This is a genomic window from Vibrio sp. 2-1-2a, assembly GCF_032648565.1.
In the GTDB taxonomy this organism is placed as follows: Bacteria; Pseudomonadota; Gammaproteobacteria; order Enterobacterales; family Vibrionaceae; genus Vibrio; species Vibrio diabolicus.
Genome location: NZ_WBOH01000002.1, coordinates 690,443 through 805,785, shown reverse-complemented (window position 1 = coordinate 805,785; position 115,343 = coordinate 690,443). Strand labels below are relative to the sequence as shown.

Sequence of the window (115,343 nt, the reverse complement as noted above, 5' to 3'; positions counted from 1 at the left end):
GCAAATAAAGAAGATTACAACCAAGGCAATCTTCAGTTTATGAAGCTGTATTCGGCTGATACTCGTATCGCTGATCAAGTCGTGAAAAAGAACTCAGTTGATGTGATGGTGTCTGATCTGCCTTATGGTGTGCAGCACGGCAGCAAAAATGCCAAGGACAGCAAACTGAATCGCAGCCCACTAGAGCTTTTAAAAGAGGCTCTGCCTGCATGGAAAGTGGTACTGAAAAAACAAGGTTCAGTGGTGTTGTCTTTCAATGAATTTACGTTGAAATGGAAAGACGTCGCGGCATTATTTGAAGAGCAAGGTTGGAAGGTACTTTCAGAAGAGCCTTACATCGGTTATCTTCACCGTGTTGATCAATCTATCAACCGCAATATTATTGTGGCAGTAAAACCATAATCGACTTGAGTCGAACGAACCCTATGGAAAAGCCAACGACACGTTGGCTTTTTTTACCTCTGAGCTCAACGAGTTCTCTTGTAAATAGAAGGTAGAGAATGAAACCGACAGTGGAAATTTTGACAGATATTTTGGCGGAAGTGCGCCCTTTAATCGGCCAAGGCAAAGTGGCTGATTACATTCCTGCTCTGGCAAAAGTACCCAGCAACAAGTTAGGTATTGCGGTATACACCAACGAAGGTGAGGTTATTAAGGCGGGCGATGCCGATGAACCTTTCTCTATCCAATCTATTTCAAAAGCATTGAGCTTGACGTTAGCGATGTGCTTGTACAAGCAAGAAGAAATTTGGTCTCGAGTGGGAAAAGAGCCTTCGGGGCAGGCATTTAATTCGCTAATCCAGCTAGAAATGGAGCAAGGTATTCCTCGCAATCCTTTTATTAATGCTGGAGCGATAGTTGTGGCGGATCTGTTGCAAACTCGCTTATCTGCACCTCGTCAGCGCCTATTGGAATTTGTACGTCAGCTTTCTGGTGATACTCATATTGTGTATGACAAAGTCGTCGCGGCATCCGAAATGATGCATGGTGATCGTAATGCGGCGATTGCATATCTCATGCGCTCGTTTGGTAACTTCGAAAATGAAGTAATTCCAGTGCTGCAAAACTACTTCCACGCTTGTGCACTGAAGATGAGCTGTGTCGACTTGGCTAAAACGTTTAGCTATTTGGCAAATAAGGGCACATCGGTACAAACGGGTAAGCCTGTAGTTTCTCCTGTGCAAACCAAACAACTTAATGCACTGTTAGCAACGTGTGGCTTGTATGATGGCGCGGGCGAGTTTGCTTATCGCGTTGGCATGCCTGGTAAGTCTGGTGTCGGTGGTGGCATTATCGCGGTAGTACCTGGCGAAATGACCATTGCAGTATGGTCTCCAGAGCTTGACCCTTCAGGTAACTCCCTTGCTGGTACTAAGGCGCTTGAATTGCTATCGGAGCGAATTGGCCGTTCGATTTTCTAATGTTGAATGTTCTATATAAAAAGCCTCTCAATTGAGAGGCTTTTTTGTTTTTGGGCTGCGTTACTCTTCGCTTTCTTCGGCCATAAAGGCTTCGAGCAAGTCATTAAGGAAGAGCTTCCCTTTTTCAGTAATTTGCCAATGAGTGGCGGTTTCACTCAAGTAGCCCATTTCTAACGCCCAATCAATAGTTTCTTGAATCGTACTGAGCGGCAAGCCTGTAGTGTCCACGTAATCTTGCTTCGGGCATGCTTCCATTAAGCGGAATCGGTTCATAAAGAACTCGAATGGACGATCTTCATCCGCGACGACATGTTCCGTATGCAGATAAGGTTTGACCATATTTTGATAAGCCGCTAAATAGCCACGCGGGTGTTTTACCTTTGTCGTTCGAATAATACGTCCGTCGGTAAAACTGAGTTTGCCATGAGAGCCACAACCGATACCAAGGTAATCGCCAAAGCGCCAGTAGTTGAGGTTGTGCTGACACTGATAGCCCGGCTTGCTGTAACCCGAGATTTCATATTGCACATAACCCGCGGCTGAAAGTTTTTGGTGTCCGAGCTCGAAAATATCCCACAAGTCATCATCGTCAGGTAGCGTTGGTGGCTTGTAGTAGAACATGGTGTTTGGTTCGATGGTCAGCTGATACCAAGACAGGTGCGGCGGTGCCAACTCAATAGCTTTGTCCAAATCTGCCAAGGCTTGTTCGATGCTTTGATCTGGTAAGCCGTGCATGAGATCGAGGTTAAAGCTGTTCAAACCGATTTGGTGCGCCAGCTTAGCAGCATTGACGGCTTCGTCTTGGCCGTGAATGCGCCCCAAACGCTCAAGCTTCTGCTGCTCAAAGCTTTGCACACCGATAGAGATACGCGTTACACCGGCTTTACGGTAGCCAACAAAACGCTCTGCTTCGATGGTGCCTGGGTTCGCTTCCATGGTGATTTCGATTTCAGGCTTGAACGGAATACGCGCTTCAATGCCCTTAAGTAGACGCTCGATGCCTTCTGCCGAAATCAAACTCGGCGTACCACCACCAATGAAGATTGAATGCAGTGGACGTGGCGCTTCGTTAAGGCGGTATTTCTCAATGTCAGTATCCAAATCTTCTAGAAGGGCACTGATGTACTCTTCTTCTGGAATCTCGGTTTTGAGCGCGTGAGAGTTAAAGTCGCAATACGGGCACTTTTGTACACACCAAGGGATGTGTACATACAAGCTGAGTGCTGGGGGCGTTAACATAGTCTAATTCGCTCGTGATTACTGAGACACTTGCTCAGACAGTTGAGCAAACAACGACTTGAGCGCTTTACCGCGGTGAGACAGTTGTTTTTTACGTGCAGGTTCAAGTTCGGCTGACGCACAGTTGTTTTCAGGAACAAAGAAGATTGGGTCGTAGCCAAAGCCATTTTCACCGTGTGCTTCAGTTAGAATGCGGCCTTCCCATTTACCGTGGCAGACGATAGGCGTTGGGTCGTTCTCGTGACGCATGAGGACTAATACGCAGTGGAAACGTGCTGTACGTTCTGCTTCTGGTACGCCTTCCATTGCCGCTAGCAATTTTTCTAGATTCTCTTGATCAGATGCGTTCTCGCCTGCGTAACGTGCAGAGTAAATGCCCGGAGCGCCTTTTAAGAAATCGACTTCTAAGCCAGAGTCGTCTGCAATCGCAGGAAGCCCTGTTTCTTGCGCGGCATGGCGAGCTTTAATGATTGCGTTTTCAATGAAAGTTGTACCCGTTTCAGCTACTTCCGATACATTGAATTCACTTTGCGCTAATACTTCAAAGCCGAAGTCAGACAACAAATCTGCCATTTCACGAACTTTGCCTTGGTTACCGGTTGCTAGCACAATTTTTTTCATGGGAATCTCTTTTAATAGTGATAGAGGAGAACAAATCGTTCTCCTCTAGATATTCTTTAACTAATAAGTGGTTTTTAGCCTGCTTAGATCCAAAAGCTTTTGGATCATCACACCCCAGTTACTCTTCAACATAAAACTTCTGGGTGAATTTAAGCTTACCTGAGCCTTTGTTTCCAGCTTTTACGTCAATATCGAAAGTAAAAGTTTCTTCGTGGGTAATTGGCAGTTCGGCTAAATAGTATATCGCATTGCCTTCTTTGACTTCACGAAAGGACAAGGTCTGAGTTTGGCCGATGAGGTTTTTCGCGCGTCCAGCAATTTTTGCTTCTAATGCAGGCTTACCCAATGAAGCTCTATCTAGCACGCTAATATTAACCACAGCGAGGTATCCATTACGCTTGATATCGTAGCTACGTGCGACTTTCGGTGTTAAGAATGTCGAGTTAAACGCGACATAGTGTACTTCGATATCTTTCATATTTTTAAACTGATCGGCGAAGCTTGGTAACGACAATAGGCTGATCAGTAATGCGGTAATCCATTTGCTCATTGTTACTTCCTCAAAGCACTTGTTATAAAACAACCATAGCCGCAATTTTACCTTGGGCACGGGGTAAAAATGCGAACTCAGTCATTGGTACTAGTAAGTGTGGTACAAAATTGTAAATAAAAAGCCATCATAAGATGGCTTTAATTTCTGTCGGTATCTGGGTAGGTGATTCTATCCGAATTTGTTTGTGCCGTCCTAATTCACCTTTTTCTATGTGAACCAAACCCTTAGCGATTTTAAACTGCTTGGCTAAGAACTTAGTTAGGTGCGCATTAGCTTTGCCATCGACAGGTGGAGCAGTAATGGCGATTTTGAGCTCTTCACCATGCAAGCCAACAATTTTATCGCGGCTTGCTTTAGGTTGAATATAGAGCTTTAGGATGATGTCCTCGCCATCTTGCCAAACTGCGGCTGACATTATAACTGGAACCAAATTGGACCAATGATATCACCCATCAAGAAGTTCGCGAACTGCAAGCCGATAAACAGTACCAGTACGCTCAAATCAAGACCACCAATAGCCGGAATAATACGACGGATTGGTGCGCACATTGGCTCGGTTAATTGATGGAATACGTACTCGATAGGGCTGCGACCTTGGCTTACCCAGCTCAAAATTGCACGGATCAATAGTACCCAGAACAGCAGACCTCCAGCGGCTTTGATTAATGATAACAAGCCTAAGAACAAGAAATCAGCGCTGAAAGAGACGGAACCGTTCGAAGCTATCAGGATCAGAACGACAAATTTAAGCACACACAACACGTAGGCAAACAACACGGTTGCTAGGTCAATATTCCCCATGGATGGGATAATGCGGCGCAGTGGACCAATGACCGGCTGAGTCGCTTTTACTATGAATTGCGAGAATGGGTTGTAGAAGTCTGCGCGTGCAGCTTGCAACCAAATTCGCAAAATTACGACCATGATGTACAGGTCAAATAGGGTTGAGATGAGAAAACTCATTGAATTCATAAGGTACCCTTAACAAGTGATGGATGATACTAAACGGAGTTCATCCAAATAATTAAAACAGTTTTTCCATTTCTTCCGCGCGAGCCACAGCAGCTTGCATGGCTTTAGCAACAATATCTGAAAGTTGATGTTCGTTGAATGTACGCAGTGCTTCTGCCGTTGTCCCACCTTTCGATGTCACGTTCTCACGCAGGGTCGATAGCTCAGTTTCTGGGTTGTTAACCACCATACTGGCCGCGCCCAATGCAGCTTGTTGAACCAATAGTCGAGCGGTGTCTTTATCAAAGCCTTGAGCAATCGCTTCTGCTTGCATCGCTTCCATAAACAGGAAGAAGTATGCCGGAGCACTGCCCGCTGCTGCAATCACATTATTGATGCCAGACTCTTGGTCAACCCAACATACTTTACCGACCGCTTCCATTAACTCTGCGGCAAAAGCTTTGTCTTGCTCAGTTACATGGGCTGGTGCGAATAAACCACTCATGCCCAACCCAAGTTGTGATGGCGTATTTGGCATAACACGAACCAAGTTCAATTTGGTGGCTAGCATATCATCCAATCGTGAACAGTTGATGCCAGCGGCAATAGAAATCACCAGTTTATTAGTGAAATCGATCGCTTGCAGTGGTTTACAAACATCAGCCATCATTTGCGGTTTCACAGACAATACCACCACATCCGCTTCGGTCGCAGCTTGGATGTTATCGCTGGTGGTACGGATGCCAAAATCTTGTTCTAGCGGAAGACGGCGAGCCTCTGAAGGAGCTGTCGCGGTAATGTTTTGCGCTGGGTATCCGTTAGCAACCAAGCCAGAAACAATGGCTCTCACCATGTTGCCAGCACCAATGAAGGCGATTTTTTTATGTTCCATTTGTCTGATTTCCATCATGATATTTAGAGTTTGTTGTGCGCTCAGGTGTATAATGGCGCCGCTGTTACTTACTGCTCCTATTGGCGAGTAAGATGATTGCGCGATTTACTCTTTAATTTAACGACGAATTTATGTCGCGAGTGAGCGTTTTGTTAATTTAGCTGTAGTCTCGTGCGCCGAAAATAGCGGTTCCAATACGAACCATTGTACTACCAGCTTCGATTGCAGCGGTCATATCACCACTCATTCCCATTGATAATGTATCGATTTCTGGGAACTGAGCTTCGAGTGTTTGCTTCAATGTGGCCAACTTCTGAAACTCATGAAGTTGTGATTCGTAGTCAGACACGTTGGCAGGAATCGACATCAACCCTCTTAAAGTGAGGTTGGGTAGGCGAGAAATCAACTCCGCCAGCTCGAATACTTCCGCTTCGGTGACACCAGACTTAGATGCTTCACCACTGGTGTTAACCTGAATCAGAACTTGTAGCGGTTTAAGTTCACTGGGACGCTGATCATTCAGGCGTTGAGCAATCTTGGTTCGATCGATGGTGTGAACCCAATCGAAATGTTCAGCAACAAGTCGCGATTTATTCGACTGAATCGGGCCAATGAAGTGCCATTCGATTCGATTATCTGGATAATGCTCGGCAAAGTGCTGAACTTTACTGACGCCCTCTTGGACGTAGTTTTCACCAAAGGCGGTTTGTCCCGCTTGGTAGGCTTCGAGAATTGCCTCGACAGGTTTAGTTTTGCTTACCGCTAGAAGTTGCACTGACTCTGGAGTTCGACCACATTTTTGCTCGTCATATCGAATTTGAGAGGTGATATGTTCAATATTTTGTTGAATACTACTCATAGCTGTACTTTAGACTTAAGGATTTTAAATGGATATCACTGAGTTACTGGATTTTAGTGTAAAACATAATGCCTCGGATCTACATCTTTCTGCAGGTGTCCCACCAATGGTTCGTATTGATGGGGATGTGAGAAAACTAGGCATTCCAGCGTTTACACACCAAGAAGTGCATCGTTTGGTTTTCGAAATCATGAACGATGCCCAACGCAGTGAGTTCGAAGAAAAACTCGAAGTCGACTTCTCTTTTGAGTTGCATAACGTTGGTCGTTTCCGTGTCAACGCTTTCAACCAATCTCGTGGCTGTGCGGCAGTATTCCGTACCATTCCAAGTAGCATTCCAACTTTGGAAGAGCTGGAAGCTCCCGAGATCTTCAAAAAAATTGCGAACGCTGAAAAAGGCTTAGTTCTGGTTACTGGCCCAACAGGTTCTGGTAAATCGACGACCTTAGCAGCCATTGTTGACTACATTAATCGTAATCACAACAAGCACGTACTCACAATTGAAGATCCGATTGAATTTGTTCACAACAACAATAAATGTTTGATCAACCAGCGTGAAGTACACCGTGATACGCATAGTTTCCAAAACGCACTGCGCAGCGCATTGCGTGAAGACCCGGATGTCATTCTGGTTGGTGAGATGCGTGACAAAGAAACCATCAGCCTTGCGTTAACGGCGGCAGAAACGGGGCACTTAGTGTTCGGCACGTTACACACTAGCTCAGCGGCAAAAACCATTGACCGTATTATCGATGTGTTCCCTGGCAGTGATAAAGACATGGTGCGCTCGATGCTTTCTGAATCCCTTCGTTCGGTTATCGCGCAAAAGTTATTGAAACGTAATGGTGGTGGCCGTATTGCATGCCATGAAATCATGATGGCAACGCCTGCGATTCGTAACTTGATCCGCGAAGACAAAGTCGCGCAGATGTATTCGATCATTCAAACTGGTGCGGCTCACGGCATGCAAACCATGGAGCAAAATGCTCGTCAGTTAATGGCACAAGGTATGGTCGCTCGTGAAGAGGTCGATAGTAAGATCGGGTTAGAAGTGCAGCAATTCTCGTAATACGTAGGTGAACACGGAAGATGGATCTAAATAAATTTCTCGAAGGTATGCTGGCGCTGAAAGCGTCGGATCTGTACATCACGGTTGGTGCGCCAATTTTGTTTCGCGTGGATGGCGAATTGCGACCACAGGGTGAAAAACTCACCGAGAGTGATGTAGCGGCATTACTCGACAGTGCTATGGAGCCAGATCGGCGTCAGGAATTTCGTAAAAGTCGTGAGTCGAATTTTGCCATTGTGAGAGATTGTGGCCGCTTCCGTGTTAGTGCCTTTTTTCAACGAGAATTACCGGGTGCGGTGATTCGTCGTATTGAAACCAATATTCCCACCTTTGAGCAATTAAAGTTACCGTTAGTGTTGCAAGATTTAGCGATAGCCAAGCGTGGTTTGGTGCTGGTGGTTGGTGCTACTGGGTCAGGTAAGTCCACCACAATGGCGGCAATGACGGGCTATCGAAACAGCAACAAGACGGGGCACATTTTGACGGTCGAAGATCCGATCGAATTCGTGCATGAGCATAAGCGCTGTATCGTGACTCAACGCGAAGTTGGGTTAGATACGGAAAGCTATGAAGTTGCGCTTAAAAACTCGCTGCGCCAAGCACCAGATATGATTTTGATTGGTGAGATCCGTAGCCGTGAAACAATGGAATACGCGATGACGTTCGCTGAAACAGGTCACCTGTGTATGGCGACTTTGCACGCCAACAACGCCAACCAAGCCTTAGAGCGTATTCTTCACTTGGTACCGAAAGATCAAAAAGAACAATTCTTGTTTGATTTGTCGATGAACCTAAAAGGTGTGGTTGGTCAGCAGCTGATCCGAGATAAGAATGGGCAGGGGCGTCATGGTGTGTTTGAGATCTTGCTAAATAGCCCACGTGTGTCGGATTTGATCCGTCGCGGAGATTTGCATGAGTTGAAGTCAACCATGGCTCGCTCAAATGAGTTTGGTATGCTGACGTTCGATCAATCTCTTTATAAGTTGGTGATGCAAGGTAAGATCAGCGAAGAGGACGCGCTGCACAGTGCCGATTCGGCGAATGATTTGCGCTTGATGTTGAAAACACAGCGTGGCGAAGCATTCTCTACGGGCAGTCTTGCTAACGTTAAGATCGACATGGATTAAGCGTGTCTAGACGAAAAAAGGTTGGCACTTGCCAACCTTTTCTTGTTTTGAGTATTGTGTTTTATTCACCCCAGAGGGCTTCAAACCAGCTTTCTAGAATCACCACCGCTGACTGGCAGTCCACATTCCCTTTCGATAGGGCTTTGTAGCCGCCCATGCTGAACAACTCCGCACGAGCTTCTGCTGTAGATAATCGCTCATCATGCAGTTCAACAGGTAAGCCGTATCGGCCTTGCAGACGCTTAGCAAATTTTCGTGCACGAGGGGTTATGGTCTCAAGGTCTTTGCCATGAAGATCAGTTGGTAAACCGACCACTAGCAAATCTGGCTGCCACTCTTTGATTTGCTTTTCGATATCGTCCCAATTTGGAATACCGTCATTGGCTTTAAAGGCTTTTAATGGGGAAGCCGTACCAGTAATTTCTTGGCCAATAGCGCTACCAATGCTTTTGGTTCCAAAGTCAAAAGCCATAATTGTGCGTGACATAAGGTGTCTCTATCTAATGTAACTGTATTTCGGACTAAGCATGTCCAGAGTCTGCTGAAAGATGACTGGGGTCGATGCCCAGCTTTTCGACCGCTTTCTTCCAACGCTCGTTGATTGGTGTATTAAAGATAATTTCAGGCGTCGCTTCAATGGTGAGCCAAGAGTTTTCGACCAGCTCATTTTCTAATTGGCCTGCACTCCAACCTGAGTAGCCAAGTGCCACTAAGTAATCACTTGGTTCTGCTTCTGTTCCTAACACCGAAAGAATATCACGTGAAGTGGTTACAGCGAGGTCATCGGTCATTTGGACGCTGGACTCGTAGTAATCTTTAGGTTTATGCAGAATAAAACCACGATCTTCCGAGATTGGGCCGCCATTGTAGACTGGTCTATCTAAACTGGCTTCAAATAGACGTGGGTGTACCGGCTGAACTTCCACCTGCTTGAGCATGTTGCCGACGGTGATATCAACAGGAGCATTGATCATCAACCCCATAGCGCCGTCTTCGTTGTGCTCACAAACGTAGATCACGCTGTTTTGAAAGTACGGATCTTTCATCCCAGGCATGGCAACTAAAAAGTGATTTGTGAGATTCATACTCATATTGACCCTTAACTCTCGTAAATGCCCCTAAGCAAACATCATACAGTTTACCATCTAGGTATGTGCATGAGTTTGCTTAAGTTAATGTACTACGCTCTCTATTAACTGTAATACAGTTTGAGTTATTCGCCTTTTACTCGACGCTCAATCGCATCCATCAGTTTGCCAGTGATTGAGATATCAAAAGCCGCTTCAATTTCGCGAATACAGGTTGGGCTGGTGACGTTGATTTCCGTTAGCTTATCGCCAATTACGTCAAGGCCAACAAAGATAAGGCCTTTTTCTTTCAGTGTAGGGGCCACTGTTTGAGCTATCTTAATATCGGTCTCGCTTAGTGGTCGAGCCTCACCTGTGCCACCAGCTGCAAGGTTACCGCGCGTTTCACCTTTTGCAGGAATACGAGCTAGACAGTAAGGCATTGGTTCACCATCTACGACTAAGATACGTTTGTCACCGTTGCTGATATCTGGCACGAAGGTTTGCGCCATTGCGTAGTTTTGACCGTGGTTGGTCAGTGTCTCGATGATTACAGAGACGTTAGGGTCGTTTTCTTTTACACGGAAGATAGAGGCGCCGCCCATACCATCAAGCGGTTTTAGGATGACATCACCATGCTTTTCACGAAACTCTTTAATTTTCTCTGCTTTTCGCGTCACGATTGTCGTTGGTGTCAGCTCAGGGAACCACGCTGTAAACAGTTTTTCATTACAATCACGTAGACTTTGAGGTTTGTTAACGATCAGTGTACCTTGTTCTTCTGCACGCTCAAGGATGTAAGTCGCGTAGATGTATTCTGTGTCAAACGGAGGATCTTTACGCATTAGCACAGCGTCTAGCTCAGACAGTTCGATCGTTTGCTCTGATTTGAACTCGTACCAACCGTTTGGATCTTCTTTTAGTTCCACCACTTTAGTATCTGCAATAGCAACGCCTTGATCGAGATGCAGATCATTCATTTCCATGTAGTGGATTTCATAGCCGCGTCGTTGCGCTTCAAGCATCATGGCAAAGCTAGAGTCTTTTTTGATGTTAATGGACGAAATTGGGTCCATCACAATGCCGAGTTTGATCATTATTTTTCTCCGTTTAACCAAGATCGCCGAAACGAACTTGTAAGGCTGTAATTGCTGTCAGAGCCGCTGTTTCGGTGCGCAGAACGCGAGGGCCGAGTAGCGTTTCTTCAAATTGATATTCTCGAGTCATCTCGATCTCTTCAGACGATAAACCGCCTTCAGGGCCGATCAGTAGGCGCACTTTCTCAACAGGTGTTGGCAGAGTGTTGATTGAGTAGTTAGCACGAGGATGAAGATTGAGCTTTAAGCCATCGTACTCTTCTTTACACCACTCTTCCAAGCTCATAATTGGACGAATTTCTGGAACGACATTGCGTCCACACTGCTCACAGGCACTGATGGCGATTTTTTGCCATTGCGCGAGTTTTTTCTCAAAGCGCTTTTGGTCAAGCTTGACGCCACAACGTTCGGAAATCAGAGGTGTGATGGTATTGACGCCAAGTTCCACTGACTTTTGGATAGTGAACTCCATCTTATCGCCACGCGAAATAACTTGACCAAGGTGCAGGTCTAAAGGGGATTCAATACTGTTTTCTACACGCTCAGTAATGTTAACCAAAACCGTCTTTTTGCTGACTTCACTGATAACCGCTGGGAATTCTGCGCCGCTGCCGTCAAATAGGAGAACGTCTTGACCTTCTTTCATGCGCAGAACACGGCCGATATGGCCTGCTGCGTCGTCACTTAAAGCAAGTGAGCCAAGTTGATGAATGGTTTCTGGATGATAAATTCGAGGGATACGCATGAGATTTCCAGCAAGAGAATAAACTTAAACCCTAACATGGATGCTTTCCACCGAAAAAACAAGGGGCAAGAAGCGTTTCAATATCAGTTATTGAAACGCTTCAAGGTAGAGGAGTACTAGAGTGCGCGACAGGCTTTTTGAACAAATGGGTTATGATTGCCTTGTACTTTGGCAATGCGCTCGTCACGCTCACATTCCCATTTATCGACTGGGTAGGTTTTGTTCCAAGCACTCATCAACTGCGTTTGCTGTTTTGATAATTTAAAGCCGTACTCTTTGCTCATGTATAGGTAGGTACGAGCAATCGAACCTCGAGCACGGTCTGGTGGCATGACTTTACGCTGCTTAAAGTTCACTTGCATCTCACAGCGACCATAACTCACGCCATCGATACCGTTCCATTGGCTAAAGTTGTAGTTCGAACGGTCACCGTTTACTTCACCAATGGCAGGGGTTAGGTTGTGCAGGTCTGCTTCCATCAAGCGAAATGTTTTGTCTTTTTTCTTGCAGTTTTTACGTCCGCCATCTTGCCAGCATTGACGCTGGTGGCCAAATTGCCACGCAGGTACAACGTGCTCCCATTCGATTCGTGCGGCCCGCTTTTCCTGTTTACGGACTTGGTAACCGCAAGAGGCTAAATCTGGGGAGCCTTTTTTGCCTTGCCATTGAATGTTGCAGCCACAGTAAAAGCTCGTTGGATGGTCTTGATAAATTTTTACCGCCTCACGTTTGGCGGCAGAGAATGAACTTGGTGGCGCGGCAACCGCAGTGATAGAAAGCGCGACAAGTAACAGAGAGAATAGGTATTTCATGATTAAAGTCTTTATAAAGTATGACTTTATTCATGATAACACGCATAAAATAGCTTTAGTGATGAGTGAGTTAACAATAAGTGGCGAAGAGAAGCTTTTGATAAACTCGATCTTTATTTTGGGAACGCAAGTAACACTATGAGATATAGATTACGATAATTGAACGCCTGTGAAGTTAAGTGGTTGGCGGCATTTTTGACAAGAGTACGTCGCCTCTTTGCGCAGCACTTTATTATGACGGCGAATCGATAGAGGGTAGGTCATACAACCACAACGATACTCAAAGGTTTTACCTTGAACGGATTTTACTTCAAAGCTGTGAGTGGTTTTGGCTGGCACTTTAAATACGGCTTCCATGACACCTTGCCATTCTTTGCCGTGAGGCCTAACTCGTCCGTAAATCTGATAGGTAATTAGGTGAGCGACCTCGTGAGGAATGACTTCATCTAAGAATGCTTGGGTGTTTTCGCGAAATAAAACGGGGTTTAGGCGAACTTGATTTAATTGAAGGTAGGCTTTTCCTGCCGCTTTCCCGCGGACGTTGAAGGTGATTGTTGGAATAGGGAAAGAACGTTTGAAAGCTTGCTCTGCCATCGCGATGCAGTCCGCCATCACTTGCTTGGCTTTATAGCTTAGTTCTATATCCACAACTCACCTCGATAAATCAAATAAAAAAGCCCCCGCATTTGCGAGGGCCAGATCATAGCATCAGTTAATTACGGAGTGTGTTTTTTCTTGATGGTGGCATGGTAAGCGTGCCATGTACCGTAGCCTAGAATTGGCATGGTAAACAACATTCCGATCCCGTAGGTCGCAAAGCCGATAAGAATACCGCCGCAGATGATCGCTGCCCAAACAATCATCGCTGGAATGTTGGATTTCACCGCATTAAAGCTGGTAAATACAGCGGTCATCATGTCTACGCGACGCTCCATCATGAGCGGAATAGAAAAGGCTGAAATGCTAAACACCACACAAGCCAAAACAAAGCCAACTAAAGAGCCGATGACAAGGAAGGGTAGGAACTCACTTAAAGGTGCCCCTTGAACAGAAGGGTAGAGCGCATGAAGTAGAGCGGCAATGCGCATCCAAAATATCATACACACTGCGAGTAACACGGCGAATGCCCATTGAGATGTTGAGTTACGACCGATCGCTTTCATTGAATGGAACAAGCTAGCTTTGTGTCCGCGCTCTCTCTCCCAACTGGCATCATACAAACCGAGCGCGAGAAACGGACCAATTAACATATAAACAATCAAACTGGGCATGACGACCAAGTGTGTGCCTTGCCATTGTACGAGCAAAACAATACCTATCGCAGCCGCCATAAAACAGATGCCATAGAAAGCACTGATGAGGGGCATTCGCACGAAATCATGCAGACCTAATGCGAGCCAATGAAAAGGTGCAGAAAGATTGACCGTATTGCACGGTATGGTTCTGGCGTATTCGTTGTCTGGCACTTCCTTTCGCTTGTTGTGGAAGTCCGATGGATTAACAGTTCGAGGCATAACTCCTCCTTGATTTATTCCCACATTATCCGCTTATACCAACTGACAGCGGTTTTTGTTCAGTCAAACTTGAAGCGACTTTTTCAAGTTTACATCTGAGCATTGGCTTAGTTTGGTATCGGCCATAAAGATGCCTGACTCGTGTCTTTATTAAGTGTTGCTGCCACATCGCCAGCATCCGACGTCTCTATTTAAATTGGAATTAACAATATTTTAACTATTGGCGGAGATGGGGTAATTTACAAATAATTGCTTAAAATTTATTCGGTATAAAAATGAGGGAGAAACAGGACTGCTTTGTGGTGCAGGGCGGTATGAGCCGAAATGGCTGGATAAAAGTTGCTGAAAATAAAAAGCCCCCGCCATAGGCGAGGGCTTGATTGATTCTTGCTTGGCTTGATTATTTGATGCCAGCGAAATCGCGTAGAAGTGCAGCTTTGTCTGTCGCTTCCCACGGGAATTCTTCACGACCGAAGTGACCGTAAGCCGCTGTCTTCTTGTAGATAGGTTGAAGAAGGTTAAGCATTTCTTGTAGACCGTATGGACGTAGGTCGAAGAATTGACGAACCGCTTCAATGATGATGTCGTGAGATACTTTCTCAGTACCGAACGTTTCCACCATGATAGACGTTGGATCAGCAACACCGATTGCGTAAGAAAGTTGGATCTCACAACGGTCAGCCATGCCAGCCGCTACGATGTTTTTCGCTACGTAACGTGCTGCGTATGCTGCACTACGGTCAACTTTTGATGGATCTTTACCAGAGAACGCACCGCCACCGTGACGAGCTGCGCCGCCGTAAGTATCTACGATGATCTTACGACCTGTTAGACCACAGTCACCCATAGGACCACCGATTACGAAGCGACCAGTTGGGTTGATGAAGAAGTTTGTTTCTTTGTTGATCCACTCAGAAGGTAGCACTGGTTTAATGATCTCTTCCATTACCGCTTCACGCAGGTCTGAAGTTGAGATTGAATCACAGTGTTGAGTTGAAAGAACAACCGCGTCGATACCAACGATGTTACCTTGATCGTATTGGAATGTTACCTGAGATTTTGCATCAGGACGCAACCAAGGTAGTGTGCCGTTTTTACGAACTTCTGCTTGCTTTTGAACAAGACGGTGAGAGTAAGTAATTGGCGCTGGCATTAGTACTTCAGTTTCGTTACAAGCGTAACCAAACATGATGCCTTGGTCGCCTGCACCTTGTTCTTTAGGGTCAGCTTTATCAACACCTTGGTTGATATCTGGCGACTGTTTACCGATTGTGTTTAGTACCGCACAAGAATCTGCGTCAAAGCCCATATCTGAATGTACGTAGCCGATTTCACGAACGGTTTCACGAGTTAACTCTTCGATGTCTACCCATGCTGAAGTCGTGATTTCACCACCCACCATTACCATACCGGTTTTAACGTAAGTCTCACATGCAACACGAGCCTTTGGATCTTGCTCTAGAATCGCGTCAAGAACCGCATCAGAAATCTGGTCTGCAATTTTATCTGGATGACCTTCTGATACTGACTCAGAAGTAAACAGGTGCTTAGCCATGTTAGCTCCACTATATCTGGTTTAAAACTGGGGAATGATAAACTCTCCAGCGCAAATTAATACTAATTTTTGTAGGTGTATCTACATCTAGACGTCTATTCTAAATTTGATTGCTCGAATTACAAGCTCTTTTTTGGTTTTTGTTATAACCAAACGTTTGCCTGATTTATTGATAATTTTAAGAACTTCGAACGATTTGGCGCGAAAGGTGCAATATTTGTGAGGTTTTGGGCTGGAAAACGTTTGCACACCTAACAGGGCTTTGAGAGAATTATGACCTACTTTTCGTTTCGCTTAATGTACTCAGGAGCAGACATGTCGTCTCGTAAACATCTTGCCAATGCAATTCGTGCTCTAAGCATGGATGGTGTTCAACAAGCTAACTCAGGCCACCCAGGCGCACCAATGGGTATGGCTGATATCGCTGAAGTTCTTTGGCGCTCTCACCTAAACCACAACCCATCAAACCCAGAGTGGGCCGACCGCGACCGCTTCGTGCTATCAAACGGTCACGGCTCAATGCTTATTTACTCTCTACTGCACTTAAGCGGTTATGAGCTATCTATTGACGATCTGAAAAACTTCCGTCAATTGCACTCAAAAACCCCAGGTCACCCAGAGTACGGCTACGCGCCTGGTATCGAGACAACAACGGGTCCTCTTGGCCAAGGCATCACTAATGCTGTTGGTATGGCTATCGCAGAGAAAGCACTAGCGGCACAGTTCAACAAAGAAGGTCACGACATCGTTGACCACTTTACGTATGTGTTCATGGGTGACGGCTGTCTAATGGAAGGCATCTCGCACGAAGCATGCTCTCTAGCAGGTACGCTAGGTCTAGGCAAACTGATCGCGTTTTGGGATGACAACGGTATCTCTATCGATGGTCACGTTGAAGGTTGGTTCTCTGACGATACACCTAAGCGTTTCGAAGCTTACGGCTGGCACGTAATCCCAGCGGTAGATGGTCACGATCCTGAAGCAATCAACGCAGCGATTGAAGCGGCTAAAGCGGATCCTCGTCCGACTCTAATCTGTACTAAAACAATTATCGGTTTCGGTTCTCCTAACAAGTCTGGTTCGCACGACTGTCACGGTGCGCCATTAGGTCACGATGAGATTCAAGCGGCTCGCGAATACCTAGGTTGGGAGTACGGTCCATTTGAAATCCCTGCAGATGTTTACGCTGAGTGGGACGCAAAAGAAGCAGGTGCAGCGAAAGAAGCGGCTTGGAATGAAAAGTTTGAAGCATACGCAGCAGCTTACCCTGCAGAAGCAGCAGAGCTTAAACGTCGTCTAAACGGCGAACTTCCAGCGGAATGGGAAGAAAAAGCGAACCAAATCATTGCTGATCTTCAAGCAAACCCAGCGAACATTGCATCACGTAAAGCATCGCAAAATGCACTAGAAGCGTTTGGTCAAATGCTTCCTGAGTTTATGGGTGGTTCTGCTGACCTAGCGCCTTCTAACCTGACCATGTGGTCTGGTTCTAAGTCTCTAGAAACGGATGACTTCTCTGGCAACTACATCCACTACGGTGTACGTGAATTCGGTATGACCGCTATCATCAACGGTATCGCATTGCACGGTGGTTTCGTTCCTTACGGCGCAACATTCCTAATGTTCATGGAATACGCTCGTAACGCAATGCGTATGGCTGCGCTGATGAAAATTCAGAACATCCAAGTGTACACGCACGATTCGATTGGTCTTGGCGAAGATGGCCCAACTCACCAACCTGTTGAGCAAATGGCATCTCTACGCGTAACGCCAAACATGAGCACATGGCGTCCGTGTGACCAGGTTGAGTCTGCCGTAGCATGGAAACTAGCGATTGAACGTAAAGATGCACCAACAGCACTTATCTTCTCTCGTCAAAACTTAGCGCAACAAGATCGTACAGCTGAGCAAGTAGCGAACATCGCGAAAGGTGCTTACATCCTGAAAGATTGCGAAGGCAAGCCAGAGCTTATCCTTATCGCAACAGGCTCTGAAGTTGAGCTAGCAGTAGAAGCTGCGACTCAACTAACAGCAGAAGGTAAGAAAGTACGCGTGGTTTCAATGCCATCAACAGATGCATTCGACAAGCAAGACGCCGCTTACCGTGAAGCAGTATTGCCATCAGACGTAACGGCACGCATCGCTATCGAAGCAGGTATTGCTGACTTCTGGTACAAGTACGTTGGTTTCGATGGTCGCATCATCGGCATGACGACATTTGGTGAATCTGCACCTGCTGGTCAACTATTCGAGATGTTTGGCTTCACGACTGAAAACGTAGTGAACACAGCAAAAGAATTGCTAGCGTAACTGCTAGATTGTCTCAATAGTCCGAACGTAAAGGACGACTGTTAGATACTAAAGTTGGAAAGGCCATCATTGCGATGGCCTTTTTGTTTTTTGTCAGGTTTTCCAACCTTGTGGAATGCTTTGGTGAATACAGTCTAAAAGTACGGATAAGCGCAGTGGTGGTCTTCCTGCAGGCGTATAGCAGTTAATGGAGATGGGCTCTGAAAGCCAACCTTCTAAGCAAGGTGTGATTCGACCCGGATGATGTTTCTCGTAGCCGCTTGCTGTCCAAGTTGGCAGCAGTCCAATACCATGACCATTCGCGATGCTGTCGATCTGCATTGCGATGTTGTCGCTGTATAAGCGACTCACAAATGGCTCTAAAAAGAACTCACCGTGTTGGGGGTGTGAGAGCATCAATCCATTTTCTTGTACCGAGCCAAAATCGATCCACGGATGCGCTTCAAGCTCTTTGGGGTGCAGGATCGAACCGTGTTGTTCAAGATAAGCTGGAGAGGCAAAGGGCGTGTAACGAAATGAGCCTAATACCTCTTTGCGCCAATCGAGATCTTTACGCTCACCGAGCCAGATGAACAAATCTGGGTCATGGTGCGCTTCAGAAAAGTCACTGGTAAGCTGAACCCTAACATCAGGATTATCGGCAAGAAAACCGTTGAGCACACCACCTAGCCAACTTCTAACTAATGCTGTGTGACAAACAATATGCAGCGGCCCTGAAACTTGGTTTGTTAAACCTTGAAGCGCGTCATAACTCTCTTCACTTAGCTCAAGAATCTGGCGACTGTAGTGGGCAAAAATTTCTCCCGCTCTTGTCAGAACTAATCGGTTACCTTGTCTTGCGGTTAGAGCCTGACCGAAATCTTCTTCTAATTGTGCTAAGCGACGACTTAGCGTTGATTTAGGCTGGTTAAGGGCCTTGGCAGCGGCGGTCAAACTCTTATGCTGATTGAGCGCATCAAAGGCTCGAATTGATGCTAAGTCGTGCATATTTCATTTACTCCTTACTGCGTTATGCACGGGTTCCATAAATGGGAAGAACCGTTCCATAACTCTCACTATGCATCTCATTCTATTTGTGAATAATTCACTTTCGAAAATAATAATCATTATCAATTATGGAGATGTAGATGTCTACTCTTAGACTGCCAGTTATTACTGCAACTGGTATTTTAGCCTTCGTCAGTGTCCCTCATGTGTTTGCCAATGATGCGGTTTCTAAAATGGAAACAGTGGTTGTAACTGCATCAAGTTATGAGCAATCTCAAGCGGACGCGCCTGCAAGTATTAGTGTGATTTCACGTGAGGAGTTGGACTCTCGTTATTACCGCGATGTGACTGATGCACTAAAAAGTGTGCCTGGTGTCGTCGTAACAGGTGGTGGTGACACTACCGATATCAGTATCCGAGGTATGGGTTCTAAATACACTTTGATACTGGTCGATGGTAAACGTCAAAGCACACGTGAAACTCGCCCAAATAGTGATGGCCCTGGTATCGAACAAGGCTGGTTACCCCCTCTTCAAGCGATTGAGCGAATTGAAGTTATCCGTGGTCCAATGTCGACGCTTTATGGCTCTGATGCGATTGGTGGTGTAATTAACGTGATCACGCGAAAAGACGCGATGGAGTGGACAGGTAATGTTCAGCTAGGCACGGTTCTGCAAGAAAACAGTCGCTCGGGCGGAGAGCAGAGCGCGAATTTCTTCGTCAATGGGCCGCTAGCCGAAAATCTATCTCTCCAAGTATACGGTCAGTATACCGCAAGAGAAGAAGACGATATTGAATACGGTTATGAAGATAAAGATATGCAAAGTATCTCTTCAAAACTGACCTACCAGATTAATGACCGCCATTCTGTGCAACTAGAGGGTGGCACATCGGCACAAAGTCGTCGCGGTAACGTTGGCCTTTCCGTACCAACGACGGGGTGCCGAAGAGGTTGTGAGGATTCACTCAACGAATATCGTCGTAATTATGTAACGCTAAGTCACAATGGCGACTGGGACTCGGTTGGCATCTCAGATACTTACTTACAACGTGAAGAGAGCGAGAACAAATCTCGCGAGATGACGATCACTAACACCACGTTCAAATCGAGCTTAGTGACTGGTATTGGAAACCATACGCTGACAACCGGTGTGGATGCTACTCACGCCGAGCTTGAAGATTTTACTTCCAATAAAGCGTCATCGAAGACCGAAACATCGAATACGCAGTGGGCTGTTTTCATTGAAGATGAGTGGAGAATCGCCGATCCGTTTAGCGTTACGCTTGGTGGTCGTCTAGATCATGACGAAAACTATGGTGCGCACTTTAGTCCGCGTGTCTATGGTGTATGGCGAGTTGACCCATCTTGGACTGTGAAAGGTGGCGTGGCAACAGGTTTCCGTTCTCCGCAATTACGTGAAATTACTCCTGGTTGGGCGCAAGTCAGTGGCGGCGGTAATATCTACGGTAACCCAGACCTTGACCCTGAAACGTCGCTAAACAAAGAAATCAGTGTCTTGTATCAAGGTGACTCTGGTTTAGATGTCTCTTTGACTGCGTTCCATAATGAGTTCAAAGACAAGATCACACGTGTTGTTTGTCCAGATACCATCTGTACAGATGGACCAAACCAATGGGGGGCAGATCCAACGTACCGCATTAACGTGGACGAAGCGGTCACACAAGGTATTGAAGCGACCTTAGCATCGCCATTAACGGAAACCATTTACCTCAGCTCGAGCTACACATTTACCGACTCAGAGCAAAAAACAGGTGAATACAAAGGCATGCCGCTGCAACAGTTACCAAAGCATCTGTTTAATGTGTATGTAACTTGGCAAACAACAACAGATCTAGAAAGCTGGGCTAAAGTCACTTACCGAGGTAAAGAAATGGATCCGGTTACTGGCCCATCAAGAAACAGTATTGTAGAGCCTGCTTATACCTTTGTGGACGCTGGTGTGACATACCAGTTAACCGATAATACTCGTATTAAAGGCGCGATCTATAACTTGCTGGATGAGGAAATCAGTTACGAAGAATACGGATATGTCGAAGATGGTCGTCGCTACTGGTTAGGTTTAGACGTCGCATTTTAATTATTGTTGTAATAAGGCCGAGCATTGTCTCGGCCTTTTTTAATCCTGCTTTACTATGATTCAACAGGTGCGTTTTTCAGCCTGATCAGGTAGTATCTGTGACACGAAATTTTTGGTAGGGCGAAGGATAAATGCTAAAGGTTGCGATCAATGGATTTGGACGTATAGGTCGTAATGTTCTGCGAGCCGTATATGAAAGCGGAAAACATCAGCAGATCAAGGTTGTGGCGGTTAACGAATTAGCGCAGCCAGAAGCGATGGCGCACCTACTGCAATATGACACTAGTCATGGTCGCTTCGGTAAAAAAATCTCCCACGACCAAGAACACTTGCATGTTCATCATGACAGCGGCGAATATGACTCTATTCGCATTCTTCACCTCTCTGAACTCGAACTACTTCCTTGGCGTGATTTAGAAGTCGATATTGTCTTGGATTGCACTGGCGTGTTTGGTTCACAAGCCGATGGGCAAGCGCATATAGAAGCTGGCGCGAAGAAAGTGCTGTTTTCACACCCGGGCGCAAACGACATAGATAATACGATTATCTATGGTGTGAACCACGAAACTCTGAAAGACGAACACCGTGTTGTCTCCAATGGCTCTTGCACCACCAACTGTATCGTTCCCATCATTAAAGTGTTAGACGAAGCCTTCGGTATTGAGTCCGGTACCATTACCACGATTCACTCTTCCATGAACGATCAGCAAGTAATCGATGCGTACCATAACGATCTACGCCGTACCCGCGCTGCGAGCCAATCTATTATTCCGGTTGACACCAAGTTGCATAAGGGGATTGAAAGAATCTTCCCGAAATTTTCCAACAAATTCGAAGCAATTTCTGTTCGTGTCCCAACCGTTAACGTCACTGCAATGGATTTAAGTGTCACAATTAATACAAATGTGAAAGTTAATGACGTAAATCAAACCATTGTTAACGCATCTCAGTGTACATTACGTAACATTGTTGACTATACTGAATCGCCACTCGTTTCCATCGACTTTAACCACGATCCCCATAGTGCGATTGTAGATGGAAGCCAGACTAGAGTGAGTAACGGGCAACTCGTAAAAATGCTCGTTTGGTGCGACAATGAATGGGGCTTTGCTAACCGGATGCTGGATACTGCCTTAGCAATGCAAGCTTCTTCTCAAGTGGATCAGTAATGACGAAGAAGTGATGGAGAATTTTTATTTCAAGCCTTGAAATAAATCCATGATATCTCCATATCATCTATAACCAGTTTGAAGAATTAACAGGCTTGGCAGGGTTGCCGAGTTTTCAAAAACTTTAATTATCAATATTTGAGAGGACACATCATGTCTGTAATCAAGATGACTGACCTGGATCTTGCAGGTAAACGTGTATTTATCCGTGCTGACCTAAACGTGCCAGTAAAAGACGGTAAAGTAACTTCAGATGCACGTATCATCGCATCTCTTCCAACTATTAAGCACTGCCTAGAGGCAGGGGCTAAAGTAATGGTTACGTCTCACCTAGGTCGCCCAACTGAAGGTGAATACGCTGAAGAGTTCTCTCTACAACCAGTTGTTAACTACCTAAACGACGCACTAGATTGTGAAGTTAAGCTAGCAAAAGACTACCTAGATGGCCTAGAGCTAAACGCTGGTGAACTTGTTGTTCTAGAAAACGTTCGCTTTAACAAAGGCGAAAAGAAAAACGACGAAGAGCTATCTAAGAAATACGCAGCACTATGTGACGTATTCGTAATGGATGCATTCGGTACGGCTCACCGCGCTCAAGCGTCAACTCATGGTGTTGGTATGCACGCACCTATCGCTTGTGCTGGCCCTCTTCTAGCAAACGAGCTTGAAGCGCTAGGTAAAGCAATGGACAACCCAGCTCGCCCAATGGTTGCTATCGTAGGTGGTTCAAAAGTTTCTACTAAGCTAACTGTACTTGAGTCTCTATCTAAAATCGCTGACCAACTAGTTGTTGGTGGTGGTATTGCTAACACATTTATCGCAGCTGCTGGCCACAACGTTGGTAAGTCTCTATACGAAGCGGATCTAGTAGACACTGCTAAGAAGCTAATGGATGAGTGTGCAATTCCAGTAGCAACTGATGTTGCATGTGCGAAAGCATTCGACGAAAACGCAGAAGCAGAAATTAAGCACGTTTCTGAAGTACAAGACGACGACATGATCTTCGACCTTGGCCCAGATTCAACAGCTGAACTAGCAGAAATCCTTAAGAACGCGAAGACTATCCTATGGAACGGTCCAGTAGGCGTATTCGAATTCAAGAACTTCGAAGCAGGTACTAAAGGTATCTCAGAAGCTATCGCAGCATCTGAAGGCTTCTCTGTTGCTGGTGGTGGTGACACGCTAGCAGCTATCGACAAGTTCGGTATCAAAGCTGACGTTTCTTACATCTCTACAGGTGGCGGCGCTTTCCTTGAGTTCGTAGAAGGTAAAGTTCTTCCAGCAGTAGAAATGCTAGAAGCACGCGCTAAGTAATTAAAGCAAAGCGGGGGAGTGATTCTCCCGCTTTCTTGTTTGCTGCAACGTGTGAGGAACTCTGCTAGAATAGCCTCAGTTGTGAGCAAACGTTTGCAAGATTTTCAACTTAACAAGTTTTGTTTAAAAACGACAGATAAATAGGATTACATCCATGTCTAAGATCTTCGACTTCGTAAAACCAGGTGTTATCTCTGGCGATGACGTTCAGAAAGTATTTGAAGTTGCAAAAGAAAACAGCTTTGCACTTCCAGCAGTAAACTGTGTGGGTACTGACTCTGTAAACGCAGTACTTGAAGCAGCTGCAAAAGTTAAAGCTCCAGTTATCGTTCAATTCTCTAACGGTGGCGCTGCTTTCTTTGCTGGTAAAGGTCTAAAACTTGAAGGTCAAGAGGCTCAAATCCTAGGTGCTGTTGCTGGTGCGAAATACGTTCACGCTGTAGCTGAAGCTTACGGTGTTCCAGTAATCCTACACACTGACCACGCTGCTAAGAAACTACTTCCTTGGATCGACGGTCTACTAGACGCTGGTGAAGAGTACTTCGCGCAAACTGGTAAGCCACTATTCTCTTCTCACATGATCGACCTTTCTGAAGAGTCTCTAGAAGAGAACATCGAGATTTCTGCTAAGTACCTAGAGCGCATGGCTAAAATGAACATGACTCTAGAAATCGAACTAGGTTGTACTGGTGGTGAAGAAGACGGCGTTGACAACTCTGATATGGATGCGTCTGAGCTATACACTTCTCCAGAAGACGTTGCATACGCATACGAGAAACTAAGCGCAATCAGCCACCGTTTCACTATCGCAGCATCTTTCGGTAACGTACACGGCGTGTACAAGCCAGGTAACGTTGTTCTAACTCCAACTATCCTACGTGATTCTCAAGCGCACGTTTCTGAGAAATTCGGTCTTCCAGCGAACTCTCTAAACTTCGTATTCCACGGTGGTTCAGGTTCTTCTCTAGAAGAAATCCGTGAGTCTATCGGTTACGGTGTTATCAAAATGAACATCGATACTGATACACAGTGGGCAACTTGGGATGGTATCCGTAAGTTCGAAGCTGAAAACCACGATTACCTACAAGGTCAAATCGGTAACCCAACTGGTGAAGATGCACCAAACAAGAAGTACTACGATCCACGCGTATGGCTACGTGCTGGTCAAGCTTCAATGGTAGCTCGTCTAGAGCAAGCATTTGCTGACCTAAACGCAGTTGACGTACTATAATCGTTACTGATTAAGTTACTTAAAAACCCGCTTTTTGAGCGGGTTTTTTTATGTCTATCATTTTGCCCCTATGTTTCTTTCCCTGTTTTCCTATTGATATCTTTATGCGTCAGGTTGTATTTTCTGGTGGGATGTTCCCCCTTTAACGTTTTTAAATAAAAACATAGGAATATCAGTCATAGGAGTGGCGAAATAAGAGTGCATTGCGTAACCTGTAACAAGCCAATATCAGAAAACTCTGATAAAGTCTTGTTTTGCATATCTTTGCGAAACTCTGACTTTGAAAAAAGTCAAAGTTGGGATATTGTGCCAAAAATCTGACACTGTTCAGTGGGGCAATAGGGATGTTGTTTTAGAAAAGAGCCTTTAAAAAACAAGGTTCATAAATTAACGGCAATTGGATTTATATATCTTTATTTTTGAGGATAAGAATTATGGCAGGTGAATCGGTGGGTATCGATACCACTTTAACGGATGGTCTAACTCAGGCTGAAACTTGGCTGACAAACAACTCAGATCTACTGGTTCAGTACGGTGTGAACATTATCTCTGCGCTGCTTATTCTGTTTATCGGTAATATTATCGTTAAAGCAGTCGCTGGTAGTGTTTCTAAAGTACTAGAAAAGAAAAACATGGATAAGGCTGTCGTTGAATTTATTCACGGTCTTGTTCGTTACTTGCTATTTGTAATCGTACTTATCGCCGCTCTTGGTCGATTAGGCGTTCAAACCGCTTCAGTCGTGGCTGTAATCGGTGCGGCAGGTCTTGCTGTTGGTCTTGCGCTACAAGGTTCACTATCAAACTTTGCAGCTGGTGTACTCATTGTTGCGTTCCGTCCATTCAAATCTGGCGACTACGTAGAAATTGGCGGTGTAGCGGGTAGTGTTGAAGCAATTCAAATCTTCCAAACTGTTCTAAAAACACCAGACAACAAGATGGTTGTTGTGCCTAACTCGTCAGTAATCGGTGGTGCAATTACTAACTACTCTCGTCATGCAACGCGACGTGTCGACTTAGTGATTGGTGTGTCATACAAAGCGGATCTTAAACTAACGAAGAAAGTAATTCGCGAGACGCTAGAAAAAGATCCGCGTATCTTGAAAGATCCTGATATCACAATCGGCGTACTTACGCTGGCAGACTCTTCAGTAAACTTTGTGGTTCGCCCATGGGTGAAAACTGCAGATTACTGGGGCGTATACTTTGATGCAATGCAAGGTATTAAAGAAGCATTGGATGAAAATGGTATCGAAATTCCATTCCCACAAATGGATGTTCATCTGAACAAAATCGACGCTTAATACAAGCGGTAGATATTCGAAAGCGAGGCCAATTGGCCTCGCTTTTTTATATCTCATAAAGAATGTGATTACCGGCAAGCAATAGACGTTTTAGATGTTTACCTGCAAAGCCAAAGGTGAATTCAGGCAATCCTGGCGTATAGAGCAACTCTTCGTGTTGATACAGGGTTGTATCAACAATGAGCGTGACATATTCAGGTAAGCCAATCGGACATACCGCTCCAGGCAAACAACCTAACACTTCGACCATTTCACCGTCGTCACAAATTGAGGGGCGTTTACCTGTGACGGCCTTTATTTGTTTGGCATCGAGGCGAGAGTCTTTTTCTGTTAGATAAATTGCGTAGCCTTGTCCTTTAAGTTTTAAGAAGAGGCTTTTGGTGTGTGTGCCTGTCCATCCAAGCTCGGACGCAACTCTTATATCCGTGTCAAAGTCTAAGATGGCTTCATGCTGCCATTCCCGAAAAGGAATAGAGAGCGCGTTGAGTCGCTCTCTATTGATATCATAGATACGCTTTAGTGACTCCATGTCTTTGTTGTCCTGTTGATTACCAGTACTTTTCAATAAGTTCGCTAGCTAAAACATACGCAATCGTGAACATCATTACTGCGACCGCGATGTCGATGCCTTTTTTCACTCTTGGCTTTGATAGGGTAGGACCTAGTTTTGCGGCTCCTATCGACAAGGTATAGAACCAAACAAAGGAAGCCATCATCGTACCTAGTGCAAAAGCAATTCGGTCATGGCCTTCAAACTGCCCACCAATAGAGCCCAGAATAACGACTGTATCTAAGTACAAGTGTGGGTTAAGTACTGTGACGGCTAAAGCACCTAATATGACCGTTCGACGACCACGAGCGACGACTTCACCTTTTGATTCTGACTCACTGCCTGACTTAAACGCACTCTTAAGTGACAGTAATCCATAAAAGCTCAGGAAGGCAATACCACCAAGCGTCACCGATGTTAGTAAGATTTCGTTTTGAGACAGAATCGCACCACCACCAAAGATACCTAGAGAAATGAAGATCATATCTAGGATGCTACAAATAGTGGCAGTCGTCAGGTGATGATTGCGCTTTATGCCTTGATTTAAGACATACGCATTTTGTGCGCCGATCGGAATGATCATTGATGCCCCTAAACCAAACCCTTGCAATAGAACCCACAAGCTCACACTTCACCTCACTTCAAAATAACCAATAAATTCTCAGAAGAGTGAAAGATAAAGAGTTTATCTAAATAAGTATAATTAATGATTTTAATATTATATTAGCCAAGCTAATTTAAGGGTTGATGTTTTATCAGGAGAGGAAGATCAGGATGAGAGGGTTGGACTATAAATGGATTGAGGCATTAGATGCCGTGGTTTATCAGGGGAGCTTTGAGCGTGCAGCCGAACATTTATTTGTCTCGCAATCAGCTATTTCTCAACGTATTAAACAATTAGAAAAGTTTCTCGCACAACCCGTTTTGGTTCGTAGTCAACCACCCAAGCCAACGCCGATTGGTAAAAAGTTATTAGGCCTTTATCGTCGAGTGCGCTTACTCGAGCATGAAATTCTGCCCGAACTCAAGAATGATACCAGTACTCGACCTGTACAACTCTCTTTGGCGACCAATGCTGATAGCCTTGCTACTTGGCTACTGCCTGCACTGCAAGATGTCATGAAGCAGCGTCAGGTTGAACTCAAACTCACTATCTACGGTGAATCTCGTTCCATCGAAAAGCTAAAAAGTGGCGAAGTGACGGGGGCGATCAGCTTAGAATCCCAGCCGATACCTGGCTGTAGAGCGGATTACTTGGGACGTGTTGATTACGTTTGTGTCGCGAGCCCGGAGTTTTATCAGCGTTACTTTGCTCAAGGCGTTAATAACCAGACGTTGGCCAAGGCGCCGGCCGTTTCGTATGATCAATATGATGACCTACATAAAACCTTTCTTACCGAGCATTTCAATGTCAGCCCTGATAGCGTCATTCACCATAACATCAGCAGCTCTGAAGCGTTTCTAAAAGTGGCGTTAGCTGGTGTAGCCTATTGCTTAATCCCTCGTTTGCAAATTACCGACGAGCTAGAGCGTGGCGCGTTGGTTGATGTTACTCCCGGTTTTTTAATGTCCCATCGGATTTATTGGCATCATTGGCAACTGGAAACGGGGGTTCTACAAGAAATCTCACACGCGATAGTCGGGTATGCTCAGCGACACTTACCTCAATAAGTTCATTGTCGCATCGATGGGTTCATTGCCGACAGAGTGTTTCGTTGAAAAATTACGCCAATGTTACATAGTCAAAGTTGTGTTAGAAGTCATTCTGAGTGCTTGGATAATCGACAGAAGTTTCTATTATGAAACCATACACTTTCTCAGTAGTGATAGTTTTGTCTGAATTTTGAGCCTTTCTGCTGAGAGTAAGTACTTTATTTTTGTATGGATGGATTTATTGAATGAGACTGTATTCATTTTTGCTGGCTTCTGCACTCAGCCTTACTAGTGCTTCAGTGTTGGCGAACTCGCCTGAATTTGCTCACGTAACGACGACAGGTTATGGTGAAGTTATTGCTACACCAGATATGGCGACGTTTTCTGTAAAAGTGGTAGACACGACAATGACTGCTGAACAGGCCAAGCAGTCAGTAGACAAAACCGTTGAGCAATTTCTGAAAAATCTGTCCGATGCTGGCTTATCAAAAGACAATGTTACCAGCTCGAATTTATACCTTGCGCCTCAATACCACTACCCTAAATCTGGTAAAGCAGAGCTCGTTGGTTATCGCGCTTCTCGTAGCATTGATGTGACGGTTACGGATCTAAAAAACCTAAACCAGTACCTAGATATGGCGTTAGAAGCAGGGATTAATCAGGTTGATAATATTCAACTTAAGGTAAGCAACCAGGCTGAGTATCAGCAAAAGGCACGCATGGCGGCTATCCAGGATGCGCGAGAAAAAGCAGCGTCACTGGCTACTGGCTTTGAGAAAAAATTGGGTGATGTTTGGCAGATCAATTACAGACAGATGCACGTTCAGCCAGTTCTAATGCGCTCGATGGCGATGGACAGTAAAGAAGGGGCAAACAGCTACCAAGATTCTACCATGATTATTCGCGATCAAGTTGACGTGATTTACAAGCTGAAGTAATACTGGGTGCAAAAAGAAAAGGCAGGGTATTCCCTGCCTTTGTTATTTCTGCTTCACAAATTAGTGAAGGATACGAGCACGGATAGTGCCTTCAATACTTTTCAGTTTCGCTAGCGCTTCTTCTGAGCGCTCGGTTTCAACATCGATCACTACGTAGCCGATTTCAGCGGCTGTTTGTAGGTACTGTGCAGCAATGTTAATACCGTCTTCCGCGAAGATGGTGTTGATCTGAGTAAGAATACCAGGACGGTTTTTATGGATGTGAAGCAAGCGAGAGCATTCACCACCGTGCTCTGGCAGTGACACCTCTGGGAAGTTTACGCTTGAAAGCGTAGAGCCGTTGTCAGAGTACTTCGCCAGTTTTCCTGCGACCTCAACACCGATGTTCTCTTGTGCTTCTTGCGTTGAACCACCAACGTGTGGAGTGAGGATGACATTATCGAACTTCTGCAAAGGAGATTCGAACGGGTCGGCATTCGTTTTCGGTTCTGTCGGGAACACATCAATCGCAGCGCCCGCAATGTGACCCGCTTCTAAACTATGGCAAAGTGCTGGAATATCCACGACAGTGCCGCGTGCTGCATTAATAAAGATTGAGCCTGGCTTCATGCGAGCAAACTCAGCTTCACCCATCATATTTTTTGTTTCTGGCGTTTCAGGAACGTGCAGAGAAATTACGTCACACTTGTTTAGTAGTTCACTCATGGTATGTACTTGCGTCGCATTACCAAGGGACAATTTGTTCTCGATGTCGTAGTAGTAAACGCGCATACCTAAGTTTTCGGCAATAATACCTAGCTGCGTACCAATGTGGCCGTATCCGATAATGCCAAGACGTTTGCCACGTGCTTCGTAAGAGTTGTCAGCACTTTTCTTCCAAATACCGCGATGTGCAAGCGCATTCTTTTCAGGAATGCCACGCAAAAGTAGTAGGATTTGACCAAGCACTAGCTCAGCCACACTGCGTGTGTTAGAGAACGGTGCATTAAACACAGGAATGCCGCGTTTTGCTGCTGCGTCTAGGTTTACTTGGTTAGTACCGATACAAAAACAGCCAATTGCAACCAGTTTATTCGCCGCATTGATTACCTCTTCGGATAGGTTCGTACGGGAGCGAATACCGATGAAGTGCACGTCTTTAACCGCTTCAATCAATTCTTCTTCCGGAAGGGAACCTTTATGGTACTCAATGTTGGTATAACCAGCTGCTTGAAGAACTTCAACTGAAGAAGGGTGTAGTCCCTCTAACAAGAGGATCTTAATCTTTTCTTTTTCCAGTGAAACTTTGGCCATTTTTTCTCGTCCTTAAAATGGAAAGGTGGGCTAACGTGGCGCACATTGGGCAAAACTATTAAAAAGGGGATAATTGATAGTTTTGTAGGAGGACAAACGTTTCCTTGTGCGTCTTCTGTTCAATAAAGTAACAAAAAAAAATTGCTTTGGGTAAGAAAATTACGGAATAAGAGATAATTTTCTTAGAGAAAGGAATAAAAAACGGTGCCTTGCAGCACCGTATGTAATGAAATAACAGAAAAGTGAACCAGATAGGTCGATTTGAGCTGTTATTTATTCTTCAATTTTTGCGCCTTCTGGTGTGCCTGTGATTACGACGTCAGCACCACGGTGAGCAAAAAGACCCACAGTCACCACACCCGCGATACCGTTGATCTTGTCTTCCATTTCTTTCGGGTTAGTAATCTGCATGTTGTGTACATCCAAAATTACGTTGCCGTTGTCAGTCACAACGCCTTCACGGTAAGCCGGGTCACCACCCAGTTTTACTAATTCGCGCGCAACGTAAGAGCGTGCCATTGGGATCACTTCTACAGGTAGTGGGAACTGACCTAGTACGTCAACTGCTTTGGTGCCGTCAACAATACATACAAACTTATCAGAGATTGCTGCGACAATTTTCTCACGAGTCAGAGCCGCGCCGCCGCCTTTGATCATTTCACGTGCTGGGTTAATTTCGTCTGCGCCATCAACATACACATCCAGCTTCATTACGTCGTTACACTCGTATACTTCAATACCAAGCTCTTTAAGGCGCTCAGTTGAAGCGACAGAGCTAGACACTGCACCTTTAATATCGTCTTTGATAGTGCCTAGTGCATCGATGAAGTGATTCACGGTAGAGCCAGTACCAACACCGACAATGCTGCCTTTCTCAACATATTTTAGTGCTGCCCAACCAGCCGCTTTTTTCATTTCATCTTGAGTCATGCCAATCTCCTGAATAGATGTTCGTTAACGTTTGCGGGCGTGATTATAGCGGCTTACTTGCCACTTTCCCATTGCCATATTCGGCTTGGGGTCACGATCTTAGGTAATGGAATGTCCCAGCTTTCGATTGGTAAGCGTTCTACATGTTGGCAGTCGTGAGCGATACCAACAGGCTTGGCACCTTCTCCGGTTATAAACCAATGAGACAGGGTACGGTCATAATACCCTCCGCCCATGCCTAAGCGGTGGCCGATGCTGTCGAATCCAACCAAAGGTGTACAAATGATATCAATTTGACGAACGGGCTTGAGATGGCGGATGTCCAGTTTGGGCTCTAAGATGCCGTATTTGTTGTAGACCAATTGATCATCACTTACGTACAGAAGAAACAGTAACTGACCTTTGGAAAACGGATGGATGACAGGTAGATAAACCGATTTTCCCTGTTGCCACAACCACTCAATGAGCGGCTTGGTATCAAGTTCACCGTCAGCAGAAAGATAAATAGCAATATGCTGTGCTTGCTGGATTTCAGGAAGTTGAGAGAACTGAGTGACAAGGTCGATCCCCGCTTGGAATTGCGTATCGCTACACAATGCGTTGCGCTTTTCACGAATCAGTTTGCGGAAGTCTTGTCGAGAGAGGTCTGACATAGAGAGAATACCCCAGGGTGCCGTTGAGGATTGTGGCCCTTGAACCAGCTGGTTCAAGGCGGATCAGCAATGATAACCGTAGGCTTCTCGGTGCATGCCGAGCTTGCTCAATAGTTACCAAATACTAACCCTTAGGTATTGCTTATCGGCTCAGGGACTTAAATCCTGCTGACGCACACCCCAGGGTAAATTTTGTATTTACTGCTGTCCTTGCGTAACTTTGCTTAGTGCGTTCTCAAGAGACGCAGTGAGCTTTTCCATTCGCTCAGTAATTTCTTGCTGTTGACCGTTTGATTCGTATGACTTGGTGTGCAACTCATAACAAATATTCAATGCAGCGAAGGTCAGCAGTTGGATTTCATTGGTTACCTTAGTACGTTCGCTCATTTCTTTCAATCGGCGATCCAGATCTTTTGCCGCTGCAACAAGAGACTCTTCTTGTCCTGTCGGACAATTCACTCGTGTAACTTTGCCTAATATTTCAACGTCGATCGCTTGATTGCTCATGATGAATAAACTCTATATTCGCGCTATCTAAGGTGTTGCTTCATACAACTACCGAGGAGCAAACTATAGGAAAACCGCTATTAAGATTCAAGCATTTCCCATCACAGAAAGAGAAATGATGACGAGATCACACAGGAATTGGGCAAATTGAGCAAATGCTGTTCAAAATTGAATTTGATAGCCGTTTCAGACCACTAACCTTGATGGTAGGATATACCAATACATTATTATGCAAGAATGAGCCAAGTTATGAGTGAAATCACCCTTCCTGAATACCAATCTATTGCTGCTGAACTGCAATCTGCAAGCCTAGCAGTAACACCTGCGGAATTACATGGCTTATTTGTCGGCATGTTAAGTGGTGGATTGGCGATTAATGATCAAACTTGGCAGCCTATTCTGTTTGACTACACCAATGATGGTATGGGTTGGCCTTCTACTGCGCTAGCTTTTGCTCAAAGCGTATTCACTGTTACTGTCAATGAACTCACGGGCACGTCGATGGAGCTGTCTTTATTATTGCCAGATGAGCCGGGAGAAGAAGGCTTATTCGCGTTGGCTGACAGCGTGTCCGATTTCGTAAACCACTTTATTTCTGGTTTAGGTCTAGCAGGTGTTGCGCTAAATAAAGCGTCAGATGACGCTAAAGAAGCATTGGCTGACTTAGAAGAGATTGCCAAATTAGGCATTGATGAAGATGATGACCTCGGTGAACAAGCGCAATTGCTAGAACAAGTGATTGAACACATCAAAGCTTGCGTACTAACGATTCATGCTGAGTTTGGTGTTCGCCCTGAAAGTAGCGATAAAAAGCCTACTATTCATTAATCGTAGATGGTCCAGAGGTTAGCATGAAGCAATATGATGTAGTCATTGCTGGTGGTGCCATGGCAGGGGCAACGTTGGCATTAGCAATTGACCATTTGTCTCAGGGAAAGCTCCGCATTGCCGTCGTTGAGCCTTTTAAAGCGCAGTCAGATATGCACCCTGGTTTTGACTCTCGCTCAATCGCATTGTCTTACGGTACTGTCAATCTGTTGCGTCAACTACAGCTCTGGACCTCGATAGAGCCGTTTGTCACACCCATTGAACATATCCACGTTTCTGACCGCTCTCATGCTGGGATGACGGAAATTACCAAGCAAGAGATTGGCGTTGAAGCACTAGGGTATGTTGTCGAATTAGCCGATGTTGGTCGCGTATATCAAGAATTATTAGATAGCAGCGCATCTATTACGCTGTTTTGCCCTGACTCTGTTACCGATATCGAGCGCGAGCAACACTGTACCCATATTACGTTGAAAAGCGGTGGGAAGCTTGAAGCAAAACTGCTGGTGGCAGCCGATGGTGCTGTTTCGACTTGTTGTCAGAAAATTGGTTTAGAGCTTTCTGAGCAAGATTTTGAACAAGTGGCTGTCATAGCCAATATTGTGACTCAAGAACCTCATCAAGGTCGAGCCTTTGAACGTTTTACTGAAAATGGCCCTGTTGCTTTATTGCCAATGAGTGACAATAGAATGTCCTTAGTTTGGTGTCTGCACCCTGAGGAAGCCCAAGCAGTTCTTGAGTTATCTGACCAAGCATTTCTCCAACGTTTACAACAAGATTTTGGCTGGCGTTTGGGCGCGATGAAAAAAGTGGGACGACGTGCGAGTTACCCATTGCTTCTTCGCCATCGAAAGCAAAATATCTCTCATCGTTTTGCGATTGTTGGGAATGCGGCGCAAACGCTGCATCCGATAGCTGGACAAGGTTTTAATCTTGGTATTCGCGACGTTGTCTCGCTAGCAGAAGAAATCGTGCAGCAAAGCGATGATGTTGGTCTTTATCAAGGCTTGATGCGCTTTAGTCAGCGTAGAGAGGCAGACCGAAGCGAAACGATCTGGCTAACCAGTGCCTTAGTGCATATTTTTTCAAATGATTTACCCGCGATGCGAATTGGGCGAAATACAGCCTTAGCAGCGATGGATAACCTTTCTATTTTTAAGCAGCCGCTACTGCGCCATACGCTTGGTTTGGTAAAACGATGAACGGCCGCACTGAATTAGGTAATAAAAAGCAATGATGCAAAGTGTAGATATCGCCATCATCGGCGGAGGGATGGTTGGGTTGGCACTTGCTGCCGCGTTCAAGGACAGCGATCTGCGTGTCGCCGTAATAGAAGGCAAGGTGCCAGATGAGTCGTTGAAAGAGTTACCTGATGTGCGTGTGTCTGCGTTGAGCCGTTCTAGTGAGACGATCTTGCGTAAGCTTGGCGCTTGGCAGGGGATAGAGCAACGTCGAGCTTCACCATACTACGGTATGGAAGTATGGGAGCAAGATAGCTTCGCTAGTATTGAGTTCAATGCACAAAGCATGGCACAACCTGATTTAGGGCATATTGTTGAGAATCGAGTGATTCAACTCGCACTGCTCGAACAAGTCCAAAAGCTCGATAACGTCACTATGTTTATGCCTGCACGTTGCGCGACCTTAGCGGTGGGCGAACAAGAAAGTTGGTTGACGCTCGACAATGGTCAAGCCATGACGGCTAAGTTAGTGGTCGGAGCCGATGGAGCAAACTCGTGGCTTCGTCATCAAATGGATATTCCGTTAACGCATTGGGATTATGGACATCATGCTCTGGTCGCGAATGTTAAAACCGCTGCTCCGCACAATAGCATTGCACGACAGATTTTTACTCCTCAAGGGCCATTGGCGTTTTTGCCAATGTCGCAACCAGATATGTGCTCTATTGTTTGGTCCACTGAGCCAAATCGTGCAGAGCAGCTATTGGCAATGAGTGAGCATGATTTCAACAAAGCATTGACGAGCGAATTTGATACACGACTTGGTCTATGTGAAGTCGTGGGAGAGCGTGCCGCGTTTCCTTTGAAAATGCGCTATGCGCGAGATTTTGTTGTAGAGCGAGTCGCGCTGGTTGGCGATGCAGCCCATACCATTCACCCACTAGCGGGGCAAGGTGTGAATTTAGGTTTATTAGATGCAGCCGGCCTCGCTCAAGAGGTGTTAGCGCTATGGAAGCAAGGCCAAGATATTGGCAGCAAACGCAATCTAAGAGGTTATGAGCGTTGGCGCAAAGCGGAAGCAGCAAAGATGATCGCTGCAATGCAAGGATTCCGAGACCTGTTCTCTGGAGAGAATCCTGCTAAGAAGCTGGTTCGTGGCATTGGTTTGAGTTTAGCGGGTCAACTGCCGGGAGCGAAAGATGAGATCATGAAGCGTGCGCTTGGTCTAAAAGGTTATCTGCCGGATCTAGCACGTCAGTAGGTGTAAAGTGAACTTCAAATACACAAAAGGCTGGTTAATCCAGCCTTTGTTTTATCAACGTTTTGCTAAGCATATGCGCATCGGAGTTTCATTATTTCTTGGTTGATCTCTTTGACCGCTCGGAAATGGCGTTGCTCTGCTTTCTCCGGCAGTATTAACTTGCCGTTATCAAACTCGAATCTACCGACCCCGTAAATATAAATTCTTCCTTTAAAAAGACGACTTATATGTTTAGCTATCATACTTGGTGTATAGCGCTTAAACAGTCTCATATTTACTTTCCTTTTATCTAACCTAGCCTAGGTATTCTACGTTTTGGACGCGAAAATTATTGTGACAGCCATAGTATTAAATACAGATGTAGGGTGTTGCGTCAGAGATTTGTGTTGTCTTAGACAATTTGACAGTGTCATCTCTTAAATAGCGTGAGGATTACCCCAAAAAATCACCGTTCAAGGAACCCTTACGACAATACACTCCTTTTTACGTGACGCATTAAGCAATAGTTTTGTTACAGAATTAAGAATAGAACGAAAATGATTGTTTGCTAATTGTTTCTATTAAGGTGGTATCCGATAGAACAAGCTTTACGTCCTAACGGTTAGAGAAAGAGGAAGAGAAAAAAGTTCCGCACAAAAAAAAGCCCGCTTCAGCGGGCGAATAGTCACAGATGCATTACACAAAAGTGGACAGCTGACGGCATGAATACTGTCATTCAGTCAGCTGATTCACTTTATGTTGGCTAAGTGCTTGTTTGAAACTTAACCAACAAATTCAGCATATACGAGTTTTATCTTTGTGACTATTTATGTTTCATATGTGATTAAAAATTCCATCGTCTATTTTTGTAGATATGAGCGAGATCACGTGATGATAGAAACACTACGTGCTATTACATTATTTTTAGACGATTAACGACAGATCTCAGCTACGGTCGGCTGACACAATTGGATAAGATCTTTGATAGAAAGCGCCAGTCCAGCCATGCGATCGCCACTGCTGATCGTGACTTCCTGTTCTTCTAGTAAACTAGGATCGAACACGATCGGCATGTGTCGTTTGAGTAATAGTGGAGTGACAGTACCAATTTTGTAACCCGTGATGGCCTCAACGTCGGCTTGATCAACGCAAGTCATCCGGCGGCATTGCAGTAACGATCGCACTTTTTTGGGATCGACACTACGATCACCAGGCGCACAGGCGAGTGCGTATTGATTTCCCATGTCTCGTAGCAAGATCGCTTTCACCATTTGAGAAGGGCGAATGCCGCGTTGTTGCGCGGCATCCTCAATAGTCGTTGCTGGTCTTTGATGCGGTAACAGACGAAACGGAATGTGTTGGTCTGTGAGAAATTGCATCAAAGGAGTATTGATTGTATTACTCATCATCAAGACTGTAAGGCAGTGATTCGATTGTCCACTCACATTCTGGTTGAGCAACCAAACGAAGACGAGTGTCTTCATCGAGATTATTGGGCAGTACGATCAGGCCAATCGCTTGATTGTCGCTGAACTGGTAGTGGTTTAATAAAGCACCCACTGAACGCCAGTTTTCACCCACGCTGCGTTCGAGCTCAATTGGCTCGTCACTGAATGGAGCAGAAGTTGCCCCTTTTACGATGTACATCGCACGTTTATTTGTACCGCGATACTTAGCTCGTGCTACCGTTTCTTGTCCTGTGTAGCAGCCCTTTGTGAAGCTAATGCCTCCTAAAGCTTGCACGTTGAGTGCTTGTGGAATGTGAGCATTCTGCGCGGATGCAGAGACAAATGGTAAACCAGCTTCAATGTCGAAACGATTCCAAAGCTCATTTGTCGTAAGGGCAGCATCTGTATTTTCAATGAATTGTTGCGCAGCTGACGCACTTAATATCAGTAGCCAGCGGCTTTGTGAAACTTGTACCGCGGTGCCGCCTTCAACAGGGCGAACGCTGCCAGTCGTTTTGCTCATTGAAGAAATAAGCTCGTCGGCTTTGACGCCTGCAACACCTAAGATAACTTCATCAGAAGCTTCAATCGTTACTTTAGAGAAAATGGCGTATTTTTTTATTTCGCTAAGTTCTACGTCAATCGCCGATTTTGGTTGGATCATGCCGTAGCCATCGTGGTGATGGAAAAGGCGGAACACACTCCACACTTTACCTTTCGCATCACAATGTGCGCCTAATGTTGATTGGTCTTGTTCTAAAGAAACGACATCGCAGGTAACCTGACCTTGTAAGTATGATTTTTTATCGTCACCGACCATGGTGATCATGCCGAAATTGTCCAGCAGCGAGATAGATAACTCTGGAAGTGCGTCTTGAGTTGAGAGAGGTAGTGCTGAAAAACGAGTTTGCCATTCCATAATTACAATGCCTTTTGAAGATATTTTTCCGCTATGTTATACCCAAATAACCTTGAGATACTAGGGGAGCGATTTACGAATCAACATTTGTCTGCTTTCACTATCGTATTGTGACCCGCACACTAGTGACGTAGCACATCCCTTGTTACACTCCGCACTAACAACAAGACATCTATGAAGGAATAGTGAATGTACACTCCGGAAGAAAAAGCGCGTATTAAATGGGCTTGCCGTCGAGGCATGCTTGAGCTTGACGTAGTAATTATGCCGTTTTTTGAAGAGTGCTTTGATACTCTGAGTGAACAAGAGCAGCGTGACTTTGTTTCTTTACTTGAATGCGATGATCCTGATCTGTTTACTTGGATAATGGGGCATGGCCGCAGCGAAAACTTAGGTCATGCTGCAATGGTTGATAAAATTGTCGCCCATAACCTCAGCAAAGTTCGTTAATTTTACCGCTTCTCCCTCTCTGACTGCCCGAGTTCTCAATGTAATACTTTTCTTACTGATGACTTGGGCCGTTACCCTCTCTAGCATCCCTCTCGTATTATCGATTTATTTGTTATTAATGATTGTTAAGGCACTATTGAGCCAAGGCTTTGTTAAACCGACAAGTCAGGGTTATTGGTATGTGCATTGCGATGGCTCGGTTAGGTTTGAGGCCCTTGAGTATAGTGAATGCTCGGCGGCTCTTGAGTCTGAAAAGGATCAGTTACAACGAATCGATACATCGACATTGCCATTCAAGATAACATTTCGATTGCAGTCTGGCCGTAGCGTCACGATTTGGCGTGATAGCTGTGACGATCAGCATTACCGTCAATTATCTTTGGTATTACGCCAGTGGGAAATGAAACAGGGAGCCAATGCTCCCTGTTGATGTAATAGTTTATTTTGTCGAATTAAAGCTGTTTAGCTGGAATCAAAATCGTTGGTCCGCTGTTTTCCAGTTGGTTCGGATAATCAAGCGTGTAGTGCAAACCTCGACTCTCTTTACGCTGCATCGCACAACGAACCATCAGCTCTGCTACTTGTAAAAGGTTACGCAGTTCTAATAAGTTGTTCGACACGCGGAAATTGCTGTAGTACTCATGCGTTTCTTGTTGCAACAGCTGGATACGGCGTAATGCGCGCTCTAAACGCTTGTCAGTTCGTACAATGCCCATGTAGTCCCACATAAACAGACGAAGCTCGTGCCAGTTGTGCTGAATGATCACTTCTTCATCACTGTTGGTCACTTTACTTTCATCCCAACATGGCACCTGTGAAGGAAGCTCCACGTTAGTGTGATGTTTTAGAATATCTTTCGCCGCAGACCAAGCATAAACCACGCATTCGAGAAGTGAATTTGATGCCATGCGGTTAGCACCATGCAGCCCTGTATAGCTAACTTCACCAATCGCATACAAATTTTTCAGATCGGTGCAGCCATTTCTATCCACCATGACACCGCCACAAGTGTAGTGCGCAGCAGGTACGATTGGGATTGGCTCTTTGGTCATATCAATGCCCAAGTCCATCAAGCGTGAGTAAATGGTTGGGAAGTGTTTCGTAATAAAGTCCGCAGGCTTATGGCTGATGTCGAGATACATACAGTCGGCACCCAAACGCTTCATTTCGAAGTCGATAGCACGAGCCACGACGTCACGCGGAGCAAGCTCTTTACGTTCATCGAAATCTGGCATAAAGCGAGAACCATCGGGACGACGCAGGTAAGCACCTTCACCACGTAACGCTTCGGTCAACAAGAAGTTACGCGCCTCGGGGTGGTATAAACACGTCGGGTGGAACTGGTTAAACTCCATATTTGCCACACGACACCCTGCACGCCAAGCAATGGCAATACCATCACCAGACGAAACATCTGGGTTAGAGGTGTATTGATAAACTTTTGAAGCGCCACCTGTAGCGAGAACCACAAATTTGGCTCGCACGGTTTCGACATGCTCTTCGTTGCGGTTCCAAATATAAGCACCGATAACTTTGTTTTTATCACCGCCAATTTTGTCTTCGGTGATTAAGTCCAGAGCATTGTGACGTTCGAGAACATGAATGTTTGGATGGTTGTGAGCGTTATCTTGCAGAGAGGTTTGCATCGCCATACCTGTTGCATCTGCCGCGTGAAGAATACGACGACGGCTATGGCCACCTTCACGAGTTAAGTGATAACGAGGCTCATCGTCAGAGTCATCCTCTTCACGATCAAATGGGACACCACCGTCGATCAACCACTGTACGCACTCTTTTGAGTGTTCAGCAATGAACCTCACGGTATCTTCGTCACAAATACCATCGCCGGCGATTTGCGTGTCTTCAACGTGTGAATCAATGGTGTCTGACTCATCAAATACGGCAGCAATACCACCCTGGGCATAATAGGTCGCCCCTTCGCTGCGTGGCCCTTTACTCAGCACCATCACTTTACAGTGGTTAGCAACGCGCAAAGCCAACGACAAACCAGCCGCGCCACTCCCTACCACTAACACATCACACTCATGTTCACGATTTGTGTTCATATAACTTTTATAATCCCAAGCTAAGGTAACAAAGTCACCTTGTGTATTATTTGCACACCATGTGCATTCCATTATCGCGACACCTGTCGCTAAGGGCTAAGTTGGGAGACCTATCGACATCCGTGTTACTGCGGTGACTGAGCCACTCTTCTTTTTCATGCAGAGCATGAGCATGCTTCCTAAGTTATATTTGTAACGCGGTGTTCAGATAGCCATTAGCCATGCAAATGAAAAGTAATAGTTTGTCAATGCCATTGCTTTTCCATGCTCGACCCAGCACAATCTGGGACAGAGATCATTCATTATACCCATTTCCCCTCAAGATGCTCGCTTGTCAAACTTAGACTAAAGTCAGGCAACGGTGGTCATTTGGGTATAGACATCACACTGTGAAAAAACAATGACAAAAAACTTGAGAAACCATGGAACTTTCTCATTCACGTTAGGGTCACAATAGTGCTCAAGTAAGCAGTGGTGTCAATACTACGTTTTGCATAATTAGTACCCATATCTGAGAAGAGTAGGGGCATAACAAATAGGAGTATCCGCTCGAATGAACGAGCAGCTGACCGATCAAGTATTGATTGAGCGAGTTCAGAATGGCGATAAGCAAGCATTCAACCTGCTGGTAACGAAGTACCAGAACAAAGTATGTAATCTTATTTCCAGATACGTTAGTAATCCTGGCGATGTACCAGATGTAGCACAAGAAGCGTTTATTAAAGCTTACCGAGCTATTCCCAGCTTTCGTGGGGAAAGTGCGTTTTATACGTGGCTGTATCGCATTGCAGTGAATACTGCGAAAAATCACATTGTTGCTCAAGGGCGTAGACCTCCAGCGACAGATGTCGATGCTGAAGATGCTGAATTTTACGAAACAGGTAGTGCACTTAAAGAAATATCGAACCCTGAGAACTTAACGTTGTCCAAAGAATTGCAACGGGTGGTGTTCAGTGCAATCGAAGCTTTACCTGAAGATTTAAAAACCGCAATGACATTACGAGAGCTCGATGGCTTGAGTTATGAAGAAATTGCAGAAGTGATGGATTGCCCGGTAGGAACGGTACGATCGCGTATCTTCCGTGCTCGTGAGGCGGTGGAAAAGAAAATCAGACCTCTTTTGCAACGCTAGTACAAGTAATAACTATGGTGAAAATAATGGCTGACAAAGAAAAACTTTCAGCTCTCATGGATGGAGAATTGGTCGATAAGGCTTTAATTCAAGAGTTAGAGCAAGACCAAGAGAGCCGTGATGCTTGGCAGAACTATCACCTGATTGGTGATGTGATGCGAGGCGAAGCGCCAGCAAAACCTGAGTGGAATATTGCTGAAAGCGTGGCGTTAGCGTTAGAAGATGAACCTGCACATCGTGCGTTTGATTCGCACGGTGCAAATGTTATCTCAATTGCTGATACGCCAAAAGAGTCGCAACCAGAACCGCAAAAAGCAAAACGTCAGTTGCCAGGTTGGTTGACACAGTTTGGTCAAGTTGCTGTTGCTGCATGTGTATCGCTTGTCGTTATTTTAGGTGTACAGCAGTACGGTGGTAGCGATTCAATGTCGCCGCAAACAGATCAATTACCTGTGTTGCAGACAGTTCCGTTTGCTGGCAGCGCAGAGCCTGTGAGTTTAACTCGTGAGTCTGTTGAGCGTTCTGTAGGTGAAGCAAATATGCAAGAGCAACGTAAGCGTGTTCATGCTATGCTGCGGGACTACGAATTGCAGTTACGAATTAACAGTGATGCATCTCAACAAGATGCAAATCTGAATCCGGATATTGAATGAAAAAATTTCTGATCAGCGCTTGCGCTCTGTTCAGTATGATGTCTTTTCAAGCCTTTGCTGGTGATAAGCCAGCGGAGGCTTTATTGCATCAAATGAGCGAGGCGAGTAAGAATTTAAGTTACGAACTCTCTTATATCCTTATCAAAAAGAACAGCATTGAGCCGTTGCTGTATCGTCATGCCACGCATGGTGACGATCAATATGCTCATCTTGTCTATTTAAGTGGCCCTGTACGCGAAGTGATTCGTCGCGGCACAGAAGTAAGCTATATCGAAACGGGTTTAGAACCATTCACCATCGAGTCAGGTAAAATGGTCGCTCCGACTATGCCTATGCTCAACACCAATATCGATGAGCTAAACTTGTATTACGACTATGTAAAAGTGGGTAGAGCTCGTGAAGCAGGTGTAGCAACACAAGTGCTGCGTGTCGTCCCTAAAGACGGTCTGCGCTATTCATACGTACTATGGATCGATGAAAAGAGTAAATTGCCGTTACGTGCCGACCTTGTGGACCGTGATGGTGAGATGCTTGAACAATATCGCACTATTTCTTACACGGTGAATCCAAAAATCGCAGAGTTAATGAGTGGCCTACAAGATGTTCAATTACCAGCTGTTCTCACCATGCCAAAAGGCGATATTGGGACCAGTAATTGGCAGGTAGGTTGGATCCCTGAAGGTTTCGAGCCGAACGAGCTCAACCGCTATCGTATGGCCGTTACTAATCAAATGGTGGAGAGCCAGCTGTATTCTGATGGTCTGTTTAGCTTCTCTGTTTACGTAGCAAACAAAGATGAGCATTCGTTAAAAGGGCAGTTGGTTCGCCAAGGCCGAAGAACGTTGCATAGTTTTGTGAGCGGTCAACATGAAATCTCCGTAGTTGGAGACATTCCGCCGACCACAGCACAACGTATCGCCCAATCTGTCACATTTAATGTAACAAAGAGTAAACAACAATGATGACCGCGTTGGCTACTGTGACAGACGTACATCGTCGCGGTAAACAATACGAAATTGGTTTAAGCTGCGAACAGCAGACCAGTTGCAGTAGTTGCTCTTCACAGAAAAGCTGTGGAACGGGCGTTGTGACTAAAGCCATTGGTAACAAGAGTTTATCTTGGCACCTGCGCACGGATAAATCAGTGAAGATAGGTCAAGTCGTCGAGATAGGCTTTCCTGAGTCGAGCCTGATAAAATCAGCAATGGCGGTTTATTTACTGCCGTTGTTTGGTTTGATTATCGGTGCGATGTTTGGTCACTTCCTATTAGCGCCGCTGACCGCGGGCGGGGAAGGTATCATCATATTGGCATCAGTACTATTTGCAGCTGGTGGAATGTGGATCGCAAAACGTGTTTCTCGTCCGTTAGAGGATGAATCCAAGCGCCAAGTTACCCTCGTTCGGGTACTTGGAGAGCCAATCCAGTAAGTGTTGTCCCCCTCCACTAAAGGTTATTTGGGTATGTACTTTAAATTACGTGCGCCCGTTAACGAAATTCGGTAGAATCTGCCAACTTGATTGAAATGCCGTCAGTAGATGGCGTTTCTTACTGTCCCTATTTGTAAAGAGTTAGTCACCCTAAATCTATGAAGCACATTCGTAACTTTTCGATTATCGCCCACATCGACCATGGTAAGTCGACCCTATCAGACCGTCTAATCCAAGTTTGTGGCGGGTTAACCGATCGTGAAATGGCCGCACAGGTTCTGGATTCTATGGATCTTGAACGTGAGCGTGGTATCACCATTAAATCTCAGAGTGTGACGCTAAACTACACCGCTAAAGACGGTGAAACGTATCAGCTGAACTTCATCGATACTCCGGGGCACGTTGACTTTGCATATGAAGTATCACGTTCTCTAGCGGCTTGTGAAGGTGCGTTATTGGTTGTAGATGCGGGTCAAGGTGTTGAGGCTCAAACACTGGCTAACTGTTACACCGCGATCGAAATGGATCTAGAGGTTGTGCCAATCTTGAACAAGATTGACCTACCAGCAGCCGATCCTGAGCGCGTGGCAGAAGAAATTGAAGAAATCGTTGGTATCGATGCAATGGAAGCAACCCGCTGTTCTGCGAAGACAGGCATCGGTGTTGATGACGTTCTAGAGAACATTGTGTCAGCGATTCCAGCACCGGAAGGTGATCCAGATGCGCCACTACAAGCGCTGATCATTGACTCATGGTTTGATAACTACCTTGGCGTTGTTTCTCTAGTACGTATTAAAAACGGCGAACTGAAGAAGAACGACAAGATCAAAGTGATGAGCACGGGTCAAGTTTGGGGTGTAGACCGTCTTGGTATTTTTACACCAAAACAAGTAGATACCGACATCCTTCGTACTGGTGAAGTAGGTTGGGTGGTTTGTGGTATTAAAGACATCCTTGGTGCACCAGTTGGTGATACGCTGACTATGGCTAAGAATGGCTGTGAAAAACCGCTACCAGGTTTTAAGAAAGTAAAACCTCAGGTTTACGCAGGTCTGTTCCCGGTATCTTCTGACGATTACGAGAACTTCCGTGATGCGCTGGGCAAATTAAGCCTAAACGACGCATCGCTATTCTACGAGCCAGAAAACTCAGCGGCACTTGGCTTTGGTTTCCGTTGTGGTTTCCTTGGCATGCTGCACATGGAAATCATCCAAGAGCGTCTAGAGCGTGAATACGACTTAGATCTCATCACCACGGCACCAACCGTAGTTTACGAAGTTGAAAAAACGGATGGTGAACTGCTGTACGTTGATAGTCCTGCCAAACTACCAGCGATCAATGATATTGAAGAAATTCGTGAACCGATCGCTCGTTGTAATATCCTGGTACCTTCAGAGTATCTAGGTAACGTCATCACGCTGTGTGTTGAAAAGCGTGGTACTCAGGTCGATATGGTTTACCACGGTAACCAAGTCGCCGTGACTTACGATATTCCAATGGCCGAAGTGGTACTGGATTTCTTCGACCGTCTGAAATCGACCTCTCGTGGTTATGCGTCTTTGGATTACAACTTCCAGCGCTTTGAAGCGTCGAACATGGTGCGTGTAGACGTTCTTCTGAACGGTGACACCGTTGATGCACTGGCGATGATCACACACAAAGACCAGTCTCAGACTCGCGGTCGTCAGCTGGTAGAGAAGATGAAAGAATTTATCCCTCGCCAAATGTTTGATATCGCAATCCAAGCAGCGATTGGTAACCACATTATCGCACGTTCAACTGTAAAACAGCTGCGTAAGAACGTAATCGCGAAATGTTACGGCGGTGACGTAAGTCGTAAGAAGAAACTTCTGAAGAAACAGAAAGAAGGTAAGAAGCGCATGAAGCAGATCGGTAACGTTGAGCTGCCTCAAGAAGCGTTCCTAGCCATCCTTCACGTAGGTAAAGACTAAAGTTGAACTTTGTCTCACACTTGTCGGTCTTAAGACGTTAGATATTAAAATAAGTGAAAGGGTTTCGGCTCTTTCACTTTCGTATTTTTAGATAAGGGAATTTAATGGCGAATACATTCTCACTGATGCTGGTTATTGCGACTTTGGTAACTGGCGTGGTTTGGCTACTGGAAAAGCTGGTTTTCGCGAAAAAGCGTCAGGAAAAACTGGCTGAGATTCAAGCTCAGACGTCTAATGGTTTGGATGCAGTGACTTTGCAAAAAGTTGAGCGTCAGCCTTGGTGGGTTGAAAATAGCGTCTCAATTTTTCCTGTGATTGCGTTCGTTTTAGTATTGCGTTCTTTTATCTACGAACCATTTCAAATCCCATCAGGCTCAATGATGCCGACTTTGTTGGTGGGTGACTTTATCTTGGTAGAAAAATACGCCTATGGCTTGAAAGATCCGGTATGGCGCACGCAGTTAGTTGAAACAGGTAAACCTGAGCGTGGTGATATCGTGGTATTCAAATACCCGCCACAACCAAGTGTGGATTACATTAAGCGTGTTGTTGGTTTGCCTGGTGATATCGTGCGTTATTCAAGTGATAAGCAGCTTTGCGTGCAAAGCCAAGGTGAATCGGCGTGTAAACCAGTTAAACTGAGCAATGTTGAAGAAAGTCAGTTTAGCTCGAACGGTATTCCAATGATCCAACTGGATGAAAAATTGGGTAACGTGGAGCACAATATTTTGGTTAACCCTCTTGTTCGTAACCGTGTGGAGCAATACTTCCCACGTAGCGGCACGACAGAGTGGGTTGTACCACAAGGTCAGTACTTTGTGATGGGTGATAACCGTGACAACAGTGCTGACAGCCGTTACTGGGGCTTCGTTCCTGAAGCAAACTTAGTCGGCAAAGCTGTCGCCATTTGGATCAGCTTCGAGTTTGATCGTGGCGCAGATAGCGTTCTACCTTCATGGATTCCAACTGGTGTGCGTTTTAACCGCATCGGTGGTATTCACTAACCATTTTATATCGAGAGAGTATGAATTCTCCAATTGATAAACTAGAGAGAAAGCTCGGCTACCAGTTTCAAGATGCCGGGCTTATCAACTTGGCGCTGACTCACCGCAGCGCCAACAGTAAGCATAATGAACGTCTTGAGTTTCTGGGCGATTCAATTTTAAGTTTTGTCATCGCTGATGATCTGTACCATCGTTTCCCGAAAGTGAACGAGGGTGACATGAGCCGTATGCGTGCTACTTTGGTTCGTGGACATACATTGGCGGAACTGGGTCGTGAATTCGATCTAGGAGATTATTTAAAATTAGGTCCAGGTGAATTGAAGAGTGGCGGTTTCCGCCGAGACTCTATTTTAGCCGATGCGGTTGAAGCCATTATTGGCGCAATTTACCTAGACAGCGATCTTGAAGTCGTGCGAGGCATTGTACTGAGTTGGTACAACTCACGCCTTGAAGCCATTAAACCTGGCGTCTCACAAAAAGATCCGAAAACTCGCCTACAAGAGTTCCTACAAGGCAGAAGAAAACCGCTGCCTGTGTACACAGTGACTAATATTAAAGGTGAAGCGCACAACCAAGAGTTTACGGTTGAGTGTGAAGTAGCAGGTGTGGACAAGCCTGTAATCGGGAAAGGCACCAGCCGCCGCAAGGCAGAACAAGCGGCTGCTGAAACAGCACTTGAGCAATTAACAAATGGCTGATAACGAATTCGATATCGATGCGTTTTTCGCATCACAAGGTGAGCCAAGCTCGCCAGAAAACCAGCACTGTGGCTTCATTGCTATTGTTGGTCGCCCAAACGTAGGTAAGTCGACACTTCTGAACAAAATCTTGGGTCAGAAGATTTCGATCACCTCACGTAAGCCGCAAACAACACGCCACCGCATTATGGGTGTGGACACGGATGGCGATTACCAAGCGATTTACGTCGACACGCCAGGACTTCACATTGAAGAAAAGCGTGCGATTAACCGCCTGATGAACCGTGCGGCTAACTCATCTCTAAGTGATGTAAACCTAGTGTTCTTCTTAGTCGATGGTACGCATTGGACCAAAGACGATGAGATGGTGCTAACTAAGCTTCAAAAATCGAACTTCCCAGTTGTGCTTTGTGTCAATAAAGTCGACAACGTGCAAGATCGTAACGAAGTGATGCTACACATGGCTGAGATGTCTAAGAAGATGGATTTCGTGGACGTTGTGCCAATCTCTGCGAGGCAAGGGAAGAACATTGATGTACTGCGTAAGCACGTGCGTAATCACTTACCTAAAGCAACGCACCACTTCCCAGAAGAATACGTGACTGATCGCTCCCAGCGCTTTATGGCATCTGAAATTGTGCGTGAAAAGTTAATGCGTTTCACGGGTGAAGAATTGCCATACTCGGTAACGGTCGAGATTGAACGTTTTGATTACAACCCAGAAACCGACGGTTTCCATATCAATGCCTTGATTCTTGTGGAGCGTAATGGCCAGAAGAAAATGGTGATTGGTAAAGGTGGCGAGAAGATCAAGACCATTGGTCGTGAAGCGCGTTTAGATATGGAAGAGTTGTTCGGTCGTAAGGTTTACCTGGAAACATGGGTAAAAGTGAAATCTGGCTGGGCAGACGACGAACGAGCACTGCGCTCGTTGGGCTATATCGACGACTTATAATCTTGGCTGCGAAGATGCTTCGCTCCAACATCGATTAAAATAAGGAGCCGCTTGGCTCCTTATTTTTTATTTCACACTTTTTAGGCACAATGACTTAGATGAGTAATCTGTCTTCTGAAGGTTTACAGCGCTGCTTTGTTTTACATCGCCGCCCTTACAGTGAATCGAGCTTAATCCTTGATGTATTCAGTGAGGAATATGGTCGAATGACTTTAATGGCCAAAGGCGCGCGCAGTAAGCGTTCGAACTTAAAAGGCGCATTGCAACCTTTTACTCCGCTGTTACTTAAATGGTCGGGGAAAGGTTCGATGAAGACTTTGCGTCAAGCCGAGCCGATAAGCCTAGGCTTACCGCTAACGGGCATTAATCTCTACTCTGCCATGTACGTCAATGAACTGATTGGTCGGATATTGATGGCTGAAGTACCGATGCCAGCGCTATTTCATGATTATTTGCATGCGCTAACAGAGTTGGCACACAACGAGAACCCTGAGCCAGCACTGCGTCGTTTTGAGTTAGCATTGCTATCTGCGATGGGGTATGGCGTAGATTTCTTGCACTGTGCAGGTACTGGCGAGCCCGTCGACCCAGAGATGACGTATCGTTACCGGGAACAAAAAGGCTTCATAGCTTCGGTTAGGCGCGATAACCTCACGTTTTTAGGGAATGAACTGATTGCTATCAGTGAGCGGCGGTTCGTCACTAAAGAGCAGCTAAAAGCGGCAAAACGCTTTACACGTATAGCCTTAAAGCCGTATCTTGGCGGCAAACCTTTAAAAAGTCGTGAATTTTTCATTCAGACCCCCAGAGCACGGAGTAACGGAAAATGAGCTCAATTTATTTAGGCGTCAATATCGACCATATTGCCACTCTACGTAATGCACGTGGTACAAAATACCCTGATCCTGTTCACGCTGCAGAAATTGCTGAGCGTGCAGGCGCGGATGGTATCACAATTCACTTACGTGAAGACCGTCGCCATATTTTGGACCGTGATGTACGTATTCTGCGTGAAACCATTCAAACGCGCATGAATCTAGAGATGGCTGTGACGGACGAAATGGTTGAGATTGCGCTGCAAACTAAACCAGAGTTTGTGTGCTTAGTGCCTGAAAAACGTGAAGAACTGACGACGGAAGGTGGCTTGGACGTTGTGGGGCAGCTTGAAAAAATTAAAGCTGCGACGAAAAAGCTGACAGATGCTGGCATTAAAGTTTCACTCTTTATTGATGCTGATCGTCAACAGATTGAAGCGGCGAAAAAGTGTGGTGCTCCGTTTATTGAGCTGCACACGGGTCATTATGCTGATGCGACGACAGAAGACGAACAGCAAGCAGAACTGAAGAAGATTGCGGCTGGTGCGAGTTATGCACATGACCTAGGTATTATTGTTAATGCCGGGCATGGCCTGACTTATCACAATGTCGCGCCAATTGCTGCATTACCAGAAATTTACGAACTCAACATTGGTCACTCAATCATTGGTCGCGCGGTATTTGATGGTTTGAATAAAGCGGTTGCGGACATGAAAGCACTGATGATTGAGGCACGCCAGTAATAGGGCTATCTAGATGGCGATTATAGGGTTAGGGACCGACATTGCAGAAATTGAGCGTATTGAAAAAGCGTTAGCTCGTAGTGGTGAGCCTTTTGCTCAGCGTATTCTTTCAGAAGAAGAAATGGCTAAATTTTCACAGCTTAAGCTGCAAGGCCGTTATCTTGCTAAGCGCTTTGCGGTCAAAGAAGCGGCCTCAAAAGCATTGGGGACAGGGATCGCGAAAGGGGTCACGTTTCACGATTTTTCCATCTCGAACGATGCGCTTGGAAAACCAGTGCTCGCATTGACGGGCACAGCAAAGCAAATAGCGGATGCGATGGGCGTTAACCACATTCACCTGTCCATTTCCGATGAGCGTCATTACGCTGTGGCGACGGTCATTTTTGAATCCTAGCTTGTAAGTCTTAAACAAAATACTAAAAAGCCAGAGCAGATGCTCTGGCTTTCTTGTCTCTCGAGCAGATTACTGTTTAAGGTATAATTTTGCAGTCGTTGTGACTTTAATCATTTCATCTTGCAGCTCGAACATTTCAGGCTCAACCTCCTCAAGACTGATCCCTGAGCGCAGTGCTTGCTCAAGCGTCGCACAGAGTGATTTCAGCCTAGGCACTCCGCAATATGAGCTACTGCCGTGCAGCTTATGGATGACATGAATTAGGTCATCACGGGAGATATCTTCTTGCTCCAGAGCTTGGTCAACGACTGCTTCTACTTCAGGGATGAACTCAATCAACATGCGCAGCATGTCTTTGGCGAGATCCTCTTTATTCGCGCTCTGTTTTAAGGCAGCTTGCCAATCAATAATCACATCCTGTTGAGGCGAAGAAACGGATTGTGGCGCGCTCCCTTCAGGCTCATCAACGTATGAAGGGGCGACTTTGCCAATGCTCTCTGTACAAGCATTTGGGTTCCAATGAACCAAAACCTGTTGTAGCACATGCTCTTCAATAGGTTTGGTCAAGTAGTCATCCATTCCTGCCGAGAGCAAGCGATCTCTTTCACCCGCCATGGCATGCGCAGTTACCGCAATCACTGGCGTGTCTTTATTTAACTCCAACTTTTTAATGTGCTGACAAGCGGTCACACCATCCATTTGTGGCATTTGGATATCCATGAAGATTAAGTCGTACTTTTTCTCCGTCGCAAGGTTCACCGCTTGCTGGCCATTGCTACAGGCGGTGACGGTTTCTACTCGTTCGCGAAGCAGAGCGGAAATCAGCTTCAAGTTCGCTGGGTTATCATCCACCGCTAACACCGTCAGAGGTAAACGCTCCCCTTCGCTTGGCGTAATTGGAGCACTCAATGTTGGTGGTGATTCGACATGTTCGCTAATCAGGCTTTGTAGCAGTTTACGGCGAGACAACGGCTTCGTCAGGCATTGGACGTGATGCTCTGTCATAATTTGGTCGGCAAGTGCCAGTTCGGTACTCGGCGTCCCTAGGATCACACTCGGAGCCATGCGTTTCGCTTGTTCTATCCAAGGTGTAATGACGTCTGCATCATGCGTTTGATTCGCCGCTAAATTCAGTAATACATAGTCATATTGTTCTTCGTTTTTCGGTAGCGAAGAGCGGTAGGTTACTAAGATACCTTCTTGACTTAGAATCTGTTGGGTTACGGATGCGGCTTGCATGTTTGGTTCAATCAACAGCAACTGTTTGCCCGTTAGAAGCTCCACTTCAATCAGTTCGCTCATTGGCATTTCTGTTGAGTGCAAGCGCACCGTAAACCAGAACGTCGAACCTTGGTGTAGGCGGCTGGTTAAGCTGATCTCGCCACCCATCTGGCTTACCAATTTCTGCGTGATAACCAAACCTAACCCAGTGCCGCCGTAGCGACGTGAAATGCTGGCATCCGCTTGGCTGAACGCTTGGAATAATTGCGCTTGCTGACGTTCAGAAATACCAATACCAGTATCGCGCACCATGAATTGCAGTTCGACGGAGTCCCCAGATTGAGAGCGCATTTCAACACTAACATCAATGTTGCCTCGCTCGGTAAACTTGATGGAGTTACCGACCAAGTTCGTCAAAATTTGCTGGATACGTAGTGGGTCCCCAACTAAACCCGGTGGAATTTTAGGGTCCACTTTTAGGGTGATTTCTAACCCTTTCTCATGTGCACTCGTGGCTTGTAGGTTAATCACTTCTTCTAAACTTTCTCGGAAATCAAACGGAATGTTTTCCAGCGCTAACTTACCCGCCTCAAGTTTCGAGAAGTCGAGAATGTCATTGATGATGTTCAGTAGATTGTTCGCTGACTTCTCAATCGTCTGTAGGTAATCAGTTTGGCTGTTAGAAAGCTGCGTTTTAAGCATTTGACGAGTAAAGCCAATAACCCCATTGAGCGGAGTACGCAGTTCGTGCGACATGTTCGCCAAGAACTCAGATTTAACCCTGGCCGCTTCTTGCGCGCGTTTCTTCGCGATATCTAACTCAACGTTCTGAATCTCTAGCTGCTCAAGCGTTTCACGCAAGTCTGATGTGGCTTGGTCTATACTGTGCTGCATCTCCACGTGATATTCCGATAGCGATACCGCCATGGCGTTAATACCGTTTTTCAGTTGGTCTAACTCACCGTGCATTTTACCTTCGATACGCACGTCTAGGTGACCACGGCGAATGCGGTCAACGACATTCTTCATGTGGGTGATAGGCTGGGTAACATCGTGCATCAGACGTGAAGCAAACACACTTGCCAAGCCAAGACCGAGTATAAGAACTAAAAAAGCAGAGAAAACTTCTTGATACTGTTGCAGCCTTAAAGAGGAGAGATCTAACTCAACGGCAATATAACCAATTGCTTTAGTTCCTTGGCTTTCGTTCGACAACTCCGCTAAATAGTGACCCTCGGATAAAATAGGTACGCGCAATATCAGTGAGTTTTCGTAGATTTCCGAATTGCCCAGTTGCGGGATCGGTTTATCTTTAGGGAACATCAAGGCTTCGAAATTAGGGTGAAAGTTAGATGTCACGAAGAGCTCATGATGTTCATCAAACACCGCGATACTACGAACCAGTTTAGAGTTTTTGCGATGGGCGTAGCTTATCAAGCGACGTACCGCCTCTCGGCTTTCTGATAGTAGATGAGTTTCACTGGCAATTGCTAACGGCTCAATGATGCTGTTACCAGTGGTGATAACTTGTTTCTCAAGGTCTTGGTAGCGATTAAATGAGAAAAAACCGCTCAGTAATAAACCAATGATGAGAGTGGGAGCGAGAGTCAGTGTAATTACACGTGCTCGTAAGCCATATCTGGTCATGTTATCTAATTACATCGGAGTCTGGATATGGGAAAATAACGCATTATTTCTCAAGCGCACGATAAGGCGTTGAGCAAAGAAGTGACGTCACCTAATAAACGGTAAGCATAATCAAGTCACTCGAATCACACAACGGCTGCAATCAAGAATAGTGAAGCCGAAGAGCAATTAGACATAAATCAGGCATAGAGCATGGCACGCATCTTTCAACCGAAAAAGAAAACCCAACTCAATACTCGTCATCAAGCGGTGCAAGTGGAGCGTTTAGATCACCACGGCGCAGGTATTGCTTACCTAAAGAAAAAACCGCTTTTTATTGATGGCGCATTGCCGGGAGAAGAAATCGTCACGCAGTTAGTGGAAGAAAAAAGTAAATTTGCTCGCGGCAAACTGATTAAGATTCTTAAGCCGAGTGACACTCGCGTGGAGCCATTTTGTCCGCATTACCACGAGTGTGGTGGCTGTGACTTGCAACACCTAGATTATGACCAACAATTGACGCACAAACAGCAAACACTGCGTCAGCTGATGCGAAAATTTTCAGGCAATGATATTGAGCTTGATGCGCCATTATTAGGGGATTCACTGGCCTATCGTCGTCGTGCGCGAGTGAGCTTATTTGTCGATAAAAAAACACGTCAATTGCACTTTGGTTTCCGTAAAAAGCAGAGTAAGCAAATCGTGCAAGTGACCGACTGCCCAGTGCTGGCGCCGGAACTGAACGTTCTGCTTCCAGAGATTTATTCAGTACTAAAAGCGTTTAAAAAGCCGGAACAATTGGGCCATGTAGAGCTGGTACTTGGTGATAATGGGCCGTGTATTACGTTGCGTCACTTGAGTGCTCTGACAGCGAGTGAAACTCAATCTCTAACGGAGCTGGCAAAACGTCGTAATGCATCGCTGTACTTAATGCCAGCAACAGATCAGCTAAACCTTGTTGAAGGTGATATGCCTTTTTATCAAGAGGTTGGCGTGAAAATTCCTTTTGCGCCAAATAATTTCATTCAAGTGAACCAAGCCGTAAATCAACAAATGGTCAAGCAAGCGGTTGAGTGGTTAGACCCGCAAAAGAGTGACAGAGTGTTAGATTTGTTCTGCGGCGTAGGCAACTTCAGTTTACCGATTGCGAAGTTAGCTAAGCACGTGGTTGGTGTCGAGGGTGTTGCAGAGATGGTCGAAAAAGCTACAAATAATGCATCCTTGAACCAAATCAATAATGCGCAATTTTATCACGCTAACCTTGAGCAAGACTTTGAAGGGCAGGTCTGGGCGGCAGAACGGTTTGATAAAGTGCTGTTAGACCCAGCACGCGCGGGGGCAAGTGGGATCATCGATCAAGTTTCTGAGCTTGGCGCACAGCGTGTAGTTTATGTTTCTTGTAATCCTGCTACCCTTGCTAGGGACAGCCAAAGCTTGATGGAGCAAGGCTATAAATTAACTAAATTAGGTATGCTGGACATGTTCCCTCATACCAGTCATCTAGAATCGATGGCATTGTTTGAAAAGTCCTAACTTTAGGACTTTGGCCCCTTATTTGTGGTGGGTGGTCATAAAGCCAGCGTTTACGCGCAGGTAAAAGAACTAACCTGGACGGTGTTAGTCAAACCACACGAATATAATAATTAGGATGATGAGATGGTTGCGGTAAGAAGCGCGCATTTAAACCAAGATGAACAGTTTGAACTCGAAAACTGGGTGGCTAGCCTAGGACAAGAGAAAAACACAGCCTCACGCTTAATCGAAGTATATCGAGATTGCCAGACGGTATTAGCCGATAACGAGCAAGCGGAACTGTTGTTGTGGCGTGGACGAGAAATGATCGAAATTTTGATCACCTTGTCTATGGATCAGGCCACCTTAGTGGCTGCACAACTGTTTCCTTTGGTTTCAAGTGGTGCTTTTAACAGAGAAATTCTGGAAGAGAAATACAGCAAAGAAATCATAAAATTAATCGATGGCGTTGAAGAGATGGCGGCTATTGGCCAACTCAATGTCAACATGGAAGGCAGTGCGGCGTCATCTCAGGTAGATAACGTACGCCGCATGCTGCTTGCCATGGTGGATGACTTCCGCTGCGTGGTTATCAAGCTTGCGGAGCGAATTTGTAATCTTATTGAAGTTAAAAAAGCGCCTGATGAGGTTCGACGTGCGGCGGCAAAAGAGTGTGCCAACATCTATGCGCCGCTAGCAAACCGATTAGGCATCGGTCAGCTGAAATGGGAAATTGAAGATTACGCTTTCCGCTACCAACAACCGGAAACTTACAAACAAATTGCCAAGCAGCTTTCTGAGCGACGTATTGTTCGTGAACAGTACATCAAAGACTTTGTTGAAGACCTCTCGCACGAAATGGAAGTGTCAGGTATTAACGCCGAAGTGAGTGGTCGACCTAAGCACATCTACAGCATTTGGCGAAAAATGCAGAAGAAGAGTTTGGCATTCGATGAGCTGTTTGATGTGCGAGCAGTACGTATCATCGCAGACAAACTGCAAGACTGTTACGCGGCTTTGGGCGTAGTTCACACCAAATACAAGCACCTACCGAGCGAGTTTGATGACTACGTTGCTAACCCTAAACCAAACGGTTATCAATCGATCCACACCGTAATTCTAGGGCCAGAAGGCAAAACCATCGAGATCCAGATTCGAACTAAGCAAATGCATGAAGAGTCGGAGCTGGGTGTTGCAGCGCACTGGAAATATAAAGAAGGGGCAAGCAGCCGAAGCGGTTATGATGAGAAGATTACGTGGCTGCGTAAGCTACTGGATTGGCAAGAAGAAATGTCAGATTCTGGCGAAATGCTTGATGAGCTACGTAGCCAAGTCTTTGATGATCGCGTCTATGCCTTTACACCTCGCGGCGATGTTGTCGATTTACCTATGGGGGCAACGCCGCTAGATTTTGCCTACCATATTCACTCCGAAGTGGGACACCGTTGTATCGGCGCCAAAGTCGGAGGCCGCATAGTACCGTTTACTCATAAACTACATATGGGTGATCAGGTTGAAATTATCACTCAGAAAGAGCCTAACCCATCGCGAGACTGGTTAAACCCATCATTAGGCTTTGTTCATTCTGGCCGCGCGCGTGCCAAAATTAACGCCTGGTTCCGAAAGCAAAGCCGTGAGAAGAACCTCGAAGCGGGTCGTGAAATTCTTGAACATGAGTTAGCAAAAATTGGCGCAACGTTAAAAGATGCTGAGCATTACGCTCTCAAACGGTTTAACGTCAAAACACCAGATGAGCTTTACGTTGGTGTTGGGAGCGGTGATTTGCGTATCAACCAAATCATTAACCATATTAATGCGCTCGTTAACAAGCCAACGGCAGAAGAAGAAGACCAGCAAGCACTGGAAAAACTGCAAGAAGCAGAGCACAAATCACCAGCGCAAAGCCGACCGAAAAAAGACGCCGTCGTTGTAGAAGGTGTCGATAATCTAATGACGCACCTAGCGCGTTGCTGTCAGCCGATTCCAGGTGATGATATCTGTGGTTACATCACGCAAGGTCGCGGCATTTCAGTACACCGTAGTGACTGTGAACAGTTAGAAGAACTGCGCCATCATGCGCCAGAGCGTATCATTGATACTGTCTGGGGCAGCGGCTTCGTCGGGTCATACATCCTCACCGTCCGTGTTGAAGCGATGGAGCGAGGTGGTCTACTCAAAGACATTACGACACTGTTCGCCAACGAAAAGATCAAAGTGACCAGTATGAAGAACCGAGTCGATTACAGACGTCAACTTGCCATCATGGACTTTGATCTAGAAGTCACCAATATTGAGGTGCTTTCTCGTGTTTCGAAACGGGTAGAACAAATAAAGGATGTCATGACGGTGAAACGCCTCGGCTAACTTTCACGTCGTACTTGTCACTTTTACTGCGTTAACTGCGTTTTCTTGCTCCATCACATAGGCGAGCTATGCTCAGGAGTCGCGAAAACTTGTTGCCTTGTCAAAGTAACAATTACTTAGTGAAAGCTGCTGAGAAAATATAATGTAGAAGGTGAGTGGTTTTGGCCGCTCACCTTTTTCTTTAATAGAAAGGTTTAAAGGAACAAAAAATGAGTCATCCAATTGAACAATTAGAACAAATCATGGCGAAGTTGCGTGACCCAGAAAAGGGTTGCCCTTGGGACTTAAAACAAACCTTTGACACCATCGTTCCGCACACCATCGAAGAAACTTACGAAGTGGTGGATGCGATTCAAAACCGTGATTGGCCGAACTTGCAAGAAGAGTTGGGTGATTTGTTGTTCCAGGTGATTTTTTATAGCCAATTAGCGAAAGAGCAAGGGTTGTTCGAATTTTCGGATGTTGTCGAAACTGTGAATGAAAAACTGACTCGCCGTCATCCGCATGTTTTTTCAGATGTTGAATTTGAATCGGACGAGGAAATCAACGCCAACTGGGAAGCCGAAAAAGCAAAAGAAAAAGCGCAGGTGGGCAAAGCGGAAGAAAGTATCCTAGACTCAATACCAAACTCTTTGCCTGCACTTTCTCGTGCTACAAAGATACAGAAAAAATGTGCGAAATATGGATTTGACTGGGACTCTCTTGGCCCGGTTGTCGATAAGGTGCGAGAAGAAATTGATGAAGTCATGGAAGAAGCACTACAAGTCCAGCCTGATGAAGAAAAAGTGGAGTTGGAACTCGGCGATTTGCTATTTGCGACCGTCAATTTGGCACGCCATCTTGATAAAAATCCAGAAGTCGCACTAGGTAAAGCAAACTTAAAGTTTGCGAGACGTTTTAAGCAAGTTGAAGGAAAGGTCCAGCAGTCAGGCAAAGCGCTTACAGATTGTTCTTTATCAGAGCTCGACGATTTCTGGGATGAAGTAAAGCGAGAAGAGTCGAGATAGGGGAAATAGGCGGAATATACAATATGAGGCCAGTTTTCCTCTTAACACGAAAACGGACTTTGGTTTGTCTTTGCTCACTTTGATTTGAAGCAAAAAATAAAAAATTACGGTGTGATAGATTTCACGTTGTGGCGGTAAGGAGCTTCTGGTATATTTATCTCCCGTCCAGAAGCACTCCATTTCCCTCATTCAACCAATTTCAGGTTAAACATGACGACAAATTACATTTTTGTTACTGGCGGGGTTGTATCCTCTCTAGGTAAAGGTATTGCAGCAGCATCTCTTGCGGCTATTCTAGAAGCTCGTGGTCTTAAAGTGACTATGATGAAGCTTGACCCTTACATCAACGTTGACCCGGGCACTATGAGCCCTACTCAGCACGGTGAAGTGTTCGTTACAGAAGATGGCGCAGAGACTGACCTTGACCTTGGTCACTACGAGCGTTTCATCCGTACCAAGATGACCAAGCGTAACAACTTCACTGCAGGTCGTGTTTATGCCGACGTACTTCGTAAAGAACGTCGTGGTGACTACCTAGGCGCAACTATTCAAGTTATCCCTCACATCACTAACGCGATCAAAGACCGTGTAATTGCTGGCTCTGAAGGCCATGATGTGGCTATCGTTGAAGTTGGCGGTACCGTTGGTGATATCGAATCACTACCATTTATGGAAGCGATTCGTCAGCTAGCCGTTGAACTAGGCCGTGAGCGCGCAATGTTCATGCACCTAACACTTGTTCCTTACCTAGCGGCAGCGGGCGAAGTGAAAACTAAGCCAACTCAACACTCTGTAAAAGAACTTCTATCTATCGGTATTCAGCCAGATATCCTAGTTTGCCGTAGCGACCGCGTTATTCCAGCGAATGAACGTAAGAAAATCGCACTATTCTGTAATGTTCCAGAAAAAGCAGTAATTTCAATGAAGGACGTAGATTCTATCTACAAGATTCCTCAATTGATCAAGTCTCAAGGTCTAGATGATCTTGTGTGTGCTCGCTTTGGCATCACAGCTCCTGAAGCTGATCTTTCTGAGTGGGAACAGGTTATTTACGAAGAAGCAAATCCTACTGGTGAAGTAACCATCGGTATGGTTGGTAAATACACTGAATTGCCAGATGCATACAAGTCTGTGAACGAAGCGCTTAAACACGCTGGCTTGAAAAACCGTCTAAGTGTCACAATTAAGTATGTAGACTCACAAGATATCGAAACAAAAGGCGTTGAGCTGCTAGAAGGCTTAGACGCGATCCTAGTTCCAGGTGGCTTCGGCGATCGTGGTATTGAAGGCAAGATCCGTGCGGCTCAATATGCACGTGAAAACAATGTGCCTTACCTAGGTATTTGTTTGGGTATGCAAGTTGCACTAATTGAATACGCGCGTAACGTTGCGGGTATGGAAGGTGCACATTCAACAGAATTTAACAAAGAGACTAAGTACCCTGTGGTAGGTTTGATCACAGAGTGGGTAGACGAGTCAGGTAACGTAGAAGAGCGTACTGAAAAGTCTGACCTAGGTGGTACGATGCGTCTTGGTTCACAGCTATGTCACCTAGAGAAAGGGACGAAAGCTCGTGAACTTTACGGTAGCGCGACGATCCATGAACGTCACCGTCACCGTTACGAAGTGAATAATGTGCTTCGTCCGCAAATCGAAAAAGCAGGTCTGAAAGTTTCTGGCCTATCAGCGGACAAGAAGCTAGTGGAAATGATTGAGAACCCAGCTCACCCATGGTTTGTAGCGGCTCAGTTCCACCCAGAATTCACATCGACTCCTCGCGATGGCCACCCATTGTTTGCAGGTTTCGTTAAAGCTGCGGGCCAAAACGCACGCGGCGAATTCGAGAAGTAAAAGGATACGGGCGGCGGCGAAGGTTGTGCTGCTGCCCTTTAAAATTGACATTTATATTTGAAACGAGAGGAAACATTAATGTCTAAGATCGTTAAAGTTCTAGGTCGTGAAATCATCGACTCACGTGGTAACCCAACTGTAGAAGCTGAAGTACACCTAGAAGGCGGTTTCGTAGGTATGGCGGCAGCTCCATCTGGCGCATCTACTGGTTCTCGCGAAGCTCTTGAGCTACGTGACGGTGACAAAGCACGTTTCCTAGGTAAAGGTGTTCTTAAAGCAGTTGAAGCTGTAAACGGCCCAATCGCTGAAGCTCTAGTTGGCAAAGACGCTAAAGACCAAGCTGCAATCGACGCAGTAATGATCGAACTAGACGGCACTGAAAACAAATCTAAATTCGGTGCTAACGCTATCCTAGCTGTTTCTCTAGCAAACGCTAAAGCTGCTGCTGCAGCTAAAGGCATGCCTCTATACGAGCACATCGCTGAACTAAACGGTACAGCTGGTCAGTTCTCTATGCCTCTACCAATGATGAACATCATCAACGGTGGTGAGCACGCAGACAACAACGTTGACATCCAAGAGTTCATGATCCAACCAGTTGGTGCTAAGACTCTTAAAGAAGGTCTACGTATCGGTGCAGAAGTATTCCACAACCTAGCTAAAGTTCTTAAGTCTAAAGGCTACAGCACTGCAGTTGGTGACGAAGGTGGTTTCGCTCCTAACCTTAAATCTAACGCTGAAGCTCTAGAAGTTATCGCAGAAGCTGTTGCAGCTGCTGGTTACGAACTAGGTAAAGACGTTACTCTAGCTATGGACTGTGCAGCATCTGAGTTCTTCGACAAAGAAGCTGGCATCTACAACATGAAAGGCGAAGGTAAAACTTTCACTTCTGAAGAGTTCAACCACTACCTAGCTGAGCTAGCTAACCAATTCCCAATCGTTTCTATCGAAGACGGTCTAGACGAGTCTGACTGGGATGGCTTCAAGCACCAAACTGAACTACTAGGTGACAAACTTCAACTAGTAGGTGACGATCTATTCGTTACTAACACTAAGATCCTTGCTGAAGGTATCGAGAAAGGCGTAGCTAACTCTATCCTTATCAAGTTCAACCAAATCGGTTCTCTAACTGAGACTCTAGCTGCAATCAAGATGGCTAAAGACGCAGGTTACACAGCTGTAATCTCTCACCGTTCTGGCGAAACTGAAGATGCAACTATTGCTGATCTAGCGGTAGGTACTGCTGCAGGTCAAATCAAAACTGGTTCTATGAGCCGTTCTGACCGTGTTGCTAAGTACAACCAACTAATCCGTATCGAGGAAGCTCTAGGTGAGCGCGCTCCTTTCAACGGTCTTAAAGAAGTTAAAGGTCAAGCTTAATTCTTAGTTGAATAAGTTTAGCTAAATAGCTTTCTAGAAACGCTCCACTTCGGTGGGGCGTTTTTTATTTAAGAGCGATGAGCCGTTCTGGCCGTGTTGCTGCCATACCTAAAGAAAGCAACCCATTTATCTGCATCGAGGAAGCTCTAGGTGAGCACGCTCCTCCATGTTTCAAAGAAGCGGTCTTAAAGAAGCTCAAGCTTAGTTCTTCATTGGATTAACCGCTTAGGTTGAAGCTTTGAAAATACCCTGATTTTGCGGGGGTGTTTTTGTATCTATAGGCTTGTATTTCTTGGTCTTACTTTGGTGAGTGCTAAGAATAGCTTCATATGTCTTTGTTTCATTTTGCTGCTTATTTCTTGTAAGGAGCGTGTGAGTCTCCCTTTCTCCCCTAGAGGCAACCTCGCATTTATGCTATATATGTCACCTTATCTAATTCCTTCCGGTACAGAATGTTAGCAGCGATATGCGAATCTTTGTTATAGCCCTTACGCTACTGTTTGGCTTGCTTCAATACACTCTATGGTTTGGTAAAAACGGAGTGTCTGACTACTACACAGTAAAAGATGAAATTGAAGTTCAGCAACAAGTGAACAGCAAGCTACAAGCTCGCAATAATGAAATGTTTGCTGAGATTGATGACTTAAGGCAAGGTCTTGATGCGATTGAAGAACGTGCGCGTCATGAGCTTGGTTTAGTTAAAGATGGCGAGACTTTCTACCGCATTATAGGTGAGGAAAATCATTAAAATGTTGGATGTGAACTCATCGCATGTCGCAATTGTTCCTGCTGCCGGTGTCGGTAGTCGAATGAAGGCTGACCGCCCTAAGCAATATTTATTGATCGACGGAAAACCGGTGCTGGAACACACTGTAGAAAAGTTGCTGTCGCACCCACGAATTTCGAAAGTGGTTGTCGCCATTACCGAAGGTGACCCTTATTTCCCTGAGTTAACCATCGCGAACCATCCCGATGTAATTCAAGTCGCGGGTGGCAAAGAGCGCGCTGATTCCGTACTTTCAGGGCTAAACTATGTCAATGAACATCTGGAAAGCGAGTGGGTATTGGTCCACGACGCCGCAAGGCCATGTGTATTAACATCCGACATTGACCGCTTGATTGATGTTTGCTGCGCTCACCTAACCGGTGGCATCCTTGCATCTCCTGTGAGAGACACAATGAAGCGAGCAAACGTAGCACAAGATATCGATCATACGGTAGATAGAGAAGCATTGTGGCATGCATTAACTCCACAAATGTTTAAAACTCAACAACTGACTCGAGCACTGGTTGACGCATTAGAACAAGGCGTAGCCATCACGGATGAAGCATCGGCTTTAGAGTGGTTGGGCGAAACGCCTGCTTTAGTCCAGGGTAATGCGAATAACATAAAAATTACTCAGCCAGAAGATCTCGCGTTAGCGGAGTTTTATCTGAGCCGTGAGCGCGGCTAAAAAAGAAAGGATAAAAAATGATTCGAATTGGTCACGGTTTTGACGTGCATAAATTTGGTGGTGAAGGCCCGGTCATTATTGGTGGTGTTGCTATCCCTTACGAGCAGGGCTTAGTAGCCCACTCAGATGGTGATGTTGCACTTCATGCTTTGACTGATGCGCTACTCGGGGCGATTGCTGCGGGTGATATTGGTCGTCACTTCCCGGATACCGACGATAAATGGAAAGGGGCAAATAGCCGCGAATTGTTGAAAGACGTTTATCGTCGTGTCAAAGAGCAAGGCTACCGCCTTGGTAATGCCGATGTCACCATCATGGCACAAGCACCTAAGATGGCACCTCATATTGACGCGATGTGTGCGGCGATTGCGGAAGACCTAGAAACCGATATTAGTAACATTAACGTAAAAGCGACGACGACAGAGCGTCTCGGTTTTACTGGACGCAAAGAAGGCATTGCAACGGAAGCCGTGGTGCTTCTGTTCAAGCAATAATTAACCAACTTGCTCCTTAATGCTGTGTAAACAGCGGAAAAACATCATGTCAGATATTTTATCTTCATTGGCTTATCTAACGGGTAAGCCTGTTGCATCGGCAAAAATCAAAGCGCAACCAGAACATTTTCAGGTTCGTGAGGATTTAGGTTTTGCCTTTACCGGCGAAGGCGAGCACCTAATGGTGCGTATTCGAAAAACTGGAGAAAATACCAGTTTTGTTGCGAATGAGTTGGCGAAAGCTTGTGGCGTAAAGTCGAAAGACGTTAGCTGGGCAGGCCTTAAAGACCGCCATGCGGTGACGGAACAGTGGCTGAGTGTCCATTTACCGAAAGGGGAAACGCCGGATTTCTCGGCATTCCTAGCTCAATATCCGAGTATTGAAATCTTAGCGACTGATCGACACAACAAAAAACTGCGTCCAGGAGACTTAATAGGGAACGAGTTTGTTGTCACTTTGTCTGAAGTGACTGACGTTGAAGATGTAGAGCAACGCCTTGAAAAAGTGAAACAAGTTGGTGTGCCAAACTACTTTGGTAGTCAGCGTTTTGGCAATGATGGCAACAACCTTGAAGAAGCACGTCGATGGGGACGTGAAAACGTTCGTACCCGTAATCAAAATAAGCGCAGCATGTATTTATCAGCGGCGCGTTCGTGGATCTTCAACCGTATCGTTTCTGCTCGTCTAGAAAGTGGCGTGTTTGATAAATTCATCGATGGTGATATTGCACAGACAAGTTCTGGCACTCAGTTGATTGATGCAAGCAATATCGCAGATCTACAAGCACAATTTGCTGCAGGTGAAGTGGCAATTACCGCGGCCCTAGCAGGTGATAATGCGCTTCCAACTCAAGCGGATGCGCTTACTTTAGAACAACCGTTCTTAGATGAAGAGCCTGATCTCATGGCGCTGATTCGTGGTAATCGCATGCGCCATGACCGTCGCGATATTGCGCTGAAGCCAAAAGATTTAGCTTGGACGGTTGAAGGTAACAACATTACGCTGACTTTCTCATTGGATGCGGGATCTTTTGCAACCTCTATCGTTCGTGAGTTAGTTAATGAGGTTGAAGTAGAAAGAGAATACTAATGGAACAGGATTCACTAAACGCGAAGCCCCTAAGAGTCTTAATCAGCAACGACGATGGCGTACATGCGCAAGGGATTCATGCACTTGCTGATGAGTTGCGAGATATCGCTGAAGTGACCATTGTCGCACCTGACCGAAATCGTTCAGGTGCTTCGAACTCACTGACACTAGAGCAACCATTACGCGTAACTGAAATTGCCCCAAATATCTATTCAGTGCAAGGAACGCCTACAGATTGTGTACATTTCGCGCTGAATGAGCTGATGAAAGATGATTTGCCCGATCTTGTTTTATCAGGCATCAACCATGGTGCAAATTTGGGTGATGACGTTCTTTACTCAGGAACAGTAGCTGCAGCAATGGAAGGGCATTTCCTTGGTGTTCAGTCGGTTGCTTTTTCGCTGGTGGGTAAGCGTCATTTCGAATCTGCCGCAAAAATTGCACGTCAAATTGTGCAACAGCATTTAGCGTCTCCGATTCCAACGAATCGGTTATTGAACGTAAACGTGCCTGACTTACCAGCAGAAAACCTGGGCGAAATCGAAGTCACGCGTTTAGGTGCGCGTCATCACGCAGAGAATATGATTAAGCAGAAAGATCCGAGAGGTCATGATATTTATTGGCTAGGGCCTCCAGGAAAAGAGCAAGATGCGGGGGAGGGCACTGACTTTTATGCGATTGAACATGGTCGAGTTTCAATGACGCCTCTGCAAGTTGATCTCACTGCTCATGAGTCGCTGCGTGCAATGGATAGTTGGTTAAAGGAAGAGAAGTAATGAGTAACCCACATGCTGACAGGTTGATAGCGTTTCTTATCTCCAGTGGCATCAAAGACCAAAGAGTTCTGGATGCTATCCAACGCTTACCACGAGAAAGCTTTGTCTCTCAAGCGATGATGCACCAAGCCTACGATAACAATGCGTTACCGATTGGTCAGGGACAAACTATTTCTCAACCTTATATTGTTGCTCGTATGACCGAGTTACTCGAACTAGAGCCAACGAGTCACGTACTGGAAATCGGAACGGGTTCCGGTTATCAAACCGCAGTACTGGCGAAAATTGTTGACCATGTATACTCCGTTGAGCGAATTAAATCGTTGCAATGGGAAGCAAAACGCCGTCTGAAACAATTGGATATCTACAATGTTTCAACCAAGCATGCTGATGGGTGGCAAGGCTGGGAAGCTCGTGGTCCTTTCGATGCCATCATTGTTACTGCAGCTGCAGAAGTGATCCCCCAAGCACTTCTCGCACAATTAAAAGATGGCGGTAAGATGGTGATTCCTGTTGGAGATAAGGAGCAACAGTTACTAAAAATTGAACGTAAGGGAGATGAATATCTCTCTACTGTTGTGGAAATGGTTCGATTTGTACCTCTGGTTGCGGGTGATTTAGCTTAAGGGTTAGGGATAGGTGAGTAAGTTATTACGTCATATTGGTATTAGCTTTGTGTTTGCTGCAGGACTAGTTGGTTGTGCAGCGCATTCTCCTGCACCTGTCTCTAGCTTAAAGAAAGACTATTCAAGCCTTGAAAGAGGAAGTTACAGAGGGAGTTATTATGAGGTAAAAAAAGGCGATACACTTTACTTCATAGCTTATGTCACAGATAAAGATGTAAATGATCTTGTCCGTTACAATGAGTTAACTCAGCCTTACACCATCTACCCTGGACAGAGGCTAAAACTTTGGGCTCCGAAATATGTCGCCCCTAAATATGGCCAAAAAGTTGAACCCGTTGTGGTTCCTGTTGTTACGACGCCACCAGCCCCAGTGACGAAAACATCAACAGCCTCTAAACCGAAAACTTCAAGTAAAAACTCTAGTCAAAAACCTACAGACACTAAGCCTAAAGTCGTACAAAAACAGCCTCCAAAGAAGGTTGAACAATCGAAAACAAAGGAGTATGTTGGTTCAAAAGATAACCAAAAAGTGAAGCAAAAAGCGCCAGTTACCACGGCGAAGAGTGATAAAGTTTCTAAGTGGTTGTGGCCAACAAAAGGGAGAGTAATCAAGAACTTTTCGGCGGGAGAACAGGGAAATAAAGGTATCGACATCGCAGGACAGCGTGGTCAACCTATCGTTTCAACCGCAGCCGGCACCGTTGTTTATTCAGGCAATGCGCTACGAGGTTATGGCAACTTAATTATAGTAAAGCATAACGACAATTATTTAAGCGCCTATGCACATAATGACAAACTGCTGGTATCAGAAGGACAAAGTGTAAAAAGCGGACAGAAAATCGCCACCATGGGTAGTTCAGGTGCAAAATCAGTCAAGCTACACTTTGAAATTCGCTATCAAGGTAAATCGGTGAATCCAAAACGCTATTTGCCTTAAAACTTTGAAAAACAACTTGCGACATCATTTAGCGACATATTGAGTTGTCATGTCTTGCTAACTCGCCAGGGGGAGGCGTTATGAGTATCAGCAACACAGTAACCAAAGTTGAAGAGTTTGCATTTGACAATGCGTCAGTGAAGACCATTGATAACGAACTCGAAAAATCATCATCCACAGAAAGCAAAACGGCGGCACGTGAAGAATTTGACGCGAGCAGTAAAAGCTTAGACGCAACTCAGTTGTATCTAGGTGAAATTGGCTTCTCACCTCTACTTACTGCCGAAGAAGAAGTGCTTTATGCTCGACGAGCTCTGCGTGGCGACGAAGCGGCACGTAAACGTATGATCGAAAGTAACCTACGTTTGGTGGTCAAGATCTCTCGTCGATACAGTAATCGCGGCCTAGCACTACTCGATCTGATTGAAGAAGGTAACCTTGGTTTGATCCGTGCGGTCGAGAAGTTCGATCCAGAGCGTGGTTTCCGCTTCTCTACTTATGCGACCTGGTGGATCCGACAAACGATTGAACGTGCGTTGATGAACCAAACTCGTACGATCCGTCTACCTATTCATGTCGTGAAAGAGCTGAACATTTATCTGCGTACTGCGCGTGAACTTTCTCAGAAGCTCGATCACGAACCTACCGCAGAAGAAATTGCTGCTCAGTTAGATATTCCAGTCGAAGACGTAAGTAAAATGCTACGCCTTAACGAGCGTATTAGCTCTGTCGACACACCAATCGGTGGTGACGGTGAAAAAGCGCTGTTGGATATTATTCCCGACGCAAACAACTCCGATCCAGAAGTCTCGACTCAAGATGACGATATCAAATCATCGCTGATTCATTGGTTAGAAGAGTTGAATCCAAAACAGAAAGAAGTACTTGCACGACGTTTTGGTCTTCTAGGCTATGAGCCTTCGACGCTTGAAGAAGTTGGTCGAGAGATTGGTTTGACACGTGAGCGTGTACGTCAAATCCAAGTAGAAGGTTTACGTCGTCTTCGTGAGGTTTTAATCAAGCAAGGTTTGAATATGGAAAACTTATTTAACGTCGAAGATGATTAAATAATCCGTACTTCAGTAGATATGCAAAAGGCTATGGTTATCCATAGCCTTTTTTCTTTTGTGCTCGCTTAAGTGAATCGATTTAAAGCATCTTCTTCAAACGATACAACTCTTCAAGTGCTTGGCGTGGAGTCAAATCATCAGGATCAATACCAGATAAGGCTTGTTCGATCTCGCTAGGTTCTGGAATTAGACTCAATTGGTTGGCCACATCTACTGCACTTGGACGTGGTGCGTCACTGTTTTGCCCTAGTTGCTCTAGCTGAGATAGTTTGTTACGCGCATTTTTGATGACCGTTTTTGGTACGCCGGCTAAGCCCGCAACAGCTAGGCCGTAAGACTTACTTGCCGCACCTTCTTGAACTGCGTGCATAAAGGCAATGCTGTCACCATGTTCTACGGCATCCAAGTGAACGTTCGCTAAGTTTGGCAGTTGGTTTGGCAACTCTGTCAATTCGAAGTAGTGAGTTGCAAATAGTGTCATCGCACCAATTTGTGTTGCGAGCCATTCCGCACTTGCCCAAGCTAAAGATAGGCCATCGTAAGTACTGGTACCGCGACCGATTTCATCCATTAGCACTAAACTGTTTTTAGTTGCATTGTGCAGAATATTAGCGGTTTCCGTCATTTCTACCATGAAGGTCGAACGACCAGATGCAAGATCATCTGACGCTCCAATACGAGTAAATATACGATCTAAAGAACCAATTTGTGCAGATTCTGCAGGTACATAAGAGCCGATATGTGCCATCAATGCAATCAGCGCAGTTTGACGCATGTAAGTGGATTTACCACCCATGTTTGGACCGGTGATGATTAACATTTTACGTGCTGGGTTAAGCTCTATTGGGTTCGCGATGAACGGTTCTGTTGTTACTTGCTCTACGACTGGGTGACGACCCGCTTGAATGTGAATGCCAGCGTCTTTCACAAGCGTTGGTCGGCAGTAATCCAACGAATCTGCACGCTCTGCTAGGTTTTGTAGTACATCGAGTTGAGACAGAGCAGAAGCTAAATTCTGCAGCTTCTCCAGATTTGGCATCAATAGATCAAACAGTTCTTCCCACAGCTGCTTTTCAAGTGCCAGCGCTTTCGATTTCGAATTAAGTACTTTGTCTTCGTGCTCTTTGAGCTCTGGGATGATATAGCGTTCGGCATTTTTGAGTGTTTGGCGACGCACATAGTGCGGTGGAACCAAATGGCTCTGGCCACGGCTCACTTGAATAAAGAAGCCATGTACGTTGTTGTAGCCGACTTTAAGCGTATCGATGCCGTGTCGTTCACGCTCATCTCGCTCAAGCTGCTCAAGGTATTCTGTTGCACCGTCTGCTAATTTGCGCCATTCATCGAGCTCGGCATTATAGCCTTCTGCGATCACACCACCATCACGAATAACAACTGGCGGATTTTCTTTAATTGCACGCTCTAACAGATCACATACTTCGTCAATCGGAGCTGCGTATTGCGCCAGTTTTGCTAGGTATGGATGGGTCAAAGAAGCGGTTACAGATTCTAGCTCTGGTAGCTGCTGCATGGCATTGCGAAGTCTAGCCATATCGCGAGGGCGAGCAGAGCGCAGTGCAAGGCGTGCTAAGATACGTTCAATATCACCAATTTGTTTTAACGTTGGTTGAAGATCGGCAAACAGCGCTTGTTCTTTAATCTCACCAATCGCATCAAGACGATTGTTTAACGTTTCAATGCAACGCATAGGCTGATGTAACCAACGCTTCAGCATTCGGCTGCCCATCGGCGTCGCACAATGGTCGAGTACCGCAGCGAGTGTGTTATCGGTTCCACCTGCTAGATTTTGAGTAATTTCCAGGTTGCGTCGGGTAGCGGCATCAAGGATGACGGATTGGTCCTGATGATCAAACGTTAAAGAGCGAATATGAGGCAAAGCAGTGCGTTGCGTATCTTTCACATACTGGATCAAACAACCAGCAGCACATAACCCTAAGGACGCATGTTCTACGCCAAAACCAACCAGATCTTTAGTACCAAACTGTTGATTGAGTTGTTGCTTAGCCGTATCAAGCTCAAACTCCCATACTGGGCGACGACGGTTACCGTTGCGGCTTGCCATTAAATGTACAGGTTCAAAATCTTCTGGGAATAGTAGCTCACGTGGTGCGGTACGCTGAAGCTCGGCTGTCATCGCTTCTTCGGTTTCTGGTTCTGTCAGTTGGAAGCGACCAGAAGTGACATCCAGCGTCGCATAACCGAACTTACCGTTGTGATGGTAAATGGCTGCGATTAAGTTATCGACACGCTCAGAAAGCAGTGCTTCATCCGTCACAGTACCTGGTGTCACGATACGTACAACTTTACGTTCTACCGGACCTTTGCTGGTGGCTGGATCGCCAATTTGTTCGCAGATTGCGACTGATTCACCAAGCTGAACAAGTTTTGCTAGATAGCCTTCTACTGCGTGAAATGGCACTCCCGCCATAGGAATAGGCTCTCCAGCTGACGAACCGCGCTTAGTTAGCGAAATATCAAGCAGTTGGGACGCTCGCTTTGCATCATCGTAAAAGAGTTCGTAGAAATCGCCCATGCGGTAGAACAGCAAAATCTCAGGGTTCTCAGCTTTTAGCTTGAGGTATTGCTGCATCATCGGAGTGTGTTTTTGTTCAGCTTTCACAGGTAAGTTCTTTTGTTTATTTCCGTAGCGGCTTAGGATACGTGAATCCCTATCAAGTAAAAAGAGACAAAGGGCATTTTGGCTATGGAAAAAACAACAAAATTGAGCGCAGATTTAGGCGCATTATTGGCAAAGCATGGTCATGTTTTAACGACGGCAGAATCGTGCACGGGTGGCGGTGTTGCGACCGCTATTACTGATATTGCAGGCAGCTCAGGTTGGTTAGATAGAGCTTTTGTCACTTACAGCAACGAAGCCAAAATGGAAATGCTGGGTGTGAGAGTGGAAACCTTAGAGGAACATGGTGCCGTGAGTGAGCCTGTTGTGCTTGAAATGGTGCAAGGTGCGCTTCAACACTCGAATGCCACTATTGGGGTTTCCATCAGTGGTGTTGCTGGACCGGGGGGAGGCACTGATGAAAAGCCGGTTGGAACCGTCTGCTTTGCTTTTGCGGATAAGCACGACTGGCTCTTTGTTGAGACCATGCATTTTTCTGGTGACAGGGCGGAAGTTCGTCAACAAGCGGTGATGCATGCATTGACTCGATTGCATCAACATTTAATTTAGAATTTCTTACACCGTCTTAGCCCAGAATTGATAAGGGCTAGAGCAAATCCTTAGAAGCAGTGAACTAAATTTTTTCTATACAGGTATAGACACTGTATGAATCAACAGTATAATAACTTTCATTGCTGAGCAGGTTAGCTGCTTAAGAAAAATGAATTACTATTCGTCGCCCAAAGAAGATGAATAAATCGGAGAAAGTAATGGACGAGAACAAACAGAAAGCGCTCGCCGCTGCGCTAGGTCAAATTGAAAAGCAATTCGGTAAAGGCTCTATCATGCGCCTTGGTGATAACCGCGCAATGGACGTAGAAACGATTTCAACAGGCTCTCTTTCTCTTGATATCGCTTTGGGTGCTGGTGGCCTGCCAATGGGGCGTATCGTAGAAGTCTACGGTCCAGAATCTTCAGGTAAAACAACACTAACGCTTGAGCTTATCGCTGCTGCGCAACGTGAAGGTAAAACTTGTGCGTTTATTGATGCAGAGCACGCTTTGGACCCTGTCTACGCGAAGAAACTTGGTGTTGATATCGATGCGCTCTTGGTTTCTCAGCCAGACACTGGTGAGCAAGCACTGGAGATTTGTGATGCACTAGCTCGCTCTGGCGCTATCGACGTAATGGTTGTTGACTCAGTTGCGGCGCTAACACCAAAAGCAGAAATTGAAGGCGAAATGGGCGACAGCCACATGGGTCTTCAGGCTCGTATGCTTTCTCAAGCGATGCGTAAGCTAACTGGTAACCTAAAACAGTCTAACTGTATGTGTATCTTCATCAACCAAATCCGTATGAAGATTGGTGTGATGTTCGGTAACCCAGAAACGACCACGGGTGGTAACGCACTTAAATTCTACGCTTCTGTTCGTCTTGATATTCGTCGTACTGGCGCAATCAAAGAAGGTGACGAAGTCGTTGGTAACGAAACGCGCATCAAAGTGGTTAAGAACAAGATTGCTGCACCGTTTAAAGAAGCCAATACGCAAATCATGTACGGTCAAGGCTTTAACCGCGAAGGTGAGCTGGTAGATCTAGGCGTGAAGCACAAGCTGGTTGAAAAGGCTGGTGCTTGGTACAGCTATCAAGGCGATAAGATTGGTCAAGGTAAAGCGAACGCGTGCAACTACCTACGTGAGCATCCTGAAGTGGCTAAAACCATCGATACTAAATTGCGTGAAATGTTGTTAGCGCCAGCCCTTGCGGAAGCTCCTGAAGCAGGCGAGGCGCCTGAGCAAGCTGAAGAGTTTTAATCCCTTCACAGATTAAAAAGTGATAAAGCCCTGCAATGCGGGGCTTTGTTGTATCTATTGACATCAAAAATCGAATCATCACAAAGGCCATTGAGAGTCTGTACAGCAAAAATACCTTTAGGATCACCATGTACCAAAAGCGCCAGACACCAACATTATCGAGCAAAGAGGCGGCTATCCAACTGCTTAGCCGTCGCGATCATGGTCAGTATGAGCTGTACCAAAAACTGTCGATGAAAGGCTATGAAGCATCTGACATCGAAATCGCGATTAATTTTTGCTTAGACCATAACTATTTAGATGATTTACGTTATGCGAAGAGCCAAATTCGGCAGCATGTATACAAAGGACATGGAGAGCGTCGAATTCGCCAAGAGTTAAACCAGAAACGTGTTGCGGAATCGGTGATTGAGCAAGCCATGGCTGAAGAACCGCAAGACTGGTTTGAACTTGCTAAGCAGGCGGCAGAAAAGAAATTCAAAGGCGTCAAAGCCAAGGACCAAAAAGAATACGCAAAACAAGTCCGTTTTCTACAATACCGAGGCTACAGTTTCGACCAAATTAGCTATGCGCTTGCCTTTGAAGACCAAGATTAGCGTTGATCCAATTGCGCTGATTTTTGTTTTGCTTCAAATTTTTTCTTCTGCTCCCTCTTTTCCTCAAGAAAACTAGTCTCAGCTGTTTGCATGATCTACAATACGGCAAAATTCTAACTCGACTATTTTCAGGAAGAGCTGCATGTACATGAGCACTGACGAGGTTCGTAACGCGTTCCTCAAGTTCTTTGAAAGCAAAGGACACCAAATCGTAGAAAGTTCATCGTTAGTTCCACATAACGACCCAACCCTGCTGTTCACAAACGCAGGTATGAACCAATTTAAAGATTGTTTCTTAGGCTTGGAAAAACGAGCCTATACTCGAGCGACTACGGCTCAACGTTGTGTACGTGCTGGTGGTAAACACAACGACCTGGAAAATGTTGGCTTTACCGCTCGTCACCACACATTCTTTGAAATGCTAGGCAACTTCAGCTTTGGCGACTATTTCAAAGAAGATGCGATTTCATTTGCTTGGGAATTCCTAACCGAAGTTCTTAAACTGCCTGCGGATCGTCTATTGGTAACCGTTTACGAAACCGACGACGAAGCATTCGACATCTGGAACAAAAAAGTTGGCGTGCCTGCTGATCGTATCGTGCGCATTGGTGACAAAGAAGGTGGCAAGCCTTACGAGTCTGATAACTTCTGGCAAATGGGCGACACTGGTCCTTGTGGTCCATGTACTGAAATCTTCTACGATCACGGTGAACACATCTGGGGTGGTCGTCCTGGCACGCCTGAAGAAGATGGTGACCGTTTCATCGAGATCTGGAACAACGTATTCATGCAGTTCAACCGTCACGCAGACGGCACTATGGAACCGCTACCAAAACCATCGGTAGATACTGGTATGGGTATCGAGCGTATCTCTGCAATCATGCAAGGCGTTCACTCAAACTACGAAATCGATGTATTCCAAACTCTTATCAAAGCAGCGGCTGAAGTCATTGGTTATGAAGATCTATCGAACCAATCGCTACGCGTTATTGCTGACCACATCCGTTCATGTTCATTCTTGATTGTTGATGGTGTGATGCCTTCAAACGAAGGTCGTGGTTACGTACTACGTCGTATCATTCGTCGTGCCGTACGTCATGGTAACAAGCTAGGTGCACAAGGTGCATTCTTCTATAAGCTTGTTGGCGTATTAGCAGAAGTAATGGGTACAGCAGGCGAAGAGCTGAAGCGTCAACAAGCAGTGGTTGAAAAAGTGCTGCGTATCGAAGAAGAAAACTTCGGTCGTACACTTGAGCGCGGTATGGTAATTCTTAACGAAGCATTAGATAACCTAGATGGCAAAGTGCTAGACGGCGAAACGGTATTCAAGCTTTACGATACTTACGGCTTCCCAGCAGACCTCACTAACGACGTTGCACGTGAGCGTGAGTTCGCGATCGACGAAGAGGGTTTCGAAAAAGCGATGGAAGAGCAGCGTCAACGTGCGCGTGAAGCTGGTCAATTCGGTACAGATTATAACGCAGCAATCAAAGTTGATACGCAAACAGAATTCTGTGGTTACACAGGTACTAAAGGTTCTAGTTCAGTCGCTGCGATGTTTGTTGAAGGCAACGAAGTAGATTCACTATCTGCAGGCGATAAAGCCATCATCGTGCTTGGTGAAACGCCATTCTACGCAGAGTCAGGCGGTCAGTGTGGTGACGCGGGTGAAATCCGTACTGAGTCTGGTGTATTCCGCGTTGAAGACACTCAAAAACTCGGTAACGCAATCGCACACCACGGTGTAATGGCAGAAGGCGTGCTAGCGAAAGGTGACGAAGTGGCAACTATCGTTGACGCAGAGCGTCGCGCAGCTATCTCTCTTAACCACTCAGCGACGCACTTGCTACACGCAGCACTACGCCAAGTTCTTGGTGAGCACGTAACGCAGAAAGGCTCACTAGTGAAAGCTGACAGCCTACGTTTCGACTTCTCACACCTAGAGGCAGTAACTGCAGCAGAACTGAAAGAAGTTGAGCGTCTAGTAAACGCACAAATTCGTCGTAACCACACGATTGAAACCAATGTGATGGATATTGAGTCTGCTAAGAAGAAAGGCGCAATGGCATTGTTTGGTGAGAAGTACGATGACGAAGTTCGCGTGTTGTCTATGGGTGACTTCTCTACTGAGCTTTGTGGTGGTATTCACGCATCAAGCACGGGTGATATTGGTCTATTCAAAATCACATCAGAAAGCGGTATTGCAGCTGGTATTCGTCGTATTGAAGCGGTAACAGGCGAGGCGGCATTAGACGCTATTGAAGCTCAAAACGCGAAGTACGAAGAAAAACTGGCGGAATCGGCTCAAAAAGCCAAAGCACTAGAAAAAGAAGTGCAGAAGCTAAAAGATAAGATGGCGGCCGCAGAAAGCGCTAACATCATGGGCAAAGCGGTTGAAGTAAATGGCACAAAAGTTCTAGTTGCGGCCCTTGACGGTGCTGATAGCAAGAACCTACGTACCATGGTTGATGACATCAAGAATCAAATGGGCTCTGGTGTTGTACTGCTTGCAAACGTAACGGGTGACAAGGTTGGCTTGATTGCTGGTGTGACTAAAGATCTCACTGGTAAAGTAAAAGCAGGTGATCTGGTTAAAATGGTTGCAGAGCAAGTCGGTGGTAAGGGCGGTGGTCGTCCAGACATGGCTCAAGCCGGTGGTACTGATGTTTCAGCACTACCAGAGGCAATCAAAACAGTTCAGCCTTGGCTAGAAGAGCGTTTATAAGCTCTTAACTAATAAAATTACGCTCAATCAAGTTTCTTTGATTGAGCGTAATTTTTTTTAGCAACCAAGTGGTTTAATTGACCAAAAGTTAACCGAGTCATTTAAGCTGCTTGGTTTTTGTTGTAACTACTGCTTATATAATTTTTCTCAAAGGAAATATTTAAGATGTAAGCAGTTCTAAAGAGACTTCGGTCTTGGGAAGGTGAAGACTGGTGAAAAAGCCCCTTATCGTGCAAAAGTTTGGCGGAACCTCTGTGGGTTCAATTGAAAGAATCCACCAAGTCGCTGAACACATCATTAAGGCGAAAAATGATGGCAATCAAGTTGTTGTTGTCGTGTCTGCAATGTCAGGCGAAACAAACAGACTGATGGATCTCGCTAAACAGATAGATAGCGTACCTACAGCTCGAGAACTTGATGTTTTGCTCTCTGCTGGTGAGCAAGTGTCAATGGCACTGTTAGCCATGACTTTGAATAAAATGGGTCATGCTGCGCGCTCGCTTACCGGAGCACAGGCGAATATTGTGACGGATAATCAACACAATGACGCAACGATTAAACACATTGATACCACGACAATTATGGGATTGCTTGAGCAAGACCAAATCGTGATTGTTGCGGGATTTCAAGGTGTGAATGAGAACGGGGATATCACCACATTAGGTCGAGGTGGCTCAGATACGAGCGCTGTGGCACTGGCGGGCGCATTGCGCGCTGACGAGTGTCAAATCTTTACCGACGTTGATGGTATTTATACTTGTGACCCACGTGTAGTGAAAAATGCGCGCAAATTGGCGGTTATCGATTTTCCTTCAATGGAAGCGATGGCAAGCCGAGGCGCAAAAGTATTACATTTACCTTCAGTGCAATTTGCATGGAAGAATAATGTGCCACTACGCGTGCTTTCGACATTTGATGTTAATGAAGGCAGTTTGGTAAAGGGGGAGTCAGGCCATCAAGCCGTCTCTGGTATAGCCATTCAACGTGACCTTGCCATTATTGAAGTCGATAAAGAACATTTATCTAGTGCTACAAAACAATGTCAGATGTTGGGTATAGACATTTGGAATGTGATCGAGGAAGCAGAACGGGCAGGTATCATGATAAAACAAGATGCATGTGCCAAGTTCGATCTGGTGTTCAGCGACAAAATCCGTAATAGTGAAGTGGTAAGCCTGTTGACCGCAGTGGGGCTTGAGGCCAATGGAATGGTAGAGCACGCATGCGATTTGTTGGCAAAGCGAGATATTGAGATCAATTTCAGCGCAACGAATGCACTCACTATGATGCTAGTTTTAGCACCCGAATGTGTGGATACAGCAGCAAACATTCTGCATGATGCTTACATTACGTCTAGTGAAGCATTAAACATTCAACAAAAACATGCCTTTTTAGGCTGATTTTCGCTAACAAGGTAGTTTACGAAAATATAACTTTTGTTGGATAATAGCTTTGTAGCAAGAAAATTTAGAGATTACTCAAGGAGCAAAGAATGCTAATTTTGACTCGCCGCGTAGGCGAAACACTGATGATTGGTGATGAAGTGACTGTAACTGTACTAGGTGTGAAAGGTAACCAAGTACGTATCGGCGTTAACGCTCCGAAAGAGGTTTCAGTTCACCGTGAAGAAATCTACATGCGCATTCAAGCTGAAAAAGGCAATGGCAACGTTGCTTCAGGTAACTACTAAGTCGCTCCTGTTTACAGAGCTTAGTTTGAATGAAAAAGGCTAACCGAAGGGTTGGCCTTTTTAGTCTTTAATGTTTTTGAAGATTTGCGGAAACCATTGTGTTGAGTGTGGCTGTGAATCCGTCAATATTGTTGAATCGAACACCAGGAAGTCGTTTGAAAATAAATGTCTTTTTTTCAGAGAAGACTCTCTTTTTTTCATCATAATAGAGTGGTAAAGTTCGTTTAATAGTCACTTTGATTAAATCAGCAACGGTTAAGTCAGTTTCGTGGATTTTTTCAAAGAAAGTGTTTGACATATTTTCGGTAAAACGTAATATGTGCCTCCGCAAGACGGTGAGGTGGCCGAGAGGCTGAAGGCGCTCCCCTGCTAAGGGAGTATACGGTTTATCCCGTATCGAGGGTTCGAATCCCTCCCTCACCGCCATTCTTGCAACGTTGAGAAATCAACAAAAAAGTGCGTCCTTAGCTCAGCTGGATAGAGTACCTGGCTACGAACCAGGCGGTCGGAGGTTCGAATCCTCCAGGACGCGCCATATCTCTTCTGAGATATAACAATGAAAACGGTGAGGTGGCCGAGAGGCTGAAGGCGCTCCCCTGCTAAGGGAGTATACGGTTTATCCCGTATCGAGGGTTCGAATCCCTCCTTCACCGCCATTCATTGACTGGCCCGATGGCCTTTTTTTTGTTTCGTAAGAAATGAATGTGATTTGCTTCACAACTTCCTAGCAAGAAGATCTGCGCGTCCTTAGCTCAGCTGGATAGAGTACCTGGCTACGAACCAGGCGGTCGGAGGTTCGAATCCTCCAGGACGCGCCACTATTTAATAATTCGTTTGATAAACGGGTTATACAAAGTAAAATAAGATTATTGCGCGTCCTTAGCTCAGCTGGATAGAGTACCTGGCTACGAACCAGGCGGTCGGAGGTTCGAATCCTCCAGGACGCGCCACTTATTGAAGGGTATTGCCCTGATATTGATGAAAGTTGATATCGAAAACTGCGCGTCCTTAGCTCAGCTGGATAGAGTACCTGGCTACGAACCAGGCGGTCGGAGGTTCGAATCCTCCAGGACGCGCCACTTATTAAAGGGTAATGCCCTGATGTTGACGAAAGTTGATATCGAAAACTGCGCGTCCTTAGCTCAGCTGGATAGAGTACCTGGCTACGAACCAGGCGGTCGGAGGTTCGAATCCTCCAGGACGCGCCACTTATTAAAGGGTATTGCCCTGATATTGATGAAAGTTGATATCGAAAACTGCGCGTCCTTAGCTCAGCTGGATAGAGTACCTGGCTACGAACCAGGCGGTCGGAGGTTCGAATCCTCCAGGACGCGCCAGATACAAAAAAAGCCTCGCAATTGCGAGGCTTTTTTGTATCTGGACATCAGGAACTATGGCCTAGAGTTGTTAGAGGCGAGGTCCTTCTTTTCCAAAAGCGAATATGTGCTTATCTAAGCAATTTGGAATAAAGTTTCTGCTGTAGTTTGTGAATCTATCCTTACTATCTCTCCTGTATATTGATTTCCGTTTCTTTCACTTCAATTGTTTAAATGTAACTTCTTTGTTTTTTATTTGTTTATTAATTGTTATTTAATGGCATCCTTTTGTTTCTATTAGCTTTTATGTGTAAATCTCGATTTGGTTTTGAAATCCAAATCGCAGTTTTTATTTATGTCCTCCTTTACTCTGTTCGTAAGGAGATAGCAGATTCGCAGTAATTATTTTGTCATGAACTGTGATCTGGGTAGTGAATAAATAATCATTTATCAGGATTATTACAAACCTTCCTTAAACAAAATTGACAAAATTTAACCAATCGAGATAATCCATTGGTCGGGATTTGACGCTATTAAAGTCCTGCACGTTGTCAGGATGACAAAGAAAGGAAGCAACATGACTAATATAGGAAGCCTGCTAGTAGATGCGGCCACCCTGATGCTAACGGGGATGGCGGTCGTATTTATTTTCCTCACTATTCTTGTTTATCTCGTTCGGCTAATGTCGAAATTGGTACCAGAAGAAGTACCAGAGCCGATCGCAGCACCAAAAACAAATACTAATATTCAATCAACCTCTTCAGCTGTTAGTCCACAAGTAGTGGCGGCGATCTCGGCTGCGATTCATAAACATCGCGCCTCATTCGCGAAGTAGCCGAACCAGGATTAAAAAGGAGTTTAAGAGCATGTCTAAACCACTAGCTATTACAGATGTGGTCCTTCGTGATGCCCATCAATCACTATTTGCTACGCGTATGCGTATTGAGGATATGCTGCCTATCGCAGCTGAGTTGGATAAGGTTGGTTACTGGTCTCTAGAGACTTGGGGTGGCGCAACGTTTGATTCTTGTATTCGATTCTTAGGGGAAGATCCTTGGGAGCGTTTACGTGAGTTGAAAAAAGCGATGCCTAATACGCCAATGCAAATGCTACTGCGTGGTCAAAACCTTTTAGGATACCGCCATTATGCCGACGACGTAGTAGAGAAGTTCGTTGAACGCGCACATGCTAACGGTATGGACGTGTTCCGTATCTTTGATGCAATGAATGACGTGCGAAACTTCCAGAAGGCTGTTAAAGCAACGGTCGATGTTGGCGCACATGCTCAAGGTACGCTGTCTTACACAACAAGCCCTGTGCATAACGCAGACACTTGGGTTGACTTGGCAAAACGTCTAGAGGATTTAGGTTGTCATTCACTGTGTATTAAAGATATGTCTGGCTTACTCAAGCCTTATGAAGCGGAAGAGCTTATCACGCGTATCAAAGCGTCTTGTGATGTGCCATTAGCACTTCATTGTCACGCGACGACAGGCTTGTCTACTGCGACAGCGGTAAAAGCAGTTGAAGCTGGTATTGATATTCTCGATACAGCGATTTCTTCAATGAGTTGTACCTATGGTCACACACCGACGGAAACGGTAGTCGCGATGCTAGAAGGAACCGAGCGAGATACGAATTTGAAGCTCGAGCAACTAGAACCTATCGCCGCGTATTTCCGTGAAGTACGTAAGAAGTACGCGAAGTGGGAAGGTCAGTTGAAAGGTGTAGACTCTCGCATCCTGATTGCTCAAGTGCCTGGCGGCATGCTGACCAACATGGAAGGCCAACTGAAAGAACAGGGCGCGGCGGATCGCATTGATGAAGTCTTAGAAGAGATCCCTCGTGTTCGCGAAGATCTTGGTTTCATTCCATTGGTGACTCCAACTTCGCAGATCGTCGGAACGCAAGCGGTGATTAACGTGCTTACTGGCGAACGCTATAAGAGCATTACTAAGGAAACCGCTGGTCTATTGAAAGGCGAATACGGTCAAGCGCCAGCCGAGTTAAATGCAGAGCTGCAAGCTAAAGTACTTGATGGCAAAGAGCCTATTACTTGTCGTCCTGCCGATTTGCTTGAGCCTGAAATGGAGACGCTTACTGTTGATCTGATGGAGAAAGCGAAATCAGAGGGTATTAAGCTAGCAAGCGAGCGTGTTGATGATGTACTTACTTATGCGCTTTTCCCTCAAGTTGGTCTCAAGTTCCTTAAGAATCGTGAAAACCCAGAAGCATTTGAACCTGCACCAACGCTAGAAGCCGCGAAGCCTGCTGTACCTGCGGCGCAAACAGCAACTGGCGGCGTAGAAACTTATAGCGTACGTGTTGACGGACATGTGTATGAGGTGGAAGTCGGTCCTCAAGGCGAGCTAACCTCTGTCGCTCCTTCTGCGGCGCCTGCAAAATCGACGGCACCTAGCGCACCTTCTAGCGCTTCTGCTGAAGCGGTGCCTGCTCCTCTTGCCGGTAACATCTTTAAAGTGAATGTTCAGCCTGGTGCTGAAGTGGCTGAAGGCGATGTACTACTGATTCTTGAAGCAATGAAGATGGAAACAGAAGTGCGTGCGGCGCGTGGTGGTGTTGTCCAAGAGTTGAACGTTAAAGAAGGCGATGCTGTCACAGTAGGTGCGCCTCTGTTGAGCCTAGCGTAAGGGAGTATCATGGACGGATTGTTAACCCTTTGGGCAGAAACAGGGATCGCTAACTTCGAGTTCGGCCAAATCTGTATGATGCTGGTTGGTTGTACCTTGCTGTTTTTGGCAATCAAAAAAGGCTTTGAGCCTTTACTGTTATTGCCGATTGGTTTTGGTGCTATCTTGGCGAATATTCCAAATGCTGGCTTTACTGAGCCTGGCGGCTTGCTCTACTACGTTTACTACATTGGGATTGAATCGGGTGTGTTCCCGTTGTTGATCTTCATGGGTGTGGGTGCGATGACCGACTTTGGTGCTTTGATCGCAAACCCAAAAACGTTGTGGCTAGGTGCGGCAGCTCAGTTTGGTATTTTTGCGACACTGTTTGGCGCTATTTTGCTCAACTATGTACCTGGTATGGAGTTCTCCATGGCGGATGCATCGTCTATCGCCATCATCGGTGGTGCGGATGGCCCAACGGCGATTTTCTTAGCAAGTAAGTTATCACCAGACCTGCTTGGTGCGATTGCTGTAGCCGCGTACAGCTACATGGCTTTAGTGCCAATCATTCAGCCGCCAATCATGAAGGCGCTAACCACTAAGGAAGAACGTGAGATTCAAATGGCGCAACTGCGTCACGTGGGTAAATGGGAAAAGGTATTGTTCCCGATGGCAGTATTACTCATGACGATTCTTTTCCTACCTTCAGCAACGCCTCTTGTCGGTATGTTCTGTCTTGGTAACTTAATGCGTGAAGCGGGTGTGGTCGATCGTCTATCGAAAACCGCACAAAATGAGCTGATCAACATCGTGACGATCTTCTTGGGCTTAGGGGTTGGCTCGAAGCTGCAAGCGGATCAATTCCTGAACTTAGAAACATTAGGCATTCTAGGGCTTGGTGCGGTTGCGTTTAGTATTGGTACGGGGGCTGGTGTGCTAATGGCTAAGTTGCTGAACAAGTTCTCAAAAGAAGACATCAACCCACTTATTGGTGCGGCTGGCGTTTCTGCGGTACCAATGGCCGCGCGTGTGGTGAACAAGGTCGGCTTACAAGCTAACCCGCAAAACTTCTTGTTGATGCATGCGATGGGACCAAACGTTGCAGGTGTATTGGGCTCAGCAGTGGCCGCTGGTATCTTGCTAGCACTTGTCGGCTAGTCATTACCGAAAATGGAATGATCAACCAATTTACAAAATCACGATTAACTTCGGTTAACAAAATGGTTTATAGTCAAAGGGATGCTTTCGCATCCCTTTTTGTTTTCTTGCAGGGAATGGTTTATGGAACACAAACAGATCGTTATCACTGAATTTGGTGATGCCAACGTACTCGCGATTCAACATGCTTCTACACCATCACCACAGCCTGGTGAAGTCTTAGTAAAAGTCGCTTTTTCAGGCGTAAATCCTATTGATGTTAAAACTCGAGCCGGACTCGGTTGGGCAGCTGCGCAGAACAAGGATAATTTACCTTGGGTACCAGGTTACGACATCTCAGGAAAAGTCGTGTCCTGTGGAGACGGGGCGTCGCGTTTTGATGATGGTGATGAGGTGGCTGGATTTATCGGTTTCCCAGTCCGAGGCGGTGGGTACAGTCAGTACGTATGTGTTCCAGAAGCTGAGTTAAGTCATGTTCCCAGTTCAGTTACTTTAGAGGCTGCCGCAGCATTACCGTTGGCTGGCCAAACTGCGGCACAAGCACTCAGCAAAGCCAATGTGACAGAAAACGATCGCGTACTTATCCTCGCAGGAGCCGGTGGCGTTGGACACCTAGCGGTACAAATCGCGGTCGCGACTAAAGCAGAAGTCTTTACAACCTGCAGTGAACGAAATTTAGACTACCTGGCTACCCTTGGCGCTCACGCAGTGAACTATCAATTTGCACCAGTGTCAGAACGTGTTGAAGACGTTGATGTTTTGATTGATTTAGTAGGTGGAGATGCCGCGTTAGATGCGCTTAAATGCCTGAAAGACGGTGCGAGAGTCATAACCGTTCCAACCATCACGGCTGAGCTGATTTGTGAAAAAGCCAAACTCCTAGGCTTTGAGGCTAACGGCATGTTGGTTGAGCCAGATCCAGCGCAATTAGATACCTTGTTGTACATGGTTGGCGTTGGTTTGCTGAAGACTGAAATTCAACAGGTTTATCCGATGAGCGATGTGATTGCTGCTCACCAGCAAGTTGAATCAGGAAGAACCAGAGGCAAGGTGTTGCTTGATATGACATGCTAGAAGCATTTAATACGAGCTTTGAAAGTTTAGCGCTTTGGTTTTCAGATTCAGCATTATGGGTGCTTTTCATGACCGGTTTTCTCAGTGCCACTTTGTTACCTGGTGGCTCTGAGGCGGGCTTAGTTGCCACTCTCTCATTAAATCAATATTCCGTTTCGTCAATTATTATGGTCGCCACTATCGGCAATACGCTTGGTGGCTTAACAAATTATTGGCTTGGCTTGTGGATTCCCAACAAAGCGCAAGAAGAAAAGCACGGTCATACCGCATTAAAGTGGCTGTCAAAGTATGGCTATTGGGGATTGTTTTTTAGCTGGTTACCTGTGATTGGAGACCCGCTGTGTTTAGCCGCAGGGTGGCTGAGAATGAAGTTTCTGCCTTGCGTGATTTTAATATTTTTAGGAAAGGCTGCTAGGTATAGCTTACTTGCGGCCATCTATCTCGGATTATTTTAAGGAAAGTACATGAAGATGTTTTGGGTTGGCGCGTGTTCACTTTTGGTGATCACGGGCTGTGCATCAAATACGCCAGTTTCATCACTGCCGAAAGGGGTAACTTTCGTCGAGTCATCGAAAGCGGAAGAAGGCAAAGTTAAGATTCCATACCAAAAGTATAAACTCGATAATGGCTTAACGGTGATCTTAGCTCCTGAAGATTCCGACCCATTGGTCCATGTGGATGTGACTTACCATGTTGGTTCGGCTCGTGAAGAGGTGGGTAAGTCTGGTTTTGCGCATTTCTTTGAGCACATGATGTTCCAAGGTTCAGAGAACGTTGGTGACCAAGAGCACTTCAGAATCATCACAGAGGCTGGCGGTACGTTAAATGGTACGACAAACCGTGATCGTACTAACTACTTTGAAACTGTCCCGGCTAACCAGCTAGAGAAAATGCTGTGGTTAGAGTCTGACCGTATGGGCTTTTTGCTGGATGCGGTTTCTCAACGCAAATTTGAAATTCAGCGTTCAACTGTAAAAAATGAGCGAGCTCAGCGTTACGATAATCGTCCTTATGGCTTAATTTGGGAGCGTATGTCTGAAGCGTTATATCCTGAAGGTCATCCGTATTCGTGGCAAACTATTGGTTATGTTGAAGATCTTGATCGTGTTGATGTGAACGATCTCAAAGCGTTTTTCTTACGTTGGTATGGCCCAAACAATGCGACTATCACTATCGGTGGGGACTTAGACGTTGAACAAACTCTTGAGTGGGTAAATAAGTACTTCGGTTCGATTCCTCGTGGGCCAGAGGTTGAAAATGCGCCGAAACAACCTGCAAAACTGCAAGAAGACAAATACATCACGCTAGAAGATCGCATTCAACAACCGATGGTGATGATCGCGTGGCCAACAACTTACAACGGCGAAGAAAGCCAAGCGTCTCTCGATACGCTATCTGAAGTGCTAGGTGGCGGTACAAACAGCGTGCTCTACCAAGACTTAGTCAAGACTCAAAAAGCCGTCGATGCGGGCTCATTCCATGACTGTGCAGAACTGGCGTGTAACTTTTACGTTTATGCAATGGGTGACTCTGGGGACAAAGGCGATCTATCAAAACTGTACGACGAGCTTTTACAGTCACTCAATCAGTTTGCTGAAAAAGGCGTGACAGAAGATCGCCTTGAACAATTGAAGGGTAAGGCGGAAGCGGATGCTATTTTTGCATTAGAAAGTGTTAAAGGCAAAGTAACGCAGTTGGCATCCAACGAGACATTCTTCGGCGATCCAGACCGTCTTGAGCAACAGCTTGAGCAGATCCGCGCAGTCACGCCTGCATCGGTAGAAAAAGCGTATACGGATTTTATCCAAGGTAAGAACAAAGTGACCCTAAGCGTGGTACCAAAAGGAAAAACTGACCTTGTCGTAAAACCAGCGACCTTTGTGACGCCAAAGCGTACGCTACCAGAATACGAGAAGATCACTGATGATCAATTGGCGTATCGTCGTGCGACCGATAACTTCGATCGCTCTGTGCAACCGCCTGTAGGGGAGCCAGTGAAAGCGACGATGCCTGAGTTGTACGAGCTTCATTTCAATAATGGCTCGGAATTGCTTGGTGCGGTTAGCGATGAAACACCAACGGTCATGATGCAGTTTAGTTTACCTGCGGGAACACGTTTTGTTGAAAAGGGCAAAGAAGGTCTTGCCCAGTTGACCGCAGCAATGTTGCAAGAAGGCACAACGAAACGTAGTGTCGAAGAGATTCAAGCTGAGCTCGATAAACTAGGTAGTGTCATCTCCGTGAATGCAACGGGCTACACAACAAACATCAGCGTTTCTGCTTTAGAAAAGAATTTAGAGCCGACGTTGAAAATTGTCGAAGAGATGTTGCTGTCTCCTGCATTCAAGCAAGCAGACTTCGAGCGTGTGAAGATGCAAGCGCTAGAAGGTCTTGTGTATGAGCATCAAAACCCAAGTTGGATGGCATCACAAGCGACTCGCCAGGTGCTTTATGGGGACTCTGTCTTTGCTCGACCAAAAGACGGCACGCAAGCAGGTGTCAGTGCACTAACGTTGGATGATGTCCGTGAATTCTACTCGAAGCATTACACGCCACAAAGTGCGCAAATCGTCGTTGTTGGTGACATTGATCAACAGGAAATTGAACAGCAACTGACGTTCTGGAAAAACTGGCAGGATGAAGCTGCACCATTGTATGCACCGCAAAGCATCGCTGCATTAGGTGAGCAAAAGATCCATCTTGTTGATAAACCAGGTGCACCACAAAGTGTGGTCATGATGGTTCGTCAGGGTATGCCTTACGATGCAACGGGCGATTTTTACCTAAGCCAACTGGCAAACTTCAACTTAGCTGGAAACTTCAATAGCCGCATTAACCAAAACCTACGTGAAGACAAGGGTTACACATACGGCGCTTACGGCTACTTCTCTGGAAATCCAGAAACTGGCTCGGTTGTTTTCACCGCGCAAGTACGAGCGGATGCAACGGTTGCTTCTATCATTGAGATGGAAAATGAGCTAAATGAATACTCGCAGTCAGGAATTACTGATGAAGAGATGAAATTTATGCGTCAAGCGGTCGGTCAAAAAGATGCACTGAAATATGAAACGCCAACACAAAAAGCGGAACTCATCAGTGATATTCTTAAGTACAACCTCGATCAAGATTACTTGCAGCAAAGAAACGCTATCGTAGAAAAAGTCGATAAGCAGACTTTGAATGCACTGGCTCAAAAGTGGTTTGATCCAAATGACTATCAAATTATCGTCGTTGGTGATGCTAAATCACTGCGTCCTCAATTAGAAAAGTTGGGGAAAGACGTAGAAGAGCTTGAAATCATTCGATAGAGTACACATTTAATAGCGGAGAAACGTTTCTCCGCTATTCATCTAGATAAGCGACTTTTCGTGGGTTATTTATCTAGATGCATTAAATATCAATAACTTAGCTTACGCTTGTCCTTTGTGATAAGTGTCCTGCTCCCAATATAAGCGAACCTCATTTTGACTGATTTTGCTGCGCGACTAAAAAAAGTTGCATCAAACCCCGAAGTATTTAAGCAGTTTGGACGCGGTGTTGAGCGAGAAACTTTGCGCTATCGTCAGGATGGACATCTAGCAACAACACCTCATCCAGAGGGGTTAGGCTCAGCGTTCACAAACCAATGGATCACGACTGATTTTTCTGAATCATTGTTAGAGTTCATTACTCCTGTGTCACATGAAATTCCAGAACTGATGGCACAACTGAAAGATATCCATCACTTCACGCAGACAAAAATGGGTGAAGAAAAGATGTGGCCTCTTTCTATGCCATGTTATGTTGGCTCGGAAGAGGATATTCAGCTTGCTCAGTACGGCTCTTCGAATGCAGCAAAAATGAAAACCCTGTACCGAGAAGGCCTAAAACGCCGTTATGGCAGCCTGATGCAAATCATCTCAGGTGTGCATTTTAACTTCTCGTTCCCTGAGATATTTTGGGATGCGCTATACGGCGAGCAAGATGAACAAGCCCGCCAAGATGCTAAGTCTGATGCCTACTTTGCGCTGATCCGTAACTATTACCGTTTTGGTTGGATGATTCCGTATTTCTTCGGTGCATCGCCAGCGTTATGCGGCTCTTTTATTCAAGGTCGTGAAACCGATCTGCCATTCGAAAAAATTGGCGGCACTTTGTATTTGCCGAAATCGACGTCTTTGCGTTTGAGCGATCTGGGCTACACCAATAGTGCGCAAAGTGTGCTGAAAATTGGCTTTAACAGCATTGATCAGTATCTGGATGGTTTGAGCGATGCGATTCGTCACCCATCAGAAGAGTTTGCGAAAATAGGCGTCAAAGTGGACGGTGAATACCGCCAGCTTAATTCCAATATTTTACAAATTGAGAACGAGCTATACGCTCCAATTCGTCCGAAACGCGTGTCGAAAAGTGGTGAGAAGCCTTCAGATGCGTTACGACGCGGTGGGGTTGAGTACATTGAAGTTCGCTCTCTAGACGTTAACCCATTCAGCGCAGTGGGGTTGGATGAAGAGCAAGTACGATTCCTTGATCTCTTCCTGACTTGGGCGGCCTTGTCAGACTCGGATCCAATGGACAACTGTGAATTAGAGTGTTGGCGCGACAACTGGAACAAAGTCATTGTTTCTGGTCGTGAAAAAGGGCTAATGCTGCAAATTGGTTGCCAAGGTGAACGTCTATCTCTGCAAGATTGGGCGCATCGCGTGTTTGTCGAGCTGCGTCAGATAGCACAGCAAATGGATATGGCTGCTGGTGGCAGTGCATACCAAGATGTGTGTAATAAACTCGAGACATGGATTGATAACCCAGAACTAACGATTTCAGGTCAACTATTAGAGCTGACGAAAGAGCTTGGTGGGTTAGGTAAAGTCGGCTGTGCGCTTGGCATGAAGTACCGCGAGGAAAATCTAGCTCACGGTTATCAGTACTACTCGCAAGATACGATGGAAACGGAAGTGGCGTCGTCAGTAGAAAAGCAAAAGCAAGCGGAACAAAGTGACACGCTATCTTTTGATGATTTTTTGGAAGATTACTTTGCTTATCTGAAGCAGTAGTGAATAGGTAAAGGTTGGGTGGGATTGAACATTAAACCGTTAGTAGTATCGGTACTCGGAAGCATGTTACTTGCAGGTTGTGCCACGGCACCGCCAAAGCAGCAGAATAATTTATGTGAGATATTTCGAGAGAAATCCGGCTGGTATGATGATGCCAAAGATATGGAAGAAAAGTGGGGAACTCCCATTCATGTCGCTATGGCTATTATTAAACAAGAAAGCAGCTTTCGGCACGATGCGAAACCACCCAAAGACTATTTATTGGGATTTATCCCTTGGGGACGAGTCAGCAGTGCGTATGGTTACGCTCAAGCTCAAGATCCTGCTTGGGAAGATTTCCAAGATGCGACGGGTCAGGGCGGTTCTCGTACCAACTTTGATGATTCAATGATGTTTGTCGGTTGGTATACTCACGAAACGAGGCGCCAACTAGGGATTTCGTTATGGGACCCATACAGTCAATATCTGGCTTATCATGAAGGTCGAGGTGGGTACAAGCGAGGTACTTATAAGCGAAAGCCCAGTTTGCTCAAAGTCGCTCGACGTGTTGAACAAACTGCAAAAACTTATGGCTGGCAGCTGAAGCAATGTCGTCAGGAATTAGAAGACAACAGCAGCTGGTTCTTTTAACCCACAGCCTGTTTATGTGCTGAAGGGATGAATGACATTTATCCAGTACCGAGAGGTATTGGAGTTACAATCAGGAGAGATGTAATGCCTTTACTCGATAGTTTTACCGTGGACCACACTCGCATGAATGCACCAGCAGTGCGAGTGGCGAAGACCATGCAGACCCCAAAAGGGGACACGATTACTGTCTTCGATTTACGCTTTACCGCGCCAAACAAAGACATCCTTTCTGAAAAAGGTATTCATACACTAGAGCACCTTTATGCAGGCTTTATGCGCAATCACCTAAACAGCGATTCTGTTGAGATCATCGATATTTCGCCTATGGGTTGCCGCACCGGCTTTTACATGAGCCTGATTGGCACTCCATCAGAGCAGCAAGTAGCGGATGCTTGGATTGCGGCCATGGAAGACGTACTAAAGGTAGAAAGCCAGAACAAGATCCCTGAACTCAACGAATACCAATGTGGCACGGCAGCGATGCACTCTTTAGAAGAAGCACAACAGATCGCGAAGAGCATTTTGGATGCTGGTGTATCGGTGAACAAAAATGATGAACTTGCTTTGCCTGAATCGATGCTAAAAGAGCTGCGCATCGACTAGTTGCTAAAAACTTATCAAGAAGCATATTTATCCAGAACTAAAAAGAGCCTGACATGATCAGGCTCTTTTCTTTTTATTTCTTATCGTGAGTTTTTCTCATCGTGATTTGTAGATAGGGGCTATTTTTTCTTTTTAGGATAAACACGAACGAGCTTGATGCGGTTTTCTTCAATCTCAACAAGCTCCATTGGATGACCAGCCACTCTCACGCTTAAATGGCTCTCTGGAATATCTTCCAGGTGCTCCAAAATAAGACCGTTTAACGTTCTTGGGCCATCCGTTGGTAAATCCCATTTCAGGCCTTTGTTGATATCTCGGATATTGGTGCTGCCTTCAATGAGGAAGCTTCCGTCACCTTGAGGACTGATTTCATCAGAAAGGCTTGGAGAAATCGAGGTCGTGAATTCGCCAATGATCTCTTCCAGAATATCTTCCAATGTCACCAAGCCAATAATGTCGCCATATTCATCAACAATTAGACCAATGCGCTGTTTATTGCGTTGAAACTTTAACATTTGCACGTTCAGTGGCGTACCTTCCGGGATGTAATAGACTTCATCCGCGGCACGTAATAGCGTCTCTTTATTGAACTCGTTTTTTTCCAGCATCAGGCGGTAAGCTTCACGCAGGCGCAGCATGCCAACCACTTCATCAATTTGGTCACGATAAAAAACAATGCGTCCATGTGGTGAGTGGGTAAGCTGACGAACGATGGATTTCCAGTCATCATTAATATCGATACCGGTAATCTCATTGCGTGGCACCATGATGTCGTTCACAGTGACGTGCTCAAGATCCAAAATAGATACCAACATGTCTTGGTGTCGCCGAGGGATCAATCCGCCAGCTTCGTTTACTACGGTACGCAGCTCATCGGAACTAAGATGGTCTTCTACTGAGTGATCTGCTTTTACGCCAAGTAAACGAATAAAGCCATTCGTAATAAAGTTAACGAGCATCACCAAAGGCGATAGTAACTTCATCAATATGGTCAGTAGGATACTGCTCGCGTAAGACACGCGTTCAGGGTACAGCGCTGCAATTGTTTTTGGGGTAACTTCAGCAAAAACCAATACAACCATAGTCAGTGCACCGGTTGCGATAGCGACACCTAAATCACCATACAAACGCATACCAATAATGGTCGCGATGGCGGACGCGAGAATATTAACGAGGTTGTTGCCGATAAGAATAAGACCAATCAAACGATCTGGACGGTCTAATAGCCTTTCGACTCGCTTAGCGCCTTTATGCCCATTTTTGGCTAAGTGCTTTAAGCGATAACGGTTCAGAGACATCATCCCTGTTTCTGAGCCGGAAAAGTAACCTGATATGACGATAAGACACGCGAGTAGCGCAAACAAGATACCCGTAGAGATGTCGTCCAAAACGTTGCTGTTCCTTGTAAGTATTGGGTTATATAACGGTTGAGTAAGTCCGTTAAGTCAAAGGGTTAAGGCGTACTGTATTTTATCTAGCCTAAAATATAAAGGATAGGAGCCCTAGAGCTCCTTAATTCAAGATGATTTCTTTCACAAAGCGACTGCCAAAATACGCCAGAGTTAACAGCGTTGCCCCTGCGACAGCGAACCAAGTAACTTTTCTACCACGCCAACCTTTTTGATAATGACCCCAAAGCAGTATTGAGTACACAATCCAAGCGATGAAAGAAAGAATGCCTTTATGCGCTTTACCTTGAGCAAACATATCCTGCACAAAGACAAAGCCAGTAATGAGCGTGCCAGTTAACAATAAGTTACCGATCAAAATGATTTTGAATAGCTGACGCTCTACCATTAATAAAGGCGGCAGGTTTGGGTTAATCGCCAAAGATTTTTTTGTTTTCAGTTTGTGATCCAACCAAGCCAGTTGAAGTGCGTAGAGTGCACCGATAGTTAAAGTTGCGTATGAGAACAGCGCAAAAGAAATGTGAATGAGTAGCTTAGGGTCATTCTCTAGGTGCTTGATAAACGTGCTTGGCAAAAATGTGGCAGCAGATAAATTGATGGCAGCAAAGCTATAAACGACAGGCAATAAAAACCACAACCGATTTTTCAACATAGCAAGGCTCATGACCAGAGAAATAATAAAACTGATCAAAGAGGCTACGTTGAGAATACTAAGGTTTTGACCTGCACCATCAAAAATCAGATCACTCAAAATCCACGCATGAAAAACAAGCGCACAGGCAGCACTAGCAAACACTGTTTTTGCTTTGATTCCTGACTGCTGTGAGAGTCCGGGTATGATGGTCGCAATCGCCAAAACATAAAGTATGGCGGCCGCGATGGCTATTAAGCTATCCATGAATCCTAAATATTATTGTGCACAATGAGGAAATTATACCTTGCATTACACTTTGGGGCTACGTTATATCCGACATCAATCGTGAGAGATGAGATATTGAAATTAATAAGTTACCGCACCATATAGAAATAGAGACAAGAATAGAGCAGCGGTACGGGTATGACTCAGACCTTGGCTAATGTATACTCACACTAATTAATCGCCATTTTAGCGAAGAGACAAAGATGTTTGAGAATTTAACGGATCGATTATCCAAAACGCTGAAAAATATCAGTGGCAAAGGTCGTCTGACCGAAGACAACATTAAAGAGACCCTACGTGAAGTACGAATGGCCTTACTTGAAGCTGACGTTGCGCTTCCGGTTGTTCGTGAATTTGTTAACCGCGTTAAAGAAAAAGCGGTAGGTGTAGAAGTTTCTAAATCTCTGACTCCAGGTCAGGAATTTATCAAGATCGTTCAAACAGAACTTGAAGCCGTAATGGGTGAGTCGAATGAGGCGCTAAACCTTGCCGCTCAACCACCTGCTGTGCTTCTTATGGCGGGTCTACAAGGTGCGGGTAAAACCACATCGGTAGGTAAGCTATCTAAGCTTTTAAAAGAACGTGACAAGAAGAAAGTCTTGGTTGTGTCTGCCGACGTTTACCGCCCTGCGGCAATCAAGCAGCTTGAAACGCTGGCATCAGACATCGGTGTTGACTTCTTCCCATCATCTCCAGACCAGAAGCCTATTGATATCGCCAATGCAGCGATTGACCATGCGAAGAAAAAATTCTACGACGTATTGATTGTCGATACCGCAGGTCGCTTGGCGATTGATGAAGAGATGATGGGGGAGATCAAAGATCTTCACGCAGCTATCAACCCAGTAGAAACGCTATTTGTTGTTGACGCTATGACGGGTCAAGACGCAGCAAATACAGCAAAAGCCTTTGGCGATGCGCTACCTCTTACTGGTGTGGTTCTAACTAAGGTTGATGGTGATGCTCGTGGTGGTGCGGCACTGTCAGTACGCCATGTAACGGGCAAACCAATCAAATTCTTGGGTGTCGGTGAAAAAACTGACGCGCTAGAACCGTTCCATCCAGATCGTGTTGCTTCACGTATTCTTGGTATGGGTGACGTTCTGTCTTTAATTGAAGACCTACAACGCAACGTTGACCAAGAAAAAGCAGAAAAGCTGGCGAAGAAGTTCAAAGAGAAGAAAGGTTTCGACCTTGAAGATTTCCGTGAACAGCTAGGCCAGATGCAAAACATGGGCGGCATGATGGGCATGATGGATAAGCTTCCAGGCATGTCTCAGCTACCAGACAATGTGAAAGACAAAGTCGATGACAAGATGTTCAAACAGATGGAAGCGATCATCAGCTCCATGACAATGAAAGAACGTCAACGCCCAGAGATTATCAAAGGCTCGCGCAAGAAGCGTATTGCGGCTGGTTCTGGTGTGCAGGTTCAAGACGTAAACCGCTTACTAAAACAGTTCACCCAAATGCAGAAGATGATGAAAAAGATGCAAAAAGGTGGCATGAAAGGCATGATGCGCAACATGCAAGGCATGATGGGCGGCATGGGTGGAGGCGGTGGCTTCAACCCATTTGGTCGTTAATTAATCGATCACGCATAGATTCAGGGTGTTAGGTACGTCACAAACTTTAAATTCAATTTATGTTGGTGAAAAAGTAACTAAACTCCTTGCATTGCTCCGGGAGAAGAGTAAAATTCCGGAGCTTTATTTTGGCACGAGACCCCAAACTATTTAATTTCTTGAATGGTTTTTGGGGTTAATTTTATTTTTGAGAAAGCAAAGAGGACGACATGGTAACCATTCGTTTGGCACGTCACGGCGCTAAAAAGCGTCCATTTTATCAAATCGTAGTAGCGGACAGCCGCAACGCTGCAACTGGCCGTTTCATCGAGAAAGTTGGTTTCTTTAACCCAACTGCTAAAGGTCAAGAAGAAGGTCTACGTCTAGACCTAGACCGCGTTAACCACTGGGTTGGTCAAGGCGCGTCTGTATCTGACCGCGTTGCTAAGCTAGTTAAAGACGCTCAAAAAGCGGCTTAATTTTTTTACTTGAAAAGTAGAAACTAGTTTATGTCGATGAAAGGTAAAGAAACAATGAGCAACGAAAAGATTGTTGTAGGCAAGTTTGGTGCTACTTACGGCATTCGAGGTTGGCTTAAGGTTTTTTCCTACACAGACAATGCTGAAAGCATTTTCGATTACAGCCCTTGGTACATTAACCAAAAGGGTAAGTGGGTTGAGTACAAAGTAGAAAGCTGGAAGCGCCATAACAAAGGTATGGTGGCTAAGCTGGAAGGCATGGATGTTCGTGAAGACGCGCATCTAATGACGAACTTTGAAATTGCTATTGACCCTGCGGTACTGCCTGAATTGTCAGAAGATGAGTTCTACTGGCGCGAATTGTTTGGGATGCAAGTTGTAACTACTAAAGGTTACGATCTAGGTGTCGTTACTGACATGCTAGAAACTGGCTCAAACGATGTTCTGGTTGTTAAAGCAAATCTTAAAGATGCTTTCGGGCAGAAGGAACGATTAATCCCGTTCCTTGAAGAGCAAGTGATCATTAATGTTGATCGCGAAGCTCAACGGATCGAAGTTGACTGGGATCCTGGATTCTAATCTCCAAAATTACAGAGCGAGATAAACATGTGGGTTGGCGTTATTAGCCTTTTTCCAGAAATGTTCCGTTCTGTTACTGATTTTGGAGTAACAGGTCAAGCGGTTAAAAAAGGTCTTTTGTCGATTGAGACTTGGAATCCTAGAGATTTCACTCACGACAAACATCGCACAGTCGATGACCGACCTTACGGTGGTGGCCCTGGTATGTTAATGATGGTTCAGCCTTTGCGCGATGCCATTCATACCGCGAAAGCAGCCTCACCGGGCAAGACGAAAGTCATCTACCTTTCTCCTCAAGGTCGCAAGCTCGACCAGAAAGGAGTAGAAGAACTGGCAACAAATGAGAACTTGCTTCTGATTTGTGGTCGTTACGAAGGGATAGATGAGCGCATCATTCAATCTGAAGTCGACGAAGAATGGTCGATTGGTGATTTTGTGATGACGGGTGGTGAGATACCAGCCATGACGTTAATCGATTCTGTCTCTCGGTTTGTTCCGGGTGTACTAGGGGATTTCGCGTCAGCAGAAGAAGACTCTTTTGCAAATGGCTTGTTAGATTGCCCTCACTATACGCGTCCAGAAGTGTTGGATGACAAAGAGGTACCAGCGGTACTGATGTCAGGCAATCACAAGGACATTCGTCAATGGCGACTAAAACAGTCGCTGGGCCGAACTTGGCTTAGAAGACCAGAGCTCCTGGAAAACCTAGCTCTGACTGACGAACAGGAACAATTACTTGCTGAGTTCATTAGTGAACATAACGCAAAGTAACCTAATTTATTTAGTATCAGTTTATTCTAGGAATTTAAAAAATGAGTAACATCATCAAAGCTCTTGAAGAAGAGCAAATGAAATCAGACCTACCTAAATTTGCACCAGGTGACACTGTTGTAGTTCAAGTTAAGGTAAAAGAAGGTGACCGTGAGCGTCTACAGGCTTTCGAAGGCGTTGTAATCGCAATCCGTAACCGTGGTCTACACTCTGCTTTCACTGTACGTAAAATCTCTAACGGTGAAGGTGTTGAGCGTACGTTCCAAACACACTCTCCAATCGTTGATAGCATCGAAGTTAAACGCCGTGGTGCAGTACGTCGTGCCAAGTTGTACTACCTACGTGAGCGTTCTGGTAAGTCTGCTCGTATCAAAGAGAAACTTGCTAAGAAGTAATGCTATAACTAGCGTTCTCATCTTAAACGGAGTCCTTTTAGGGCTCCGTTTTTTTATTTGTGTAATTAGCTTGCTCGTTTCTTTTCACCCGACCTGCACTGTCGATGCTCATGCACTGACGTACACTCCGCGCCTCAGCTCTGCTGTGAGTAGATTCCTGATGCCGCTATGGCCCCTCGGAATGACAGGAAATGATGGTCAAAGATTATAGAGTACCGTGGTTAAAATTCGTCATTCTGGACAGCGACGAAGGAGCGTGATTCAGAATCTACTAGTCGAGCATGCAATTGTTTAAGTTGTTAGCTTCATCCTTGCTATGAGTAGATTCCTGATGCCGCTATGGCTCCTCGGAATGACAGGAAATGATGGTCAAAGATTATAGAGTACCGTGGTTAAAATTCGTCATTCTGGACAGCGACGAAGGAGCGTGATTCAGATTCCCCAAGAAGGAGCCTAGGATATTCCTTTACCCTAGAGCTTCAATTAATACTGGTCTTCAGACCAGCCATCACTGTCGGACATATCAGGGGCGCCTGGGATGGTGTTTTCTTCATCTGCCCATTCACCAAAATCAATCATTTGGCATTGTTTACTGCAGAAAGGGCGATGAGGACTTTGTTCTCCCCATTCTACATCGGCGCCACATTGTGGGCATTGAACGATGGTAATTTTAGACATAGTTGAGCGTCCCATTACTAATTGGTGTTAAAGGGTAGTATACCTAAATGAATTCAAGATGGCTTATTCAACGCGCTATTGCTGCTACGAAATTTTATCCAATATAAGCGTAATAAAGCGTTGAATTTTAGATTGTGGGGGAGGCTTAGTGTCGTCTTAGCTGCACACAGCAAGTTCAAACTCAATATCTTGTGTGCACGCTTGACCGTTTTCAAACGACATAAACTTGATCGCAAAGCGGTTTTTATGGCCAGAAATCATAGGATAAACGCCATATTCCATTGGGATGTGGAGCCTTAGAATATTGGCTTCATCAGCGTCACTTTGGAAGAAACCCGCACGACCGATTTGAGCTTTGAAATGTCCGGTCTCTCTGGTGAGTTTCAACCATAACGAAAGCGCATCAGATAAGGGCTTTAAGCTTACTTGCCACTGCTGTGCATCATGCTTTTTACGTTCAATGGGTAGGTGAAGCCAGTAATGTAACGCTGGCAAATCAAAACAACATGAACCACCCGGCAGATTAAAGCGTTGGCGGATAGAGCTTAAGAAGCGATCTTCTTTTAGTGCTTGACCAAAACGCTCTGCACCCATCAGTTGGCTATGAACGACATCTATCTCTTGTAGTAGGGTATTTAATGCGTCTTGATCGACGCCATCAACATTTAGCCAATGGCGGTACGACAGTCGTTGTTTCTCTAAATCTTTGGCCAGTTCACTTTTCAGCTGGATCTGTTCGAAGATTTCAACCATATCGAATAACGCACGGAAAAACAGTTGGTACTGGTGATTTTCGCTAAACCCAGAGGCCAAGTGAGCCTGACGCAGCAGAGACTCCACTCTTAGATAAATACGAGTTTTCTCATTTAACGGATGTTCAAATTTGTGCGTGGTCATCGACATAAGCCTTTGTGAGTTTCGTTCCTATTTTCGCAGATTTTTCTTACACATGGCTAGGTACTTTTCGTGCAAATCTGTGATTTGAAGCAAAAGATCTGGGTCACTTGGATTATTCTTAACCACATCGTCTGCAAGCGTGAGTCTTTGCTCTCTTGATGCTTGAGAGGCAAGGATAGCGCGAGCTTGTTCTTCACTCACATTGTCTCGTCTCATCGTGCGAGATATCTGTGTATTCGGTTCTACATCGACGACAAGAACTCGATCACACAAACTGTCTAGCTTGTTTTCTACGAGCAACGGCACCACAAGTAACGCATACTCTGAGGTGACTTGCTGCAAATCTTCGATCATCTTTTCACGAATTATCGGGTGCAACAGTGCGTTGAGCCATGCTTTTTCATCTGAGTTTGAAAAGATTTTCTCTCTCAGCTTTGCGCGATCTAAAGTTTGGTCTTCACGAACGATATCGTGACCAAAATGTTCAATAATCGCGTTTAGTCCGGGAGTACCTGGCTCGACAACTTCTCTTGCTACAATGTCGGCATCGACGATATCGATTTTAAATTGTTGTTTGAACAGATTCGCGACGGTTGTTTTACCGCTAGCGATACCACCTGTTAAACCAATAACCAAAGCCATTTACACTCCTAGAACTGAAGTAAAGTACCAGTTTAAAATCTGGTCGCCCCAAATTAAGCTTATCCAACCAGCAATTGCTAAGTAAGGACCGAAAGGAAAAGCTTTTTCAATTCCCTGTTTTTGCAAGCGTAGTTGAATGATGCCAAATATGATGCCAACCACAGAAGAAAGTAGAATGATCATCGGCAGTGACTGCCAGCCCAGCCAAGCCCCTAGTGCTGCTAGTAATTTAAAATCACCATATCCCATTCCTTCTTTACCAGTAAGTAGCTTAAAGCCCCAGTAAACGGACCAGAGACATAGGTAACCAGCAATAGCCCCAATGACAGAATCTTGTAGAGTAACAGGACTTATTTCGACTAATGCTAAGGCAATGCCAGCCCAAGTTAATGGTAATGTTAATTGGTCAGGTAACAACATAGTATCGAGATCGATAAATGTTGCGGCGATTAAGATAAAAGTGAAAAAGAGTAGGGCAACGGTAAAGTAACTAAAACCAAAGTGGTAAGCGACAAAGCCTGAGCAGAACGCAGTGAGCAGTTCAATCAGTGGATAGCGTGCGCTAATGGCTGTCTGACAGTTGTGGCATTTGCCTTTTAAAAGCAGCCAGCTAATCACAGGGATGTTGTCTCGAATACGTATCGGCGTTGCGCACTTCTGACAGGAGGAGCGTGGGACGCTCAAGGTCAGCACTTCTTTAGGAGGTTCTATTTTGTATTCAGGAAATGACTCGGCACATTCGCGTCGCCATTCTAGTTCCATGATTTTAGGTAGTCGATAAATAACCACATTGAGGAAGCTACCCACGATCAGACCGAAGATGGTGGCAAACACAACGAATAGCCAAGGGTAGTACTGGAATACTTCCATATTTGTCTCTTGAGCGATGAGTGAAATCAGCAAGTGTTTTAAAGGAGTTAACAGCTCATTCTAGCCCAATACACTCATTAAGTTAAAGATTGGCAAGTACATTGCTGTCACTAATCCGCCAACAACGATGCCTAAAAAAACGATAATTAGCGGCTCTAGGATTTTACTAAGGTTGTCGACGGTGTTGTCGACTTCAAACTCGTAGATCGTTGCAACTTTATTGAGCATATCGTCAAGTCGACCAGACTCTTCACCGATCATAACCATTTGTAACACCAATTCAGGGAACACATTACAATTACGCATGGCAACATACACTGGCATACCTGCCGCGGTATCACGGTAAACTTCTTCTATGGCGAGTTGATAGTGTAAGTTTCCTGAGGTTTTTGATGTGGTTTTTAAACTGGTTAGAATTGGAATGCCCGCTGTAAAGCTCGTGGCGAGTGTTCGACTAAATTTGGCGATAGCGGCTTTTGATAATACGGGCCCGAGGACAGGAAATTTAAGCACAGAGCGATTGAGCATTAAGCGAAAAGAATCTGAACGCTTAGAGAGGATTCTTGCTGAGATGAATAGACTGATAGAGCCTAGTGCTATAAAGGGGCTCCAGTTTTGTGTCCAGGCGGAAAGATCTAACACTTGCCTGGTAAACCAAGGTAAGTCAGCACCAAAACCAACAAACATTTTTTCGAACTCGGGAATGACTTTGGTGAGCATGATAAACGACACGCCTAACGCTACTAGCACTACCATGGCTGGGTAAATCAGTGCTTTGATCACTTTCGCACGAAGCTGCTCATTTTTTTCTCGGTAGGTGGCTAAGCGCTCGAACACTTCCGCTAAGTTACCGGATTGCTCACCTGTTGCGATAAGGTCGGTATAGAGTGGGTCAAAGTGTTCACTTGCAGTGCGCATGGCTTTTGACATGGGTGTACCTGCCTCAACGGCGCGTGTCACGCTCATCAAAATGGATTTCATCTCTGCTTTTTTATGGTTTTCTGAGACCAATTTTAAAGCCTGAACTAAGGGCACACCGGTTATCAACATCGTCGAAATCTGACGGGTAAACACCGTGATGTCTCTGCCTTTCACGCGATGGCTGAGTTTAGTGAGAAACGAGATACTGCTTTTCTTTAACTTCTTGATCTTGATGTGTTGTGCGTCTAGACGCTCGCGTACTTCAATTTCTGTCATCGCGAGAGTTTGTCCAGACGTCTTTTTGCCTGAACTGTTGATGCCTTTCCAGCGGAAGTTTTTAAGTTGTGGTGTAGTGCTTTTCATAGAGGTGATTGCTGATTAAAGGATTAAAAATAAAGTACGCGCTGTAGTTCACTAAAACTTGTGATCCCTTGTTTGAGTTTTTCTATGCCCGACATTTGTAACGTGCTCATACCATTTGCGATGGCGAGTTTTTCTAGTTCATGTACCGAGGCGCCTTTAATAAGCGCTTCGGAAAGAAATTCATCAAAGCGCATCACTTCATAAACCCCCGTTCGGCCGGAATAACCATGGGTACACTCATTGCATCCATCGGGATTGGCTTTAAAAATGTTGTCGCTTTCTTGAATTCCGAGATGTTGTAGCTGAACGGTAAGTTCTTGTGATTGTTTGCAGTGCGAGCACAGTTTACGGGCCAAGCGCTGGGCAATAATCAAACTAAGAGAGGAGGCCAAGTTAAAGCTTTCTACACCCATGTTTGATAAACGAATCACCGTTTCAGCCGCAGAATTGGTATGTAAGGTTGAAAGTACTAAGTGACCGGTTTGCGATGCTTTTATGGCTATTTCTGCGGTATCTAAGTCACGAATCTCACCGACCATTACTACATCGGGGTCTTGACGTAAGAAAGAGCGCAGGGCTTCGGCAAAACCAAAACCAATCTTAGGCTGAACTTGAACTTGGTTAATGCCCGATAAGTTAATTTCTACTGGGTCTTCTGCCGTGGAAATGTTGATTTCTGGTTTATTGAGAATACTCAGCCCAGCGTACAGAGAAACGGTTTTCCCGCTCCCAGTTGGGCCTGTCATCAGAATCATGCCTTGTGGGCGACGCAGCGCATCCAAGTACAATTGTTTTTGTTGTTCGCTATAACCAAGCTTGTCGATATCCAGTGACGCAGAGCTGCTGTCGAGCAGTCGTAATACAATTTTCTCTCCGAATAGAGTAGGTAGCGTGGATACACGCATATCAATTGCGGTGTCTTGATTCAACTTGAGCTTAATACGTCCGTCTTGCGGTAAACGTCGCTCTGCAATATCAAGCTTAGAGAGGATTTTGATACGAGCGGATAAGCGGCGACTTAAGTGGCTTGGTGGCTGCTGTGTTTCAATTAAGATGCCATCACAGCGTAGACGAACGCGGTACATCTTTTCATAAGGCTCAAAGTGGATATCGGATGCGCCTTTGCGCACAGCGTCCAACAGAATTTGGTTGATGTAACGGCTAACAGGAGACTCATCTTGGCTCAAGTCTTCAATGTTGTCGATTTCATCTGCGCCCACATCAACCAGGTTGGCTAATTCTTCTTGGTTGATCTCTTTTAATCCAGACTTCTCGTGACTCAATGAACGACCATATAATCGTCGGATTGCCGCGCTGAGTTGACGAAAATCCGCCAAGACCAATTCAACCTGTAAACCAGTGGCAAAGCGAAAATCATCTTCTGCTTGTTGGTTGGTGGGGTCGGCAACAGCAAGAATCAAAGTTGAAGAGGTGCGATTAAGCGGCAGAGCGTTGTGCCGAGTGATCAAATCTCGCAAACCTAGCGTTTGGCATAACGAAGCGTATTCGTATTGATTGAGAGAAGTGCAAGAAAGCCCAAAAACAGAGCTTAGGTGCTCCGTTAATTCATGAGATTGGAAAAAGCCAGAATTGAGCAAAGCCTCCGGCATTGATATACCAGAAGCTTTAGCTTGCTCAAGTAACAGTTCTTCTTGGGAATATGTCAGTATTCCTGCTTGACGAAGAACTGTTGAGAGTTTTGTATGCATTTACTTGCAAGACTTTGGAAGGAGTTCTGACTCAACGCCGCTAGTTGTGGCTGTTGCACACGTCCACTGCCCTGAAGTATCAGCTCGTGTAAGGGTAAAACCTTTACCTGAAACAAGGCTACTTACGCCAGCGCTTGCTGTCGTGAAAAATGTAAATGCCATTGTTCCACCATCGCCTGTGCCGCTAGGAGTAAACGCAACGCTTCCAAGAGGCATTGTTGGAATACCTAGATCAGCAGTTGTTTGATCCTGACTAGAGCCATCTGGGAAAAGTCCGTTTTCAACAGTGTATGCCTCAACGTTCGTTTTTGCTCCGGTTAGCGTTGCCAATGCTGAGGCTACTTCACTTTTAGCAACGTACTTCTGGTATTGTGGCATTGCAATCGCCGCCAAGACACCAATTACTGCCACCACAATCATTAATTCAATCAGAGTAAAACCCTGTTGTTTTTTCTGTTTACTGTTTTTCATTTTTAACCCTTTCCTAAAAATTAATAATGCTCTTGCATTAGCGAAAGATTATGGAGAGTTAAGGTGGGTTGAAAATGGGGAAGAGATGGGCTCTCGAGTGAGATAAAACTCTTTGGTAGAAAGTTGCATATTGCATGCAGAGTTTTGCGAGTAGTACTATTTTTTTAATGGATAAAAAGAAAGGGCCTATTGGCCCTTTTTAATGATGAATCACTCACAACTCACTGAGTTAGTTGAAGTAATTTAGATTGTGTTGCTTTTATTATTTGAAGCGCATCGAAAGATCCATCGCTTTTAGATGCTTAGTCAACGCGCCTACCGAAATGTAATCGACACCGGTTTCTGCGTATTCTGCGATGGTCTCTAGCGTAATGTTGCCTGAGTTCTCTAAAGCGGCACGACCTGCGTTAATCGCTACGGCTTCACGCATCATTTCTTTTGTGAAGTTATCTAGCATGATGATGTCGGCACCAGCATCTATCGCTTGTTTCAACTCTTCTAAGCTTTCCGTTTCTACTTCTATTGGCTTGCCCGGGTTAAGCTCTTTCGCTTTTTGGATGGCTTGAGTGATGCCACCACAAGCAATAATGTGGTTTTCTTTAATGAGGTAAGCATCGAACACACCGATGCGATGGTTAAAGCCACCACCGCACGTCACGGCGTATTTTAGTGCGCTACGCAGACCAGGAATGGTTTTGCGTGTGTCTAGTAGACGACACTCAGTATGCGCGATTTTTTCAGCGTACTCTGCGGTAACTGTTGCGCAGCCAGACAGCGTTTGGATGAAGTTCATTGCGTTACGTTCACCAGTCAACAAGTCACGAGCTGGGCCTGTCAGCGTGCAAAGGGTTTGGTTGGGTTCGACTTTATCGCCGTCCTTTACGTGCCATTCAATGCTGACCTTACCACCGAGCTGTTTAAAAACTTCATCAGCCCATGCTTGACCACAGAACACACCATGCTCACGAGTAATAATCGTTGCGGTATTAACCGCCTCGGCAGGGATCAAAGATGCAGTAATGTCGTTATCTGCGTCGACATTGCCACCTAGATCTTCTTTTAAGGTATCAGCGACAGAGCGAGTGATCTCTAAAGGGAGTTGTTGTTTAAGGTATTCTAGGCGTTCTTGAATGTTGTGTGTGTTCTTCATCGCAAATCTTGTCTTGAAAGGGAGATGGCAACGAATGATACTCTCCGGTGTCAATAATTTCAGCAGTTAATTTGCAAAGTAGAGAGGTTGATATGCGCCCAATTATCGAGAATGGCTGGCTGACACAGGCAAAGCATGTTCCGTCACCATTTTTTGATGTCCGCTCTGATATAAACGACATCTCTCTGCTGGTAGTACACAACATCAGTTTGCCTCCTGGGCAGTTTGGTGGACCATATATAGAGGACTTCTTCACTGGCAAGCTAGACCCAAACGCACATCCATTTTTTGAAGTTATTCACAAAATGGGCGTTTCTGCACATTGCTTGATTAAGAGAAACGGCGAGGTCGTTCAATTTGTTTCTTTTCTCGATAGAGCATGGCATGCCGGTCAATCCAGTTTCGCGGGCAGGGAGCGTTGTAATGACTATTCCATTGGTATCGAGCTTGAAGGGACAGAATTTACTGCCTACACAGAAGCGCAATATCAATCACTTGCAGAGATCACTGAGGTAATTATGCAGTCTTATCCCCACATCACCCTGCCACGAATTACCGGTCATCAATATATTGCGCCCTTGAGAAAAAGCGATCCTGGTCTAAGCTTTGATTGGGTGAAATATAGACAGCTTATACAGCGTTGATTTGTAGCGAAAGTGTAAATTCAAAAAAGCGAAATAAATAAGGCATACGATCAGGTATGCCTTTTTTTGATACCAGAAATATTAATGATTGTTAAAAGTTAACTACATTTTTACGCTCGTATACGCCGTTTTGGTGAAGAAATAGACTGATAATTTTGTCATTTTCTGTATTTCTTTTCCAAAATTGCTAGCACGTCGACTTCCCATTTGTATGCTTTATGTAATTGGTCATACCAATTCTATTGCTGTTTTAACAGTCGATTGTTATCAGAGTGTTGGAAGTAAGCTCGTTCTATGATTTAGGTCAATTTTCGGCTGGACAGTGGCGTTTTAATTATGTTAATTTCTGCACCAACTTAAAATTGGTATTACCAATTATCTGCAAGAGTAGAAGAACAATAAATTATGGCTTATCAAAGGATTCGTCAGCCAAAACTCTCTGATGTTATAGAACAAGAGTTAGAAAGGTTGATAGTGGAAGGAACATTGTCTCCGGGGCAACAACTGCCTCCAGAGCGTGAACTGGCAAGACAGTTCGATGTGTCTCGTCCTTCAGTCCGAGAAGCCATTCAACGCTTAGAAGCGAAGCGTTTGTTAACTCGTCGCCAAGGTGGCGGAACATTCGTAAGTGAGAATATCTGGAAGAGCTTTTCAGATCCCTTGTTGAATTTGTTGTCTAGTCATTCTGAAACCCAGCTTGATGTGCTTGAGTCTCGTCATGCAATGGAAGGAATTTCAGCTTACTTTGCAGCTTTACGTGGTACCGAAGAAGATTTTGCGCGTATTCAAGGTTGCCTTGAGCGCATTAGCCAAGAGCAAGCAAACAACGATATCGAAGCTGAATCTGCGGAAGTGATGCAATTTTTGATCGCTTTGACAGAAGCCGCGCACAACGTGGTTTTGTTGCACATTGTTCGAAGCTTAGCACCTTTGCTTGAGCAAAATATTCTACAAAATTTTAAATTACTACGTCGCCGCCCAGAAGCGGTCGAGAAAGTCAGTAAACACCGAGCCAATATCGTGGATGCGATTGTTTCTGGTCAGCCTGAAAAGGCGCGAGAAATGTCCCACTCGCACTTGGCTTACATCGAAGAAACATTGTTGGATTTGACTCGAGAAGAGTCTCGACGAGAGCGTTCTCTACGTCGAATTCAGCAGGGTAATGACTCGTAAGAGCGTTACTTAAATAAGTAGATCCAACCAACAGAAGGATAGATCGCCATGTCTGATATGAAGCATGACGTAGATGCACTGGAAACTCAAGAATGGCTACAAGCGCTTGAGTCAGTTGTACGTGAAGAAGGTCTAGAGCGTGCTCAATTCCTATTAGAGCAAGTTCTAGATAAAGCACGTCTAGACGGTGTTGATATGCCAACAGGTATCACAACTAACTACATCAACACGATTCCTGCAGACCAAGAACCAGCATACCCAGGTGACACAACACTTGAGCGTCGTATTCGCTCAATTATTCGTTGGAACGCTATCATGATCGTTCTACGTGCATCTAAGAAAGACCTAGAGCTAGGCGGCCACATGGCGTCTTTCCAGTCTTCTGCTGCGTTCTACGAGACATGTTTCAACCACTTCTTCCGTGCGCCAAACGAGAAGGACGGTGGCGACCTAGTTTACTACCAAGGTCACATTTCACCAGGTATCTACTCACGTGCATTCGTTGAAGGTCGTCTAACTGAAGAGCAGCTAGACAACTTCCGTCAAGAAGTAGACGGCAAAGGTATTCCTTCATACCCGCACCCTAAACTGATGCCTGAATTCTGGCAATTCCCGACAGTATCGATGGGCCTAGGTCCAATCGCTTCTATCTACCAAGCTCGTTTCCTTAAGTACCTAGAAGGCCGTGGTCTAAAAGACACTTCAGAGCAGCGCGTTTACGCGTTCCTAGGTGACGGTGAGATGGATGAGCCAGAATCACGTGGTGCTATCTCTTTCGCTGCGCGTGAGAAGCTAGATAACCTATGTTTCCTAATCAACTGTAACCTACAGCGTCTAGATGGCCCTGTAATGGGTAACGGTAAGATCATTCAAGAACTTGAAGGTCTGTTCAAAGGTGCTGGTTGGAACGTAGTGAAGGTAATCTGGGGTAACAACTGGGATTCACTACTAGCTAAAGATACTTCTGGTAAGCTTCTACAGCTTATGAACGAAACGATCGATGGCGACTACCAAACATTCAAATCAAAAGATGGCGCGTACGTACGTGAGCACTTCTTTGGTAAGTACCCAGAGACAGCTGCACTTGTTGCTGACATGACTGATGACGAAATCTTCGCACTTAAGCGTGGTGGTCACGAGTCTTCTAAGCTATACGCGGCATACAAAAACGCGGCAGAAACTAAAGGTCGTCCAACAGTAATCCTAGCTAAGACTGTTAAAGGTTACGGCATGGGTGAAGCGGCTGAAGGTAAGAACATCGCGCACCAAGTTAAGAAGATGGACATGACTCACGTACTACACCTACGTGATCGTCTAGGTCTTCAAGACATCCTAACTGACGAAGCTGTGAAAGAACTTCCGTACCTGAAACTTGAAGAAGGTTCAAAAGAGTACGAATACCTACACGCTCGTCGTAAAGCGCTACACGGCTACACACCACAGCGTCTACCAAAATTCACTCAAGAATTCATCGTTCCTGAGCTAGAAGAATTCAAGCCACTACTAGAAGAACAGAAGCGTGATATCTCTTCTACTATGGCATTCGTACGTGCACTAAACGTTCTACTTAAGAACAAGAACATTGGTAAGAACATCGTTCCTATCATTGCTGACGAAGCACGTACATTCGGTATGGAAGGTCTGTTCCGTCAAATCGGTATCTACAACCCGCACGGCCAAACTTACACACCAGAAGACCGTGGCGTTGTTTCTTACTACAAAGAAGCGACTTCAGGTCAGGTTCTACAAGAAGGTATCAACGAGCTAGGTGCTATGTCTTCATGGGTTGCTGCTGCGACTTCATACTCGACAAACGACCTACCAATGATCCCGTTCTACATCTACTACTCAATGTTCGGCTTCCAACGTGTTGGCGACATGGCGTGGATGGCTGGTGACCAACAAGCACGTGGTTTCCTACTAGGTGCAACTGCGGGTCGTACAACGTTGAACGGTGAAGGTCTACAGCACGAAGACGGTCACTCGCACATTTTAGCGGGTACGGTTCCTAACTGTATTTCTTACGACCCAACATTCGCGTACGAAGTAGCAGTAATCATGCAAGACGGTATCCGTCGCATGTACGGTCCAGAACAAGAAAACGTGTTCTACTACCTAACGCTAATGAACGAAAACTACGCAATGCCAGCAATGCCAGAAGGCGCTGAAGAAGGCATTCGTAAAGGTATCTACAAGCTAGAAACTTACACTGGCAACAAAGCGAAAGTTCAGCTGATGAGCTCTGGTACTATCATGAATGAAGTACGTAAAGCAGCTCAAATCCTAAGCGAAGATTACGGTGTTGCTTCTGATGTTTACTCTGTAACGTCATTCAACGAACTAACTCGCGATGGCCAAGATGCAGAGCGTTTCAACATGCTTCACCCAGAAGCGGAAGCGAAAGTACCTTACATCCAAACAGTAATGGGTACTGAACCTGCTATCGCAGCAACTGACTACATGAAGAACTACGCAGAGCAGGTTCGTGCATACATTCCTGCTGAGTCTTTCAAAGTTCTTGGTACTGATGGCTTCGGTCGTTCAGACAGCCGTGAAAACCTACGTCGTCACTTCGAAGTGAACGCAGGTTACGTAGTAGTAGCAGCGCTAACTGAACTAGCGAAACGTGGCGAAGTTGAGAAATCTGTAGTTGCAGAAGCAATTAAGAAATTCGACATCGACACAGAGAAAACAAACCCGCTATACGCTTAATTAAGAAGGTAGATAAGAAATGGCAATCGAAATTAATGTACCAGACATCGGTGCGGATGAGGTTGAAGTTACTGAGATTCTTGTAAGCGTTGGCGACAAGGTTGAAGAAGAGCAGTCTCTGATCACAGTTGAAGGCGATAAAGCTTCTATGGAAGTTCCTGCTTCTCAAGCGGGTATCGTTAAAGAAATCAAAGTTGCAGAAGGCGACAAGGTTTCTACTGGTTCTCTAATCATGATTTTCGAAGCCGAGGGTGCAGCTGCTGCTGCACCTGCTCCTGCGGCAGAAGCAGCTCCAGCAGCAGCTCCAGCTCCAGCAGCAGCGGCAGAACTAAAAGAAGTTCACGTACCAGACATCGGTGGTGATGAAGTTGAAGTTACTGAAATCATGGTTGCCGTTGGCGACAGCATCGAAGAAGAGCAATCTCTTCTAACTGTTGAAGGCGACAAAGCTTCTATGGAAGTTCCAGCGCCATTCGCAGGTACGCTAAAAGAGATCAAAGTTGCAGCTGGCGATAAAGTATCGACTGGCTCACTTATCATGGTATTCGAAACAGCAGGTTCAGGCGTTCCAGCAGCACCAGCGGCAGCTGAAACTCCTGCGGCAGCAGCTCCAGCAGCGTCTGCGGCAAAAGAAGTGAACGTTCCAGATATCGGCGGCGACGAAGTTGAAGTTACTGAGATCATGGTTGCGGTTGGCGACACAGTGGAAGAAGAGCAATCTCTAATCACTGTTGAAGGTGACAAAGCTTCTATGGAAGTTCCTGCACCATTCGCTGGCACAGTTAAAGAAATCAAGATTGCAGCTGGCGACAAAGTGTCTACTGGCTCACTAATCATGGTATTCGAAGTGGCGGGCGCAGCTCCAGCTCCTGCAGCGGCTCCAGCTCAAGCAGCAGCACCTGCGGCTCCGGCTCCTAAAGCAGAAGCTCCAGCGGCAGCAGCTCCAGCAGCGACTGGCGACTTCAAAGAAAACGATGAGTATGCTCACGCGTCTCCAGTTGTTCGTCGTCTAGCGCGTGAATTTGGCGTTAACCTTTCTAAGGTTAAAGGTTCTGGTCGTAAGAGCCGTATCCTAAAAGAAGACGTTCAAGCTTACGTGAAAGATGCGCTTAAGCGTCTTGAGTCTGGCGCAGGTGCAGCAGCATCTGGCAAAGGTGACGGCGCGGCTCTTGGTCTACTACCATGGCCAAAAGTGGACTTCAGCAAGTTTGGTGAGACAGAAGTTCAACCGCTATCTCGCATTAAGAAGATCTCTGGTGCAAACCTACACCGTAACTGGGTAATGATCCCGCACGTTACACAGTGGGATAACGCAGACATCACGGCTCTTGAAGCATTCCGTAAAGAGCAAAACGCGATTGAAGCGAAGAAAGACACTGGCATGAAGATCACACCACTTGTGTTCATCATGAAAGCGGTAGCTAAAGCGCTTGAAGCGTTCCCTGCGTTCAACTCTTCTCTATCAGAAGACGGTGAGAGCCTAATTCTGAAGAAATACGTGAATGTTGGTATCGCGGTAGATACACCAAATGGTCTAGTTGTTCCTGTATTTAAAGACGTGAACAAGAAAGGCATCTACGAGCTATCTGAAGAGCTAATGGCGGTTTCTAAGAAAGCACGTGCAGGCAAGCTAACTGCTGCTGACATGCAAGGTGGCTGTTTCACTATCTCTAGCCTAGGCGGTATCGGCGGTACGGCGTTTACTCCAATCGTAAACGCGCCAGAAGTTGGTATCCTAGGTGTGTCTAAGTCAGAAATGAAACCGGTATGGAACGGTAAAGAGTTTGAACCGCGTCTACAACTTCCACTATCTCTATCATACGACCACCGTGTGATCGATGGTGCTGAAGGTGCGCGCTTCATCACTTACCTAAACTCATGTCTATCTGACATTCGTCGTCTAGTTCTGTAATAGAAATTAGATGAATGAGAGGCGGCAATTTAGCCGCCTCTGCTAATCATAATTACCGACAATTTGGTTATCAGCCTTGCTTCGTTCAGGGTTTTCACAATCGAATTGTTGTCTAGCTCACAGGCTAAATTGATTTACTTTTCACACCATTAACATCTCTGTAAACTGTTAGCGGTCTGAAAATAACTGTTTAAAACAAATCTCTCTTAAACATAAAAAATCGATACCCACTCAGCCTGTTAGGGATAATGACTACAAGAGGTCAAAATGAGCAAAGAAATTAAAGCCCAAGTTGTTGTACTTGGTTCTGGTCCTGCTGGTTACTCCGCTGCATTCCGTTGTGCGGATTTAGGTCTTGAAACTGTACTAGTTGAACGTTACAGTACGCTTGGCGGTGTATGTCTGAACGTGGGTTGTATCCCATCTAAAGCACTGCTTCACGTTTCTAAAGTAATTGAAGAAGCGAAAGCGATGGCTGACCACGGCGTTGTGTTCGGTGAGCCTCAAACAGACATCAGCAAAATCCGCATCTGGAAAGAAAAAGTTGTTAACCAACTAACTGGCGGCCTAAGCGGTATGGCTAAGATGCGTAACGTAACAGTAGTTAACGGTTACGGTAAGTTCACTGGCCCTAACTCTATCCTTGTAGAAGGCGAAGGTGAGCCAACAGTTGTTAACTTTGACAACGCAATCGTTGCGGCTGGTTCTCGTCCAATCAAACTGCCATTTATCCCGCATGAAGACCCACGTATTTGGGACTCTACTGACGCTCTTGAACTAAAAGAAGTGCCAGAAAAACTGCTTATCATGGGTGGTGGTATCATCGGTCTAGAAATGGGTACGGTTTACCACTCTCTAGGTTCTAAAGTTGAAGTTGTTGAAATGTTTGACCAGGTAATTCCTGCAGCAGACAAAGATATCGTGAAAGTATTTACTAAGCGTATCAAAGACAAGTTCAAGCTAATGCTAGAAACGAAAGTAACAGCAGTTGAAGCAAAAGAAGACGGTATCTACGTTTCAATGGAAGGCAAGAAAGCGCCAGCTGAAGCTGAGCGTTACGATGCGGTTCTAGTTGCTATCGGTCGTGTACCAAATGGTAAGCTAATCGACGGTGAAAAAGCGGGTCTAGAAATTGACGAGCGTGGCTTCATCAACGTTGATAAGCAAATGCGTACTAACGTTCCTCACATCTTCGCGATCGGTGATATCGTTGGTCAACCAATGCTTGCTCACAAAGGTGTGCATGAAGGTCACGTAGCAGCTGAAGTTATCTCTGGTAAGAAGCACTACTTCGACCCTAAAGTTATCCCTTCAATCGCGTACACTGAGCCAGAAGTGGCTTGGGTTGGTAAGACTGAGAAAGAAGCGAAAGAAGAAGGCATCAAGTACGAAGTGGCAACATTCCCTTGGGCAGCATCAGGTCGTGCAATCGCATCTGACTGTGCGGATGGTATGACTAAGCTAATCTTCGACAAAGAAACTCATCGCGTAATCGGTGGTGCTATCGTTGGTACTAACGGTGGTGAACTACTTGGTGAAATCGGCCTTGCAATTGAGATGGGCTGTGATGCAGAAGATATCGCTCTGACTATCCACGCTCACCCAACTCTACACGAGTCTGTAGGTCTAGCTGCTGAAGTATTTGAAGGTTCAATCACTGACCTGCCAAACAAAAAAGCAGTTAAGAAGAAGTAAGCTTTTTCTGACTTAATGATAGAAACCGCTGCATTGCAGCGGTTTTTTTATGTTTGTTAGGTAGGAATATAAACTTGTGCTCGGCTGACAGCAGACAATAAAAAGCCCACCAAACGGTGGGCTGACATATATTGCGAGTTAAGCTTTAGTGTTCACGGTTGTAAATGCAAAGCATGTCTAAGTATGAACTAACAAGGTGCTTAAGTTCCGCTTCACTTTTTGCACGGTTCGCTTGGACAAACAGTGAGTAACAAATACCGTGGAACAAGTTTGCCAAGTGTTCTGAATCGTGCTGGTCACACACTTCGCCACGTTCAATCGCTTTAATGAACATGTTTTGTACTAGCAACTGGTTAGTACGGTTAGTTGAAACAAACAATGGCCATACTTCGTCACGTGTTGAAGCACTCCACTCGAACCAAACTTTTAGCCAGTGACAGTCTTGACTGACAAGCTCGATCATTGCATTAGTAATATTGGCGATGTTTTCACGTGCGTGTAAGTCTAAGTCAATGTTATCCGATAGGAAGTTCGAGAACTGACGTACGACGTGGTTGAGTACTTCATCCACTAAGTCTTCACGAGTCGGGAAGTAGTTAAAAACGGTCGCCACAGAAACTTGAGCAATTTCTGCGATATCTGCGTGACCACCACGACCGATGCCGCGGCGCGCAAACACTTCCAATGCGATTTCCATTAACTGTTGCTTACGCTTAATCGGGGAAAGCCTAGTTCTAGGTCTCTTTGCAATTGAGTCCATATCCATTTTCCTTGCCATTTGAGTTGATATTGGGGGTAACCCCCTAATTGATTATTTTAATAGTTGCTTAAAGCAGTGATGAGTGTAATGGTGCATATCAACAAGGTCAACATCTGTAGAACAATTTATATACAGTAATGTCATTATTATTGATAAAATTAGCTATGAACTTTATAAAACTAAGACCTTCTTCCAAGATTTTTTGGCAACAGGATGTGACTTTCAACCCAGTGAACGTGGTGATACACTACACGCCGTAAGATTAGGTGATCGTTTGCGTGCGACTTACCTCAACCCACAAATTAGATTGAGCACAGTATGAAACATACAATAGAAGTCATGATTTCTGAGCAAGAAGTTCAGGAACGAGTTCGTGAATTAGGCAAACAAATTACAGAGCGTTATCAAGGTAGTGAAGATCTTGTGTTGGTAGGCTTATTGCGTGGCTCATTTGTATTTATGGCAGACTTGGCACGTGCTATCGAACTGACTCACCAAGTTGATTTTATGACAGCGTCAAGCTACGGCAACACAATGGAAAGTTCACGTGACGTTCGTATCTTGAAAGATTTGGATGATGACATCAAAGGCAAAGACATTTTGCTTGTTGAAGACATCATTGATACAGGTAACACACTAAATAAAATCCGTGAGATCTTATCGCTGCGTGAGCCGAAGTCTATCGCGATTTGTACGCTCTTAGATAAACCATCTCGTCGTGAAGTGAATGTTCCTGTGGATTGGATTGGTTTCGAAATCCCAGATGAGTTTGTCGTTGGTGTGGGTATTGATTACGCGCAGAAATACCGCCACTTACCATACATCGGTAAAGTTGTACCTCAAGAATAATCATTGAGAGCAGCATTAAAAATATAAAAAAACGCCCATCTCAGATGGGCGTTTTTTGTTCAACTCTTAGATGTAGCTTAGCGACAAAGCAGCTTGTTGTCTGTATTTAGAATCGTCGAAAGGGCTTTCTGATAAGACGCTTCTACGGTTTCCTTAGAGTTAGAACGAATGCCTAAGTACTCTAAACGACCATCTTCAATGCCGTATACCACGCCATGAATTTCAACATCTTGCCCACGCTCCCAAGCGTTTTGCAGGATGGTTGAGTTACCCAAGTTGTACACTTGCTCTGCGACATTAAGCTCGCCTAGTTTATCTGCTCGATCTTGCTGCGGCATTTGATCTAGGTAAGTGCGGTGTTTGAAATAGATATCTCTGATATGTAACAGCCAATTATTAATAAGACCTAGCTTAGGGTTATCAATGGCTGCGTTCACGCCACCACAGCCATAGTGTCCACAGACAATGATGTGCTTAACCTTAAGAACGTCTACGGCGTATTGAACGACGGACAGACAGTTGAGATCAGTATGGATGACTTGGTTTGCAACATTCCGATGAACGAATAGTTCACCCGAGTATAGTCCGGTTAGTCGCTCGGCAGGGACACGGCTATCAGAACAGCCAATCCAAAGAAAATCGGGCTTTTGACCCTCTGCGAGTTTTGCGAAGTATTCAGGTCGATCAGATTTGATCTCTTGAGACCATTTTGAATTGTTTTCAAATAACTGTTTAATTTCCGGCATCTTGCAAACTACTTCCCTTAAAAGACAAAAGCGCTGCCGCTTATATGAACATGCAAGCGATCAGTGTTGTAACTATACACAATGTTACAATTTCGATCCCGTTAAATATTCGTCAGACAGGACTCATCTGACTAGTTTTCATCAATAAAAACGTAAAATTAGGCCTAATTATTTGTGGTGTGAATTTAGCCTTAATCTATTTATGGTTTAAATTTTCGCCTGGCTCGTTAAAGTAATGACATTTTACTTTTTAAAATTGAATGCAGGGAAATCAGCAGTGTTCGGTAGTCGTTTTGAAGATATTAATTTCAAAGGGGATGTATTTGGCGGGGTAACCACGGCGATTATCTCTCTTCCTTTGGCGTTAGCGTTCGGTGTTGCATCCGGTGCAGGGGCAGAAGCAGGCCTCTGGGGCGCAATAATGGTCGGTCTGTTTGCTTCGTTGTTTGGTGGTTCTAATACGTTAATATCAGAACCAACAGGGCCAATGACGGTAATCATGACCGCTGTGTTAACCAGTATGATGGCGAAGTATCCAGAAACGGGCATGGCCATGACCTTCACGGTTGTTATGATGGCTGGCGCGTTCCAAATCCTATTAGGGACGTTAAAACTGGGTAAATACGTTACCTTGATGCCTTATAGCGTGATTTCGGGCTTTATGTCAGGGATTGGCGTGATTCTTATCATTTTGCAGCTATCACCTTTGATGGGGCATGCCGCGCCTTCTGGAGGAGTGCTCGGAACATTATCTGCTTTGCCGGAGACCATTTCTAACCTCAAGTTCAGTGAACTGTTTTTAGGTCTACTGACTTTGGGGATTCTCTTTTTCTTCCCTAAGCAATATCGAAAATATATACCAGCGCAACTCGTGGCGTTGGTTGCGGTGACTTTATTGTCTGTGATGTTCTTCGATACGGAAGACATTCGTCGTATCGGTGAAATCCCGGCAGGATTGCCTTCTCTCGTTGCACCTCATATTGATCCAGATATGTTTGTTGAGATGGTTATTGATGCATTGGTGCTCGGCACCTTAGGTTGTATCGATACTTTGTTAACGGCGGTTATCGGTGACTCCTTGACTCGTAAAGAGCACGACTCAGACAAAGAACTGCGAGGCCAAGGCCTTGCCAACATGATCTCAGGCTTGTTCGGTGCACTACCTGGCGCGGGCGCAACGATGGGCACGGTGACTAACATTCAAGTTGGGGCTCGTTCGCCATTGTCCGGTGTGATTCGTGCACTTATGCTTGCATTGGTCGTATTGGTTGCGGGTGGATTAACGGAGCCGATCCCAATGGCTGTGTTGGCTGGCATTGCAGTATATGTCGGCTTTAACATTTTGGATTGGA

Annotated in this window: 108 protein-coding genes, 8 tRNA genes and 1 other RNA gene (2 of these 117 running past the window's edge); 76 read left to right on the top strand and 41 right to left on the bottom strand. The window is 45.4% G+C overall.

The genetic code is table 11. The annotated features are described in order from the left end of the window. Positions 1 to 402, top strand: partial view of a TRM11 family SAM-dependent methyltransferase gene (locus tag F7Y48_RS08340; RefSeq protein ID WP_074191811.1) — the 3' portion only. The gene continues 627 nt to the left of window position 1, outside the view; the window shows 402 of its 1,029 coding nt (coding positions 628–1,029); its start codon lies off the left edge, out of view; the stop codon is at positions 400 to 402. Between the two features lie 98 nt (positions 403 to 500). Then, on the top strand, positions 501 to 1,421 hold the full coding sequence (gene glsB, locus F7Y48_RS08335) for a glutaminase B (RefSeq protein WP_005393987.1): 921 nt from the start codon (positions 501 to 503) through the stop codon (positions 1,419 to 1,421). Between the two features lie 60 nt (positions 1,422 to 1,481). Here glsB and hemW read toward each other — a convergent pair whose 3' ends face one another. From hemW to F7Y48_RS08300, 7 genes are all read right to left on the bottom strand, one after another. Continuing rightward, entirely contained in the window at positions 1,482 to 2,660 is a 1,179-nt protein-coding gene (hemW, locus tag F7Y48_RS08330; protein WP_316683321.1) for a radical SAM family heme chaperone HemW, read from the bottom strand. Positions 2,661 to 2,678: 18 nt separating this feature from the next. After that, positions 2,679 to 3,281: an XTP/dITP diphosphatase gene (locus F7Y48_RS08325; RefSeq protein ID WP_074191809.1), complete on the bottom strand. Its 603-nt coding sequence runs from the start codon at positions 3,279 to 3,281 to the stop codon at positions 2,679 to 2,681. 118 nt (positions 3,282 to 3,399) lie between these two features. Next, positions 3,400 to 3,831, bottom strand: coding sequence for a DUF4426 domain-containing protein (locus tag F7Y48_RS08320; RefSeq protein ID WP_005393982.1), 432 nt, complete (start codon positions 3,829 to 3,831; stop codon positions 3,400 to 3,402). Between the two features lie 127 nt (positions 3,832 to 3,958). Beyond that, the gene (yggU, locus tag F7Y48_RS08315; RefSeq protein WP_005393980.1) at positions 3,959 to 4,249 is read right to left on the bottom strand and encodes a DUF167 family protein YggU; all 291 of its coding nucleotides are present in this window, start codon (positions 4,247 to 4,249) and stop codon (positions 3,959 to 3,961) included. Then, positions 4,249 to 4,806 carry a YggT family protein gene (locus tag F7Y48_RS08310; protein ID WP_316683318.1) on the bottom strand — a complete coding sequence of 186 codons (558 nt, stop codon included), beginning with the start codon at positions 4,804 to 4,806 and terminating at the stop codon, positions 4,249 to 4,251. The genes yggU and F7Y48_RS08310 overlap by 1 nt, the downstream gene beginning before the upstream one ends. A gap of 52 nt (positions 4,807 to 4,858) precedes the next feature. Further along, on the bottom strand, positions 4,859 to 5,677 hold the full coding sequence (proC, locus tag F7Y48_RS08305) for a pyrroline-5-carboxylate reductase (protein ID WP_316683317.1): 819 nt from the start codon (positions 5,675 to 5,677) through the stop codon (positions 4,859 to 4,861). 157 nt (positions 5,678 to 5,834) lie between these two features. Next, complete coding sequence (locus tag F7Y48_RS08300; RefSeq protein WP_054575409.1) at positions 5,835 to 6,536, bottom strand: YggS family pyridoxal phosphate-dependent enzyme; 702 nt, start codon at positions 6,534 to 6,536, stop codon at positions 5,835 to 5,837. Positions 6,537 to 6,564: 28 nt separating this feature from the next. Here F7Y48_RS08300 and F7Y48_RS08295 point away from each other — a divergent pair, with 28 nt between their 5' ends. Continuing rightward, positions 6,565 to 7,605, top strand: a complete 1,041-nt coding sequence (locus tag F7Y48_RS08295; protein WP_005381015.1) for a type IV pilus twitching motility protein PilT — start codon at positions 6,565 to 6,567, stop codon at positions 7,603 to 7,605. A gap of 20 nt (positions 7,606 to 7,625) precedes the next feature. Further along, entirely contained in the window at positions 7,626 to 8,732 is a 1,107-nt protein-coding gene (locus F7Y48_RS08290; RefSeq protein WP_006743091.1) for a PilT/PilU family type 4a pilus ATPase, read from the top strand. Between the two features lie 61 nt (positions 8,733 to 8,793). Here F7Y48_RS08290 and ruvX read toward each other — a convergent pair whose 3' ends face one another. From ruvX to metK, 8 genes are all read right to left on the bottom strand, one after another. Next, positions 8,794 to 9,219: a Holliday junction resolvase RuvX gene (ruvX, locus tag F7Y48_RS08285; RefSeq protein ID WP_005381017.1), complete on the bottom strand. Its 426-nt coding sequence runs from the start codon at positions 9,217 to 9,219 to the stop codon at positions 8,794 to 8,796. A gap of 34 nt (positions 9,220 to 9,253) precedes the next feature. Beyond that, positions 9,254 to 9,817: a YqgE/AlgH family protein gene (locus tag F7Y48_RS08280; protein ID WP_005393973.1), complete on the bottom strand. Its 564-nt coding sequence runs from the start codon at positions 9,815 to 9,817 to the stop codon at positions 9,254 to 9,256. Positions 9,818 to 9,945: 128 nt separating this feature from the next. Continuing rightward, a complete protein-coding gene (gene gshB, locus F7Y48_RS08275; RefSeq protein WP_316683311.1) occupies positions 9,946 to 10,896 on the bottom strand; it encodes a glutathione synthase in 951 nt (316 codons plus the stop codon). Positions 10,897 to 10,909: 13 nt separating this feature from the next. Then, positions 10,910 to 11,641 (bottom strand): 16S rRNA (uracil(1498)-N(3))-methyltransferase, encoded by a 732-nt coding sequence (rsmE, locus tag F7Y48_RS08270; protein WP_005393970.1) that lies wholly within the window; start codon positions 11,639 to 11,641, stop codon positions 10,910 to 10,912. A 116-nt stretch (positions 11,642 to 11,757) separates the two neighbouring features. Further along, complete coding sequence (gene endA / locus F7Y48_RS08265; RefSeq protein WP_258641982.1) at positions 11,758 to 12,453, bottom strand: deoxyribonuclease I; 696 nt, start codon at positions 12,451 to 12,453, stop codon at positions 11,758 to 11,760. 150 nt (positions 12,454 to 12,603) lie between these two features. Beyond that, positions 12,604 to 13,101: a SprT family zinc-dependent metalloprotease gene (locus F7Y48_RS08260; protein ID WP_145473482.1), complete on the bottom strand. Its 498-nt coding sequence runs from the start codon at positions 13,099 to 13,101 to the stop codon at positions 12,604 to 12,606. A gap of 68 nt (positions 13,102 to 13,169) precedes the next feature. Continuing rightward, on the bottom strand, positions 13,170 to 13,967 hold the full coding sequence (locus F7Y48_RS08255; RefSeq protein ID WP_005381026.1) for a DUF2189 domain-containing protein: 798 nt from the start codon (positions 13,965 to 13,967) through the stop codon (positions 13,170 to 13,172). Positions 13,968 to 14,367: 400 nt separating this feature from the next. Further along, positions 14,368 to 15,522, bottom strand: coding sequence for a methionine adenosyltransferase (gene metK, locus F7Y48_RS08250; RefSeq protein ID WP_005381027.1), 1,155 nt, complete (start codon positions 15,520 to 15,522; stop codon positions 14,368 to 14,370). A gap of 315 nt (positions 15,523 to 15,837) precedes the next feature. On the opposite strand from metK, the gene tkt reads away from it, so the two are divergent. After that, on the top strand, positions 15,838 to 17,832 hold the full coding sequence (gene tkt / locus F7Y48_RS08245) for a transketolase (protein WP_005393956.1): 1,995 nt from the start codon (positions 15,838 to 15,840) through the stop codon (positions 17,830 to 17,832). Positions 17,833 to 17,925: 93 nt separating this feature from the next. Here the strand turns inward: tkt and F7Y48_RS08240 are convergent, their stop codons facing one another. Further along, complete coding sequence (locus F7Y48_RS08240; protein WP_005393954.1) at positions 17,926 to 18,819, bottom strand: LysR family transcriptional regulator; 894 nt, start codon at positions 18,817 to 18,819, stop codon at positions 17,926 to 17,928. A gap of 140 nt (positions 18,820 to 18,959) precedes the next feature. On the opposite strand from F7Y48_RS08240, the gene F7Y48_RS08235 reads away from it, so the two are divergent. The 5 genes from F7Y48_RS08235 to mscS all read left to right on the top strand — a co-directional run bounded on the left by F7Y48_RS08235 (position 18,960) and on the right by mscS (position 25,933). Further along, the gene (locus F7Y48_RS08235) at positions 18,960 to 20,918 is read left to right on the top strand and encodes a ligand-gated channel protein (RefSeq protein ID WP_316683301.1); all 1,959 of its coding nucleotides are present in this window, start codon (positions 18,960 to 18,962) and stop codon (positions 20,916 to 20,918) included. Positions 20,919 to 21,049: 131 nt separating this feature from the next. Beyond that, a complete protein-coding gene (epd, locus tag F7Y48_RS08230) occupies positions 21,050 to 22,087 on the top strand; it encodes an erythrose-4-phosphate dehydrogenase (RefSeq protein WP_248381215.1) in 1,038 nt (345 codons plus the stop codon). A gap of 153 nt (positions 22,088 to 22,240) precedes the next feature. Continuing rightward, positions 22,241 to 23,401: a phosphoglycerate kinase gene (locus tag F7Y48_RS08225; protein WP_005393948.1), complete on the top strand. Its 1,161-nt coding sequence runs from the start codon at positions 22,241 to 22,243 to the stop codon at positions 23,399 to 23,401. Between the two features lie 154 nt (positions 23,402 to 23,555). Further along, positions 23,556 to 24,632 (top strand): class II fructose-bisphosphate aldolase, encoded by a 1,077-nt coding sequence (fbaA, locus tag F7Y48_RS08220; protein ID WP_005393947.1) that lies wholly within the window; start codon positions 23,556 to 23,558, stop codon positions 24,630 to 24,632. Between the two features lie 434 nt (positions 24,633 to 25,066). Continuing rightward, positions 25,067 to 25,933, top strand: coding sequence for a small-conductance mechanosensitive channel MscS (mscS, locus tag F7Y48_RS08215; RefSeq protein ID WP_005393946.1), 867 nt, complete (start codon positions 25,067 to 25,069; stop codon positions 25,931 to 25,933). A gap of 46 nt (positions 25,934 to 25,979) precedes the next feature. On the opposite strand, the gene F7Y48_RS08210 is transcribed toward mscS, so the two are convergent. Together F7Y48_RS08210 and F7Y48_RS08205 are read right to left on the bottom strand one after the other, a co-directional pair. Beyond that, positions 25,980 to 26,462, bottom strand: a complete 483-nt coding sequence (locus F7Y48_RS08210) for a YbaK/EbsC family protein (RefSeq protein ID WP_104974797.1) — start codon at positions 26,460 to 26,462, stop codon at positions 25,980 to 25,982. Positions 26,463 to 26,481: 19 nt separating this feature from the next. Next, positions 26,482 to 27,111 carry a LysE/ArgO family amino acid transporter gene (locus F7Y48_RS08205; protein WP_258505851.1) on the bottom strand — a complete coding sequence of 210 codons (630 nt, stop codon included), beginning with the start codon at positions 27,109 to 27,111 and terminating at the stop codon, positions 26,482 to 26,484. A gap of 146 nt (positions 27,112 to 27,257) precedes the next feature. On the opposite strand from F7Y48_RS08205, the gene F7Y48_RS08200 reads away from it, so the two are divergent. Further along, positions 27,258 to 28,154, top strand: coding sequence for a LysR family transcriptional regulator ArgP (locus F7Y48_RS08200; protein ID WP_046875104.1), 897 nt, complete (start codon positions 27,258 to 27,260; stop codon positions 28,152 to 28,154). Positions 28,155 to 28,381: 227 nt separating this feature from the next. After that, a complete protein-coding gene (locus F7Y48_RS08195; protein ID WP_005393939.1) occupies positions 28,382 to 29,074 on the top strand; it encodes an oxidative stress defense protein in 693 nt (230 codons plus the stop codon). Between the two features lie 60 nt (positions 29,075 to 29,134). On the opposite strand, the gene serA is transcribed toward F7Y48_RS08195, so the two are convergent. The 5 genes from serA to F7Y48_RS08170 all read right to left on the bottom strand — a co-directional run bounded on the left by serA (position 29,135) and on the right by F7Y48_RS08170 (position 32,457). Next, positions 29,135 to 30,367 carry a phosphoglycerate dehydrogenase gene (serA, locus tag F7Y48_RS08190; RefSeq protein WP_005393937.1) on the bottom strand — a complete coding sequence of 411 codons (1,233 nt, stop codon included), beginning with the start codon at positions 30,365 to 30,367 and terminating at the stop codon, positions 29,135 to 29,137. A gap of 273 nt (positions 30,368 to 30,640) precedes the next feature. Then, entirely contained in the window at positions 30,641 to 31,297 is a 657-nt protein-coding gene (rpiA, locus tag F7Y48_RS08185; protein WP_005380982.1) for a ribose-5-phosphate isomerase RpiA, read from the bottom strand. A 53-nt stretch (positions 31,298 to 31,350) separates the two neighbouring features. Further along, entirely contained in the window at positions 31,351 to 31,950 is a 600-nt protein-coding gene (locus F7Y48_RS08180; RefSeq protein ID WP_006743081.1) for a 5-formyltetrahydrofolate cyclo-ligase, read from the bottom strand. Positions 31,951 to 31,955: 5 nt separating this feature from the next. Further along, positions 31,956 to 32,140: non-coding RNA, 6S RNA (ssrS, locus tag F7Y48_RS08175), on the bottom strand. Positions 32,141 to 32,148: 8 nt separating this feature from the next. Further along, complete coding sequence (locus tag F7Y48_RS08170; RefSeq protein ID WP_005393932.1) at positions 32,149 to 32,457, bottom strand: cell division protein ZapA; 309 nt, start codon at positions 32,455 to 32,457, stop codon at positions 32,149 to 32,151. Between the two features lie 249 nt (positions 32,458 to 32,706). On the opposite strand from F7Y48_RS08170, the gene F7Y48_RS08165 reads away from it, so the two are divergent. Genes F7Y48_RS08165 through F7Y48_RS08155 form a run of 3 tightly spaced genes read left to right on the top strand, consistent with a single transcriptional unit; the run spans position 32,707 to position 35,727 of the window. Further along, positions 32,707 to 33,285 carry a YecA family protein gene (locus tag F7Y48_RS08165; protein WP_033907447.1) on the top strand — a complete coding sequence of 193 codons (579 nt, stop codon included), beginning with the start codon at positions 32,707 to 32,709 and terminating at the stop codon, positions 33,283 to 33,285. Between the two features lie 23 nt (positions 33,286 to 33,308). Further along, positions 33,309 to 34,487: a 2-octaprenyl-6-methoxyphenyl hydroxylase gene (ubiH, locus tag F7Y48_RS08160; RefSeq protein ID WP_134648175.1), complete on the top strand. Its 1,179-nt coding sequence runs from the start codon at positions 33,309 to 33,311 to the stop codon at positions 34,485 to 34,487. A gap of 31 nt (positions 34,488 to 34,518) precedes the next feature. Continuing rightward, positions 34,519 to 35,727 carry an FAD-dependent 2-octaprenylphenol hydroxylase gene (locus F7Y48_RS08155; RefSeq protein ID WP_316683290.1) on the top strand — a complete coding sequence of 403 codons (1,209 nt, stop codon included), beginning with the start codon at positions 34,519 to 34,521 and terminating at the stop codon, positions 35,725 to 35,727. 65 nt (positions 35,728 to 35,792) lie between these two features. On the opposite strand, the gene F7Y48_RS08150 is transcribed toward F7Y48_RS08155, so the two are convergent. The 3 genes from F7Y48_RS08150 to ygfZ form a co-directional block, all read right to left on the bottom strand. Beyond that, a complete protein-coding gene (locus tag F7Y48_RS08150; protein WP_005380970.1) occupies positions 35,793 to 35,999 on the bottom strand; it encodes a DUF1107 domain-containing protein in 207 nt (68 codons plus the stop codon). Positions 36,000 to 36,638: 639 nt separating this feature from the next. After that, positions 36,639 to 37,112, bottom strand: coding sequence for an aminoacyl-tRNA deacylase (locus F7Y48_RS08145; RefSeq protein ID WP_199803568.1), 474 nt, complete (start codon positions 37,110 to 37,112; stop codon positions 36,639 to 36,641). Beyond that, the gene (gene ygfZ / locus F7Y48_RS08140) at positions 37,105 to 38,073 is read right to left on the bottom strand and encodes a tRNA-modifying protein YgfZ (protein WP_085342629.1); all 969 of its coding nucleotides are present in this window, start codon (positions 38,071 to 38,073) and stop codon (positions 37,105 to 37,107) included. Before ygfZ ends, F7Y48_RS08145 begins: the two co-directional genes overlap by 8 nt. Before the next feature lie 189 nt (positions 38,074 to 38,262). Between ygfZ and F7Y48_RS08135 the strand changes: the two genes are divergently transcribed. Then, a complete protein-coding gene (locus F7Y48_RS08135) occupies positions 38,263 to 38,523 on the top strand; it encodes a succinate dehydrogenase assembly factor 2 (RefSeq protein ID WP_005393925.1) in 261 nt (86 codons plus the stop codon). Further along, positions 38,471 to 38,953: a protein YgfX gene (locus F7Y48_RS08130; RefSeq protein WP_308322822.1), complete on the top strand. Its 483-nt coding sequence runs from the start codon at positions 38,471 to 38,473 to the stop codon at positions 38,951 to 38,953. The genes F7Y48_RS08135 and F7Y48_RS08130 overlap by 53 nt, the downstream gene beginning before the upstream one ends. Positions 38,954 to 38,975: 22 nt before the next feature. Here F7Y48_RS08130 and nadB read toward each other — a convergent pair whose 3' ends face one another. Then, complete coding sequence (gene nadB, locus F7Y48_RS08125) at positions 38,976 to 40,589, bottom strand: L-aspartate oxidase (protein WP_258686216.1); 1,614 nt, start codon at positions 40,587 to 40,589, stop codon at positions 38,976 to 38,978. 553 nt (positions 40,590 to 41,142) lie between these two features. Here nadB and rpoE point away from each other — a divergent pair. The 11 genes from rpoE (at position 41,143) to acpS (ending at position 50,364) form a co-directional block, all read left to right on the top strand. Next, a complete protein-coding gene (rpoE, locus tag F7Y48_RS08120; protein WP_005380946.1) occupies positions 41,143 to 41,721 on the top strand; it encodes an RNA polymerase sigma factor RpoE in 579 nt (192 codons plus the stop codon). A 26-nt stretch (positions 41,722 to 41,747) separates the two neighbouring features. Next, entirely contained in the window at positions 41,748 to 42,374 is a 627-nt protein-coding gene (locus tag F7Y48_RS08115; protein ID WP_046875100.1) for a sigma-E factor negative regulatory protein, read from the top strand. Then, positions 42,371 to 43,336, top strand: coding sequence for a sigma-E factor regulatory protein RseB (rseB, locus tag F7Y48_RS08110; protein ID WP_316683259.1), 966 nt, complete (start codon positions 42,371 to 42,373; stop codon positions 43,334 to 43,336). Before F7Y48_RS08115 ends, rseB begins: the two co-directional genes overlap by 4 nt. Continuing rightward, entirely contained in the window at positions 43,333 to 43,803 is a 471-nt protein-coding gene (locus tag F7Y48_RS08105) for a SoxR reducing system RseC family protein (RefSeq protein ID WP_253658315.1), read from the top strand. Before rseB ends, F7Y48_RS08105 begins: the two co-directional genes overlap by 4 nt. A 158-nt stretch (positions 43,804 to 43,961) precedes the next feature. Next, on the top strand, positions 43,962 to 45,755 hold the full coding sequence (gene lepA, locus F7Y48_RS08100) for a translation elongation factor 4 (protein ID WP_005393909.1): 1,794 nt from the start codon (positions 43,962 to 43,964) through the stop codon (positions 45,753 to 45,755). A 104-nt stretch (positions 45,756 to 45,859) separates the two neighbouring features. Then, positions 45,860 to 46,759, top strand: coding sequence for a signal peptidase I (lepB, locus tag F7Y48_RS08095; RefSeq protein WP_005380933.1), 900 nt, complete (start codon positions 45,860 to 45,862; stop codon positions 46,757 to 46,759). A gap of 20 nt (positions 46,760 to 46,779) precedes the next feature. Continuing rightward, the gene (gene rnc, locus F7Y48_RS08090) at positions 46,780 to 47,457 is read left to right on the top strand and encodes a ribonuclease III (protein ID WP_005393907.1); all 678 of its coding nucleotides are present in this window, start codon (positions 46,780 to 46,782) and stop codon (positions 47,455 to 47,457) included. Beyond that, positions 47,450 to 48,412, top strand: coding sequence for a GTPase Era (era, locus tag F7Y48_RS08085; protein WP_316683257.1), 963 nt, complete (start codon positions 47,450 to 47,452; stop codon positions 48,410 to 48,412). Before rnc ends, era begins: the two co-directional genes overlap by 8 nt. Positions 48,413 to 48,510: 98 nt before the next feature. Continuing rightward, positions 48,511 to 49,242 (top strand): DNA repair protein RecO, encoded by a 732-nt coding sequence (gene recO / locus F7Y48_RS08080; protein ID WP_005384578.1) that lies wholly within the window; start codon positions 48,511 to 48,513, stop codon positions 49,240 to 49,242. Next, positions 49,239 to 49,970 (top strand): pyridoxine 5'-phosphate synthase, encoded by a 732-nt coding sequence (gene pdxJ / locus F7Y48_RS08075; protein WP_048625989.1) that lies wholly within the window; start codon positions 49,239 to 49,241, stop codon positions 49,968 to 49,970. Before recO ends, pdxJ begins: the two co-directional genes overlap by 4 nt. A 13-nt stretch (positions 49,971 to 49,983) precedes the next feature. Beyond that, positions 49,984 to 50,364, top strand: a complete 381-nt coding sequence (gene acpS, locus F7Y48_RS08070) for a holo-ACP synthase (protein WP_012841407.1) — start codon at positions 49,984 to 49,986, stop codon at positions 50,362 to 50,364. A 69-nt stretch (positions 50,365 to 50,433) separates the two neighbouring features. On the opposite strand, the gene barA is transcribed toward acpS, so the two are convergent. After that, a complete protein-coding gene (barA, locus tag F7Y48_RS08065; protein ID WP_258505923.1) occupies positions 50,434 to 53,232 on the bottom strand; it encodes a two-component sensor histidine kinase BarA in 2,799 nt (932 codons plus the stop codon). Positions 53,233 to 53,424: 192 nt separating this feature from the next. Between barA and rlmD the strand changes: the two genes are divergently transcribed. The 13 genes from rlmD (at position 53,425) to rpoS (ending at position 67,769) form a co-directional block, all read left to right on the top strand. Then, on the top strand, positions 53,425 to 54,744 hold the full coding sequence (gene rlmD, locus F7Y48_RS08060) for a 23S rRNA (uracil(1939)-C(5))-methyltransferase RlmD (protein WP_316683253.1): 1,320 nt from the start codon (positions 53,425 to 53,427) through the stop codon (positions 54,742 to 54,744). Positions 54,745 to 54,867: 123 nt separating this feature from the next. Further along, positions 54,868 to 57,087, top strand: coding sequence for a GTP diphosphokinase (relA, locus tag F7Y48_RS08055; protein WP_258505944.1), 2,220 nt, complete (start codon positions 54,868 to 54,870; stop codon positions 57,085 to 57,087). 209 nt (positions 57,088 to 57,296) lie between these two features. Then, positions 57,297 to 58,094 carry a nucleoside triphosphate pyrophosphohydrolase gene (gene mazG, locus F7Y48_RS08050; protein ID WP_258505953.1) on the top strand — a complete coding sequence of 266 codons (798 nt, stop codon included), beginning with the start codon at positions 57,297 to 57,299 and terminating at the stop codon, positions 58,092 to 58,094. A gap of 210 nt (positions 58,095 to 58,304) precedes the next feature. Then, complete coding sequence (locus tag F7Y48_RS08045; protein WP_005393892.1) at positions 58,305 to 59,945, top strand: CTP synthase; 1,641 nt, start codon at positions 58,305 to 58,307, stop codon at positions 59,943 to 59,945. 78 nt (positions 59,946 to 60,023) lie between these two features. Then, complete coding sequence (eno, locus tag F7Y48_RS08040; RefSeq protein ID WP_005383785.1) at positions 60,024 to 61,325, top strand: phosphopyruvate hydratase; 1,302 nt, start codon at positions 60,024 to 60,026, stop codon at positions 61,323 to 61,325. Between the two features lie 466 nt (positions 61,326 to 61,791). After that, on the top strand, positions 61,792 to 62,073 hold the full coding sequence (gene ftsB / locus F7Y48_RS08035; RefSeq protein ID WP_005380907.1) for a cell division protein FtsB: 282 nt from the start codon (positions 61,792 to 61,794) through the stop codon (positions 62,071 to 62,073). Between the two features lies 1 nt (position 62,074). Further along, entirely contained in the window at positions 62,075 to 62,779 is a 705-nt protein-coding gene (ispD, locus tag F7Y48_RS08030) for a 2-C-methyl-D-erythritol 4-phosphate cytidylyltransferase (protein WP_258505955.1), read from the top strand. A 17-nt stretch (positions 62,780 to 62,796) separates the two neighbouring features. Beyond that, entirely contained in the window at positions 62,797 to 63,273 is a 477-nt protein-coding gene (ispF, locus tag F7Y48_RS08025; protein WP_005393886.1) for a 2-C-methyl-D-erythritol 2,4-cyclodiphosphate synthase, read from the top strand. Between the two features lie 46 nt (positions 63,274 to 63,319). Further along, complete coding sequence (truD, locus tag F7Y48_RS08020) at positions 63,320 to 64,363, top strand: tRNA pseudouridine(13) synthase TruD (RefSeq protein ID WP_258505965.1); 1,044 nt, start codon at positions 63,320 to 63,322, stop codon at positions 64,361 to 64,363. Beyond that, entirely contained in the window at positions 64,363 to 65,139 is a 777-nt protein-coding gene (gene surE / locus F7Y48_RS08015) for a 5'/3'-nucleotidase SurE (RefSeq protein ID WP_005393882.1), read from the top strand. The genes truD and surE overlap by 1 nt, the downstream gene beginning before the upstream one ends. Then, the gene (locus tag F7Y48_RS08010) at positions 65,139 to 65,765 is read left to right on the top strand and encodes a protein-L-isoaspartate(D-aspartate) O-methyltransferase (protein ID WP_005393881.1); all 627 of its coding nucleotides are present in this window, start codon (positions 65,139 to 65,141) and stop codon (positions 65,763 to 65,765) included. The genes surE and F7Y48_RS08010 overlap by 1 nt, the downstream gene beginning before the upstream one ends. A gap of 13 nt (positions 65,766 to 65,778) precedes the next feature. Then, on the top strand, positions 65,779 to 66,702 hold the full coding sequence (locus F7Y48_RS08005; RefSeq protein WP_065646114.1) for a peptidoglycan DD-metalloendopeptidase family protein: 924 nt from the start codon (positions 65,779 to 65,781) through the stop codon (positions 66,700 to 66,702). 80 nt (positions 66,703 to 66,782) lie between these two features. Continuing rightward, entirely contained in the window at positions 66,783 to 67,769 is a 987-nt protein-coding gene (gene rpoS, locus F7Y48_RS08000; protein ID WP_005393877.1) for an RNA polymerase sigma factor RpoS, read from the top strand. 82 nt (positions 67,770 to 67,851) lie between these two features. On the opposite strand, the gene mutS is transcribed toward rpoS, so the two are convergent. Further along, on the bottom strand, positions 67,852 to 70,413 hold the full coding sequence (gene mutS, locus F7Y48_RS07995) for a DNA mismatch repair protein MutS (protein ID WP_006743294.1): 2,562 nt from the start codon (positions 70,411 to 70,413) through the stop codon (positions 67,852 to 67,854). Between the two features lie 84 nt (positions 70,414 to 70,497). Between mutS and pncC the strand changes: the two genes are divergently transcribed. The 23 genes from pncC (at position 70,498) to luxS (ending at position 89,682) form a co-directional block, all read left to right on the top strand. After that, positions 70,498 to 70,980 carry a nicotinamide-nucleotide amidase gene (pncC, locus tag F7Y48_RS07990; RefSeq protein ID WP_046875089.1) on the top strand — a complete coding sequence of 161 codons (483 nt, stop codon included), beginning with the start codon at positions 70,498 to 70,500 and terminating at the stop codon, positions 70,978 to 70,980. 200 nt (positions 70,981 to 71,180) lie between these two features. Next, a complete protein-coding gene (gene recA / locus F7Y48_RS07985; protein WP_005393872.1) occupies positions 71,181 to 72,224 on the top strand; it encodes a recombinase RecA in 1,044 nt (347 codons plus the stop codon). Between the two features lie 128 nt (positions 72,225 to 72,352). Beyond that, entirely contained in the window at positions 72,353 to 72,820 is a 468-nt protein-coding gene (recX, locus tag F7Y48_RS07980; RefSeq protein WP_005393871.1) for a recombination regulator RecX, read from the top strand. A 142-nt stretch (positions 72,821 to 72,962) separates the two neighbouring features. Next, entirely contained in the window at positions 72,963 to 75,545 is a 2,583-nt protein-coding gene (gene alaS, locus F7Y48_RS07975) for an alanine--tRNA ligase (RefSeq protein ID WP_053809192.1), read from the top strand. Positions 75,546 to 75,757: 212 nt separating this feature from the next. Continuing rightward, entirely contained in the window at positions 75,758 to 76,945 is a 1,188-nt protein-coding gene (locus tag F7Y48_RS07970) for an aspartate kinase (RefSeq protein WP_316683239.1), read from the top strand. A gap of 92 nt (positions 76,946 to 77,037) precedes the next feature. After that, positions 77,038 to 77,235: a carbon storage regulator CsrA gene (gene csrA / locus F7Y48_RS07965; protein ID WP_004415691.1), complete on the top strand. Its 198-nt coding sequence runs from the start codon at positions 77,038 to 77,040 to the stop codon at positions 77,233 to 77,235. Between the two features lie 334 nt (positions 77,236 to 77,569). Further along, positions 77,570 to 77,661, top strand: a tRNA-Ser gene (locus tag F7Y48_RS07960). Positions 77,662 to 77,693: 32 nt separating this feature from the next. Then, positions 77,694 to 77,770, top strand: a tRNA-Arg gene (locus F7Y48_RS07955). 29 nt (positions 77,771 to 77,799) lie between these two features. Beyond that, positions 77,800 to 77,891 (top strand) — tRNA-Ser (locus F7Y48_RS07950). Positions 77,892 to 77,976: 85 nt separating this feature from the next. Beyond that, a tRNA-Arg gene (locus tag F7Y48_RS07945) sits at positions 77,977 to 78,053 on the top strand. Positions 78,054 to 78,108: 55 nt separating this feature from the next. After that, positions 78,109 to 78,185, top strand: a tRNA-Arg gene (locus F7Y48_RS07940). 52 nt (positions 78,186 to 78,237) lie between these two features. Then, positions 78,238 to 78,314 (top strand) — tRNA-Arg (locus F7Y48_RS07935). Positions 78,315 to 78,366: 52 nt separating this feature from the next. Beyond that, positions 78,367 to 78,443, top strand: a tRNA-Arg gene (locus tag F7Y48_RS07930). A 52-nt stretch (positions 78,444 to 78,495) separates the two neighbouring features. After that, positions 78,496 to 78,572 (top strand) — tRNA-Arg (locus F7Y48_RS07925). 556 nt (positions 78,573 to 79,128) lie between these two features. Beyond that, positions 79,129 to 79,386, top strand: coding sequence for an oxaloacetate decarboxylase subunit gamma (locus F7Y48_RS07920; RefSeq protein ID WP_005379932.1), 258 nt, complete (start codon positions 79,129 to 79,131; stop codon positions 79,384 to 79,386). Positions 79,387 to 79,417: 31 nt separating this feature from the next. Then, positions 79,418 to 81,202 carry a sodium-extruding oxaloacetate decarboxylase subunit alpha gene (gene oadA / locus F7Y48_RS07915; protein ID WP_085342640.1) on the top strand — a complete coding sequence of 595 codons (1,785 nt, stop codon included), beginning with the start codon at positions 79,418 to 79,420 and terminating at the stop codon, positions 81,200 to 81,202. 9 nt (positions 81,203 to 81,211) lie between these two features. After that, the gene (locus tag F7Y48_RS07910; protein WP_005396706.1) at positions 81,212 to 82,342 is read left to right on the top strand and encodes a sodium ion-translocating decarboxylase subunit beta; all 1,131 of its coding nucleotides are present in this window, start codon (positions 81,212 to 81,214) and stop codon (positions 82,340 to 82,342) included. A 123-nt stretch (positions 82,343 to 82,465) separates the two neighbouring features. Beyond that, complete coding sequence (locus tag F7Y48_RS07905; protein ID WP_085342641.1) at positions 82,466 to 83,416, top strand: NADP-dependent oxidoreductase; 951 nt, start codon at positions 82,466 to 82,468, stop codon at positions 83,414 to 83,416. Next, entirely contained in the window at positions 83,410 to 83,871 is a 462-nt protein-coding gene (locus tag F7Y48_RS07900) for a YqaA family protein (protein WP_005396704.1), read from the top strand. Before F7Y48_RS07905 ends, F7Y48_RS07900 begins: the two co-directional genes overlap by 7 nt. Before the next feature lie 9 nt (positions 83,872 to 83,880). Then, a complete protein-coding gene (locus F7Y48_RS07895; protein WP_150919419.1) occupies positions 83,881 to 86,724 on the top strand; it encodes a M16 family metallopeptidase in 2,844 nt (947 codons plus the stop codon). A 156-nt stretch (positions 86,725 to 86,880) separates the two neighbouring features. Beyond that, a complete protein-coding gene (gene gshA, locus F7Y48_RS07890; RefSeq protein WP_104970943.1) occupies positions 86,881 to 88,449 on the top strand; it encodes a glutamate--cysteine ligase in 1,569 nt (522 codons plus the stop codon). 24 nt (positions 88,450 to 88,473) lie between these two features. Continuing rightward, positions 88,474 to 89,079 carry a hypothetical protein gene (locus F7Y48_RS07885; protein WP_170891673.1) on the top strand — a complete coding sequence of 202 codons (606 nt, stop codon included), beginning with the start codon at positions 88,474 to 88,476 and terminating at the stop codon, positions 89,077 to 89,079. Positions 89,080 to 89,163: 84 nt separating this feature from the next. After that, complete coding sequence (gene luxS, locus F7Y48_RS07880) at positions 89,164 to 89,682, top strand: S-ribosylhomocysteine lyase (RefSeq protein ID WP_005396698.1); 519 nt, start codon at positions 89,164 to 89,166, stop codon at positions 89,680 to 89,682. A gap of 119 nt (positions 89,683 to 89,801) precedes the next feature. Here the strand turns inward: luxS and F7Y48_RS07875 are convergent, their stop codons facing one another. Then, the gene (locus F7Y48_RS07875; protein ID WP_005396696.1) at positions 89,802 to 91,070 is read right to left on the bottom strand and encodes an HlyC/CorC family transporter; all 1,269 of its coding nucleotides are present in this window, start codon (positions 91,068 to 91,070) and stop codon (positions 89,802 to 89,804) included. Between the two features lie 124 nt (positions 91,071 to 91,194). Then, on the bottom strand, positions 91,195 to 91,989 hold the full coding sequence (locus F7Y48_RS07870) for an inner membrane protein YpjD (protein WP_047008980.1): 795 nt from the start codon (positions 91,987 to 91,989) through the stop codon (positions 91,195 to 91,197). A gap of 224 nt (positions 91,990 to 92,213) precedes the next feature. Here F7Y48_RS07870 and ffh point away from each other — a divergent pair, with 224 nt between their 5' ends. The 5 genes from ffh to rplS all read left to right on the top strand — a co-directional run bounded on the left by ffh (position 92,214) and on the right by rplS (position 95,799). Next, complete coding sequence (gene ffh, locus F7Y48_RS07865) at positions 92,214 to 93,596, top strand: signal recognition particle protein (protein WP_005385423.1); 1,383 nt, start codon at positions 92,214 to 92,216, stop codon at positions 93,594 to 93,596. A 209-nt stretch (positions 93,597 to 93,805) separates the two neighbouring features. After that, positions 93,806 to 94,054: a 30S ribosomal protein S16 gene (rpsP, locus tag F7Y48_RS07860; protein WP_005379962.1), complete on the top strand. Its 249-nt coding sequence runs from the start codon at positions 93,806 to 93,808 to the stop codon at positions 94,052 to 94,054. A 30-nt stretch (positions 94,055 to 94,084) separates the two neighbouring features. Then, a complete protein-coding gene (gene rimM / locus F7Y48_RS07855) occupies positions 94,085 to 94,633 on the top strand; it encodes a ribosome maturation factor RimM (protein WP_005379964.1) in 549 nt (182 codons plus the stop codon). 27 nt (positions 94,634 to 94,660) lie between these two features. Continuing rightward, the gene (gene trmD / locus F7Y48_RS07850; RefSeq protein ID WP_085342646.1) at positions 94,661 to 95,404 is read left to right on the top strand and encodes a tRNA (guanosine(37)-N1)-methyltransferase TrmD; all 744 of its coding nucleotides are present in this window, start codon (positions 94,661 to 94,663) and stop codon (positions 95,402 to 95,404) included. A gap of 41 nt (positions 95,405 to 95,445) precedes the next feature. Next, complete coding sequence (rplS, locus tag F7Y48_RS07845; protein WP_005379971.1) at positions 95,446 to 95,799, top strand: 50S ribosomal protein L19; 354 nt, start codon at positions 95,446 to 95,448, stop codon at positions 95,797 to 95,799. A gap of 483 nt (positions 95,800 to 96,282) precedes the next feature. Here rplS and yacG read toward each other — a convergent pair whose 3' ends face one another. The 8 genes from yacG to nadC form a co-directional block, all read right to left on the bottom strand. Next, positions 96,283 to 96,477: a DNA gyrase inhibitor YacG gene (yacG, locus tag F7Y48_RS07840; RefSeq protein WP_005396692.1), complete on the bottom strand. Its 195-nt coding sequence runs from the start codon at positions 96,475 to 96,477 to the stop codon at positions 96,283 to 96,285. 156 nt (positions 96,478 to 96,633) lie between these two features. Beyond that, positions 96,634 to 97,374 (bottom strand): cell division protein ZapD, encoded by a 741-nt coding sequence (gene zapD / locus F7Y48_RS07835; RefSeq protein ID WP_012841416.1) that lies wholly within the window; start codon positions 97,372 to 97,374, stop codon positions 96,634 to 96,636. A 27-nt stretch (positions 97,375 to 97,401) separates the two neighbouring features. Then, positions 97,402 to 98,016: a dephospho-CoA kinase gene (gene coaE / locus F7Y48_RS07830; RefSeq protein ID WP_258506937.1), complete on the bottom strand. Its 615-nt coding sequence runs from the start codon at positions 98,014 to 98,016 to the stop codon at positions 97,402 to 97,404. Then, entirely contained in the window at positions 98,017 to 98,886 is an 870-nt protein-coding gene (locus F7Y48_RS07825) for a prepilin peptidase (RefSeq protein ID WP_054574814.1), read from the bottom strand. Between the two features lie 60 nt (positions 98,887 to 98,946). Next, entirely contained in the window at positions 98,947 to 100,170 is a 1,224-nt protein-coding gene (locus tag F7Y48_RS07820) for a type II secretion system F family protein (protein ID WP_258506936.1), read from the bottom strand. 23 nt (positions 100,171 to 100,193) lie between these two features. Beyond that, a complete protein-coding gene (gene pilB / locus F7Y48_RS07815; protein WP_316683011.1) occupies positions 100,194 to 101,879 on the bottom strand; it encodes a type IV-A pilus assembly ATPase PilB in 1,686 nt (561 codons plus the stop codon). Further along, a complete protein-coding gene (locus F7Y48_RS07810; protein WP_258506935.1) occupies positions 101,880 to 102,350 on the bottom strand; it encodes a pilin in 471 nt (156 codons plus the stop codon). A gap of 262 nt (positions 102,351 to 102,612) precedes the next feature. After that, on the bottom strand, positions 102,613 to 103,500 hold the full coding sequence (gene nadC / locus F7Y48_RS07805; protein WP_258506933.1) for a carboxylating nicotinate-nucleotide diphosphorylase: 888 nt from the start codon (positions 103,498 to 103,500) through the stop codon (positions 102,613 to 102,615). Positions 103,501 to 103,592: 92 nt separating this feature from the next. On the opposite strand from nadC, the gene ampD reads away from it, so the two are divergent. The 5 genes from ampD to lpdA all read left to right on the top strand — a co-directional run bounded on the left by ampD (position 103,593) and on the right by lpdA (position 111,636). Continuing rightward, on the top strand, positions 103,593 to 104,144 hold the full coding sequence (ampD, locus tag F7Y48_RS07800; RefSeq protein ID WP_104970938.1) for a 1,6-anhydro-N-acetylmuramyl-L-alanine amidase AmpD: 552 nt from the start codon (positions 103,593 to 103,595) through the stop codon (positions 104,142 to 104,144). Positions 104,145 to 104,549: 405 nt separating this feature from the next. Continuing rightward, positions 104,550 to 105,317, top strand: a complete 768-nt coding sequence (gene pdhR, locus F7Y48_RS07795; protein ID WP_005396680.1) for a pyruvate dehydrogenase complex transcriptional repressor PdhR — start codon at positions 104,550 to 104,552, stop codon at positions 105,315 to 105,317. 48 nt (positions 105,318 to 105,365) lie between these two features. Continuing rightward, entirely contained in the window at positions 105,366 to 108,029 is a 2,664-nt protein-coding gene (aceE, locus tag F7Y48_RS07790) for a pyruvate dehydrogenase (acetyl-transferring), homodimeric type (protein ID WP_046875076.1), read from the top strand. A gap of 19 nt (positions 108,030 to 108,048) precedes the next feature. Beyond that, positions 108,049 to 109,941, top strand: coding sequence for a pyruvate dehydrogenase complex dihydrolipoyllysine-residue acetyltransferase (gene aceF / locus F7Y48_RS07785; protein WP_316683010.1), 1,893 nt, complete (start codon positions 108,049 to 108,051; stop codon positions 109,939 to 109,941). 267 nt (positions 109,942 to 110,208) lie between these two features. Further along, positions 110,209 to 111,636, top strand: coding sequence for a dihydrolipoyl dehydrogenase (gene lpdA, locus F7Y48_RS07780; protein ID WP_005379993.1), 1,428 nt, complete (start codon positions 110,209 to 110,211; stop codon positions 111,634 to 111,636). A gap of 145 nt (positions 111,637 to 111,781) precedes the next feature. Here lpdA and opaR read toward each other — a convergent pair whose 3' ends face one another. Then, positions 111,782 to 112,396: a transcriptional regulator OpaR gene (opaR, locus tag F7Y48_RS07775; RefSeq protein WP_031780576.1), complete on the bottom strand. Its 615-nt coding sequence runs from the start codon at positions 112,394 to 112,396 to the stop codon at positions 111,782 to 111,784. Positions 112,397 to 112,714: 318 nt separating this feature from the next. On the opposite strand from opaR, the gene hpt reads away from it, so the two are divergent. After that, positions 112,715 to 113,245, top strand: coding sequence for a hypoxanthine phosphoribosyltransferase (gene hpt / locus F7Y48_RS07770; protein WP_005379995.1), 531 nt, complete (start codon positions 112,715 to 112,717; stop codon positions 113,243 to 113,245). Between the two features lie 77 nt (positions 113,246 to 113,322). On the opposite strand, the gene can is transcribed toward hpt, so the two are convergent. After that, positions 113,323 to 113,991, bottom strand: a complete 669-nt coding sequence (can, locus tag F7Y48_RS07765) for a carbonate dehydratase (RefSeq protein ID WP_005379996.1) — start codon at positions 113,989 to 113,991, stop codon at positions 113,323 to 113,325. A 277-nt stretch (positions 113,992 to 114,268) separates the two neighbouring features. Between can and F7Y48_RS07760 the strand changes: the two genes are divergently transcribed. Further along, positions 114,269 to 115,343: the 5' portion of a SulP family inorganic anion transporter gene (locus F7Y48_RS07760; RefSeq protein WP_124008500.1), read on the top strand. Its footprint extends 596 nt past the window's final position; 1,075 of the gene's 1,671 nt are visible here — the first part of the coding sequence; its start codon is at positions 114,269 to 114,271; the stop codon falls past the right edge of the window.

Coding starts and splice junctions, on each gene's coding strand:
- glsB (WP_005393987.1), top strand. CDS start 501: ATGAAACCGACAGTGGAAATTTTGACAGATATTTTGGCGGAAGTGCGC.
- hemW (WP_316683321.1), bottom strand. CDS start 2,660: ATGTTAACGCCCCCAGCACTCAGCTTGTATGTACACATCCCTTGGTGT.
- F7Y48_RS08325 (WP_074191809.1), bottom strand. CDS start 3,281: ATGAAAAAAATTGTGCTAGCAACCGGTAACCAAGGCAAAGTTCGTGAA.
- F7Y48_RS08320 (WP_005393982.1), bottom strand. CDS start 3,831: ATGAGCAAATGGATTACCGCATTACTGATCAGCCTATTGTCGTTACCA.
- yggU (WP_005393980.1), bottom strand. CDS start 4,249: ATGTCAGCCGCAGTTTGGCAAGATGGCGAGGACATCATCCTAAAGCTC.
- F7Y48_RS08310 (WP_316683318.1), bottom strand. CDS start 4,806: ATGAATTCAATGAGTTTTCTCATCTCAACCCTATTTGACCTGTACATC.
- proC (WP_316683317.1), bottom strand. CDS start 5,677: ATGGAACATAAAAAAATCGCCTTCATTGGTGCTGGCAACATGGTGAGA.
- F7Y48_RS08300 (WP_054575409.1), bottom strand. CDS start 6,536: ATGAGTAGTATTCAACAAAATATTGAACATATCACCTCTCAAATTCGA.
- F7Y48_RS08295 (WP_005381015.1), top strand. CDS start 6,565: ATGGATATCACTGAGTTACTGGATTTTAGTGTAAAACATAATGCCTCG.
- F7Y48_RS08290 (WP_006743091.1), top strand. CDS start 7,626: ATGGATCTAAATAAATTTCTCGAAGGTATGCTGGCGCTGAAAGCGTCG.
- ruvX (WP_005381017.1), bottom strand. CDS start 9,219: ATGTCACGCACAATTATGGCTTTTGACTTTGGAACCAAAAGCATTGGT.
- F7Y48_RS08280 (WP_005393973.1), bottom strand. CDS start 9,817: ATGAATCTCACAAATCACTTTTTAGTTGCCATGCCTGGGATGAAAGAT.
- gshB (WP_316683311.1), bottom strand. CDS start 10,896: ATGATCAAACTCGGCATTGTGATGGACCCAATTTCGTCCATTAACATC.
- rsmE (WP_005393970.1), bottom strand. CDS start 11,641: ATGCGTATCCCTCGAATTTATCATCCAGAAACCATTCATCAACTTGGC.
- endA (WP_258641982.1), bottom strand. CDS start 12,453: ATGAAATACCTATTCTCTCTGTTACTTGTCGCGCTTTCTATCACTGCG.
- F7Y48_RS08255 (WP_005381026.1), bottom strand. CDS start 13,967: ATGCCTCGAACTGTTAATCCATCGGACTTCCACAACAAGCGAAAGGAA.
- metK (WP_005381027.1), bottom strand. CDS start 15,522: ATGGCTAAGCACCTGTTTACTTCTGAGTCAGTATCAGAAGGTCATCCA.
- tkt (WP_005393956.1), top strand. CDS start 15,838: ATGTCGTCTCGTAAACATCTTGCCAATGCAATTCGTGCTCTAAGCATG.
- F7Y48_RS08240 (WP_005393954.1), bottom strand. CDS start 18,819: ATGCACGACTTAGCATCAATTCGAGCCTTTGATGCGCTCAATCAGCAT.
- F7Y48_RS08235 (WP_316683301.1), top strand. CDS start 18,960: ATGTCTACTCTTAGACTGCCAGTTATTACTGCAACTGGTATTTTAGCC.
- epd (WP_248381215.1), top strand. CDS start 21,050: ATGCTAAAGGTTGCGATCAATGGATTTGGACGTATAGGTCGTAATGTT.
- F7Y48_RS08225 (WP_005393948.1), top strand. CDS start 22,241: ATGTCTGTAATCAAGATGACTGACCTGGATCTTGCAGGTAAACGTGTA.
- fbaA (WP_005393947.1), top strand. CDS start 23,556: ATGTCTAAGATCTTCGACTTCGTAAAACCAGGTGTTATCTCTGGCGAT.
- mscS (WP_005393946.1), top strand. CDS start 25,067: ATGGCAGGTGAATCGGTGGGTATCGATACCACTTTAACGGATGGTCTA.
- F7Y48_RS08210 (WP_104974797.1), bottom strand. CDS start 26,462: ATGGAGTCACTAAAGCGTATCTATGATATCAATAGAGAGCGACTCAAC.
- F7Y48_RS08200 (WP_046875104.1), top strand. CDS start 27,258: ATGAGAGGGTTGGACTATAAATGGATTGAGGCATTAGATGCCGTGGTT.
- F7Y48_RS08195 (WP_005393939.1), top strand. CDS start 28,382: ATGAGACTGTATTCATTTTTGCTGGCTTCTGCACTCAGCCTTACTAGT.
- serA (WP_005393937.1), bottom strand. CDS start 30,367: ATGGCCAAAGTTTCACTGGAAAAAGAAAAGATTAAGATCCTCTTGTTA.
- rpiA (WP_005380982.1), bottom strand. CDS start 31,297: ATGACTCAAGATGAAATGAAAAAAGCGGCTGGTTGGGCAGCACTAAAA.
- F7Y48_RS08180 (WP_006743081.1), bottom strand. CDS start 31,950: ATGTCAGACCTCTCTCGACAAGACTTCCGCAAACTGATTCGTGAAAAG.
- F7Y48_RS08170 (WP_005393932.1), bottom strand. CDS start 32,457: ATGAGCAATCAAGCGATCGACGTTGAAATATTAGGCAAAGTTACACGA.
- F7Y48_RS08165 (WP_033907447.1), top strand. CDS start 32,707: ATGAGTGAAATCACCCTTCCTGAATACCAATCTATTGCTGCTGAACTG.
- ubiH (WP_134648175.1), top strand. CDS start 33,309: ATGAAGCAATATGATGTAGTCATTGCTGGTGGTGCCATGGCAGGGGCA.
- F7Y48_RS08155 (WP_316683290.1), top strand. CDS start 34,519: ATGATGCAAAGTGTAGATATCGCCATCATCGGCGGAGGGATGGTTGGG.
- F7Y48_RS08150 (WP_005380970.1), bottom strand. CDS start 35,999: ATGAGACTGTTTAAGCGCTATACACCAAGTATGATAGCTAAACATATA.
- F7Y48_RS08145 (WP_199803568.1), bottom strand. CDS start 37,112: ATGAGTAATACAATCAATACTCCTTTGATGCAATTTCTCACAGACCAA.
- ygfZ (WP_085342629.1), bottom strand. CDS start 38,073: ATGGAATGGCAAACTCGTTTTTCAGCACTACCTCTCTCAACTCAAGAC.
- F7Y48_RS08135 (WP_005393925.1), top strand. CDS start 38,263: ATGTACACTCCGGAAGAAAAAGCGCGTATTAAATGGGCTTGCCGTCGA.
- F7Y48_RS08130 (WP_308322822.1), top strand. CDS start 38,471: ATGCTGCAATGGTTGATAAAATTGTCGCCCATAACCTCAGCAAAGTTC.
- nadB (WP_258686216.1), bottom strand. CDS start 40,589: ATGAACACAAATCGTGAACATGAGTGTGATGTGTTAGTGGTAGGGAGT.
- rpoE (WP_005380946.1), top strand. CDS start 41,143: ATGAACGAGCAGCTGACCGATCAAGTATTGATTGAGCGAGTTCAGAAT.
- F7Y48_RS08115 (WP_046875100.1), top strand. CDS start 41,748: ATGGCTGACAAAGAAAAACTTTCAGCTCTCATGGATGGAGAATTGGTC.
- rseB (WP_316683259.1), top strand. CDS start 42,371: ATGAAAAAATTTCTGATCAGCGCTTGCGCTCTGTTCAGTATGATGTCT.
- F7Y48_RS08105 (WP_253658315.1), top strand. CDS start 43,333: ATGATGACCGCGTTGGCTACTGTGACAGACGTACATCGTCGCGGTAAA.
- lepA (WP_005393909.1), top strand. CDS start 43,962: ATGAAGCACATTCGTAACTTTTCGATTATCGCCCACATCGACCATGGT.
- lepB (WP_005380933.1), top strand. CDS start 45,860: ATGGCGAATACATTCTCACTGATGCTGGTTATTGCGACTTTGGTAACT.
- rnc (WP_005393907.1), top strand. CDS start 46,780: ATGAATTCTCCAATTGATAAACTAGAGAGAAAGCTCGGCTACCAGTTT.
- era (WP_316683257.1), top strand. CDS start 47,450: ATGGCTGATAACGAATTCGATATCGATGCGTTTTTCGCATCACAAGGT.
- recO (WP_005384578.1), top strand. CDS start 48,511: ATGAGTAATCTGTCTTCTGAAGGTTTACAGCGCTGCTTTGTTTTACAT.
- pdxJ (WP_048625989.1), top strand. CDS start 49,239: ATGAGCTCAATTTATTTAGGCGTCAATATCGACCATATTGCCACTCTA.
- acpS (WP_012841407.1), top strand. CDS start 49,984: ATGGCGATTATAGGGTTAGGGACCGACATTGCAGAAATTGAGCGTATT.
- barA (WP_258505923.1), bottom strand. CDS start 53,232: ATGACCAGATATGGCTTACGAGCACGTGTAATTACACTGACTCTCGCT.
- rlmD (WP_316683253.1), top strand. CDS start 53,425: ATGGCACGCATCTTTCAACCGAAAAAGAAAACCCAACTCAATACTCGT.
- relA (WP_258505944.1), top strand. CDS start 54,868: ATGGTTGCGGTAAGAAGCGCGCATTTAAACCAAGATGAACAGTTTGAA.
- mazG (WP_258505953.1), top strand. CDS start 57,297: ATGAGTCATCCAATTGAACAATTAGAACAAATCATGGCGAAGTTGCGT.
- F7Y48_RS08045 (WP_005393892.1), top strand. CDS start 58,305: ATGACGACAAATTACATTTTTGTTACTGGCGGGGTTGTATCCTCTCTA.
- eno (WP_005383785.1), top strand. CDS start 60,024: ATGTCTAAGATCGTTAAAGTTCTAGGTCGTGAAATCATCGACTCACGT.
- ftsB (WP_005380907.1), top strand. CDS start 61,792: ATGCGAATCTTTGTTATAGCCCTTACGCTACTGTTTGGCTTGCTTCAA.
- ispD (WP_258505955.1), top strand. CDS start 62,075: ATGTTGGATGTGAACTCATCGCATGTCGCAATTGTTCCTGCTGCCGGT.
- ispF (WP_005393886.1), top strand. CDS start 62,797: ATGATTCGAATTGGTCACGGTTTTGACGTGCATAAATTTGGTGGTGAA.
- truD (WP_258505965.1), top strand. CDS start 63,320: ATGTCAGATATTTTATCTTCATTGGCTTATCTAACGGGTAAGCCTGTT.
- surE (WP_005393882.1), top strand. CDS start 64,363: ATGGAACAGGATTCACTAAACGCGAAGCCCCTAAGAGTCTTAATCAGC.
- F7Y48_RS08010 (WP_005393881.1), top strand. CDS start 65,139: ATGAGTAACCCACATGCTGACAGGTTGATAGCGTTTCTTATCTCCAGT.
- rpoS (WP_005393877.1), top strand. CDS start 66,783: ATGAGTATCAGCAACACAGTAACCAAAGTTGAAGAGTTTGCATTTGAC.
- pncC (WP_046875089.1), top strand. CDS start 70,498: ATGGAAAAAACAACAAAATTGAGCGCAGATTTAGGCGCATTATTGGCA.
- recA (WP_005393872.1), top strand. CDS start 71,181: ATGGACGAGAACAAACAGAAAGCGCTCGCCGCTGCGCTAGGTCAAATT.
- recX (WP_005393871.1), top strand. CDS start 72,353: ATGTACCAAAAGCGCCAGACACCAACATTATCGAGCAAAGAGGCGGCT.
- alaS (WP_053809192.1), top strand. CDS start 72,963: ATGTACATGAGCACTGACGAGGTTCGTAACGCGTTCCTCAAGTTCTTT.
- csrA (WP_004415691.1), top strand. CDS start 77,038: ATGCTAATTTTGACTCGCCGCGTAGGCGAAACACTGATGATTGGTGAT.
- F7Y48_RS07920 (WP_005379932.1), top strand. CDS start 79,129: ATGACTAATATAGGAAGCCTGCTAGTAGATGCGGCCACCCTGATGCTA.
- oadA (WP_085342640.1), top strand. CDS start 79,418: ATGTCTAAACCACTAGCTATTACAGATGTGGTCCTTCGTGATGCCCAT.
- F7Y48_RS07910 (WP_005396706.1), top strand. CDS start 81,212: ATGGACGGATTGTTAACCCTTTGGGCAGAAACAGGGATCGCTAACTTC.
- F7Y48_RS07905 (WP_085342641.1), top strand. CDS start 82,466: ATGGAACACAAACAGATCGTTATCACTGAATTTGGTGATGCCAACGTA.
- F7Y48_RS07900 (WP_005396704.1), top strand. CDS start 83,410: ATGCTAGAAGCATTTAATACGAGCTTTGAAAGTTTAGCGCTTTGGTTT.
- F7Y48_RS07895 (WP_150919419.1), top strand. CDS start 83,881: ATGAAGATGTTTTGGGTTGGCGCGTGTTCACTTTTGGTGATCACGGGC.
- luxS (WP_005396698.1), top strand. CDS start 89,164: ATGCCTTTACTCGATAGTTTTACCGTGGACCACACTCGCATGAATGCA.
- F7Y48_RS07870 (WP_047008980.1), bottom strand. CDS start 91,989: ATGGATAGCTTAATAGCCATCGCGGCCGCCATACTTTATGTTTTGGCG.
- ffh (WP_005385423.1), top strand. CDS start 92,214: ATGTTTGAGAATTTAACGGATCGATTATCCAAAACGCTGAAAAATATC.
- rpsP (WP_005379962.1), top strand. CDS start 93,806: ATGGTAACCATTCGTTTGGCACGTCACGGCGCTAAAAAGCGTCCATTT.
- rimM (WP_005379964.1), top strand. CDS start 94,085: ATGTCGATGAAAGGTAAAGAAACAATGAGCAACGAAAAGATTGTTGTA.
- trmD (WP_085342646.1), top strand. CDS start 94,661: ATGTGGGTTGGCGTTATTAGCCTTTTTCCAGAAATGTTCCGTTCTGTT.
- rplS (WP_005379971.1), top strand. CDS start 95,446: ATGAGTAACATCATCAAAGCTCTTGAAGAAGAGCAAATGAAATCAGAC.
- yacG (WP_005396692.1), bottom strand. CDS start 96,477: ATGTCTAAAATTACCATCGTTCAATGCCCACAATGTGGCGCCGATGTA.
- zapD (WP_012841416.1), bottom strand. CDS start 97,374: ATGACCACGCACAAATTTGAACATCCGTTAAATGAGAAAACTCGTATT.
- coaE (WP_258506937.1), bottom strand. CDS start 98,016: ATGGCTTTGGTTATTGGTTTAACAGGTGGTATCGCTAGCGGTAAAACA.
- F7Y48_RS07825 (WP_054574814.1), bottom strand. CDS start 98,886: ATGGAAGTATTCCAGTACTACCCTTGGCTATTCGTTGTGTTTGCCACC.
- F7Y48_RS07820 (WP_258506936.1), bottom strand. CDS start 100,170: ATGAAAAGCACTACACCACAACTTAAAAACTTCCGCTGGAAAGGCATC.
- pilB (WP_316683011.1), bottom strand. CDS start 101,879: ATGCATACAAAACTCTCAACAGTTCTTCGTCAAGCAGGAATACTGACA.
- F7Y48_RS07810 (WP_258506935.1), bottom strand. CDS start 102,350: ATGAAAAACAGTAAACAGAAAAAACAACAGGGTTTTACTCTGATTGAA.
- nadC (WP_258506933.1), bottom strand. CDS start 103,500: ATGAAGAACACACACAACATTCAAGAACGCCTAGAATACCTTAAACAA.
- ampD (WP_104970938.1), top strand. CDS start 103,593: ATGCGCCCAATTATCGAGAATGGCTGGCTGACACAGGCAAAGCATGTT.
- pdhR (WP_005396680.1), top strand. CDS start 104,550: ATGGCTTATCAAAGGATTCGTCAGCCAAAACTCTCTGATGTTATAGAA.
- aceE (WP_046875076.1), top strand. CDS start 105,366: ATGTCTGATATGAAGCATGACGTAGATGCACTGGAAACTCAAGAATGG.
- aceF (WP_316683010.1), top strand. CDS start 108,049: ATGGCAATCGAAATTAATGTACCAGACATCGGTGCGGATGAGGTTGAA.
- lpdA (WP_005379993.1), top strand. CDS start 110,209: ATGAGCAAAGAAATTAAAGCCCAAGTTGTTGTACTTGGTTCTGGTCCT.
- opaR (WP_031780576.1), bottom strand. CDS start 112,396: ATGGACTCAATTGCAAAGAGACCTAGAACTAGGCTTTCCCCGATTAAG.
- hpt (WP_005379995.1), top strand. CDS start 112,715: ATGAAACATACAATAGAAGTCATGATTTCTGAGCAAGAAGTTCAGGAA.
- can (WP_005379996.1), bottom strand. CDS start 113,991: ATGCCGGAAATTAAACAGTTATTTGAAAACAATTCAAAATGGTCTCAA.